This is a genomic window from Chitinophaga niabensis, assembly GCF_039545795.1.
Lineage (GTDB): Bacteria > Bacteroidota > Bacteroidia > Chitinophagales > Chitinophagaceae > Chitinophaga > Chitinophaga niabensis_B.
This window is the reverse complement of the sequence record NZ_CP154260.1, coordinates 6,806,019-6,921,361: the sequence shown is the minus strand read 5'-3', so window position 1 is coordinate 6,921,361 and position 115,343 is coordinate 6,806,019. Positions and strand designations below refer to the sequence as shown.

Genomic DNA, 115,343 nt, shown 5'->3' with positions numbered 1-115,343 from the left:
AAGAAAAGCAGCAACAGTCAGCTGACCGGAAGTTCTCCAATAAATGCCGCTAAGTACTATGAACACGCAGCCCAGGAAAAAGAAAGCCATGAACAGCCGCTGGTAGATATTCCGGGCCTGCAGCCCTTCCCGCAAAGGAAGGATCAGCTCCCGAAAGCCATACCGCGCAAATTGCGAATAACCTTTCGATTCCAGGGAACGGATCAGTTCCTCCATGGCTTACAGGGGAATTTCCACCTGGTTCTTCAGCAGGTCGTCAATAGTATCCCGCTTGCGAATCAGGTGGGCTTTGCCGTCCTTCACCAATACCTCCGCCGGTTTCAGGCGGGAGTTAAAGTTGCTGGACATTTCAAAACCATAAGCGCCGGCATTGTAGAATACCAGGTAATCTCCTTCGCGTACTTCATTGATCTTACGGTCCCAGCCGAAAGTATCTGTTTCGCAGATATTACCCACTACGGTATAGATGCGCTCTGTACCCTTATGGTTGGAGATATTTTTGATGAGGTGGAAAGAATCGTAGAACATAGGACGGATCAGGTGGTTAAAACCAGAGTTCACACCCACAAATACCGTAGCCGTTGTTTGTTTGATCACATTGGCCTTCACCACAAAGTAACCGCATTGGCTCACCAGGAACTTTCCTGGTTCAAACCACAATTGCAGCGGGCGTTTGTAGGATTTGGCGAAGTGATTGAAAGCATCGGTGAGCTTTTTGCCCAACAGATCGATATCCGTTTCAGGATCGCCCTGCTGATAAGCCACTTTGAATCCGCTGCCCAGGTCAATGAATTCCAGGTCAGGGAAATGCTCCGTCATTTCGAACATGATCTCCACCCCGCGGAGGAATACATCCACGTCCTTGATCTCAGAGCCGGTGTGCATGTGCAGCCCGGTCACTTTCAGTTTGGTGGATTTAACGATCCGCTCAATGTGGCGCAGCTGGTGGATGGAAATACCAAACTTACTGTCCACATGGCCCGTAGAGATCTTAAAGTTCCCTCCTGCCATGATGTGCGGGTTCAGGCGGATGCAGATAGGATAGCTGCCGCCGAACTGGTTGCCGAACTGCTCCAGGATGGAAATATTGTCGATATTGATGTTTACACCCAGGTCTTTCGCTGCAATAATCTCCTGCAGGTCCACACAATTGGGGGTAAAAATGATGTTTTTAGGATCGAACCCAGCCTTAAGGCCCAGTTGCACTTCCTGAATGGATACGGTATCAAGCCCGCAGCCAATAGAATTGATATAGCGTAATACGTTGATATTCGTCAACGCCTTACAAGCATAAAAAAAGCGGGCATCGGCCTTCACAAAGGCTTTCTGAAGCTTCTCGTATTGTGTTTTGATCTTTTCGGCATGATACACATAAACTGGTGTACCAAACTCTTCCGCCACTTTCACCAGGAAATCGGCGCTGAGAACATCGCTTTGCTTAGCCATCGTATCTATTAAATTGAATGTGCGAAAATAGTAAGAATATTAATCTTCCCGCATAAAATCGTCCAGATCCCTGCGTTCCCGCTTTGTGGGACGCCCGATTTTGCTCTGGCGCTTGCCGGTATCGAAGCTGGCAGCGATCCTTTGGTTGAATTGCTTATCCTCTTCGGGGGTTATATCTACGTAATATTTAATGGCTTCACTGTACTGCACCCGGTTATGCAGCAGGCCCACTACCTCTATTTTCCAGCGTTTGGCCTCTGTTTTAATATCATACTGGTCACCAATGGTCACGCCTTTGGCTGCTTTTACAGCCATTCCTTTGAGCTTCACCTTGCTGGCATCGCAAGCTGCAGCAGCCTGGGTACGGGTTTTAAAGATGCGTATGGCCCAGAGATATTTGTCCAAACGGAGTTTTTCTTCACTCATGGTTGCAAAATTACGAATCGCCGGCATGCAGAACAAAACAGGATGATATACACGGTTCATCATTTCTTATTATATTTCAGCCATTATCCTGTTGCACATGAAGAAGAGCCACCTGCTTTATCCTTTGATCATCGGTATTTTTGCCGCACTTATCTGGTTCATTATTGCCCAGGGTGAGCGTTTGCCTGAAAAACAACAAACTCCCCTCACCACCACTCTAACACCCGCAGCCGCAACACCAGCCGGCACAGGCGTATTGAACGAACTCATACATCATGCCCGGAATCCCCTGAGCATGCTGCTTTTCCAGATCATTATCATTCTCTGTGTGGCCCGCTTGTTCGGCTACCTGGCACAAAAAATAAAACAACCTGCTGTAGTAGGTGAGATCGTTGCCGGTATTGTACTCGGCCCTTCCCTGCTGGGATTGTTATGGCCCGATGCCATGAAAACTATTTTCCCTGCCGGTTCTTTAAGCAACCTGCAGTTCCTGAGCCAGATAGGCCTCGCCTTTTTCATGTTCATTGTGGGCATGGAACTGGATATCAGTAAGGTCAGACAAAAGGCACACGATGCCGTGATGATCAGCCACGCCAGTATTATTATCCCTTTTTTCCTGGGTGTTTGCCTGGCTTATTTTACTTTCCAGGAGTTTGCACCGGCTAATGTGAGCTTTGTGTCCTTTGCCCTGTTTATGGGAATTGCCATGAGCATCACCGCATTTCCGGTACTGGCACGCATTGTACAGGAAAGAGGATTAACAGGTACTCCCCTGGGTTCCATGGCCATTACCTGTGCCGCTGCGGATGATATCACCGCATGGGGTATACTGGCCGTAGTGATCGCTATCGTAAAGTCCACCGGTATCTTAAGTGCCGTTGTCACTATTCTGCTGGCCCTGGCATTTGTAGCTGCCATGTTCTTCCTGGTACGCCCCTGGCTGCAAAAACGCATGACTGCCGTTCAGGGCACCAAAACCAAAGTAGCCCTCGCCTTCTTTGTACTGCTGATCTCCGGCTACCTGGCAGAAGTGATCGGCGTGCATTTGCTCTTCGGCGCTTTTATTGCCGGTGTGATCATGCCGCAGGAAATGAATATCAAATCCTTACTCACAGATAAACTGGAAGATGTAAGTGTACTCATACTGCTGCCTATCTTTTTTGTACTAACCGGTTTACGCACGCAGATCGGATTACTAAACGAAGGACACCTCTGGGCTGTATTTGGTGTGATCATGCTCGTGGCCGTTTCCGGTAAATTTGCCGGGTCTGCGCTCACAGCAAGGATTGTAGGCCAGCCCTGGCAGGAAGCGCTTTCCATCGGTGCATTGATGAATACACGGGGATTAATGGAACTGGTAGTATTGAATATCGGTTATGAACTGGGTATTTTAACGCCGCAGGTATTTGCCATGCTGGTATTGATGGCGCTGGCCACTACTTTTATGACGGGCCCTGCACTGGATATCATTAATCATTATTACGCACGCCGGCGGCATGTTGTTTCGCCGCATTCATCGGCACAGCATTAGATATTTTCTAACTTCATCCTGATAGAATCAAGGGGGCTATTTACATTCCTGATAATACCCCCCTGATCTACCAGGAAAGAATAAGGCAAAGCGAAGATCTTGTACTCCTTTATATTCAACTCGCCGCCCTTTTCAAGTAAATGCAACCCTTTATAGTTGTTTTCTTCAACAGCGTCTAACCATTTCTGCCTGTCCTTATCAATAGAAACCGCAACAAGGGAAAATCCCTTTTCCTTATACTTTGCATACAGTTCATTCAGTTCGGGTACCTCTTTTACGCAGGAACCACACCACGAAGCCCAGAAAACAACCAATGTATATTTTGATCCCTTAAAAATATCCGGCGGTGCCATTTTCTGGCCCTTTTCCGTTTCGCCATATAGCACACGAAGGGTATCGCCAATTGCTTCGTTCACTGTCCTGTATTTTATTAGTTCTTCATTTAACATCTGTCCATATAAACCGTTGCGGACATCTTCCGGCAGGTTTTTATAGAACTCAAAACCATACCCCGGTTCCCATCTTGCAATTTTTGTATCCAGTGCTGCATAGACCGATATAACCGAAGGACTGCTCCTTTTCTGAAAGTTTTTTGCTGCGGCAACCTGAAAGAATTTGAAGTGTTTATCAAAATCATTCACCACTGCAGACAGCGTATCAATCTGATCTCCTTTTTCAATAGCCGCTATAAGCAAATTCTTCACACTGTCTTTTTGCCTGAAATACTCGCCCTGCATGCTATCCAGCAGGTTCATATAAAACGTCAGTTCATTCTGCAAAGGAGAAGCAGTTGTTACTTTGGGATATGGCAGCAATCCTTTCTGCGCATAATTTTTCATATCTGCTTCTATATAAATGGTATCCTTACTGCCATCAGCATATAACGTTATAGACCAATTTGACTTATATGCCGGATTAACAATACCCATATCGAGAAAGCCCGGCTGCTCTATTTTTCTTTCCAGTATCAGGGTTGCTGAATCCGGCTCAATCCGGATCTTTGACTGCAGCACTTTAATATCAGGATATCTGTCACCCAGATCTACTGACACCTTTTCAAAATTCTTTATTGAAAGCTTAATGATTACTGTCAGATCCTGTTTCTGGCCCTTATTCCCGCAGGAAATAAGAAAGGCTGTGAGTAAGAGAAAAACAATTCGCATAGTATACAATATAATAAAAAAAGGCTGTCTCAAAGAATGAGACAGCCTCTATATAGTATATTATCCGTTTAGTAAAGATTATTCTGTTCCAATGCAGGATTCAGGTCTCTCTCCCCAAGCGGGATAGGCCACCAGTAGTCTCTGTCTTTATTGAATTTCCTTGTTTCCAAACGGTCTCCTTTGTAGTTATAGATATCCGTATTCAGTTCCACCTCTGCTGTTTTCCAACGGCGGATATCATTGTAATACATACCCTCGCCGGCCAGTTCAATCCTTCTTTCATGACGGATCACTTTCCGCAGATCGTCTTTGGATAAACCACGTGTGATCTTTGGCATGGCCACACGGCCACGGATAGTATCCAGCGCATCGTAGATAGTGGCATCAGGACCAGCATACTCATTCTGTGCTTCAGCATACATCAGTAAGATATCTGCATACCGCAGTACAATGAAATTGGTTTCTGACTGACGATCTACCAATGATGCTTTATCTGCAGGTGGCGCTTCCCGGTCATAGATGCTGAACTTTTTCATTCCAAAACCTGTGATCGCAAAACGGGTAGCGTTAATGGTAGCCCCCATGTAGCGGTCGCCGGGGAAAGTGAAGGTGCCGTACAAACGTGCATCCCTGTTCAGGAAAGGTGTTGCTGCATTATACAATGGAGACTGTGATTGCGGAAGGCCATCCTTCATCAGGTAAGCTTGTGCAAGGTTCAGCAGTGGAGCGTTTGTATTGTACTGACGGCAGATCAGGTCGAAGGAATTTCCCTGGTTCGGGAATACATACTGCACATCAAAGATCACTTCTTTGTTATTCTCATTCGCCGGCAGGAACAACGCACGGTAATCTGCAAACAAACCATAACCCGTACTTGCAGCTGCATCGATCACTGCTTTCGCAGCGTCGGCAGCAGCTTTCCACTTGGTGTTATCGTTTGCCGGGTTCAGCAAGGGGCTTGCTTCGTACAACAATACACGTGCTTTCAATCCCATGGCAGCACCTTTCGTAGCGCGGCCTTTATCTGTGGCAGCAGTGTATTTGAAAGGAAGTTTCAGTGCTGCACTGTCCAGGTCTTTCAGGATCTGCTCTACCACTTTCACACGTTCTGTTCTCGGCAGATCGCCCTGTGTTTCTTTATTTGGCGGCTCAGTGATCAGTGGCACTGCACCATAATAATTCTGTAACAGGAAATAATACAAAGCTCTCAGGTAATACGCTTCTCCTTTCATGCGGGTTACAACAGCAGGGTCCATACCTGCCACTTCATCCACTTTCACCAGGAAAGTATTGCAGCGGCCAATACCTCCGTAACAATCAGACCAGCGGCCGGTAATAACACCACCGGTGTTGGATGCCTGCAGACCTGCAGCGATGGAATTATAACTCATGCTGTTGCCATAATTGTAGGCATTGGGAGAGGCTGTTTCTTCCCACAGTGCAGTTGTATTGTTGGAACCTTTACCACCATATACACCATCATTGCGCAGAATGGAATAACAGCTGGTTAAACCTGCGGCGGCGGCTTCCGGTGTTACCCAGAAAGTTGATTCCGTATAGCGGTCGTTAGGTTTAACATTCAGCAGGCTGGTGTTACAACCTGCTGTCATCAGCAACAGGGCGCTTCCGGCTAAGAATAATATCTTTTGCATACACATTTTTTTAAATCGTTAAAAAGTCACATTAAGACCGGCGCTGAATGTTTTCATCATCGGGTATGTGTACAGGTCTGTTCTGTTCAATAAAGATTCAGGATCCATGTCCTTATACTTTGAGAACGTCACAAGGTTCTCAGCATTGGCATATACGGTCAGCCTGTTGATCTTTACCTTATCCAGCAATGATTGCGGGAATGCATAAGACAATTGAAGGTTCTTTAACCGCACATAGTCACCACTCCTTAACCAGAAGTCAGAACGTTGTGTAAAGTTGGAAGTTGCTGCAGTGGTAAGGATCGGTAAACGTGCGTTGGGCTTCTCAGGCGTCCAGCTATCCGTAGCCCATTCCCAGGTTGCGTTTGCACCATTGTTGAAAGGGAACGCGAGATTCGCCACAGGATATACTTTCACACCGGCCACACCCTGGAATGCAGAGGTCAGCGAAATACCTTTGTACTCCACGTTGAAACCAAAACTGAATGTATACTTCGGCATAATGGAAGATGCATTGATGATCACACGGTCGTCACCATTAATGATGTTATCCTTCTTTACATCCACATATTTAATATAACCCGGCCTTGTATCATTACCCTGGTTAGGTCCTTTGCTTACTTCATCCGCATTCTGGTAAAAACCGTTGGATTGCAGGAGGAAGTAGGAGTTCATCGGATAACCTTCTTTGGTGATGGTGCTGCCGGGGCCATAAATGATCTCGCCGTTGAGGTCTACCACTTTGTTTTTATTATAAGCCACGTTTCCAAATACACCATAGTTCACATTACGTACATTATTCTTGTATTGCAGTGTGATCTCATAACCACTATTATCTACTTTACCCACGTTCTGCGTAGGGCCGGTAAGGTTACCCACCTGGCTTGGAATATTCACAGGGCGCAGGATACCATCCGTTAGCTTTTTATAAACATCCGCTGTAAGGGAGATGCGGTTCTTCCAGAGATTAACGTCCACACCACCATTATAAGCAGTAGTAGTTTCCCAGTGAATGGTAGGATCTGCATAGGCAGTAGAAGCAGCGCCGGAATTAAGTGTTCCGCCAAAGCTGTAATCTTCTCCAAGGTTCACCAGTTGTTCATAGCTGTAAAGCGCTACTGCCTGGTTACCCAGTTGGCCTGCAGAAACACGCAGTTTCAACTGGTCAATGAATTTGGATTTGAAGAAAGATTCTTTATCAATACGCCAGCCGGCAGACACGGCAGGGAAATAACCCCAGCGGTTATCTTTCGCAAAACGACTGGATCCATCTGCACGGAAAGTGGCTTCCAGCAGATACTTGCCGTCAAAGTCGTAATTCACACGGCCGAAGTAAGACATGATCACATCCCTTGTGCTGTTACCACCGGTGGCATTCCACACCGTACCTGCACCCAGCGCACTTAAAGAAGCATCCAGGTAACCCGTCATACTGGCGTTGAAATTATCCGTATCAAAGTTATCATAGCTGGAACCGATCATGGCGGAGAGGTTATGTTTGCCATTGAAAGTTTTTGCCCAGTCCAGTGTGTTATAGAAGTGCATGGCCATGTTGTTCTCATCCGTTTTCGCAAAACGGGGAGCCGTGGCAGGACTGTTCCAGTTGATAGCAGCGCCTGTTTTAGGATTGAATGTTTGCAGCCTTGGATAGGCTTCACTCAACAGACCATCATATTTATCTACACCAAATTTGATGTTGTAGGTAATGTCGAAAGGCAGTTTGTATTCCGTAAAGATGGTGGCCAGGAAACGTTGTACCACTTTAGTGCTCAGTGCACCAAAAGCAATCAGCCTTGGATGCTCCCAGTTATTACGGCCGGGTGTTCTGAGCCAGGAGTTACCATAGCGGCCATCTGCCAGTGTATCAGTAAGGATAGGCAGTGTACGGGAAAGGTAATTCCAGAAGGAGTTGTAAGAAGGTTGTGTGTAGTTACGATAGTAACCATCCAGTGTAATACCTGCTTTCAAACGTTTGGTCACATTCATGGAAGCATTGAGGCCCAGTGAATAGTTTTTGGCGTGGTTGGTAGGGCCGAACATGATCCCATCTCTATCCAGGTAACCAATAGACAAACGGTATTGGTATTGTTCCGTGCTGGCAGCAATGCTCAGGTCATGTTTCTGGATCATACCATTATCCAAGGCTATTTTATACCAGTCGTTGGCGGGGTAAGTGATATTATCCGTTTTAACACCCTGTTCATATTCTGCGATCTCAGCCTGTGTATAATCGGGTGCTTTATTCTCGTTAGCCAGCGCCTGGTTCTTCAGTTTCATATACGCAATGGGATCATTGATGGCATCCGGCAGATAAGTAGCTTTATGGAAGCCGCGATAATAGCTATAGTTCACACGCGGCGTGCCTTTCCCTTTTTTGGTTGTAACCAGGATAACACCATTCGCTCCACGGGAACCATAGATGGCAGCAGCAGCATCTTTCAGTACAGAAATAGACTCGATGTCGTTTGGATTCAATTCATCCATGGAATACTCGATCCCGTCTACCAATACCAGCGGGTTGTTATTATTGAAGGTACCTACTCCCCTGATGCGGATTGTAGAACGGTCTACCCCTGGCTGGCTGTTACTGAGGTTCACAAAGAGACCGGGTTGGCCATGCAGTGCATTACTCACATTGGTGATAGGCACCCCTTCTTTCTCTACCATGTCCAGCATGGTCACAGCTCCTACGAGGGTAGCCTTTTTGCGGGTACCATACCCCACAACCACCGTTTCATTCAGTTTTTGCACGTCTTCCTGGAATTTAATGTCCAGGTTGGCCGCCCTTGTTACTTTAATCTCCTGGGAAAGGAAACCGATAAAAGAAAATTTCAGCACAGCGCCTGCGGGAGCATTGATCTTAAAAAGCCCGTTGGCATCTGTGGCAGTACCTGTAGAAGTACCCACGATCTGAACGCTTACGCCCATAAGCGGAGTACCCTCAGTGGCAGATGTTACTTTTCCCGTAATAGGCAGGTCCTGTGCTCTGAGCGATAACGTAGAAAAGAAAATGATTCCGATGCAAACCGATAAAAACCGGTAAATGTGGAATCGTTTGGAAAGTTCCATAATCTAAGATTTAAGGAATATGAATTGGTTATTGTGTTACGTGGTTGACTGGTTGATGATGCCTCGTATCAGTATATGACGATTTCTTTTATGTGATTACGTTTTGGCTTAATCACTATGAATTTAAAAGAATAAATAATAATTCGAAACCAAAATAGGCAATAAATTGTAATCGCAAAAGGCTTTTGTATACGAACGGGAGGAAATATTCAATAGAAGCCGCAGGGGGTTGAAAGTGACGGGATTACTAATATGAACTAATTATTAACTCAGGGTATCTTCCCCAACATTTTCATCGCTTTTCTAAAAATCCGCTGTAAATTAGAGTGAAAACCATTGCTTTAAAATAGTAATCCGATGGTTTTCAATCTGATTTCCACCTAACCTTGAAAATGAACCCAATTATATTCCGATGATCAATATCGCTGAGCGGCATAAGTATATACTGAGCAAGTTGCACGAGAAAGGCTACATTAATGTACTGGAGCTTTGCAAAGAACTGGATGTTTCGGGAGTAACTATTCGAAAGGATTTGAAACTACTGGAAGATAAAGCCCTGCTGTACCGCTCCCATGGAGGGGCTACTGCACAAAACCCTTATACGAACGATAAGCCGGTAAATGAAAAAGAGAAGATCAGGCGGGAAGAGAAGAACAACATCGGTAAGGCAGCGGCCTCCCTTATTGTACCGGGTGATGCTATCATCATTGGTTCTGGGACTACTGTACTTGCCCTCGCACAACATATTCAGCCCCGCGGGCCGTTGATGATCATTACTTCGGCCCTGCATGTTGCCCTGGAACTGAACCGCTTTCATGATATTGAAGTGTTGCAGCTGGGTGGTGTGTTACGGAATAATTCCTCTTCGGTTACGGGTACTTATGCAGAGAAGATCCTGGCTGATTTTTCCTGCAGTAAATTGTTCCTGGGGGTAGATGGGATTGATGTGGAATTTGGACTGACCACTTCCAATATAAACGAAGCCCATCTTAACCAGCAGATGATGGCAGCGGCACAAAAAACGATTGTGGTGGCAGACTCTTCCAAGTTCGGCAAGAGAGGTTTTGGCCGGATCTGCCGGCTTGAAGATGTAGATCAGGTGATCACGGATAAAGGTATCTCAGATCATATGAAGAAGTTACTGGAAGATGTGGGGATTGAGGTGACGATAGTGTAGGCTGTAAAGATATTCAAATAAAAAAAGCCCCCGATCCTCACCGGGGGCTTTTACCTTTCAATCAGTAAATTATCTTCTTCTTGTAGTTGTTTTCTTTTTCTTGGTCGCGGTTTTCTTTGCAACTACCTTTTTCTTGGTAGGGTTTGCATTCACTTCCGGTCTTTTAACCGGAGCGGGGAAACGCGATTTGTCTACTGTGGCAGCTTTATCATCCAGTGTAAGCTGAAGGGATTCTTTCAGGATCTCTTCTTTCTCTGCCTGGAATGTTTTCATTTTATCTTTCGGGATCCTCAGATCGTAGCTATTGGTTTCACCTGCCAGCGTTTGTGCAAAGTTTGGATTTAATCTATCCAGCTCTGCTGCATCAACAGACAGTTTTTTCGCAATCGCTTCCAGTTTGTATTTACCGGTGATATTGAAAACTACGGTGTTGTAGAGATCTTCGTCAGACAGTGGCGCTGCTTTTTTGTATTCGCCAGGCATGGTCATTCTTGCTGCGGGAGCTACATAATTATCGCTCACACCAAAGAAGGTATTGAAACGATCGAGGATGTAACCGGTGGCAATGAATTTGTATACATGGTTGCGGGACTCTGCAGGAAGGAAATACTGGATGCCCCAGAAATCACTTCTTCCGCTGATCTTTTGCGCTCTTTGTACACCACCTGCGCCACAATTGTATGCAGCTACTACCAGTAACCAGTCATCGAATTGCTCATACAGTTCATTGAGGAATTTAGCGGCGGCCACGGTGGATTTGTAGAAATCCTTGCGTTCGTCCACTTTCTTTCCTACGCTAAGGCCAAAGATCCTGGCCGTACCGCTCATAAACTGCCACATTCCTACGGCGCCAACCCTTGAGCGGGCATTGTAGGACATACCTGATTCAATCACTGCCAGGTATTTCATTTCCTCGGGAATACCGTGGTCAGTGAAAACCTTTTCGATCATGGTAAAATAAGGAGCCGCCCTGTCTACCATCACCGCGAGGTGCTGGCTGTAACGGGTAGCGTAATCATTTACATATCCGGTAATGTAGTGATTATTCATTTGCTCGTACACCTTGGGATTGCGAACGACCACGGGCATAGCCTGTGCGGCCTGTTTCACTGCTAAGCTGGCAGGAGAAGCGGGCAGCACTGTGTCTTTAGGCAGGTGTGCGGATTTTTTAAGGGTGACTGAGGTATCAGCGGACAATTCAATTCCCGGGATAACCATCTCCTTAGGGCTCATATTGCTGGCGGCGTCTGCACTGGTGATAATCCCCAAAGCCGGCAATAGGAGTGATAAAAAGACTTTCGTCATACGCGTTGTTGTTTTATTCTATGTTTACTTGCTGCTCATGCAACATGCTATGTGCTATTTGTAACAAGTTCTCTTCGTCAAACTCCTTCGTGATGATCTGTATACCATATGGCATCCCGTTTGAATGCCTGTGCAAAGGTACGGAAATTGCCGGAACCCCGGTCAGATTGGCTAAAACTGTGTAGATGTCCGCCAGGTACATAGCTATGGGATCATCCATTTTTTCCCCAATCTTAAAAGCCGTTGTAGGGACGGTTGGGAGCAGAATGGCATCATATTCAGCCAGGATCTTTTGCATCCTTTCTACTACCAGCCTCCTAACCTGCTGAGCCTTAGTGAAATAAGCATCGTAGTAACCGGCGCTCAACACAAAGGTACCCAGGAGGATACGGCGTTTTACCTCTTTTCCAAAACCCTCAGACCTGCTTTTCTTGTAGAAATCTGTCAGGTCCAGATCCTTTTCAGGGGTACGGTAACCGTACTTGACCCCGTCAAATCTGCTAAGGTTGCTGGAGGCTTCTGCGGTGGTGAGCACATAATAGGCTGCCACTACATAATCCAGGTAATCGAAGTTCACCCCTTCTACGGTGTGTCCTTCTGCTTTCAAATCTTCAAAGAAACTTTCATATCCCCCACGCATCTCAGGATCAAGGCCTTCATGATGCAGTGCATCCTTTAAATACGCAAATCTCCGGTTTTTATTGTGTTGGAGACTAGCTTGATAATCAGGCACTTTACTTTGAGAGGCCGTACTATCATAAGTATCAGGTCCGGCGATGACTTGTAGAACCAGTGCCACATCTGCAATATTCGAGCCAAAAATGCCTATCTGGTCGAATGAGGAAGCATAGGCGATCAGCCCATGCCGCGAGATCCTTCCATAAGTAGGTTTGAGGCCTACAATACCACAAAAATCAGCAGGCTGGCGTACGGAACCGCCGGTATCGCTACCCAGGCTTACCTGGCATAAACCGGCCTGGACCGCAACAGCAGAACCTCCGGAACTGCCGCCGGGAACACGTGTATTATCCAGGGCGTTGAGCACATTGCCATAAGCTGAGTTCTCATTGGTGGAACCCATGGCAAACTCATCACAATTAAGGCGCCCTATGATAATGGCGCCTTCAGCGATCAGCCGCTCAACGGCTGTTGCAGAATATAGAGAAGTAAACCCTTCCAGGATCTTTGATGCGGCGGTCACCTCGTGACCTTTATAGCAGATCACATCTTTGATGCCGATCACTACACCTGCCAGGCTGCCGGGGCGTTCTCCTTTCCGGATACGCGCATCCAATGCCGCTGCCTGCGTCAAAGCATCCTGGGCGAATACTTCCAGGTATGCGTTCAAATGCCGGGCCTGCTCAATCCGGCTCAGGTACAAACGTACCATGGCCTCGCAGGTCGTTTTTCCGGCATACAACGCCTCTTGAAAAGACGATATACTGCTGAATTCAGTCAAACCCAAACCAGTTTAAATCTTACAATGGGAGATCTCTAATAAAACGGAAATCCTCTACTCTTTCTATGGGAGGGAGAGACGCGACTAGTTCTTCTTAACTTCGCCTTCTTTCATGCCTTCTTCCATCTCACGGCGCACGTTGTCTTTGGCATCTTTGAACTCACGGATACCTTTACCCAGGCCACGCATCAGTTCTGGAATTTTCTTACCTCCGAACAGGAGCAATACAACCAATGCGATAAGGATAAGTTCAGTCATGCCCAGTTCTTGAAAAAGTAAAAGCGGTGATTTAACGAAAATTGCGGTCATTTCTCAGTTTTTATAATGTTCAGCTAACAAAGATAGGTTTTAATTTGGGGTTTTTCAATGCAATCGCAGGACTTTAATTAAGTTTTAAGGATACGCGCGAAGGCAGGATGGATGCGGATTAGACAGGATTTTTGCCCTGTAATTGTTGTTTCGGTGATAATCCGTTAAAATATACGCAGAAGCCGGGGGAAACAGATGTTCCGGAGGCCGGACCGTATAAACTATCCTGCCGTTTTTGAAGGCCTTTTCCCGTTTCTGAAAACCCTTTTCTACCAGGCATAAAAAAAACGGAAGCCCATCGGACTCCCGTCAAGAATTAATTTCCTGTATTAGTACTAAACCCTTTTTTCCTTAATACGTGCTGCTTTACCCTGACGCTCACGCAGGTAGTACAGTTTAGCCCTTCTCACTTTACCAACTTTGTTCAGTACAACTGAATCAATGTTTGGAGAATGGATAGGGAACAACCTTTCAACACCAACCCCATCAGAGATCTTACGCACGGTGAAAGAAGCTGTAAACCCAGTACCCTGAACCTTTACAACATCACCTTTGAAGGACTGGATACGCTCCTTGTTACCTTCTTGAATCTTATAGTTAACGGTAACATTGTCACCGGCTTTGAATTTCGGAAATTGTTTGGCAGCAGTCAACTGCTCGTGAACAAAAGAAATCGCGTTCATCTTTCAATAATTTATAGGACGGCAAAGGTAAGGAACTATATCCAAATACCAAGACCTTTTCCTGCTTTTTAAAAAAATTAGTTGCTAATCATGGCTTAAGATGTCCGGCCGGCGCTCTTTTGTTCTCCTGAGGGCTTCCTCATGGCGCCATTCATCCACTTTACGGTGATCCCCGCTTAACAGGATGGCAGGCACTTTCCAGCCCCTGAACTCCTCCGGCCTGGTATAAACAGGGGGTGCCAGCAGGTTATCCTGGAAAGAATCGAACAAAGCGGAGGTTTCGTCATTCAGCACACCCGGCAGCAAACGCCCTATGGCATCTACCATTACAGCGGCGGCCAGTTCTCCCCCGGAGAGTACAAAATCCCCGATGGATACCTCCAGTGTCACAAAATGCTCCCGTACCCTTTCATCTATGCCTTTATAATGTCCGCAGATGAGCAGCAGGTTCCCTTTCAGGGAAAGCCCGTTGGCCATGCGCTGGTTGAATGGTTTGCCATCCGGCGTCAGGTAGATCACTTCATCATACGTTACCTCCTTCTGCAGGCTCTCAATGGCATTTACCAGCGGCTCTATCATCATCACCATGCCGGCGCCGCCGCCAAACTGGTAATCATCCACCTGGTTCTGGCGAAGGGTGGAATACTGGCGTAAATGATGTACGTTCACTTCCAGCAAACCCTTGTTGCGTGCACGTTTCATGATAGAATGTGCAAAAGGGCTTTCCAGCAGTTCCGGTAATACGGTAATGATGTCTATCCGCATGATCAATTATTTATTTCCCCAAATAGATGTCCAGCAGGCCATCCGGCAATTCCAGGTAAACGATCTGTAGTTTCTTGTCTATCTTCAGCAGGGTCTGCTCATTCAGCGGAAGCAACATCTCCTGCTCCTGGAACATCACCTTGGCCAGCACCTGTTGCGGCATTTCAATGATCTCTTCTATTTCACCCAGTACACCGGCCGCTTTGTCTTCTACCTTAAAACCTAAGAGGGATAAAGGGGCAGCGGATGAAGCCAGGCCTTTGAAGTCTGCTTCTTCCAGGTAAACCCCTTTCTGCATCAATATCCGCGTAGCTTCCCGGGTATCTATGCCTTCCAGTTTGAGATAGGTGTTCTCTGTGTCTTTGGCTTTGGCTTTCTGAATGAAGTAGGGCATGAAACTGTCCTTCCGTTCTTCAATGAACACCGCCGTGATATCTTTCAGGGCTGTTTTCTTTCCCAGGCTGTGCCGGAGAATGAACTCCCCGTCTGTACCATAAGCGGCAGCGAGTTTCCCGATATTGAAATAATTAGCCATTCAAGGATGCCTTTTTGCAATATGGTATTTGATGAATTACGCTTCAGCAGGGCCATCGCCTTCAGCTTCGGCAGCAGGAGCATCTTCAACTTTCCTTACAATCGGAGTAACCGCGCGGGCAGCTCTCTTTTGGCTTTCGCGACGAGCAGATACTTTTTCTTCGTGATCTGCCTGCCATTGCTCAAACTTAGTGTAAGCAGTTGGTTCATCGAACAATCCGAGTTTAACGCCTCTCAGGAGGTGTTTCAGGTAAAGTACGCCTTTGAAGGACAGGATGCGTCTAACAGTATCGGTAGGTTGTGCACCTTTCTGCAACCAGCGTAATGCTTTTTGCGTGTCGATGTTGATAGAAGCTGGTACAGTCAAAGGATTGTATGTACCTATCTTTTGGATGAATTTACCATCCCTTGGCGCGCGGGCATCAGCCACTACTATAAAGTAAAAAGGTCTCTTTTTAGCGCCGTGTCTCTGTAATCTGATCTTTACTGGCATAAATAAGTCGAATTATTTGGTGCGAGTTGTTAGTGAATAAAATTGTTTCAATCGGGCAGCAAATGTAGCCCTAAAATTCAAATTCTCAAAATGTTTTCATTTGCTGAATATCTCTAAAGGGTTATGGATAATAAACTAATCCCTTACAGATCAATCTGTTTTATTATCCGTTCGCCCTCCTATCCTCTCATTTTGAGGCCTTTAGCCCCACCGGGAATTTTGTTCATCATCTTCATCATCTGCCGCATCTGCTCAAATTGCTTCATGAACTGGTTCACATCGGTGATCTCTTTACCGGCTCCCTTGGCAATCCGTTTCCTGCGGCTGCCATCGATAAGGTCCGGATTAGCTCTTTCTGCAGGGGTCATGGAATTGATCATGGCCTCTATGCCTTTGAAGGAATCATCGCTGATATCGAGGTCTTTCACCGCTTTACCTACCCCCGGGATCATTCCCAGCAGGTCCTTGATGCTACCCATTTTCTTGATCTGCTGCAATTGCTCCTTGAAGTCGTCAAAATCAAACTGGTTCTGGCGGATCTTCTTTTCGAGCTTTTTGGCCTGCTCCTCGTTGAACTGCGCCTGTGCTCTTTCCACGAGGGTGGTGATATCTCCCATCCCCAGGATCCGCTGTGCCATCCTTTCAGGATAGAACACATCCAGCGTATCCAGCTTTTCACCCATGCTCACAAACTTGATGGGTTTGTTCACGGTGTATTTGATGGTCAATGCAGCACCACCGCGGGTATCACCATCTAATTTGGTGAGTACCACACCGGTAAAGTCCAGCCTTTCGTTGAAGGCTTTGGCAGTATTCACGGCATCCTGACCAGTCATGGAATCCACCACAAAGAGGATCTCCTGTGGCTGCACGGCAGCTTTCACATTGGCCACCTCGGTCATCATCACTTCATCCACCGCCAAACGGCCCGCGGTATCTATGATCACGATGTTGTTGCCCTGTGCTTTAGCATGTTTGATAGCGTTTTCGGCTATCTGTACCGCATTCTTGTTCTCAGGTTCGCTATATACTTCCACCCCGATCTGGCCGCCCAGTACTTTCAACTGATCGATCGCCGCGGGACGGTAAATGTCCGCCGCTACCAGTAAGGGTTTCTTGTTCTTTTGTGTTTTGAGGAAATTGGCCAGTTTGCCGGAGAAAGTGGTTTTACCGGAACCTTGCAGACCAGCTATCAGGATCACGGTAGGGTTGGCTTTGATATCCAGCTCTACTTCCGTGTTACCCATCAGTTCAGCCAGTTCGTCCTTCACGATCTTCACCATCAGCTGGCTGGGGGAAATAGCCGTGATCACTTTCTCTCCGAGGGCTTTATCCTTTACCTTATCGGTGAATTCCTTCGCGATCTTATAGTTCACATCTGCATCCACCAGGGCCCTGCGAATTTCCTTCACAGTAGTGGCCACATTGATCTCAGAAATGCGTCCTTCTCCCTTAAGCTGCTTGAAGGCTGACTCTAACCGCTCCGATAATGATTCAAACATATACTTGATGCCGGCATTTTGACCGGAGTGCAAAAATAAGCATTCTAAAAAGTAAAAAATTAAAAAAACCAAGAAAGATAGCCGATCGGGCCTAAAAAACGTGATTCTTCCTTATAACTCATCCTTTTGAAACAAGTCTGATCCCGGCTCTCTCCTATATCGCTCCTATAGCATTCCTATAGCATTGCAGGCACATAGGTATATCCAAACGATATAGGAATGCTATAAGAGTGCTATAGGAATGCGCCTTCAGCGATATAGGGATATACAACTATAGAGCCGCTGTAAACGAAAAAAGGGACCAGGTTTGCACCTGATCCCTTCATTTACAGTATGTTATGGCTACTTTATCAACCTCCCAGGTAGTTGCGGAGCAATTTGCTGCGGGAAGTGGTACGGAGCTTTGTGATGGCTTTGTCCTTGATCTGACGAACACGCTCGCGTGTCAGGCCAAATTTCTCACCGATATCTTCCAGGGACATGGGATGTTCCACACCAATACCGAAGTACAGCATGATCACATCTTTCTGACGGTCTGTAAGGGTAGAAAGGGAACGCTCGATCTCGCGGCGGAGGGAATCATGATGATCCAGTTCCTCATCTGCGCTAACGGCATTCGGATTTTCCAGTACATCAAGCAGGGAATTATCTTCTCCGTCAATGAAAGGTGCATCCATGGATACGTGACGGGCAGCTACACCTAAAGTAGCTTCCACTTCTTCCGTATTTATTTCGAGGATAGTAGCCAGCTCATCCGGAGAAGGCTCTCTCTCAAATTCCTGTTCTAACTGAGAATATGCTTTGCTTATTTTGTTGGACAATCCCACTTTATTCAACGGTAAACGTACGATACGGGATTGTTCTGCCAATGCCTGGAGGATCGACTGACGGATCCACCAAACGGCGTAGGAGATGAATTTAAAACCACGGGTTTCATCGAAACGCTGTGCTGCCTTTATCAGCCCCAGGTTTCCTTCATTGATCAGATCACTTAAGGATAAGCCCTGGTTCTGGTATTGTTTTGCAACAGACACTACGAAACGCAGGTTTGCTTTTGTTAGCTTCTCTAAAGCGCGCTGGTCGCCCTGTTTGATCCGGATGGCCAGGTTCACTTCTTCTTCCGGCGTAATGAGATCCACTTTGCCGATCTCCTGCAGGTACTTTTCTAACGACTGAGACTCACGATTGGTGATCGACTTCGTGATTTTAAGTTGGCGCATTGACATAGCACGGGAACAGTTACAGGTTAAAAAAAAGTTAATTTAGAAGAATGCTAGACAAAAATAACTTTTTTTAGATGCTGGCCAAAAAAAATATAGTCCTGTTAAATCCTTTTTAAGCTAAATCGATTGTGGACAAGAATATTCAAGATGTAATACTATTTTGCCCTAAATCGCCACTGTTTTACCTTGAATTTTGAAGATTGGGGAAATAACCAAATAAAGAAGTGGTATATACATAATCCAGAAAGATCATATTTCAAAATAAAACCACGTTTGATAATGAATTAGTTAATATATCAAAAAAAAGTCAAAATTTCCTTTGTTAGACTAAATTATTTTCTATAATTGCATGCAGATGATTTAGTTTTTATAATAATACTGTGCGATGTCAAAGAAAGTGCAATATGAGTTAGAATATCCGGTTAGATGCTCCCCAGGTATCCTGTTTGAATTTCTATCAACCCCGGCCGGCCTTCAGGAATGGTTTGCGGACAAAGTGGATTTCAGGGATAATGTTTTTTCTTTCTCCTGGAACGGATCCACAGAAGAGGAAGCAGAGGTATTGGAACAGTTGCAAGATGAACGGATACGTTTACGCTGGCTACACGCCCCCAAAGGAGAATACTTTGAATTTAGTATTCAGATATCAGAAGTAACGAACATGACTATACTTACCGTTAAAGATTTTGCTGAGAAGAAAGAAGTGGCAGATCAAAGTCAGTTATGGAATTACCAGATAAAAGACCTATTTCACCGTATCGGCAATTAAACCGGCCCCCTGTTCAGCAATTCAAGCAGTGGCGCGTAAGCAGCCACGGCCTTATCAATTATTGATTCCCAATCCTGCAACTCGTACCTTTTAGCAAGTTTTACAAAAGACTTTTGCACTGTGCTTTCCCATTGCTCCGGCGACAGGGAAGTTACAGGCAGGAAGTTGTTTGCCTCAAAGTGATGCTGCCAGGGATCATCCTGTATACAAACAGACCAATGTTCCGCTGCCAGTATCGCTTGCGAAGCCAGCAATGTAGCCCTGTGCGGTACTAAGTATTCTCCGCCGAGATGTACGGTGGTACTGAAAAAACGGCCCCACCAGAAAAAAGTGCGGCAGGCGAATATGTTATCACGACTAAAAAGACGGGGATAATCCAGGATCACATAAGGCAGGCCCTGGTAATTTTCTCCCTTAGAGATCTTCGGGGAAAATGCGCCTTCCACCGGAAAGGCTGATATTACCCGGTCAGCTGCCATGGCCAGTTGCAGCGCTCCGAAAAGCTGAAACACCTTTTCAATGATCCGGTTCTTGTGCAAGATCCATGCTGCATCCGTTACTATACTCAGTTCTTTGCTATCCAGCTGATATTGGTTCATATGAATAATTTAACGCTTTTTTGATTAGCCCATACTGTGGAGCTTAGCGGAATCGTGTTAACTTTGTGCATCAGCATACAAAAGTATACTGAATATCAGGCAGTTTTACATTTTTCATTTTTATTTTTCATTCACCAACTGTGAAGAAACTCGATAAACTCATCATTAAAACCTTCATAGGGCCATTTATCGCCACATTTTTTGTGACGCTTTTTGTTCTCATCATGCAATTTGTATGGAAGTACATTGATGACCTGGTAGGTAAAGGACTGGATACACCGGTGATCGTAGAACTGCTGGCTTATACCAGCGCAGGGCTGGTTCCGCTGGCAATGCCGCTGGCTGTGTTACTGTCTTCCATCATGACCTTCGGAAACCTGGGGGAGAGTTTTGAACTGGTAGCCATCAAGTCCTCCGGCATTTCCCTGCTGCGTTTCATCAGGCCTTTGTTTATCCTTTCCTGTATCATCGCACTCGGTGCCTTCCTTTTTTCCAACTACATTATTCCTATTGCCAACCTTCGCGCAAAATCTCTTTTATACGATATCACACAATCCAAACCGGCCTTCAATATCAAACAGGGGGTGTTCTACACGGATATTCCCGGTTATGTGATCAAGGTAGCGCGTAAGGAGCCAGACAATAAAACCATTCACCAGGTAATGATCTATGACCGCACAGCCGGTACCAGGAATGAAAGACTGATCCTGGCGGAAAAAGGGCTCATGGAATTGTCGCAGGACAAACGTTACCTGAACTTTACACTGGAGAACGGCTGGCGCTTTGAGGACAAAAGTGATCCCCGCGGTACTGGCAACAATGAACTGGTGCGCGTAGGCTTCAAGAAATACAAAATGCCTTTCGACCTTGCTTCTTTTGCGTTCGACCGCTTACCGATGGACCTCTTTGCTTCCAACCAGCAAATGCTGAATATCCGCCAGCTGGATGAAGGGATCGATTCCTTATACCGCGTGGATTCAACATTCGGGCGTACTACAAGCGCCTATATTTCAACCCGTTACCCTTTCTACAAATGGAAAGACACGGGCTGGATGGCCCTGGCGCCTCCTTTAAAAGCAGCTGCTTTCTATGATATCATCCCTGCAAAATCCAGGCGTTATGTGCTGGACAGGGTGGAATCCAACATCCGTGATGCAGAAAGCAGCCTTACTACCACCGCAAAAGATTTCTCCGATAACTTCAAAAGAATACTTCTTTTTAAAGTGGAATGGCAGCGGAAATTCTCGCTGGCACTGGCTTGCGTGGTTTTATTCCTCATCGGGGCACCACTTGGTTCAATAATTCGTAAGGGTGGCTTAGGTACTCCGCTCGTTTTTGCCGTTATATTCTTTGTGATCTTCAATATATTCTTTATGTTGGGGGAGAAAATGGCCAGGAATGATGTGATGGCCACCTGGAGTGGGATGTGGCTGGCCAATATAGTGCTGCTGCCTATTGCTATTTTCCTTGTGGTAAAAGCCATGAACGATTCCAACCTGTTCAACCAGGAGTTTTATTACAGATCATACAAACGTTTTAAACAATATATCCAGAGAAAACGAAATAAACACGAAATAAGCGCATAGTTAACACACACATTACGGACCTACAACTTACAACGCATGCTGAAAACACTGGCAACACTGGTGGCTAAGAACCGTTATTTTTTTATCCCATTCCTCCTATGGCTGATCATTGGCGGAGCCCTATTGACGATATTTACAAAGGACCAGCTGTTCCTTGCAGTGAATGGTACACATAATCCTGTTGCGGATATCCTGGTCACCATCAGTACTTATGTGGGTAATGGCCTGCTCTTCGGGCTGATCCTTGCTTTCTTCCTTTTTAAGCGCCAGTGGCGGAATTTCTTTATGGGTGCTGCTGCTTTTCTGCTGGTAACACTCATCGTGCAGTTCCTCAAACGCGCATTCAGTGAACCCAGGCCTATCTCCTATTTCCCGGATCCCTCCATTCTTCATATCCTGCCCTGGATCAGTGTGCATAGCGGACTGAGCTTTCCTTCGGGCCATACCTCTACGGCATTTGCCATGTACTGTTTCATTACATTGATGTGGAGCAATAAGAAAATGGGCTGGGCGTTGTTCCTGCTTGCACTGAGCACGGCACACTCCCGTTTGTATCTTAGCCAGCACTTCTTCGCAGATGTATATTGGGGCAGCATTATCGGCACTTTATGCTGTACGCTTGTTTACTGGTTGTTTGAATACAGAAAGAGTCAGACACCGGGAACTACGTGTATCCACAACACGGTAATCACACCTTCTGCGTGAAATATATAAATAACAGAATAATTAAGGTTTCTTTGCGAACTTAGCATCTCAACAATAGAGAAGCATAAATCGTACATCCTGATGAAGTATCTTTTGATCGCAATCGTTGCGGCCCTGTTATTCATTCCCTTCCTGGGTGCTGTGCATCTGTTCGACTGGGACGAGATCAATTTTGCAGAAGCTGCGAGAGAAATGATCGTTACCGGCAATTACTCCCAGGTGCAGATAGACTTTCAGCCATTCTGGGAAAAGCCTCCTTTATTTATCTGGATGCAGGCCATCAGCATGAACATCTTTGGCATCAATGATTTTGCAGCGCGCCTGCCCAATGCTATTGTTGGGATTGCCACGTTACTTACTTTCTTTCATATCGGTAAAAAACAGGTAGATGAAAAGTTCGGCATCTGGTGGGCAATCGTGTATGCCGGTTCCTGGTTACCGCATTTCTATTTTAAATCCGGGATCATAGATCCTACTTTCAACTACTTCATTTTCGTTGCATTATACTTTGCTTCCAGGATATCATGGTCTGCGAAACCTACGCGCATGGCTATTTTCAGTGGTATCTTCTTAGGGCTGGCAGTGCTCACCAAAGGGCCTGCTGCTTTCCTTATTGCTGTGCTGGCCTTGCTGGTTTACTGGATCGTGAACAAATTCCGCATCCAGATAAAGATCGTACACCTGTTGCTGATCATGGTGTTCTCTTTACTGACCACCGCTTTGTGGTTTGGTTATGAAATAGCCGCACACGGATGGTGGTTTGTGAATGAATTTGTTGTTTACCAGTGGCGGCTTTTCAGCACACCGGATGCAGGGCATGGCGGGCCATTCTTTTATCACTGGATCGTATTGCTGATAGGTTGTTTCCCGGCCAGCATCTTCCTGCTCAGTTATTTTCAAACCAGCCGTACAAAATCCATTTACCTGCAGCAATCAGGTGAATCCAAAGATTTCAGGATATGGATGTGGGTGTTATTCTGGGTAGTGTTATTGCTGTTCTCCATCGTTAAAACAAAGATCGTTCACTATTCTTCCCTCTGTTATTTCCCGCTGAGTTACCTCGCGGCTTTACAGATCTACCGGTTACTGGAAGGAAGGTTCAGCCTTAAAGGCTGGAATATCAGCATCATCATGGTGATAGGGATCATCCTGGGCCTGGCCATTGGCTTACTGCCACTGGTGGGTATTTACAAACATGAACTCATTCCTCATATCGGCGATCCTTTTGCGCGGGCCAACCTGGAAGCAGATGTGCATTTCAGCTTCGGGGAAATGGGTTACGGGATTGGCTATATGATACTGGTGATTGTGAGCTGCGTATTACTGTTTAACAAAAAAGTAAAACAGGGCCTGCTCTGCCTTTTCATCAGTACCATCTTTATACTGGAAGCAACAGTGTTGAACTTTGTACCCAAAGTGGAGAAATTCTCACAGGGTGCAGCCATTGAATATTTTGAATCGTTTATCGGGAAAGACGTGTATGTGCATCCTTTGAGCTATCACAGCTATGCGCATCTTTATTATACCAGGAAGCAGCCCGGCGGGGATACTGCATACTATAAGGATAATCAGAAAGACAATAAATGGTTGCTGGAAGGCCCCATTGATAAACCGGCTTACTTTATCTGCCGGATCCAGGATTCAGCTCCCTGGCGGGCACATCCCAACCTGGAGGTGACGGGTGAAAAGAATGGATTTGTATTCTTCAAAAGGAAATAACAAAAAAGCCCCGGTACATTGGGGCTTTTTTTATTTTTTGGCGGCATCGTACCGCTTTTCTACTTCGTTCCAGTTGATCACATTCCAGAAGGCGGCCACATAATCAGGGCGTTTGTTCTGGTATTTCAGGTAATAAGCATGTTCCCAAACATCCAGTGCCAGGATGGGTTTGCCGGTTTCTTTCACCAGTTGCGTCATCAGGGGATTATCCTGGTTAGGGGTGTTGATCACGGCCAGCTTACCATCTTTCTTCACGATCAGCCATGCCCAGCCTGAACCGAATTGGGTTTTAGCCGCATCGTTGAACTTTGTCTGGAATGCTTCAAATGAGCCGAAGCTGGCATTGATAGCAGCCGAGAGCTTTGCAGAAGGAGTGGTTTTCTGTGCACCCAGCAGGGTCCAGAAAAGGCTGTGATTGAAGTGCCCTCCTCCGTTGTTGCGGATAGCGGCTTCCTTAGCGGTCACTTTTGCGAGGATCTGCTCCAGTTCCAAACCTTCCAGCGGGGAACCTTTAAGCGCATCGTTCAGGTTCTTCACATAGGCGGCATGATGCTTATCGTGGTGGATCTCCATCGTCATTTTGTCGATATATGGTTCCAGCGCATCAGTTGCATAGGAAAGTGCAGGCAGCGTAAAGGGTGCTTTTTCCGTTAACAGGGCTTTCTTATTCTCCGCGGCAAACAATCCTTTTGGATCAGCCATTGCGGCTAAACCGGCCAGACTGGCCACTTTGAGGAATTCTCTTTTATGCATATGTTTATTATTGATCTTACAAATCTAAAAGATAGCAGGTAATTCAGCGCAAATTTTACACCAAGTTTAAAGCATGTGTTACAACATACATTTTATTCATAATATCATATTATCCTTACTTTTGCGATATGATTAAAATAAAGAAGAAGATTATAGTTTAATTTGAAATTAATTGCTATTTTACTTTTATATTCATGTGTTGTTGTTGTAGTATTTAATCATTATCGAAAAGATGAAGTCAAATATCCCTGGCAGATGGCCCGGCCCTGCTGCCCCGGTAAGCAAGGCTCCGGATGCCGCCCTGTACTATCCTAACCGGCAGACGCCGGTTCTCGTCCATCCCCATCAGAATTTGAATGTTGGAATAATCTTACCGGCAAACGACTGTTTTGCTTACTTCGCCTGAAGAGGAGAAGGAAAATTTGATTTTAGCACAACTTGAAAAAACAATCCGTCAACTGATCTAACCACTTTTCCCGATAACAGGGTTAAGCGGTCTTTTGGCATTTTGGCAACTGGTATTTTCGTTATTACTTTAAATATTGAAAGGATAAAGGAGGAGCGCATCTTCCTTTTGTGGACATGGTTTTGGTGAAGTCCTTATACTTTGGCCCGTAAAAAATTAACCTGACAAGAAGAAAAGAGAACCGAGACAGGCAAAATTATTCACCTAGTAAATCAAGTCCAGAAGCAGCATGATTCAGGATCGCGTACAGAAGACAAGGCATGAGCCGTTGACCTATTTGCCATTTTTTTACCGGCCCACCATTGGGAAGGAGAAGGAGGCCCTGCTGAAATTGTTGCAGGATAACCCGCAGATAAGCGTCTATGATGAGTTAGAAGGTCAGTTAAAGGAATTGATCAAGAGTAAACATCCATCACGGCCATTAACGGCAGAAGAGTCAGCCGCCGCCATTAAAACACACCTGGGAGGTATTGCCCCGGAAGATTACGGTGTATGGGTATATTATCCATGGGCAGGAAAAGTTGTACACCTGCTGGACGAACAAGAGTTTATTACCATGCGCACCTCGCGCAACCTGCATAAAATAACTATTGAGGAGCGAGACATTCTGGGAAGCAAACGAATTGGGGTGATCGGTTTGTCTGTGGGGCAGACGATTGCCTTAACTTTGACGATGGAACGGATCTGCGGAGAGCTCAGGCTGGCAGATTTCGATACTGTTGAGCTTTCCAATCTGAACCGGCTCCGTACCGGAGTTTTTAACCTTGGCCTTCCCAAAGTGATCATAGCTGCCCGGGAAATCCTGGAGCTGGATCCTTTCATGAAAGTGAAGTGCTATACGGATGGTGCCACAGAAGAAAACCTGCATGGTTTCTTCACAGAAGGGGGCAAACTGGATGTATTGGTAGAAGAATGTGATGGCGTGGATGTGAAGATCCTCAGCAGGATCAGGGCCAAAGCACTGAAAGTTCCCGTAGTGATGGACACTAACGACAGGGGCATGCTGGATATTGAACGTTATGACCTGGAAGAGGATTACCCTCTCTTACATGGCCTGATACCAGACATCGCAGACCTGAGCGTATTACGCAACCTTACCAATGAAGAAAAGATACCCATTCTGGGGCCTATGGCTGGTATGAAAGATATGAGCCCCCGGATGAAACAATCGCTTGGAGAGATCGGTAAAACGATCACAACCTGGCCGCAACTGGCTTCCTCCGTGATGCTCGGCGGGGCACTTGTGGCAGATACCTGCAGAAGGATCCTGTTGGGTGAGCTGCAGTCATCAGGCAGGTATTATGTAGACTTTGATCAACTCATTCAATAATGCCCACAGTAAACAAAAAGAGCAATCAATGAGTGCATCGATAAATGTAAGGGCTTTTATGGCGCCGGATGATCCGGAAGCGTGCATGCGGTTCTATGAGGGCCACAGCAAGCTATTACAGATCTACTTCGGGATCAATAAGATCACTTCCGGAAATGTAGACTGGATCTCTCATAAGAACACCGTTGTGGTGATCGTGGAAGATGATACCGGTACAAAAACCTATGGTGGTGCAAGGGTACAGATGGCAGATGGGGTATTACCCTTGCCTATTGAACTGGCTATCGGTAAATACGATCCAAAGATCTATTCGGATGTAAAGATCGGCAGCGCAGAGATCTGCGGCCTGTGGAATTCAAAGGAAGTAGCAGGCATGGGTATTGGAAGTCTCATCCTGAGCAGGGTATGCGTGGCACTCATGACCCAGCTACCCGTAGATAATGTACACGTACTCTGTGCCCCCATTACAACCCGGGGGGCCAAACGAGTTGGTGCCGTGATCGATACCTCCCTGGGAAATGAAGGTGTGTTCTATTACCCTAAAGACGACCTGGTAGCTACTGCCATGATTATCAGAGATGTGCATGAAGTGTCCAGCGCGGACCAGAGCGAAAGAGACCTTATTTTTAACCTGAGAAAAAACCCTAACCAGATACGGGTAGAAACCGGCCCCAAAGGATCGTTTGAAGTAAATTATCAGCTAGGGCTCCCGCAATGGGTATAAACTATTATGTTTGCTGCGCAAAGCGCAGTAACTTAATGTTCAATTTCGTATTCCAATGCCTATACGCTTTTTCGTTTTAGTATTCCTTGGCCTGCTCTGGAGCCAATATTCCAAAGCAGGTGAACCCGTCGTATTCAGAGATAGCTCCAAACTCATGCAAATAGGAGCATCATTGGAACTCTATAGTGACAGTAGCAACAAGCTTACCATCAACGATATCATTAAACAGCGCTTCCTGCCATCCGGCCAGGAAGTTCCCAACCTCCAGATCTCCGCTTTCACCAACTGGGCAAAGTTTTCCATCAAAAACGAAACGGATGTGAACCGGCTTTTGCTGGAAGTGGAATACCCTACCATTGACGAGATCACTTTATACGAAGCGCTGCCGGGCGGCGGATATAAAACAGTAGCGCTGGGGCAGCTCAAACCATTTAAAGAACGGCCTTACAATCATCAGAACTACATATTCCCGCTGGAGATCCCAAAGGGTGAAACCCGCGAATTCTATTTTGAAGTGAGGGCCGGCGAACAGGCACAGCTGCCGGTTTACCTGGGTGTGGAAACCACCATGAACTTCAAGAACACGGAACGAAACTTCATATTCGGCCTTTACATCGGCATCATTCTCGTAATGGCGCTGTACAACCTTTTTATCTATATCTCCATCAGGGACACCAGTTACCTGTATTACGTGGGTTACATCATCTGCGTAGGACTAACACAGGCATCGCAGCAGGGCTATACTTTCCGTTTCCTCTGGCCCAACAACACCTGGTTTGCCACACACGATACCTTGCTGATACCCATTTTCAATGGTATCACGGCCGCCATATTCATTCAGTCTTTCTTACATACACGCGAGAAATACAAAGTAGGGCATACCATCCTTACCGCCGTGGTGGTGGCTTACCTGCTTTGCCTGATCCCCACTTTCCTGGATCAACATCTGATTGCCAACATGATGACCCAGATGACGGCCATGTCCGCTTCCTTGCTGGCCATTTTTGTAGGCATCAAAGTAAGCCTGAAAGGATTTATCCCTGCCCGTTACTTCCTGGTGGCATGGGGCATTTTCCTCACCAGTGTGGTAGTGTTTGTAATGCGGAACTTTAATGTGCTGCCTTATAACGACTTTACTTACTATGCCCTGCAGGTAGGTTCTGCAGCAGAAGTAACCCTGCTGTCTTTCGCACTGGCCAATAAGATCAATATCTACCGGAAAGAGAAAGAAGAATCGCAGGCCATGGCCCTGCTGGTATCCCAGGAAAATGAGCAACTCGTGCGCGAGCAGAACATTATACTGGAAGCCAAAGTGCAGGAAAGAACAGAAGAGCTGCAAACCAGTAATAAAGAGCTGAACAAAGTGCTTACCAACCTCAAAGAAGCGCAAACGCAACTGGTGGAATCTGAGAAAATGGCTTCGCTCGGTCAGCTTACCGCCGGTATTGCGCATGAGATCAATAACCCTATTAACTTCGTTACCTCCAATATCAAACCCCTGAAACTGGACTTCGAAGACCTCAAAGGCCTGCTGAAAAAGTACGAAGAGCTGGGGCCCAATGGGAATATAGAAGAGCAGTTAAAGGAAATAGACCGCTATAAACAGCAGATAGATATCGAATACGTACACACGGAGATAGATTCCCTGATCAAAGGAATTGAAGATGGTGCCAACCGTACGGCAGAGATCGTAAAAGGCCTCAGAACATTCAGCCGCCTGGATGAAAGCGATCTTAAATCCGTTGATATTCATGAAGGTATTAATTCCACGCTGGTGCTGCTCCGCAATACCATGCCCAAGAATGTGACCGTCATACAGGACTTTGGGGAATTACCCAAGATTGAATGTTATGCCGGTAAACTGAACCAGGTTTTCCTCAATATCATCAACAACGCATTGAATGCCATTAAGATGAAGCCGGTTCAGGGAGATGAAAAACTGACCATTACCACCCGCCTGATGGAAAACAAACAGGTGAGCATAGGGATCAGGGATACCGGCATCGGCATGACGGACAAGGTGAAAGAGCGGATCTTTGAGCCTTTCTTTACAACGAAAGACGTAGGCGAAGGAACCGGTTTAGGCCTGTCCATCGTATTTAGCATAATCGAGAAACATCAGGGTAAGATACTGGTAGAATCCACACCGGGTATAGGAACGGAATTTATTATATATTTACCTCAGAATGTGCCAAGTACTCAGAGTTATATGTCCTAACTAATAAACCCTCAATGAAAAATAACCGAATCAGGATACTGTACATCGATGATGAGGTACACAACTTAAATGCCTTCCGCGCCAACTTCCGGAGGAGTTATGAGATCTATACTGCCAACTCTGCTGCAGAAGGTATGCAGGTACTGAAAGGCATAGAAGTACACATCATCATAGCGGACCAGAAGATGCCTACCACTACGGGAGTAGAATTCTTCAACGAGATCAAAGACATCTTACCAGACCCCATCCGCATTCTGCTCACCGGTTACACCGATGTGGAAGACATTATTGATGCCATTAACAAAGGGCATATCTTCTCCTACATCAAGAAACCCTGGGATGAACATGAACTGTTCAAAACCATTAATAACGCTTACGAGATATACTCCGCCAGGAAACAGCTCAAGGAAAAAGTGGCAGAGCTGGAGAAAACAAATGATGAACTGAACCGTTTCATTTACTCCACCTCACATGATCTCAGGGCACCACTGATGAGTGTTCAGGGTATCATTAACCTCAGCCGGCTGGACCAAAGCCTTACAGATCCGCAGGGCTATATGAACATGATAGAGGTCTGCATTACCCGGCTGGACAGTTTCATACAAAAGATCATTGAATACTACCGTAATTCCCGGCTGGACCTGGAATACGAGAAAATAGATTTTGAAGCCCTCATTAACGACTGTATAGATACTTTCAAACACCAGAACACTACCATCAGTTTCAAGGTAAAGATCGATCAGCATGTGCCGTTCAAGGGGGATTTCTTCAGAATAAGTGTCATACTGAACAATCTTATCTCAAATGCCGTTAAATATCAGAAACCGGAAGAAGCATATCCTCAGGTGAACCTGAATGTAGTAGTAGAACCCCATAAGGCTACCATCCGGATAGAAGATAACGGGATAGGCATCCTGAGTGAGCATCTGAGCAATATCTTTAAAATGTTCTTCCGTTCAAAGAATAACAATAAACCCGGAAGTGGCATTGGTTTATACATTGTAAAGGAAGCTTTAAGCAAGATCGGTGGAACTATCAGTGTAGATTCCCGTTACGGAGAAGGCACACAATTTGAAATTTCTATTCCAAACAGAAATGAATTCGATTCCTGATCTTCGCGTCATACTGATAGATGATAACGACATCGATCTGCTACTGCATGAACGGCTGATATCCATACAGCAGATCAGCAGAACAATCCTCGCATTCAGTAATGCCAATAAAGCACTGGAGTTCCTTTCCAGCAATATCACTTTACCGCACATCCCCCCTACTGTTATTCTGCTGGATATTCAGATGCCGGAAATGGACGGGTTTGAATTCCTGCGGTCTTTTGACTCCTATCCTCAGAAGATCAAGAACCAGGTGTACATCATCATGGTTTCCTCTTCACTTGATTTTGGCGACATTTCCCGTACCAATGCCAATCCGCTGGTGGTAAGATTATTAAAGAAACCCCTGCAGCCAAAGGAATTGAAAGAAGTGATAGAGAACATCTTTAAAGAACAATAAAAAAAGGCCTCCTCATAAAAATGAAGAAGCCTTTTCAGTTTTAATCCTTAAACCCTTATCTGTTAAAATCGTTGATCCCGTAGTAATAAACATTTCCACTGCCGGGGTAAGTACCTTCGATCTGAAAATTTCCATTTTGTTTTGCGAGCGCTGCTTTCAGCTCATCCAGGTTCTTTACCGGAATTCCACCCACTTTGGTGATCACAAATCCTTCCTTCATATTCGTTTGGGCATCTAATACGCCATCGCTGATATCCGTTACCTGTAATCCGCCGGCGATACCCAGTTTCCTGGCCTGTTCCGGGGAAAGGGGTTTAAGTTCAGCACCAAGGGATTCAACCGCAGCAGCCATCTGACTGGCCATAGCGCCCATTTTTCCTTTCAGTGTAACATTCACCACATTTTCCTTTCCAGCTCTTAACAAGGTAAGACTCACTTTATCTCCCGGTTTCTGACGGGCGATCTGTTCAGACAGTTGTGCGCCTGAAGTAACTGCCACATCATTCACTTTCGTGATCGCATCTCCTTTTTTCACACCGGCAGCTGCTGCTGCACCACTCGGATCTGTATCCACTACAAACACCCCATTCAGGTTATCTGGGATACCTAATTCTTTCTTCTGTGCATTTTCCAGGTTCTCAGGCGCCATGCTGATGCCAAGGTATCCGCGTTGTACGGAGCCATACTTCATAATATCCCCTATCACCTTTTTCATGAGGTTAGAAGGAATGGAGTAAGCATACCCTGCATAGGAACCTGTAGGAGAAGCAATCGCTGCGTTAATACCTACCAGTTCACCATTTGTGTTCACCAATGCGCCACCACTGCTACCAGGGTTCACTGCAGCATCTGTTTGCAGGAAAGCTTCTACCGGGGCAGAGCCTTGCCTGTTAATACCAATGTTGCGGGATTTGGCACTGATAATACCTTGTGTAACGGTTACATCCAGGTTCAGCGGATAACCAATGGCCAGTACCCATTGCCCTAATTTAGTTTCGTCTGAATTACCCAAAGGCATTACAGGCAAACCTTTTGCATCGATCTTCACCAATGCCAGGTCTGTATTAGGGTCTGTACCTATTACTTTTGCGGAGTAGTTCTTACGGTCATTCAGTGTTACGGTCACTTCTGTTGCACCATCCACCACGTGGTTATTGGTAACAATGTATCCATCTTCACTAATGATCACACCTGAACCGGAAGCTTTCTGGTCCGGACGGCGGAATTGGCGGGAACCGCCTTCATCGCCAAAGAACCGTTGAAAAATATCATCATCCATACCAAAGGGATTATCTCCCCGCTGGCCACGTTGTTGTATGCTGGCCTGTTTGAACTTAACAACGGTTCTGATATGTACCACAGAAGGAACCGCCGTACCTGCTGCTCTTTCAAAATCTACCGGTTGTGCTGCATTTGCGGAAGAACCGGTATAAGAAGTTTGAACAAGGGGCTTGGGATCATCCTGTAAGATACTGTTGTAGGGCTTGTTGGTGGTAGCGCTGATAGCGTACCCTCCTGCAACCCCTGCCGCAACTAATGCTATGGCGGCAAATGTGAATTTCTTATTCATAGTATCCAGTTTTTTAATTGATACCGTAAAATTCACGGGGCATTCTGAATACATTCTGAATAAAAGGGAAGACCGGGCGGGTTTTAACGTTTCATTATAACATGGAAAGTATGAAGGGGATGTTCGTAGGCATAACTGATCTCAAATTGGTACAGGTCGCAGATCTTTTTCACGATCTCCAGCCCCAGGCCCATACTCTCCGTATCCGCACTGTTTTTGGAGAAGCGCTGGAAAAGCCGGTTGGCATTAAGGGCATATAACTGGCCGGTATTCTGAACGGTCAATACACCGGCGGAGAGTTTCACAATGATCTGCCCCCCCTTCAGGTTATGCCGGATGGCATTCACCAGCAGGTTGCTGAGCAACACTTCTATCAATGTGGGATTAGCGGAAATATGCAGATCCTCTTCCCAATGCTGCTCCAATATTAATTCCTTTTGCTGCATCTGCTGCTGGTATTGCTCCAGCAGGTGAAGCGTCATTTTTTTGATGGACACTTCTTCTGTTTCGGGGAACTGCCCGTTCTGAATACGGGTGAGCAGAATAAGGCCTTTGTTCAGCCTGGCCATCCGCTGGCTCGCTGAAGCCATATCCGTTATGAGGGTAGCCTGCTCTTCTGTGAGCGGCGTTGTTTGCATGAGCAGTTCCAGTTTTCCCTGGAAGATAGCCAGCGGTGTACGCATTTCATGAGAAGCATTCTCCGCGAATTCTTTCTGCGCCACATAGGATTTTCTGCTGCGTTCCGCGAGTTGTTCCACTGCCGTATTCAGTTCTTCAAATTCATTCACTTTGGAATGCGGCAATTGCAAAGGCTCCACCTGGTCTACTTTATACGCACGCAGTTTGCGGAGGGTATTATAGAATGGTTTCCATACCTGCCTGGCCAGGCTTCTGTTGATCAGCAGCAAACCTGCCAACAGCAGGGAAAGCAGCAGTACCTGCAGGATAATGATGCTGGTGATCAGCGCCTGGTGATTAGCCAGGGAAGATTTGATCTGCAGCCGATAGGTTTCCTGGTTGATCACCAGGTAAGAAGTAAGCAGGCGGTAAGTGCCCTTATCTGATGTATAGAGGGAATCTTTTGCACCGGGCCTGCCGGATTTTTCTAATGTAATATCATTATCCAGTAAAGGCTGTTTATTTTCCATTACCTGCAAACGTGGGATCAGCTGGGTTTTGGTGGCTATCAACCTCGCATCCACATTAGCGATCACTATACGCTGCAGTACAAAATAAAAAACAGGCACCGCTACCAGCAGCAGTACTACGGAAAGCAGGAAATAATATTGCACGGTTTTATTCAGCAGTTTCATGGCACATCCATTTTATAACCCATACCATATACTGCTTTGATCTGATCCTGCCAGCCGGCCTGTAATAGTTTCTTCTTCAGGTTCTTCATGTGGGCGTAGATGAAATCGTAATTATCAAAAAGCCCTTCTCCGTCTCCTGATAAATGTTCTGCAATGGCGTGTTTGGAAATAACGCGGTTGCGATTGGTAACAAGATATAAAAGGAGATCGTATTCCTTGCGGGTAAGGTCAACTGTTTGATCGTTCACCTTTACGGTTCGTGCCTGTGTATCCAGCACAAGCCCTCCCACTTCCAGGGTATTGCTTCCGGAAAAACGGCGGCGGCGGATCACTGCGGCGATCCTTGCACTGAGTTCAGATAAATGAAATGGTTTGGTAAGGTAATCGTCTGCCCCCAGCTGAAGACCTTTGATCCGGTCGTCAATGGAATCCCGGGCGGAAATAATGATCACCCCTTCTGTTTTGTGGTCCCGTTTCAGGGCCTGCAATACCTGCAACCCGTTGCCGTCCGGCAGGGAGATATCCAGCAGGATGCAGTCATATTCAAATGTCTCTATCCTGTCCAGCGCCGTTTTACAATCTGCCGCTACCTCGCAGGTATAATTTTCCGCTGCGAGGTAGGTAGCAATGCTTTTACTCAGTGCCTGTTCGTCTTCAATGATTAGAATCTTCATACTTTCTGCACATTAATTTACAGAAATTTAGGGGAAGATCAGGCGGTCGATAGAAAAACGGCCACTGCCGGTGAAGACTAAAGCAATGGCGAGGCCGATAATTAAGAGATGATACTCATAACCTTCGTGCCCTGCCGGCATGGTGCCAAACCAGTTCATGAAGAATCCCATAGAGGCATGCACGTACCAGATGATGCCAATGAACAGACCTATTACGGCTACTGCGGCAATACGGCTACCGGCTCCTGTTATCAGCATTAAGGCAGCAAAGAATTCTATGAGAATTACCAGCACCGCCACAAAAGCAGGCAGGCCTGCCTGCTGGGTAAGATGATGCATTTCTCCTGAGAAACCCGGCCCGCCGAACCAGCCGAACATTTTCTGTGCACCATGGGGGAAAAGAACAATCCCTAATGTAAGCCGGAGGATGAGGCCCGTCCAGCCATTGTCTGTAGAAAAACAAGTTTGTAACATGTGTACCCTGAATTAGGCTACAAAATTGCTGCAGCGGCTGCTGCTAATCTGTGATATATATCACTGTTTATTTTTCACCCGGTTCAGTGTTTCGCGGGTAATGCCCAGGTAGGAAGCGATCTGCTGCTGTGGCACCCTTTGTTCAAAATGGCCGTAGCGGCTGTAAAAATCTGCGTACCGTTCTTCTGCCGGTTTCTGGAGAAAGAGGATCCTCCTTTGCTGCGCTACAAACGCATGCTGCATGATGATCCTGAAGTATCTTTCCAGTTTGGGTATTTCGAGGAACAGTTCATCCAAACGGTTTTTATCTATCAGCAATACTTCTGAATCCTCTAATGCATCAATATTATAAACAGAAGCTGTGCCGGTTAACATACTGTACCAGTCTCCTATCCACCAGTCTTCAAAAGCAAACTGCATGATGTGTTCCCTTCCTTCTTCATCAATTTCATACTGCCGCAAACTGCCTTTGATCACAAAATGATCATAACGGCAAAGTTCTCCTTCCTGCAGGATGAATTCTTTTTTGCGTAGTGTTCTGTGTTGTAATGCTGCAGTAAAGTGTGCCTGCTCCTGCAGATCGAGGGCCACATAACGGGATATGTTTTCAAGGATAAGCGCGTACATACGGCAAATATAAGCAAATAGCCCATGGAAGCGAATTCCACGGGCATTTCACAGATCAATCATATAGACTAATTATCCGAATTCAGGTCTGATGTTATCAAACCTCTTTTTTCATGCAATCGTTTAAAGGATTTAAAAAGATATATGATCAATGCAGCGAGCAGCATGGGGAAAAGCAGGTTCAGACTTCATTCTGAGCCGGCACCACGTTGCGTGGCGCCGGGAACGAATGAATGGTTGGGTGATTGATAATGGTTGGTGATGTGCAAATTTGGTGTCAGGCAAAAGCGGGTTCTGCGGCGCCAGATAATTTACCACCAAGTAATAGGTGACGCACACTTCTCCCGCTGCCCGACAAAAGCTTATATAGTTGGTTCCATATTTTTAAAACGGAAGATTACATTCGATGGCAACACATGGTACCACCATCAGCTAAAAGTAAATTTGTGGGAGATGTTACCACAAAACGCATGAGTTTGAGATTTTTCATTTCAAATGCATTTAATTCAATAAGATACAGGAAGCGTTGTAAGCAACCTGGTTGTTTTGTGGTGGTAAATTATGTATCCTATTAGTCTACTAATTCTGTAGACAAATATACAGCATGTAATCAAATAACCAAATTAATCCTGTAAATTTTTTTGTCTGCACAAATAACCCACTGGAAGGCAGACCCGGTCTATTCGTCTCCGGGCGCAATAAATGGAGAAGAATTAAGTAGTTTTATTGTGATGTTGTCAACTAAACGGGTCAACCTGATCCTGCATTTCTTTCTATGGGTACCCAGTATAGGGGTACCGCTTTTCCTGTTACCGCTTAAAGATGGAACGGGTAAGCCCGAATTCTTTTCCATCAGCAAGATGGTATTTACAATGGCACAGGTGGTAGTATTCTATATCATGGTGTATTACCTGTACCCCCGGTATTTTCTGAAGAAAAGGATCAAAGAGTATCTCATCATCCTCACCAGCCTCTGTATTTTTATAGCTGTACTGAGCGCGGTGGCCGTAGCACAGTTTGACGCGCATTACAATTCTATCCTCTGGGTAGGTATTATTATCAAGTTCCTGATCAGTATGGCTGTAATGGCCACGGGTACCTCCTATATGCTGATCATTCATTTTATCCAGGATCAGCGGCTGCAGCAGGAGAACCTGAAAACAGAACTGGTATTCCTGCGTTCACAGGTAAGCCCGCATTTTATGTTCAATACCCTGAACAGTATTGTATCGCTGGCCCGCAAAAAATCAGATAAGCTGGAACCGGCCTTGCTGGAACTCTCCAACCTCATGCATTACATGCTGTATGAATCGGATGAAGAGAAAGTATGCCTGCGGAAAGAGATCGATTATATCCAGAGCTATATAGACCTGCAGACCTTACGTTTCGGGCACCAGGTGCGCATCACTTTCCGGAACAATCATCCCCCGGAAGAACTCTCTATTGAACCCATGTTATTAATACCTTTGATAGAGAATGCTTTCAAACATGGTATTGGCCTGATAGAAGATCCGGAGATCACCATAGACCTGGAAGTGCACCAGGGAGAACTTTCGCTTACAGTGTTGAACAAGTTCAATCCCGGAAGCCTTGAAACAAAAGATAAAACTTCGGGCATAGGGCTTACCAACCTGGAGAGGCGGTTAAAATTGCTCTATCCCAATAAACATACGCTCAGTGCCGTTAAGAACGATAATTACTTTAATGCATCTCTTAAAATCTATTTAAATGATCAGATGCCTGGCAGTTGATGATGAGCTGTTATCGCTGGACCTGCTGGAGGATAACATCCGGCGAATCCCCTTCCTGCAACTGGTAGCGCGGTGCAATAATGCCTATGAGGCAATGGAAGTGATGCAGCGTGAACCCATTGACCTGATCTTCCTGGACATCCAGATGGCAGGGCTTACAGGCACGCAATTCCTGCAGGGCATGACCAACCGGCCCATGGTGATCTTTATTACGGCCTATAAGAAATATGCGCTGGATGGTTTTGAACTGGATGTATTGGATTACCTCGTAAAACCCGTACCCTTTGAACGTTTCCTCAAGGCAGTGAACAAAGCGGCAGAATATCATTCCCTCAAAAAGGCACCGGTTGTAAATCCTGCCGCCGATTACTTCTTTGTGAATGTGGAATACAACCTGGTGAAGATCGCCATTAACGACATCAGTTATATTGAAGGGCTAAAAGACTATATCAAGATCTATTTACACCATACCACCAAACCCATCGTTACGCGGCTGATGATGAAAGCCATCTCCGAAAAACTGCCACCGTCCAGGTTTATACGGGTACATAAATCCTATATCATAGCACTGGACAAAATAACGGCTATCCGCAAGAACCGTATTTACATCAATGAACACATCATACCTATCAGCGATTCTCATCGTGAAAATCTCTTTTCCATTATAGATCCCAGGAACCTGAAAGATTAAGTCGTCTGCACATACCGTGTGGATGTCGCATTGTTGCCAGAGATGGCATACTTTGTTTTTACGGACAGGGAGGAGTGTGCAATTTAGCTGCTTAACGCACACAATTATTCGCTATGAAACACTTTCTCCTATCACTATTGATCTTTGGTTCCCTCCCTACCCTGGCACAGAACAACACCCAAACGATCAGCGGTATTGTAACAGACAAAGCATCTGAAAGGCCGCTTGCACATGTAGCGGTACAACTAACGGGTACCGGCATGGGTGCCATAACAGATTCAACAGGCCGTTATGTAATAAGAGGTGTACCGCCCGGCCGTCACCGGATCTCCTTTACTTTCCTGGGTTATAAAACAGTGGCTATCCCGGAAGTGCTGGTCACCTCCGGAAAACAGGTGGCGCTGGACATTCCGATGGATCAAAACATCAGTTCTTTAAGCGGGGTTACCATCTCTTCCGGCAGAGCGCGTAAAGGAAATGCAGCCAATGAATTTGCCGGCAGCAGTGCACGCTCTTTTAATATGGACGATGTAACCCGTTATGCCGGAGGCCGCAATGACCCATCCCGGCTGGCCAGCAACTTTGCGGGTGTAGCCACTACCAATGATTCCCGTAACGACATTGTGGTGCGCGGTAATGCGCCTACAGCAGTATTATGGAGAATGGAAGGGATCCCCATCCCTAATCCCAATCACTTCTCCACACTGGGTACAACAGGCGGCCCGGTAAGTGCATTAAACACCAATGCATTGAAGAACTCTGATTTCTATACCGGCGCTTTCTCTGCTGAATATGGAAATGCTACCGGTGCTGTATTCGATATTGCTTTGCGCACAGGTAATAAAGAGAAAGTGGAAAAGACCCTGCAACTGAATATGTTCAGCGGACTGGAAGCGATGATAGAAGGGCCCATTGGTAAAAAAGGCGCCTCCTTCCTGGTAGGCTACCGTTACTCTTTTGCACAACTCGCACAATCGCTTGGTTTGAATGTAGGCACGCAGGCCACACCACAGTACCAGGACCTGATCTTCAACCTCAGCTTCGCAGATTCCAAACTCGGTAAGTTCAGTTTATTTGGCATGGGCGGTACCAGCCAGATAGATTTTATCGGGAAAGACCTTGATTCAACAGACCTCTTTGCCAATAAGGATGAAGATGTTTATTTCCGCTCAAGAATGGGTGTGGTAGGGCTCAAACACACAATTGATGTAGGCCGCAATTCCTTCATCCGTTCTATCCTATCTTATTCTTATTCCGGCAACGAAGGAGATACCTACAAATACAACGAAACCGAAACAGAACGTAAACATGTTGTTTACGGAACAACCACCAATACCGGCCTTCGCCTTTCTACCTATATCAATTCAAAGATCAATACAAGGTTCACGGCAAGAGGTGGTGTACTGGCTGAGATCCAGGGGCTGGACACTTACGTTCAAACCCGGATTGAGCAGGCGGACTGGACAACCACCAGGGCTTATGACGGAAGTTCTTTATTACTGCAACCTTACCTTCAGGGCAAATACCGCTTCTCCGATAAACTTTCTCTTAATGCGGGTGTACATGGTATCTATTATGGCTTCAATGAAACATCCAATATAGAACCAAGGACTTCCCTCAGTTACGCGATCGACAATACGAAAACACTCACCTTCAGCTATGGCCTGCACAGCCAGCAACAGCCCTTACCTGTCTATCTCTATCAGTCACAGAAACCAGATGGCACTTATGATCAATCCAACCGTGACCTGGGACTTACTAAAGCACATCATTATGTATTGGGGTACGACTGGTCTTTTGCCCGCGACTGGCGCCTGAAAGCAGAGTTGTACCATCAATCCATCTACAATGCGCCGGTGGAACAACAACCCAGTGGTTTTTCTGTACTCAATGCAGGTGCAGATTTCACCTTTCCTGAAAAGGCGGGTTTAGTGAACAACGGCACAGGAACCAATACGGGTGTGGAACTAACAGTAGAAAAGTTTTTCAGCAGTGGATTCTATCTCCTCACCACCGCCTCCGTTTTTGATGCGAAGTATAAAGGCAGCGATGGTGTGGAAAGAGCTTCCACTTTTAATAACAGGGTAGTGCTCAATATACTGGCAGGCCGCGAATGGAAGATGGGCAAAGATGGTAAAAACGCTTTTACGGTAGATCTTAAAGTAGCCAATGCAGGCGGCAGATATTATACACCTGTGGATATTCCTGCCTCTGTTGCCGCCGGCGTAGAAAAACTGGATGAATCGAAATATAATGCGGAACGCCTCCCTTCTTATTTCAGGGCAGACCTGCGTTTTGGCTTCCGGCTGAATAATGCGAAACGAAAGATCTCCCACACCATCTTCTTAGATCTGCAAAATGTAAGTAACCGGGAGAACGTATTCACGCAACGTTACAACCAGGTATTGAAACAGGTGGGCACCCTCAACCAGATAGGCTTTTTCCCGGACCTCATGTACCGGCTCCAATTCTAGCCGATAGGATGGCGGATAACTGATCCAAACACAAGGCCCTGTTCCCGGGTAGGGGAACAGGGCCGGATCAGTGTTCTGCAGCACATATAAAGCATAAAAATATACTTCTCCCGGTTTGCCCTGCCGGGAGAATATTTTTTGTTTTATCAAAAAAGCGGCTAAATTTGCACTCCATTCAAGCCTTCGGGGGATTAGCTCATCTGGTAGAGCGCAAGCATGGCATGTTTGAGGTGATCGGTTCGAGTCCGATATCCTCCACGAAAGAAAAGGCCTTAAGTTTCATAACTTAAGGCCTTTCAGTTTTAACGCCAATCCTCACCCTATGAAACTTAAACAACGATTCTGGAAGATCGCCAGATGGTTCATCGCTCTCTTCTTTTTCATGCTCATTTGCAGATTGATCTATGGTTATGTAGCCACGGACATCATTGCCAGTTCCGATAATGCGGGAGACTTCTTTAGCAGTGTAGCGAACATAAGGAAGAACTATGCTTCAGAAAAAGGTTATTCAAAACCCGATGTGGACGGGCAGGCAAGTTTTGCTGCTTCTCAGAAATATGAGAAAACAGCTACTGTAAGAACTAAAAGCACAGCATTCGATAAAGATGCCTCGGCCATCAAAAACACTACAAAAGATTTTGAAGGTGTTATTCAATATGAACAAAATACGGGTAACAAGGGCTACAGGGAAATCCATTTACTGATAGGCGTGAGCCCGGAAAAATTCGACAGCTTCTATACTGCGGTTCAGGACATTGGTAAGATCAATTCCACTGAGATCACCAAGATCGATAAAACCAATGAATACAGGGAATTGAATGCTAAAAAAGCATCGCTTGAAAAAACATTATTATCGCTGAACGAGTTAAGATCAAGGAGTGGTGTGATCAGTGATTATGTTTCCCTGCACGATAAGATCCTGGAAATAGAAACAAAGTTGCAGGAGCTGGGCGTTGAGTTGGGCAACTTTGATGCAGAGAATGAATTCTGCAGCATCCGCTTCTCTCTTTTTGAAGGCGCACCCAAAAAAGGGATCAGTTTTCTCAGCCGTTTAAAAACGGCTACGGAATGGACGATACAGTACTATGCCATACTTGCTGTATCACTCGTATGCATATCCTTATCCGTGTTCATTATCTTACTGATCATTGATAAACTGAAAATACTAAGTACGCTTACAAAGACTTCTTAAAAACCAGCTGGTTAAAGAACATCATATTGCAGAACAGGAACAGATCGTATATGATAAAAGAAAGTAAGCTGAACTCCGTAAAGAACATCCTGATGGTAAAGAAACCATAAAGGCCTGCTGCAAGCAATTGGGACAGGATAAATGCTACTTTGATCCAGGTGTTTTCGTACAGGGCATACAATAAAAGAAAAACCAGATTAATCACCAGTACGATAGTTTCAACAATTAGTTTTTGAGTATAAATATTTTCTAAGCGAACGCCGGTGTGAGAGGCAAACTGAATCAACCAATTGAATAACAGGTAGCCCAATGCAAGTCCGAAATAGTACTTCCTAAATTCCGTCATAGGTACAGGTATAAGAAAAGGTCTTAAGCTCCACAACTTAAGACCTTTTTTTAATTCTTAGGAAACCCGTCAGGTTAAATTTTATACACATGTCCATATCATCCGCAGTGGGATGATCTTCAAAATGGAGATGCGGGCAGGTTCATTCCGGTAGCCTTACTTGCAAACAATACATGTAATCAGGGCCAATGTTTGCCCGCAGCCAGATCCATGTATCGTAAGTGCCACCGGTCATAACATGTTTCTTCGGATTAAGATTTTCATGGTTTAAAGGTTAATGTGCATAAGTAATCCGTTCTCCCGTTGATCGCTCAACGGCAGTCAGATGCGTGTAGAAAAATTCGTTAAATAGGTTGTGTTATGAGGGCTTCTCCTCAGGGCTTTTTATCAGGTTAAATTATTTGCTCCCCTGCATTGCTTTAATACCTAATAAATGTACGGATAATTCCAATTATTCGAAACTTTTTATGAATAATGAAAATCAACTAGTTATGAGAAATAACAATAAATTGAAAGTATATCGAAACATTTTAAAGGCGTATTTTCCGTTTATTTGAAACAAAATGAATAAAAAAAGACCCTGAATATGAAACCCAGGGCCCTTCTTTATCTATCCTATATTTACATCATGCAGGCACCTTTTCTCTTGTCCAGAAACGGTGCTGCGCGATGGCTTTAATAAATGCTTTCTCCAATGCCTTTTCTCCGGTGATCACACCATCACTTTTAAGATTTACAAAGCTTGCTTTCAAAACATCCAATCCCTGCCCGTCCGCAGCAATTGCTTTACAATGTTTATACCCTTCATTGATGAAATGAATGGCATCCGGCTCATTGATCAAAGCAGCTGCACTTCTTTCTCCTCCGGGTATAAAAACAGCATCAAACAAAACAGATGCAGCTGTGAGGAAAGTCATATCCACTTTAATGTCTGCACCTTTCGCATTTTTGATCATGCCTCCATGTGGTGCAATCACTTTCGCCTGAGCGCCTTCTGCCTCCAGCGCAGCTTTCATCTTACTTAAAGAAACTCCATCCACACCATCTGCTGCAAGTATTGCGATCTGCCTTGTGCTGATCGTATCCTTTCTTGTGTTGGCCATACTTAACGCAGGAGATTTTTCTATGCCCTGAGGAACAGGGTTATTCTGAAAGTCTCTCGGATTTGCATCCGCACCAAAATTATGATTGAGCGGCTCCTGTGGTTTCACTACCTTTATTCCCAATCCATCTGCCACGCGCTGCGCCAGCTGTGTACTTACTTTCGCCAGCAAACCTACCATACGTTCACGGATAGCAGGTGTTTCCAACTTACCTAATTCAAACCTTAATGCATCCACGATATGATTTTGCTCTGGTTCAGACTGGCTGTTGAAGAACAAAGTAGCCTGGCTGAAAAAATCCATAAAACTCCTGCTGCGCCCACGTACCTTTTTTGCATCTATCCTTTCTTCATGAGACGTAAAACCACCTTCTGCCATCTTTGCCTGGAAAGGGCATCCGCCACCCGTAGTATTAGGATGATAACTGGCTTTACCTACATTGATCTGCTGACGCATGTGACCATCCCGTTGATTATTATGCACCGTATTCACAGACCGGTTGATGGGTATCTCATGAAAATTAGGACTGCCCAGGCGGGATAACTGCGTATCTGTATAAGAGAATAAACGTCCCTGTAAAAGCGGGTCATTGGTAAAATCGATTCCGGGTACAAGATGCCCCGGATGAAAAGCTACCTGCTCTGTTTCAGCAAAGAAATTATCCGGATTACGGTTCAGTGTCATTTTGCCGATCCGCATAACGGGCACAATTTCCTCCGGAATTATTTTAGTAGGGTCTAATAAGTCGAATGGAAATTTATGCTCATCTTCTTCTGCCACTATCTGCACACCAAACTCCCACTCAGGGAAAGCCCCATTTGCGATAGCTTCATACAGGTCCCTGCGATGAAAATCCGGGTCTTTACCGGAGATCTTCTGCGCTTCGTCCCATACCACAGAATGTATTCCCAGTAAAGGTTTCCAATGGAACTTCACAAAGTGCGACTTTCCTTTTGCATTGATAAAACGGAATGTGTGCACGCCAAACCCCTCCATCATTCTATAACTGCGGGGAATGGCCCTGTCTGACATTGCCCACATGATCATATGCATAGACTCCGGTGTTAAAGAAATAAAATCCCAGAAAGTATCATGTGCGGAAGCGGCCTGTGGCATTTCATGATCCGGTTCCGGTTTTACGGCATGGATCAGGTCGGGAAATTTAATCGCATCCTGGATGAAGAACACGGGCATGTTATTACCTACCAGGTCATAGTTCCCTTCTTCTGTATAGAACTTCACGGAAAAACCTCTTACATCCCGCGCCAGGTCTGTTGAACCACGGGAGCCGGCAACAGTAGAAAACCTTACGAATACAGGGGTTTTAACGGAAGGGTCCTGCAGAAAACCCGCCTTGGTGTATTTCTCCATCGATTTATATACCTGGAAAAATCCATGGGCCGCAGATCCGCGCGCATGTACGATCCGCTCAGGGATGCGCTCATGGTCAAAGTGTGTGATCTTTTCACGGAGGATAAAATCCTCCAGCAATGTAGCACCGCGTTCGCCAGCCTTTAAAGAATTATTATCATCGTTAATTCTCAGACCCTGGTCTGTGGTCATAAATTCACCGGTACTATCTACACGGTCTGGATTGAGGTCTGCTAATTTCTTGTCCGGAATGGTATTCTTTGGGTTAGCTTTCTTCTTTGCCATAAGATAAGGTTTACTATTCCCTCATCAAATTCATGCCATGATGCTTACAGGCGCTAACAAACAAACTACTAACCGGTAACAGTCAATTCAAAAACAATATATATGCCATGGTGGGGACATTCAACCCCAACCTGCCCATTTAAGCCCTGTTAAACAACAACTTAACATAGAAAGAAGGCTTCGCTAATTTCTTCCGCAGGTCCAGTTCATAGAACATGCAGGACATCAGTTCCCGTAATTGTTTATTCCCCATGCCGAGTTTCATCAGGTAATTAAACAACCATGGGCGATGCACCAGTTTTTGCAAACGCGCACTGAGTTTTAATTCAGTGCCCAGTTTACGATGGACCGTTTCATCATATGCTTTCAGCTGTGTGGCAGAAAAATCATTGGCAGCAATGGCCCGTTTTACCTGCTCTGCTGCAAACCTTCCGGAATACAGTGCATTACCAATACCTTCTCCGGTGAAAGGGTCTATCAGGTGACCGGCATCCCCGATCAGCATAAACCGTTCGCCGCTCAGCGTTCTTTTCTTACTACCTAAAGGCAATCCATATCCATCTATTTTATCTATCAGCACGGCATCTTTAAAACGTTCTTTCAGCACCGGATCATTCTCCAATGTATCCTGCAGCATTTTCCGCAGGTTCAGTTTCTTCTTTCTTACCACTTCACTCAAAATTCCTACTCCTACATTTGCCTCTCCATTAGGTAAGGGGAAGATCCAGAAATAACCCGGCAGCAGAGATTTTAGAAAATGCAATTCGATATACCCTTTGGGATGCAGCCCTTTAATATTCTTATAATAAGCGCGGAGACCTGCGCAATAATGTTTTGGCTCCAGCTGTATACCTGCCACATCTTTTGTAAAAGAAGAATGAGCCCCATTAGCCACGATGATCAGTTTCGCTTTGATCTGTAAGGAACCGGAAGCATTACTGAGCAGATATCCATCCTGCTGCAAAGTATATTTATCAATGCCTGTACCTTCTATCAATTCAATATTTCCGCAACGCTTCATTTCATCTACCAGGAAATTATCAAACACCATCCGTTTGCAAACGAAACCTGCCGCCCCATCATTCACCGGTTTATATGAAATATCCAGCGATGCCCTGTTGGAAGCAATGAAAGTAACACCCCAGCTATCCTCCTTATCCTGCAGGGCCACCAGCCTTTCGCCGATAGCGGGATCGATACTGTTCAGAATGGCGAGTACTTTTCCACTCAATCCGTCTCCACATACCTTATCTCTCGGAAATACCGCCTTATCTACTACTATACAGGGAATATTATACTGATGTAATTGCAAAGCTGCCGTTGCGCCGGCCGGGCCAGCCCCGATGATACAAACATCGGTTTCCTTTATCGTGTTCATGGCCAGAAAGATACTCCTTAAAAAGTAACTGAAAAAGATTAAATTTACTATATCCACGCCGGTCAGGCATGATAAGCAACCCGAACCAAAACTGTACTTTCATCCCACCACCCATTTATTATTTGTGCTTAAGGCGCATGGATCAAACAAGCAGGTATACCATGTTATTCGCATTTCAGCTACAACCTTTAAGATCATGCTTCCTTTTGCTGGGATGTTTATTGTATTTGCTCCCTGCCCATGCACAGCCTGCCGATAAATATTTCCTCCAGAACCTGGATAACCGTAACGGCCTTTCCAACAGTGCCATCAATTATATTTATAAAGATGCGGACGACATCATCTGGGTAGCCACCTGGGATGGACTCAACAGGTATGATGGCTCTTCTTTCCACGTTTTCAATTACAGCAAAGAAAACGACCTGAAAAGTATAGGCAATAACGTGATACAATATATCACGGAGGACAAAAAAGGGAATATCTGGATCAGCACCATCGAAGGCATCTCCCGCTATGAAAAACACAGCGGCAGGATCTATAATTATTTCTACCAGCAGCACCAGCGCAGCAAAATCAGTGAACAGGAATTCCAACTGGCCGTAGATACTGCCGGCACGGTTTTCTGCCTCACACAAAAATATGGGCTCACCCGCTATGATGCCACAGCAGATTCTTTCCGTGTTTTTAAATTCCCGGGGGCAGGGATCAGCAAATTCGCTTTTGATGATAGCAATACCTTATGGCTGATCAATCAGGCAGGCGGGCTGGAAAAATATACCTGGAACGGGCAGCAGTTCAAAAGATCACAAAGCATCCAGCAAAAGGTCACTAATTTTTTTGTGGTTAAAACACAGCTGTTCTTCACTACGGCAGACAATCAATTATACCAGTTCGCCGGCAACACAGCAAAGCCCATTCTGCAATTGAAAAATGGCCTGACGGCGATGGTCCGCTATAATGATCATTACCTGCTTGCCTGGTCCGGCAAAGGGTTTGGTGTGTTTGACAACCAGTTCCGCCCTGCTGACTTCCTGGAACAGGAAGCCCGGCAAATGCAGAACATCCGTATCACCGCATGGGCTTTAGGCAGTGAACAGATCTTATGGTACGGTACTGATGGAAATGGTATGATCAAAATATTCCCAAAAACAAAACCCTTCGGCTCCATTGCCACGGCGGATGCAGACATGCCATACAGCAAACCCGTCCGCGCATTCTGTGAATATAACGGTAACCTTTGGGTAGGCACAAAAGGCAGTGGTATTATTGAACTGCCCAATTTCTGGCAGCCGGGATCAGACCTTACAAAACGGAACTATTTTTTATCTCCCGGCGAGTTGGATAACAATGCCGTTTACGCCCTGAAAAAAGGCAGGGATCAGTTGATCTATATTGGTACGGATGGAAAAGGCATCGGTGTATACGATACCCGCAACCGGAAGTTCCACAAATGGGCCGGTATAGAGGGATACGACAAACATCCGGAATTCGGTTCCGTTTATGCCATCCTGCAGGATGAAGACAATTCCGTATGGCTGGGTACCAGCAGTTATGGACTCATTCACCTGAAACTGCGTTTGAATAATAACGGAAGTATCAGTCTTGTTTTCCTGGAGCAATACACTTTCAACGGCAGCAACACCGGCCCTGCCAATGATATCATTTATGCCCTTGCATCCGGAGACCCTGATCATATCTGGATAGCCTGCCGGTATGGAGGATTGAGCCTGCTGGATAAAAGGACCCGGCGCTTCAAAACCTTCAAAGCCTTCACCTACGAAGGCAGCCTTTCCAATAATGATGTACTCTCTCTTTATAGTGACAGCCACAACAGGATATGGGTGGGCACCAGTTACGGCCTCAACTGGATCAACCAGGCAGACGCGGCAAAAGAGGAACCTGCATTCCGGAAACTCACCACGGAAAATGGTTTACCTAATAATACTATTCATGCTATTGAGGAAGACAATGCCGGCAACATCTGGGTAACTACCAATAAAGGACTGGCCAAAGTGCAGCCGGATAAAGCAACCGTTTCCTATTACCAGCAGGCAGATGGATTGCAGAGTAATGAATTCTGCGATGGGGCTGTATGGAAAGATTCCTCCGATCATCTTTTTATAGGCGGCACTTCAGGCTTCAATTATTTTCTGCCGCAAAGGATCAGGAATACCAGCTGGTGCCCCAACCTGCTTATCTCCAATATTGTCATGGGTGGTGTAAGTACACATGGTACAGTACTCCGGCCAGCCGCCAACAAAACCCTTGATTATACCATTCACCGCAAAGACGGTTATTTTGACCTGGATGCAAAAGCTATCAGCTTCCTCAATGCGGATAAATGTGAATATGCGTATTACCTGGAAGGCTATGATAAAGTATGGCATTACCCCGGCACCAATGGAAAGATTGCTTACAGCAATATTTTACCCGGCCATTATACTTTCAGGATAAAATGGTCTAACGGAGAAGGGGTATGGACAAATGAGACCGTATTGCTGAATATTGAGGTACAACAGTATTTCTGGCTTACCTTTCCTGCCTTCCTTGTATATATCATTATATTATCCTTCCTCGGTTACCTTTTCTATCAATACCGCATAGAACATCTCATGCGGGTAAAGGAAGAAGAGATCCACCAGGGGCAGTTGGGCTTTTTCACCAATATCGCGCACGAACTGCAAACGCCCCTCACGCTGATCATGGGTTCCGCGGAACGGTTCATGGATAAAAAGGAGAAACCTTATTTCCTCAACCTTATTCACCAGCAGGCCTCCCGCCTTACTTATCTTGTACAGCAATTACTGGAATTCCGGAAAGCAGAGGCCGGCTTCCACAATAATCAATACAGCTACCTGCATGTATCAGACCTGCTGAATAACCTCACCGATCCTTTTGTAACACTCAGTGAACAGAACGGTATAGATTACCAACGGAACATCCCACCGGATATCAAAGCCTGGGTGGATAAAGACAAACTGGAAAAGATCCTTTTCAATCTTTTATCCAATGCCTTTAAACATGGCGGTAAAAAGATAGAACTCAGCGCCGCAGAAAGTAACGGGCAACTGGAAATAGCGGTCAGCAATTCCGGCAGCCATATTCCTCCGGATCAACTGGATAAGTTGTTTGACAAATTCTACGTGGCCAAACCCGGCAATGAAAAATTTGGTACAGGGATAGGGCTTGCCTTCACCAAACAGCTGGTGGCCATGCTGCAGGGGAAAATAACCGCCAGCTGCGTGGAAGACTGGATCACCTTTAAAGTAAGCATCCCTTTAACCACTGCCGGCGAAAATGCCCAACTCATTTCAGACAAACCCTCCTATTTATATGAGTCCCTCACTTCCTACAGGGAATCGGTCATTTCCCCGGAAGAAAATAACAAGCGGGCCATTATTGAACAACTCTCGCCGGACAACAACCGTAAGAACATCCTGGTAGTGGAAGACGAACCGGGTATCCGCTACCTGCTGAAGGATATCTTAAAAGACCATTATACCATTTATGAGGCTGAAAATGGAAAAGAGGCACTGGACCTGATGGCGAAAGTGATCCCTGACCTCATTATCAGTGACATTATGATGCCGGATATGGATGGCCTTACCCTTTGCAATAAAGTAAAGAACGCTCCCGCCACCTGCCAGGTACCTTTTATTATATTATCTGCCAAAGGAAGTGTGGAACATAAAACGGAAGGGTATGAAGTAGGAGCGGATGCCTATATCGCCAAACCCTTTCATATTGCCCATTTAATGGTGCGGGTACGGAAATTGCTGGAATACCGCCAACGGATGCATGATCTTTTCAGGAACAATGAGAACATTACCACAGCAGACATGCCGGATACAGATAAAGAATTTATCCAGCACCTGGTGCGCATCATTGAAGAAAAACTGGACGAGCCGGAACTAAATGCCGCCGTTCTGGAAAAAGAACTGGCCATGAGCAAAATGCAGCTCTATCGTAAATTAAAAACGATGACCAATATGACACCCGGAGAGTTCATTAAACACATCCGCCTGAAACATGCGGCCCATTTACTCACTTCCACCCAGTTCACCGTTTCCGAAATTTTCTATCGTACCGGTTTCAATAACCAGTCCTACTTCTTCCGGGAGTTCAAAAAACGTTACCTCTGTGCACCCAACGAATACCGGGGGCAACAATCTGCGCAAAGCTAAATCACTGTATTTCAGCAAAATAACTGCCCATTGTAACTATAGTACAGTAAAATGTGACTATAGTGCATAAGCCCGGTATGCAATAAACCTACTTTGTAATAGCATTCCACAATACTTAAATCGCCGTTATGAAAAAAATACTTACACTATTATTAGTGTGTTTCCAGATGACTGCTTTCTCACAATCAACTGAGATCAAAGTCACCGGAAAGATCACTTCCGTTTTCGGGCAACCTTTAGGAGGTGCCTCCATCCAGGTTAAAAATGCAGCAAAAACAACTTCTACAGACGCTGCCGGCTCTTTCTCCATTACCGTACCCCAGGATGCCATATTGGTGGTAAGCTTTGTAGGTTACCAGAAACAGGAAGTACCTGTTGCCGGTAAAACAGCTATCATGATAGCACTCGAACCTGCAGAAACCGGTTTGGGCGAAGTAGTGGTTTTAGGATATAACAGTCAGAAAAAAGCTAACCTCACCGGTGCTATTTCCACCGTGAACATGGCAGACCTTGATCAGCGAAAGGTGCCGGATGTGGCACAAGCTCTGCAAGGCCAGGTTGCCGGTGTGCAGATCACACAAAGCACGGGTGCACCGGGTGAAGATATCAGTATCCGTATCCGGGGAGAAGGAACGATCGGGAACAACAGTCCATTATTTATTATAGACGGAATCCCCTCCCGCGATATCTCCTTCCTCAGCCCTTCAGATATTCAATCCATCACAGTGTTGAAAGATGCCTCTGCCGCAGCCATTTATGGTTCAAGGGCTTCCGCAGGTGTAATTGTGGTGGTCACCAAAACAGGTAAAAAAGGTGCTACCAATATAGATATCAACTATTTCAACGGGATCCAAAAAGTAGCCAACCTGCCCAAAATGCTCAACAGGGAACAGTATATGAATAAGATGGAAGAAAGCTGGAACAATTCCGGTTTTACAGGTACCAATCCCTATACAGCAGATAAAAGCAGAACGGACCTTGCTAATACAGACTGGCAAAAAGAATTGTTTGAAACAGGGCGTTCCCAGAACCTGCAGGTATCTGCCAGCGGCGGCAGCGACAAAATACAGTTCCTGGTATCCGGTAGTTATTACAGCCAGGATGGGATTGTGGTCTATGATAATGACCAGTACAAACGTTACAACTTCAGGACCAATATCAGGGCCAACCTCACCAACAGGTTATCCATCGGAACCAATCTCCAGTTCTCTTATGAACTGCAGGATAAATTATCTTCCAAAGGAGATGCACCCGGCATTATCCGTCATGCATTGATCCGCCCGCCGGTGATCCCTGTATATAAAGATCCCGGCGATCCTACTTACAAACCTGGTGATCCCTTCACCGATCTGCCTTTCTATAAACACAGCGATCAGGCCAATGGCGGATGGGAAAGCAATAAATATGAATACAGCAGCAATCCCGTTGCCCTCGCCTATTTCACGAATGATAAAAGGAATAGCCTGAAAACTTTCGGCAATGTATATGCAGAGTACGGTTTCCTGAAAGACAATGCTTTGAAATTCCGTACCAACCTGGGTATTGATCTGAATATGACCCATAACAAAACATTCAATCAGAACTTTGGTGATGACGATGGTGGCGGCAATGCCACAGATAAAGGACAGGGACGCAAGAACCGCCCCAATGGCCTGAATGAGGACAGGGGCGAAGAATACACCATCACCTGGAACAATACACTGAACTATACAAAGGCCTTCGGCAAACATAACATCAGCGCACTGGCAGGTACTGAATACATCACTAATTATGCTTCTTCCATTGGTGCTTCCAGGAGCCGGTTTGAATATGTGAACACCACCTTCCAGTACATTGATTATGGTGGATCACAAACAGATGTATGGAATGGCGGTAATGGTTCAGAATGGGGACTGTTCTCTCTCTTCGGTTCTGCTACTTATTCCTACGATGCACGTTATATGGCCACTGTAAATTTAAGAGCAGATGCCTCCTCCCGTTTTGCCGAAAACAACCAGTGGGGTTATTTCCCTTCTGTTTCCTTAGGCTGGCGGATCTCTGAAGAAAAATTCATGCAGGATGTTAACTGGATCTCAGATCTGAAACTGCGTGCCAGTGCCGGTACATTGGGGAACCAGGAGATCGGCAATTATGCTTACCTCACTTTACTGCGTAAAACCGGTGATCAATATGTGATCTCCCGTTATGGCAATCCTGATCTGAAATGGGAAACCACCCGCCAGCAAAATATAGGGGTAGACATCGGTATCCTGCGTAACAAAGTATATCTCTCCGTAGATTACTTCTCTAAGAAAACATCAGACATCCTGCTGCCTATTTCCCTCCCGGCTTTAGTGGGAAGCGTTTCTCCCACTATTGTAAATGCAGGTGAAGTATCCAACAAGGGTATAGAAATTGCACTGAACCTGCGGAACAATGATCATGCATTTAAGTATGATATCAATGCGAACGTAGCCACAGTTACCAATAACGTGGAAAAACTGCACCCCAATTTACCCAACATCACCGGCAATGTTTCCAGAACACAGGTAGGGCATCCACTGAGTTCTTTCTATGGTTATGTAATGAATGGTATCTACCAGAACCAGGCAGAGATCACCAGTTATTTACATGGCACACCTACTCCTTCCGAAAAGCCCGGCGATATCAAATTCAAAGACCTGAACAACGATGGTATCATCAATGATAACGACCGTACCTTCATTGGTAATCCAAATCCCAAATTCTCTTATGGCTTAAACCTCTCCGGCAGCTATAAAGGTTTTGATATCGGTATCCTCTTCCAGGGCGTACAGGGTGTTGACAAATACAACGATCTGAAAAAGATCACGGATTATGATACCCGTCCTTTTAACCACAGCATCCGCACATTGGAAGCATGGCATGGTGAAGGAACCAGTAATACCGTTCCCCGCTCTACTTTCAACGATAACGGCAGCAGCAGGGTATCAGATATTTTCGTGGAAGACGCTTCCTACCTGCGCCTGAAGAACCTTGAAATAGGATACTCCTTCGGCGCTATGCTGAAGAGAACAAATACCGGCATAAAAAATGTGCGGTTATATGTATCAGCGCAAAACATTTTCACCATAACCGACTACACAGGCCTGGATCCTGAATCCACTGATTTCTTCGACCAGGGTACTTATCCGCAGTCACGCGCACTGTTGTTTGGTGTAAACGTTCAGTTCTAATTACCGCTTAAAAGTAAAGCCATGAAATCAATCTATCATATACTCGCCATCACAGCCATCTTAAGTAGCTGTACCAAGCAATTACATAAAGATCCGATAGGCCTGTTAACACCTGATCAGATCAACACAGATCCCAAACTGGGAACCGTTACTTCTTCCGTCACCTCTTCCTACCAGATGCTTTCCAGTACACTCAACCTGTTGGGAGAATGGCAGTGGGATGGCGGTACCGTTACCCGCAATGATTTTGTTCTGCAGGACATTGCCTCCGGAGATATGCAAAAGAAATGGAACCCGGATGGGGATCAGGCCTGGATGGACCAATATTCCAACTATAGCTTTACTGCAGCGAATGGTGGGTTTAATGGCCAGTGGAGCTATGATTATGAAGGCATCTCCCGCGCCAATCTTGCTATCAGTTATTTAACGGACCCTGCTGTTACTACCAAGATCGGAATTGATGAAACACTGCGTAAAAGGTTGTTGGGAGAAGTATACTTCCTGCGTGCTTTTTACTATTTCGAACTCGTGAATAACTTCGGCGATGTTCCCTTACTGCTGAAACCACTGAAGAATTTCTCAGAAGCCTATAGCGTAGCAAAAAGAGAAAAGAAAGCTGTTGTGCTGGAGCAGATCAGTAAAGACCTTGCTGAAGCCAAACCATTATTACCCGGTACCAAATTTGCTGACAATACAGAAAAATGGAGAGCCTCCAAAGGTGCTGTGATGGCTATGCAAGCCAAGGTAGCACTGTACGGTAAAAAATGGGCAGATGTGATTGCCATCATCACAGAACTGGAAGGCCTGGGTTTCTATAGTCTCAATACCAATTACTTTGATGCTTTCAGTGTAGCAAAAGAATTCACTGACAATGAAGTGATCTTTGCTTATGATCACCAGCAGGGAAAGAATCCCCGTAACGGGAATGGGTTATGTGCTTTGCAGGGATGGGGTTTTATAGCACCTACTGCTAATTTCGTCAGTGCATTTGAAGCCAACGATCCACGGTTGTTGTACACGGCAGATGTAGCCAACCAGGCATGTTACAAATTACTGGGCACTACAGATAACAGCAATAAAGGGAACGATGATGCTCCCAACAATAAGATCTTCATCCGTTGGGCAGATGTGCTTTTATGGAAAGCAGAAGCTTATAATGAAAGTGCAAATTACCCTGCTGCCATTGGCATTATCAATTCCATCCGTGCACGTGCAAGAACAAGCCCTTCCGTAACAGGTGCTTTACCACCTGCCGGTACATTGCCCAACAGGAATATTGCCACTACAGATAAAGCCCTGGTTACCTCCTGGCTGGTGAGTGAACGCAGGGTAGAATTAGGTTTTGAATCACACCGTTTCTATGATCTGAAAAGATGGGAAACAGCCAAAGCAGTACTCACCGCTATGGGCAAAAACTTCCAGGATAAAAATTACCTCTACCCTATTCCGCAGGGTGAAATAGATAAATCAGGCGGTAGCATTACACAGAATACAGGATTTTAAAAGCAGCAGATATGAGTGATATAGCAAAGCGATTTGAAGCGAACCCATTGTTGTCCCCCGGGGACTTAAAAGCCAGTAGTGAAGGATTACTGATCGCCTGTCTTTTAAACCCCGGTGTTTTTCAGTATGAAAATAAAACATGGCTGATCGTAAGGGTAGCAGAAAGGCCGGAACAGCAGGTGGATGTGATCTCCTTCCCCATCCTCACACCTACGGGTACAAAGATCATGGAGATACCCAAAGACGATCCTGCGTTGATAGCCACAGATGCCCGGGTGATCAGATATCACGGTGTAGATTACCTCACCACCCTCTCCCATCTGCGATTGCTTTGCAGTGATGATGGTATCCATTTCTATGAACCGGAAGGATATACTTCGCTATATGGAGAAGGGAAGTTAGAATCCTTTGGTATAGAAGACTGCCGGGTAACGCAGATAGATAACAAATATTACCTCACCTTCACTGCTGTATCTGACAGTGGCGTGGGAGTTGGTATGCGTACTACCACCAACTGGAAGGAATTTGAGTCCCACGGCATGATCATTCCCCCGCATAATAAAGACTGTGCCATCTTCGAAGAAAAGATCAATGGAAAATATTATGCCCTGCATCGCCCCAGCAGTGTAGACATTGGTGGAAACTATATCTGGATCGCAGAGTCCCCGGATGCTATCCACTGGGGGAATCATAAATGCATTGTTAAAACCCGGGAAGAAAGCTGGGATAATGCCCGCGTAGGTGCAGGATGTGCGCCTATTAAAACAGACAAAGGCTGGCTGGAAATATACCATGGTGCCAACAAGCTCCATCAATATTGCCTCGGGGCTTTTCTGCTGGACCTGAATGATCCTTCCAAAGTACTGGCCCGTACAGAAGAACCCATTATGATACCTACTGCACCTTACGAACTTACCGGTTTCTTTGGTAACGTAGTATTCACCAACGGGCATACCGTGAATGACGACACCATTACTATGTATTATGGTGCTTCGGATGAATTTGTTTGCGGTGCAACGCTTTCCATCAAAGAAATATTCTCATTACTAAAATACGATCATGCTTAAGAAATTAAGGTCTGAAGTAGCCCACTTCAATAGTCAGCCGCATAACTTTCGCATCCTCGTTATGACGAATATTGTGTACGCATTTGTGCTGCCGGTGATAGATATTTTTGTTGCGGCTTACGTGATGCGTAGCTCTAACGACCCTGCCAAAGTAGTGATCTACCAGTTAACCATCTACACCGGCATACCATTGACATTTCTGTTAAACGGATTCCTGCTGAAACATTTTAATATCAGAAAACTTTACTCCGCCGGCATGTTGCTCAGCGGTGTATCCATGATGATCATGATGTCCCTCAAAACCCTCAGCCTTACAGGTATTGGTATTGCGGGGATCACCATGGGCATGTCCTTTGGTTTCTACTGGGCCAACCGTGATTACCTCGCATTGGCCATCACGCACGATGGTAACAGGAATTACTATTATGGATTAGAAACTTTCTTCTACACCATCATCGCTGTGGTGATCCCTGTAGGTATTGGCTGGTTCATTGAAACATGGGGAGGCAAAGGAGGAGCGCACAGTGCGTACCTGATCATTACCGGGCTGGTGTTTGTAATTACGATACTGGCATCCATTGTTTGTTTCCGTGGCACTTTCAGTAATCCCATGCAAAAGAAATATATTTTCCTGAAGTTCCACCCCTTATGGTATAAACTATTGTTCCTCGCCTTACTCAAAGGCCTTGCACAGGGATTCCTGGTAACGGCACCTGCCATGCTGATCATGTTGTTATTGGGGAAAGAAGGTGCATTAGGTACAGCCCAATCTATCGGCGCCATCATTGCGGCGGTACTGATGTATATCATTGGCAGGGTATCCGGCCCCGCCCATCGTTTGAGAATATTTGCAGGCGGGCTTATATTATTTACCATCGCCGCACTTTTTAACGGTATTTTGTATAACGAAATAGGGGTGGTACTCTTCATGCTCTTTCTGTTACTCGCCAAACCATTAATGGACCTGGCTTATTTTCCGATACAGTTCAGCGTGATAGACATCCTTGCAAAGAAAGAGAACAGGGGTGAATTCGCTTACATCCTTAACCATGAAGCCGGTTTATATGTAGGCCGCTTCCTGGGTGCAGCTACCTTTCTTTTACTGGCATACTTTTTCTCCATGGAGGTTGCACTCCGGTATGCCATCATCATCATTGCCGTTATGCAACTTGGTTCTATCTGGGTAGCAAAAGTGATCATGCGGGAAAGAGTGGAACTGATGCTGGAAGAAGAAAAAGACTTACACAAAATTCAACAGGCTATATGAAGCAACTGATCTTATGTTCCCTTTCCCTGCTACTGCTGGTAGCCTGCAAAGAGTCACCTAAAAAGGCTATGCCGCAGCAAAACCTTGCCAGAGTGGATTCTATGCCCAACCTGCCACAGCCGCTGGAAATAATAGATTATCATCAACTGGCCCTGCAGTTCGACAGTACGGTATATGATCCAAACGCCACAGGCGAATACTGGCCACTAGTTTGGCTGGACAGCAGCCATAAAAACTATCCGCAGACCGTAGTGGGTTTATACACTGCCATCGGAGATGTACGCCAGGGTCCTGCACATAACAAAGGCATGTTCCATGAAGCCCTGGCCAGCATGGGCGCCATATTGGGAGCATCGCTGGTAGGCATCGATAAATCACAGCAGCGGGGCCTCAACTATGTAGGCATGCTGAAAAACTATTTCAATAAAGACATTGGCTGGAACATTATGATGAACAATACCTGTCCGGAAGTAGCCTTGCTGGGTGGTGGCTATGGCAGAGACTGGTGGTACGATGTATTCCCTAATGTATTGTTCTACGCCATCTATGATAAATATCCCAATGAACCCGGCTTTGATAGTATTGCCCGGAGCATTGCAGATAAATTCTATCTCGCAGATTCTCTCCTGCATGGTGACTACAATTATTCTTATTTCGATTATGGTAAAATGCGCCCCATGAAAACACAGATCTGCGCACAGCCGGATGCTGCTGCGGGTCATGCATGGGTTTTATACTCCGCTTACAAAAAATTCGGTGATCAGAAATACCTTACCGGTGCTATCAGTGCTTTGAACGCATTGCAATCACAACCGCTGAATCCCACTTACGAACTCCTGATGCCCTTTGGCGCTTACCTCGCCGCAAGGATCAATGCGGAGCAGGGGAAGGATTTTTCCGTGAATAAAATGCTGGGATGGAGTTTTGACGGCACACCGCTTTGCAGGGAAGGATGGGGCGTACTCGTAGGCAACTGGAATGGCATGGATATTTCAGGTGTAGTGGGCAGCACTGTTGATCATGGCGGATATGGTTTTCTCATGAATACCTACGACTTCGCATGGCCGCTTGTTCCTATGGTGCGGTACAATCAATCCTATGCCACAGCAGTTGGTAAATGGATGTTGAATGCCGCCAATGCAGCACGTTTCTTTTACCCTGCACATATGCCGGATGAACATGAAGCCATTCCGCAAATGGCAGCTGCTACCAAAGGGGTAATAGGATATGAAGGCTTGATACGCACATCCGGTTTTGAAAAATATGCACATATCAAAGGACCTGTAGCACAGGGAGACGGACCAAACTGGGTACCGGGTAAAAACCCTGAAGTATCCCAGTTCAGTGTATATGGCAGTGCACACGTTGGTATCTTTGGCAGTATTATCCGCCCAACGGAAATACCGGGCATCCTGCAATTGAACCTGCTGGCAACAGATTTCTACCGCGATAAAGCATATCCCACCTTCCTCTATTACAATCCCTATCCGGAAAGTAGAGAGATCACACTGCCATTAGATAAACGCTCCGACCTTTACAATACCACCACCGGAAGTTTTATAGCCCGTAAGGTCTCTGATTCCTTTAATATCATTCTGCCTCCGCAACAAGCTACTGTTATAGTGATTGTGCCCGCTGGTAAAAAAGTAGTGTATGAAGGAAATAAAATGCTGGTGGAAAATGTGGTAGTGGACTACAACGTACAATAATATCAACGGACAATTACTCATAATTACGTACTTCTACGTAACGCCCAAGACAACTTGGGCGTTTTTTTCTGTTTAAATACATACTTATGTGATACCCCCGTCCAAAATCTGCACTTAACTTGTGCCCCAATAGCCCCAAAGAATTGTTAGCGGACATGCGCAACTAAATCTATTTACAATGACGACAAAAAAAATAAGGTGCTATGCGCCTGTTTTTCTTTTCATCTTCCTACTCCTCCTGTTCCACGTTGCAACGATCAGTTACCTGACCATTGCCGTTTCTGCATTTTATGCCATCATGGCCAGTGAAAGCGCACTCTGGATCATTTTGCTCACCCGGAGAAAAGCACGCGGCATCATCCATCTTAAAAAGAAATTACGCCTCATTGTTTTATATGGATTGCCTATTTCACTACTGGTTTCTGTTGCCGGGTTTCTCTTTTCCAGGTGGATAGGGCTGCATCATGAATTTGCTTATATCGCCGGTCTGAATATGTTATGTTGTTCGCTGGTGATCGGCGCATATGAATGTGTATATTATGTACGCCAATGGAAAAGGCTTTTCATTGAATCAGAGAACATCCGGAAGAGCACCCTTCATATTCAGTACAAATTCCTCAGAGACCAGATAAAGCCACATTTCCTCTTTAACAGCCTGAACAGCCTTACCTCACTGATCTCCCAGGACCCGGAAAAAGCAGAACGGTATGTGGAAGAAATGGCCATGGTATACCGCTACCTGCTGAAAAATAATGGTAAGGCGCTCACTACTTTTAAAGCGGAAAGGGAATTCCTTTCTTCTTATCTGCTCATGCTGCACACGCGTTTTAACGATGCACTGGTCATAGATATGCAGGTGGATGCCTGTTACGATGATTTTCTTATACCTCCGTTTGTATTACAGCTCCTGGTAGAAAACGCCGTAAAACATAATATCGTTTCCCAGAGCCAGCCGCTCACTATCCGCTTTTATACAGATGACGAAGATCAGCTGTACATCTGCAATAACCTGCAGAAGAAAAGGAATCCTCCGCCATCAGAAAAAACAGGTTTACGCAATATCAGTTCCCGGTATGAATTACTACCGGTGAAAAGAACACCCAGGATAACAGAACAGGACGAGCTATTTAAAGTAATGATCCCGCTCATTCCCCACCATACATATGAAACCGTTGAAGAATGACAGCACTTGTAATTGAAGACGAAACCTTAGCCGCTGAAAAATTAATAAAGATGCTGGCCGCCGAAGATGAAAGCATCCAGGTATTGGGTGTTTTAGATACGGTAGAAAAGGCGGTAGGTTATCTGAAAGACAATCCGGCACCGGATATCATTTTCCTGGACATCGAACTGGGAGATGGAAAGAGCTTTGATATTTTCCAGGAAGTAGAAGTGAACAGTCATATTATTTTCGTGAGTGCTTTTGATGAATATGCCCTGCGGGCATTTAAATACAACAGCATCGATTATTTACTCAAACCCCTTAAAAGAAAAGACCTTGCTTTTGCCCTGGAAAAGTTCCGGCAGCATTTTACTTTAACACAATCCAAATCTGAGATAGCCGGTATTATCCGGCAGCTGCAACAAAAGGAATACCGCAGCCGTTTCCTCCTGCGCCAGGGAACCCGCCTTTTTTCTCTCCATATTAATGAGGTAGCGATTGCCTATACGCGGGAGCGTTTACATTACATCCGCACTTTTTCAGATACCCATCACCTTATAGATAATAACCTGGATGAACTGGAGAGCCAGCTGGACCCGGAGAAGTTCTTCCGGGTGAACCGCCAGTTCATTGTGAGCTTTAATGCCATTGATCAGGCCTATGCCTGGTTTGATGGGAAGATCAAACTTATGGTAAAACCACCCGCCTATGAGGATATTATCATCAGCCGGTTACGGGCGAATGATTTTAAGAAGTGGTTGGGTAAGTAAGTGCTAAAAACACAAGGGGAACAACGCCTATCACCGCGCTGTTCCCCCTTTTCTCTAATCCCTGTCTCTGATTCGTCAACCTTTCTTTTTACCAAATTCATCATCTGGCCTTTAACATAAGCATAATCCCTGTTTACTTTTTAGAAGTTAAAGCTGAGCCATTCCTGATCTCGTCATTTGCCTTTTCTACTAATATGTCCCCGCTGTTGAGTGCTCCGAATATCTCCACTTTTCCTTCTGCATCTCTGCCTTTCCTTACTTCTACCCATTCCGCCTTTTGATCCTTCAGCCGTACCACGAAAATTTTCTCAGTAGAACTTACTACTGCTGTAACCGGTACAACAAATACACTGTCTGTTGTATTCAAGGGAATGCTCACTTCCGCTACCATACCCGGTAATAATTTCTTATCGTTATTCAACACGTCCATTTCCACACGCTGAGAGCGCAAACGGCTATCCAGCGCGCCGGAAAGACGGTTTACATTTGCTTTGAATGGTTGACCCGGCAAAGATTTCACAGTAAAACCTACTTCACTTTTATCTTTGAGGTAACTGGAATAAGCTTCCGGAATAGCCACCACCAAACGTAATTTCTTCTGTTCCTGCAAAGTGAACATCGGCATTTCGGAGCCTTTCCCGGAAGGGCCAACATAAGCACCAGCACTCACATTCCTGGCACTGATCACACCAGCAAAAGGAGCGCGGATCTCTAAGTAATTGCGGTTATCAGAGATTTCCCGGTAAGCAGCCTTTGCAGATTCCTGCTGTGCAAAATCAGATTTCTGTTTGGCAAATGCCAGGTCCAGATCATTCTGTGAAACGGTACCCGGTGTTTGGCTGGTAGTATATAAACGATCGTAATTAGCTTTGCTTGCAAGGTATATTGCCTCCTGGGAACGCAGTCTTGATTCAGCGCCTGCCAGTTGGGAACTTAATTCCGGTGCTTCCAGCGTTGCCAATACCTGCCCTGCAGATACAACAGACCCTACATCCACATTTAACTTCTTCACAAAACTGTTCACCTTGGCATATAGATCCACCTGTTGAAAAGGCACCAGTTCTCCCGGCATTCTGAGGGATGCTGAAAAGATATTTTTCTCCAATGCAAAGGTGGCAACCGCGGGAACTGAAGCAGCTTCGTCCTTGCGGGTGTCTGTTTTACTTTGCGAAACACCGCAGCCAGCCAACGCTACGGCTGCTATCAGTATTCTATTTGTTATTGTGATCATACAACGAAGGTATATAGTGTTTACTTTCTTTATTTTCAGGATCAAGGGAAACGGATGCAATGGATGCCTTTTTCTGTACCCAGGCAAATACCAGGGGCAGAATGATCAGTACGGCAAATGTAGAAGCTACCAACCCTCCTATCACCGCACGGCCCAATGGCGACACCTGGTCTCCTCCTTCTCCATGGCCAATCGCCATAGGTATCATACCTGCTACCATCGCGAGGCTCGTCATCAGGATGGGACGTAAGCGAAGTGCTGCCGCTTCTTTTGCAGAGGCCAGCGAATCACCGTTATGTTTCCTCAGGTGTTCCGCATTGGTGATCAGCAATACCGCATTGGAAATAGACACCCCTACGGACATAATGATACCCATGTAAGACTGAAGGTTCAGGGTAGAACCCGTGAGCATCAGTAATGCAAGAGAACCTAATATTACAGCCGGTACGGTTGTTAAAACCACAAAGGAAACGCTGAAGGACTGGAAGTTCGCAGCCAGCATCAGGAAGATCACCACAATGGCTACCAGCAATCCTGATTCCAGGCTATCCAATGTTTCCGTTAAGGTATTGGAAAGCCCGATCGGTTCCATTGCTAATCCACGGGGCAGTTCTCCCAGAGAAGCTATTGCAGCCTGTACATCTTTTGTAGCAGTACCTAAGTCTTTATTATTCAGGTTCGCTGTTACCGAAAGCATGGGCATGGCACCAAGGTTATCGTTCTCTCCGTATGTAGTGGTTTGCGTAAGTGTGGCGATATCTCCCAACACAGGACGGGCTGAATTTTTCAGGATCGGTATTTCACTGATATCATCTATGCTCGTCATCTTGTTCTCCGGGATCTGCACCTGCACACTGTACATCAAACCAGCCTTTTCATCCACCCAAACATTTTTCTCTGTTAAACGGGAAGAAGAAGTGGAAGCGATCAATGAACGGGTAACATCTGTCATATCCACGCCCAGCTGTGCTGCGCGGGTACGGTCAATGTCGATATTGATAGCAGGATATTTAGTGGATTGCGTTAATTGAACATCCCGTAGATAAGAAACCCCTCTCAGTTTCGCCATCAGTTTCTCTGCATATTCTTCATTCAGTTTTTTATTCCTGCCGGAGATCCGCACCTCTACAGGTGTGGGAGAACCCTGGCTAAGGATCTTATCTGTCAGCTCAATAGGTTCAAAGGACAGAGAAAGTTCAGGCGCTCTTTCTTTTATTTTTGCACGCAACTTTTCTTTTAATTCATCCAGATCTGCATGATACTCTTTACTCAGGCTCACCTGTATCACTGCTTCCTGCGGCCCGGGCATGAACAGATAAATAGGGCTTACAGAAAACAGGGAAGGGTGTTGCCCTACATAAGCTGAGGTGATGGAAATATTCTCTTTCCCGATCACTTCTTCTATAGCTTTCAGGGCTGCTAATGTTCGCTGTTCCGTACGTTCCATCCTTGTACCCTGTTCAGAACGGATCCTCACCTGGAACTGGCCACCATTTGTTTTCGGTAACACATCCCGCCCGATATTCGTCAGCAGTAAAAAGGCAATTGCGCTGATCACTATCAGGTAACCTATCACAATAGGTTTGCGGTAAGGTATCATGCGATTGATGAAGCGCATAAAACGTGCCCTGAATTTTTCAAACCGGCTGATCTTTCCATCTCTGTTGCTATCTGCACGTTCCACCAGTTCTTTCTTCTGTTCCCAGGTATCGCCTTCGCTGGCAGCACTGGGGACATGTGCATGTTTTTTATGGCCTTTCATGATCCAGTTGGCCATTACCGGCACAAAGGTTTGTGAAAGGAAATAAGAAGTGATCATGGAGAAACCGATCGCCAATGCCAGCGGCAGGAACAAGGATCCGGGGATACCTGTCATTGTAAATGCCGGCGCAAACACGGCGAGGATACAGAAAAGGATCAGCAGTTTCGGGAACGCGATCTCCTTACAGGCATCCCAGATAGCCAGCGCCTTGGGTTTCCCCATATCAAGGTGCTGGTGTATATTCTCAATCGTTACTGTGCTTTCATCCACCAGGATACCAATGGCCAAAGCGAGACCACTCAGCGTCATGATATTGATCGTTTGCCCGAAGAGGCTTAAGAACAATACCCCGGAAATAATAGATACCGGAATGGTAAGGATCACGATCAATGCCCCTCTCAGGTCTCCCAGGAACAATACTACCATTAAACCCGTTAATACTGCTCCAATGATACCTTCACTGATCAGGCTCTTCACAGCATTCATCACATAAGTGGACTGATCAAATTCATAGGTGAGCGTTACATCTTCCGGCAAAGAAGACTGTAAACGCGGAATAGATTTCTTCAGGTTCTGCACTACTTCCCAGGTAGAAGCATCTGCGGATTTAGCCACGTTGATGTATACAGAACGTTTACCATTCACCAAGGCATAACCGGCTGCAATATCTGCGCCATCCTCTACTGTAGCAACATCACGGAGGTAAAGATTCTGCACGCCACCTTTGAAAAGCGGGATGTTCTCAAAATCTTTGATATTGGTGATATTGGTATTAGTAGGGGTGAGATAATTCTTATCGCCGATACGCACGTTACCGGAAGGAGCTGTTTGGTTGTTTAAACGAAGTGCCTCCACCAATTGGTCCGGCGTAAGATTGTGGGAACGCAGCATTTCAGGATCTGCTTTGATCACCACGGTACGGATATTACCACCAAAAGGTGGTGGCGCTACCAGACCGGGAATAGAAGTAAAGGATGCCCTTACATACACATTCGCCATGTCCATCAGTTCATTGTTCGTTCTTTTATCACTACTCAATACCAACTCTCCCACCGGCAAAGTGGATGCATCGAAACGAACAATGAACGGCGGCTGCGATCCCGGGGGGAAAATAGCCTGTGCCCTGTTACTAAAAGCAGATACCTCTGCTGCGGCCTGCGCCATATCAGTTCCCTCATAAAAGCTCAGTTTCATCAGGGTAAGGCCTTGAATGTTCTTTGTTTCAATGGATTTCAAACCATTCACAAAGAGCAGGATGTTCACATAGTTCTTGGCAAAGAAAGCTTCCATCTGGTTAGGTGTGTACCCACCAAACGGATGCGCAATATATAATACCGGTAATTCCAGTTTCGGAAAGATATCTACCTTAATCTGCCGCACCGCTTTGATACCGAAGAAAAATAACCCTGCTACTAATACCAGGATCGTTATCGGTTTGTTCAGTGCGCTTTTAATCAGTCCCATTATCTAGCTATTAGAATTCATTGATAAATAACCCGAAGTTGCCTACTGCCGCAGATTTCAGCAACAAGGCCTGCCACACATTGCTATAAGCAATATCCCGGTCTGTTTCCGCGCGGTTCAATGCATACAATGCCTGCGTTACATCTACCAGTGTGCTCAGTCCGTTACGGTACATCACTGTTTTCTGTAAATAAGCATCTGCTGCGGATTTGATCTGTACAGCGGCTTCCCTGTAATTGTCCAGCGCGTTCTTCATTTTAGTATCTGCCAGTACCACCTGCGCCTTCAATTGCTGGTCCACTACTTCCATTTCATTCTGTAATGCTTTGGAAGTAAAATCCTGTGCCGCAGATTGATGACGTACCCTTAAAGGACTCGTCAGGTTCCAGGTAACACCTATGCCCAGCAGGTAATTGCTCCTGGTAGGTTTGATGCCTTCCCAATAATTATGTGTGTAAGAAGTCTGGTCCTGCGCATAATCATTATGGAAACCGGAAGCCCGCGTTTGTAATACACTGAAAACACTGAAGGCGGGGTAGTTGAAGGTTTTGATATATTTCTCCTGTTCCTCACTCAGCAGGATCCTGCTTTTGTAATATTGTAAAAGAGGATGCGTATCCGGGTTTAATGCAGCAGTATCTGTGATGGCAGCAGGCAAACGTGTAATGAACAGACTGTCCAGCACAAACTCCGCGGGTGCCACACCCAGTAATTGCGCCAGTACATTTCCCTGCTCCTGCTCCAGATCTTTGGCTTTTGTAAGGGCTATCCTGGCATTGGAAACTTCTGCATTAGCGAGGGAGGAATCCACCCCGGCAATCAATCCATTCTGCACACGGCGTGTTACCACAGCACGGAAAGTATCCGCTCTTTCGAGGTTGCGCTCCCAGGAATTTGTTAAGCGCTGTGCCGCCAGTAAATTCAGGTAGGCACCTGCCACTCTCACTTCATGCCGGAACTGTTCCTGCTGCCAGTCGCGCTCATCACGTGCGGCCACAGATGCTGCAGTTTTGATCTTTTCCTTTGCCCTGCCGAATGCAAAAAATTCCCAGTTAATATTGGCCAGGTACAAAGCGCCAAAAGCGGCATTCCAGTTCTGAGAAGGTAAAGGCAAACCGGAGGAAGCCACACCAAGACCGCCAAAACCATACAGCGGGCCATTCTGCCCATTGACGGTTCCGTAATCCTGTTGGGCCGAAATATTAAGATTGGGGAGGTAATCCCTCCTGGATTGTTGAACGGTAGCCTTGGAAGCGTTTAAGTAATTGGCCTTGGCTTTAATGGTCCCGTAATTGTTCAAAGCCGTTTGTACAGCATCTTTCATTGTTAGTACCTGGGCTTGCGCATTCCAGGTAGCGCAACAAAATATGGCTGAGATCAGCAGATGAACCTTGTAGCGTATAGTCATCTCTAATGAATGTGCGATTATGCATGGCAGCTTTAAAGCTGAATTCTCTCATGCAAATAGCGCTCATCATTTTGAAGCAATTTTGAAGAATGGGATTCCGGGGGGAAGTTCACGATAAGGATATGCAGTCCGGATGTATAGTGGTACTGGATTTCAAAGGAATTCATATCACATATCTGTTTTACAATTGACAGACCAATTCCGATAGAGTTATTACACTGGCTTCCTTTCTTAAATCGCTGGAACATTTCCGAGGTAGGATTTTCCGGCGCTTTTCCGGTATTTTTTACCATCAGGAATTCCCGGTTCAGGATCACTTCTATGGTACCACCAGGCATATTGTGGCGGATGGCATTGCTGAGCAGGTTATTGAGCAGAATGTCTGCCAGTGAGGCATGCAGCTTCAGGCAAACGGGCTCTTCGATGCTGGACTTTACGGTCAGTTCTTTCAGGGCTATCAGGTCGCAGAAAGCGCCCAGGGCCTCTTTGGTATATTGATCAAATGGCACCTCTTCCGTAGCTTCATATTCATTGTTCTCCAGGCGGGATAACAATACCAGTGAGCGGTTAATACGCGTCAGCTTCTCTACTGCGTTATTCATATCCGCGATAAGTACAGCCTGGTCTCCCTGGATATCAGATTCTGATAACAGTTCCAGTTTACTGCGGATAATGGCCAGTGGCGTTTGCAGTTCGTGTGACGCGTTTTCGGAAAATTCTTTGAGGGAGCTATAATCATCCACTGCCTTATCCGTCATCTTCTTCACAAAAAGGTTCAGTTCCTTGAATTCTTTTGTACGCGTTTCCGGTAACACCAGCCGCTTCTTGGATTTCAGGTTGAATAACTGCAATTTTTTAATGGTGCCGTTAAAAGGGGCCAGCACCACACGGGAAGCTACCCTGGCCGTTAATACCACCATGGCCACTAAGATGATCAGCTTCCACATGATGGAGATCCTCAACCCCGCCAGGATCTGTTCCGAGCGCGATACATAATCGCCGGAAGTGATCCTGTAATATTGATTATGGATATTATGATAAGAAGTAACAATGATCTTGCGGTCATTATCATTCAGCAGGGGATCCTGGGTTACATCTCTTTCTGTAATAACATAGTGATCGGCAGCAAAAGCCGTATCAGTTTTGGCATAGAGCACCCTGCAGCCTGCAGTATATTCTGCCGGCGGCTGCCCTTTCCCGATCTGTTCAGCCACCCGCACATTCACATGTTTCAGGCGTTCAATAGCTGATTTATCGATCTCCCGTTTGATACTATAATAAGTGATCACACTATTGATAGGTATGATCACCATTGTAATACCCAGGAACCATAAGGTGAATTTATCAACGAGCTTCATTGCTTTGATGTATTAAACTTGTATCCCAGCCCGTACACTGTTCCAATATAATCCGTACCGTTTGCTGCACTGATCTTTTTCCTGATATTTTTTACGTGCTGGTATACAAAATCAAAGTTCGCGAAATTGTCTGTATAATCGCCCCACAGATGTGCTGCAATGGATTGGCGGGAAAGTACCCTGTTCTTGTTCACTACAAAATAAAGGAGCAGGTCAAACTCCTTACGTGTCATATCCAGTAATTGCCCGTTCACAGTAGCTTCCAGCGTATCTATATTCAAACTTATTTCATTAAAGGCAATGACATTGCTTCCGTTCAGCTTTTTGCGCCGGTAAATGGCACGCAGGCGGGCATGTAGTTCCGGCAGGTGGAAAGGTTTGGTGAGATAATCATCTGCACCCTCTTCCAGCCCGGCAATCTTATCGTCCAGCGAATTTTTGGCAGACAGTATCAGGATGCTGCTTTGTATGCGCTCCGTTCTTATAAAAGACAGGAGCTGCAATCCATTCCCATCCGGCAACATGATATCCAGCAGCACACAATCATACTGAAATGAAATCAGCTTATCCTGGGCATCCGTGATATTATAGCTCACTTCGCAGATATACCCCTCTCTTCCCAGAAATTCAGAAATACTGCTGGCCAGTTCTTCGTTATCCTCTATCAGCAAGACTTTCATATCTTCTGCAAATTACACACAAATTTGAAGCAATCTTGAAGTGAAAGGGGTTATAAATATATATGTCATTGAAAAACAATAACTTGATCTGGTTCAAATTATTCTGGCAGAGGATTTGCTTATACCTCCCCCGTAAACCTATAAATATGAAACCATATTCTTTATTCTTTCTTTTAACAATGATGTTGGCTGCATGTGCCGGTCCCTCCTCAGAAAAAAAGGCGGAGACAGACAGTGTGCAGACGAATGCTACAGCCGTAAGCAGTACGCCTACCGAAATCAGTACTTATGTGGGAGACATTGATGAAAAATCCGGTTCCGATTATTACCTGCTGGCGCTTCACGATTTTTTGAACGGAGAGAACTCAAATGGCATAGTGGCTACCTTCAATAACAGCGGACAGCCATTACGTGTACTTCTTTATCCGGAAGGAGATCAGCGGATCAAAGCTCCGCAGACCTGGATCTACCTGGACTCCCTGTCCGGCAAACCTGTATTGCTCCGGGAGATTGTGGAAAGTGAGAAGAATGTAACAGAGAACAGTTTTTATTATGGTAATGATTCCGTACTGCAATCAGAAACACGGGCTGCAGCAGATCTGCCCAGCCTTGAAAAAGCGGCATTCACTGCTTATCAGTCTCCTGCTGCGCCAAGCGATTACCGTTTGCAACCGGCTGAAGTAAGCAAACTGGTGGCAAAAGTATTGACGGCAGTAAAAGCAGATAGAAAAGACCTGAGCAAAGGAGCAAATATTGTACGTAAAGATGGGGCCTCGCACTGGGGTACCGGTAATGAACCCGGATGGAGCATTGCAGTGATCCCGAATAAAAAGATCATCCTGCATATGAACTACAACCAGGATAAATATGAATTCCCTTATAGTGATGCGCAGAAAGGAGATAATGAAGCAACAGAATTCATCACCACTATTAAAGATCACACCCTCACCGCAAAATTTGAGAACAAGCGGTGCACGGATGATGCAGATATAAAACACCCCATGACCGTCACCATCAGGTTCGATGGCAAAACTTACCAGGGCTGCGGCCAATCCTTATTTTAGTTAAACGGATGCACCGAAAAAAAAGCCGTCCCACATTCCGGGACGGCTTTCCTTTTTTATTTCTTTACCTTCTTAAATGCATCCAGGCCAGATCTGAGCCAGTTTGCGTACTCCTGGATATTTGGCGTGTAGGCCACAGGATAGGTCAGCAACTTTTCTTCAGGACTGATCAATACATACAAAGGTTGTGAGTTGTTGTTGAAGTTCAGGGTCTGCATGGTAGCATACTTATTCCCGATAGTTTTGATCGGTTTCTTGCGGCCATCAGGGAAAGTGTGCATGAACTGCTCATCTTCCGGCAACCTCTTTTTATCATCCACATACAATGAAACGAGGATGTAGTTATCCCTGATCAGTGCATGCACTTCAGGATCTGTCCATACATTCTCTTCCATGTTCCGGCAATTCACACAAGCCCATCCGGTAAAGTCTATGAGGATAGGTTTGTTCTGTGCTTTGGCCAGCTCGAGCGCTTTATCGTAATCATTGATCACGTTGGGCTCTACCGCACCTTTTTCATGCGCACTGTTACCATACCAGCTATAAGACATCGGTGGCGCGAATCCGCTCATCAGTCTTACGTTGGCATATTTGGTATTGGTAACGCCCGGAAGCAGGTAGATCGTAAAGGCGCCAAAGATAACCGCAAAGAAGATCCTGATGCCACCCAGCTTCTTCACAGGACTATCATGCGGGAAACGGATCAACCCTAACAGGTAGAGCGTGGTCAGCAATCCGATAATGATCCAGATGAGGAAGAAGGTTTCACGATGCAGGATACCCCAGTGCATTACGAGGTCCGCATTGGAGAGGAATTTAATCGCCAGTGCTACTTCAATAAAACCTAATACCACTTTTACGGAAGTAAGCCATCCACCTGATTTTGGCAGGGAGCTTAACCAGTTCGGGAACATGGCAAACAATGCAAACGGTAATGCCAGGGATACGCCAAAACCGGCCATACCGGCAGTCAGCAACCATGCACCGCCATCAGAACCCAAAGAGCCTGCCAGCAGAGAACCAAGGATAGGGCCTGTACAGGAGAAGGATACTACTACCAGCGTTAATGCCATGAAGAAGATACCTACCAGTGTTCCTTTATTTGCTTTGGAATCTGCCTTGCTGGCTAATCCGCTGGGCAATGTGATCTCAAAATATCCGAAGAAAGATATGGCAAACACCACAAACACCACAAAGAAGAATACATTCAGCCAAACGTTGGTAGAAATGTTATTGAAGATCTCAGGCTCTGCCAATCCTGCTACATGGAAAGGCACGCTGAATAAGATGTAGATCAGGAAGATAAAAAAGCCATACATGGTGGCATTGAAAATGCCTTTCTTTTTATCCTGCGCGCTCTTTGTAAAGAACGATACGGTGAGCGGGATCATGGGGAACACGCAAGGTGTTACCAGTGCCAGCAACCCTCCCAGGAATCCAAGCAGGAAGATGAACCAGGGGTTTGTTTCCCCTTCGTTACCGATACCGCCTACTTTGTTCACAGGGTTCTGGAGATCAATATTATCCCGTTTCAGTTTATTGGCCTGATCAGCTGAAGCCTGCAAGCCACCTTCTCCGCCGGAAAGATTACCAGCTGCATCCGCTTTAAAACGGAATTCTGCTTCTTCCGGAATGATCTCTTCTCCCTTCAGGATAAAATAATTCAGTGTTCCTTTCAGATTATTAACAGCGCCTTTGTATTTAACAAGCAGCTTAATTGTTACCTCTTTTTCAAAGAAAGTGATCTCCTTGTTATCCATTAAAGGTTCCGGAGCTTTCTTTTCCTGACCTTCAAACCCCAGGCTCACAATAGTAGCCCTTACATCACTGATGGTATCCAGGATAACGCGGGTATTGGGATCATCATCACTCATAGTGGTAGAAAATAACTTCCAGCCTTCGGATATATTGGCTTTAAATTTTAAGGTGTATTCTCCTTCTCCGGTCTTTTCTGCTGCAAACGTCCACTTCACCTGCTTTGCTGTGGCCTCTGCATCCTGCGCATACAGGTCAGGCCAGAGTATTAGCTGGAAGCTGGTAAGGAATAATAAAAAGTACTTCATATATATGATAGACTTAACAGATTGTAAAGAATGTAAATGCAAAAACGAGTTCCTGTAAAGAACTCGTTCCTGCTATACCTGAATATAATGATGTATTGGAGTGGTCAACTTACTTTCCTCCTACATTAAAAGCGAATTCTACTTCTGTAGGTGGCAGGCATTGGTGATCATCGCAGACCATAAACTCTACAGAGCCTTTCAGCTTTGTAGCCGCTTTCCCTTTTACCGTAACTGTTTGTACAAAGGAAACGGTGTTTTCATAATACTTCAGTTCTGAATCAAAGTTCTTGTCGAATGCTTTATGCATTTTACCCACTTCTTTTACTTTACCGGTTGTTGCAACCAGTGGGTTTTTAGCGAATTTAAAAGTGGTAGGGATCGGGCCTTCGCCAGCTTCCTGTGCATATACGTGCCAGCCTTTTTCAATAGTAGCTTTGGCAATCACTTCATATGTAGTGGCATTGACCTTCTTAGAGGTGAATTCCCATTTAACCGGGTTTTCTTCCTGTGCTAAAGCCAGCATGGGCAGTGCAAACATGCACAATGCAACGAGTAATTTCTTCATAGTTCTTTTTTTTCTGGTTGGTGGTTGATCTAATTGTTATTGATAAGGCTCTGGAAGATCAGCTGCCCATCGCGGTTACCCAGTACTTCGCTGGAAGCCCTTTCAGGGTGCGGCATCATTCCAAAAACATTTCTCTCCTTATTACAGATCCCTGCAATGTTGCGGATAGCACCATTCGGGTTAGCATGTTCAATAATATTGCCAAACTCATCGCAATAGCGGAAAAGCACCTGGTTATGTTTAAACAGCTCGTCCAGTGTGGCATCATCAGCATAATATCTGCCTTCGCCATGTGCGATAGGGATCATCAGCGGCCTGCCCGTTACATCTTTGGTGATAGATGCCTGGGTGTTCTCGCTTTTCATGAACACATTTTTGCAAATGAACTGTTGATTCTGGTTCTTCAGCAGGGCACCTGGTAACAGACCAGCTTCGCAAAGGATCTGGAATCCGTTACAAACACCTATTACACGGCCGCCTTTTTTGGCAAACTCAATTACGCTCTGCATCATAGGGCTGAATTTGGCAATAGCCCCGCAACGCAGGTAATCGCCATAAGAAAAGCCACCTGGCAGCAGCACGCAATCTTCCGTACTAAACATGCTAAGATCCTTGTCTTTATGCCAAAGCGCAATAACATCCTGGTTAAGGTCGTAACGCAATGCATCAATCATGTCCTGATCGCAGTTTGAGCCTGGAAATGTAACAACACCAAATTTCATCTGTAATTATTTGTTTTTTATCGATCAGATGGAACTTCGCTTTCGCTCCGTTTCATCAGTTAATATTTGTTTTTTATAGGTCAGATGGAACTTCGCCTTCGCTCGTTCCGGAAAAAGCAAAATTACTTAGCCTTGAGGAATTTACCATAACCGCTCATAGAATTTATGATTCCACTAACACCAGGCTTAATGCGAAAAGTATTGCATTACAATAACATATGCTAAAACGAGTATGTGTATAGCGCTTGCAATACCGTTATTAGTAATGGACCAGAAAACATTCCCTACGAACATGGAGATCGGCAGTACCACCAATACCCAGTAATTAGGGGAAAAATGCTCGCTGAAAAAGGGCACGAACATGGCCACCAATACATAAACAACCACCGTTGCCCAGATCTTACGCCCCTGGATCAGCATTTTCTTGAAAGTCCGCTGCAAAAGCAGCCAGCCCACTGCAAAGAACAACACATTTGCAATCAGCGCGCCCCAAACCTTGTAATCTGTGATCATCGGTAAATGGAACCCTATCCGGGGCATTTCGTAGATCAGGTCCCACTTGTCCGTCAGGAACAGGTAAGTACCCAGCAGGTAGAAAGGGCAGAACAGCCCCAATAACCCTATTATCCATTCTGCCAGCCGGAAAGACCGCATAATGAGCAGGCTCAGGAACAACAACAGCACAAAAAGGATGGCCGGGAAATAGAATAACCCGCAGATTCCCAGGGCAAAACCAATATTAAAAGCTACATCCCTTGCGGAAGAGCGCATGTAAAGATCAGAAATGCTGGCAAAGATCCACAGCATGATGGTATTTACGATCAGCGCAGGAGAAAACACATTCCAGCCCTCCAGTAAAGAAGTGAAGAGCAAAAAGCTCATGGCAGGCAGGTAAGTATCTTTGGCAAAAAGGCGGTGATTATTAATGGTACGGGTCAGCAACAAGGCCTGCAGGAACTGCAGGAGCAGCACCAGGGAGGTGAAAAAGAACGGGCTCTTGCCCACTATCCCTTCCAGCCAGCCGGTTAAAGCGTTATACAGCAAACCTTCGGAACCATCTGCCTGATAGAGAGACGGGTGTAAAAGATAGTAGAATTTAACGAGCAACGTGTAGATGAACAGCAGCAAAACCGTCAGCGGATTGCCTGATCTAAAAAAACGTATCACGGTGCAAAGGTGTAATTAAAAGTCAATTTTAGCAAAGCAAATATAATTCCTGTAAATGCAGGGGATCAGTACGGTACGGCTGCTGATCTGTTTGCCATAACGGGGCATCCAGGTGAAACCCTTATCCAGGTTGCGCAGTGTAGGCATGCGGTTCACTTTGCCATCAGGCCCAATGGTGTTTTCAGACAGTACATACTGCCGGCGGTCCAGTTCATTGAACAGGAAATGCAGTTCACTGCCCACATTTACCAGCATATAGCTCAGGTAAAGATCAGCACCATCGTCAAACTGACTTTTATGCACAAAATTGCTGTAGGTCAGCTCCCCTTTGTCGTCAAATGAAAGGATGGCCACGTTATCATAGTGGTAACGGGTTCCCTGGGCATCATTCCAACCATAGGGGTTATAATAATAAGGGGAATAAGGTGAATAATAATAGGGGCTGTATCCGCCATAACCGCCATACATATAGTTCCAGCGGTTCCAGGGCTGGGTACGGGAAGTAGTATAATAAGCTTCTGCCGTCAGCAAAAAGCCCCCGTTTTTGGTATTGATCACCTTGCGGATAAAATAATCGTTGAAGGCCGCAGAAGTGGAAGATTCCCCGCGGGCGCTTTGTTTCAGCTCAGGGCTGAATGCCACCAGCTTTTCGAATAACCGTTGCCGTTGGCCATAGTCCAGGCGGAAAAGGTACAAACCTTCCACATTCCCTCTCTTCTGTTTATAGTAGAATGCAGTAACAAGGGCCTGTTTATCCTGGTTATCCAGTTTCACCTTCACTTCATCCAGCAATAACCCTTTCGATTCAAAGTCCTGGTACTCAAAATCATCCACCACCGCTCTTTTGATCACAATCTTTCCATTGGTGATATAATCCCGGTTAGTGGTCCTTTCCAGTTTGGTGAAAATAAGGTCCCCATCGTTATTAAGATTGAAATTGCTCAGGAAGTGGCGCTTGGTTTCCATGGGCAGGGAAACGCGGCTGTTATTGACCAGGTTAAATGCGCTGTCGTAGAGAAAGGTGTAGAAAACATGGTTATCTTCCTTATCCTGGTTGATCTTGTACACCAGGATGCGGCTTTTATCTTCCGATACTTCTACTGAATATACTTTATTGTCTTTGGAGAAATTGCCGATACGGGTGGAATCCACCATCACAGGCGCAGATTCAAATACCCCCATGCTGTTCACGATGCCGCAGAAGCTGTATACTGCATCCTTGCGCTGGAATTGGTAGAGCATATATGCTTTATCGCCATAATTCACAAAATCCACACTGATCAGCTTCTTCGGCAAAAAGTCCAGCTTCACTCTATCCTTCAGCTGCATGCCATTATCATACACAGAAATGTGATAATCACCGCGATCGGCCTTATATACAAGGATATTACCCGAAATCTTACCTATTATTTCAAACTCCGTGGATTTATAATCATCCCGTTCCGGCTCTGAATAAGTGACCTTTTGGGCGGTTGCGACTGTTCCGCACAGCAGGAGGGCAAAAATTTGTACGATGGATCGAATGCGCATGGATAACTATTTATGGTTTGATACAGGATAAACGTAACACTTGGCTATTTTATGCATGCTTCTGTTTTCAAACCTACACGAAAATTATCTTATTGCAAAGGGGGGAAAGGGTGTAAGGTGTATATTTCCCATGAGCGCGATTTATTGCTTAAATTTAGGGCGTATATTATCAAAAAGCTGGCAAACCATGATGGATACGGTTTTAATTACCGGCGGTACCGGGCTTATTGGCCGGGCCCTTACCTCCCTGTTATTGGAGAAAGGATACAAAGTGATCGTCCTTTCCCGCAAAAAGATGTCCTCAGACCATCCTCAGCTAAGGTACGCCTCATGGGACCTGGAACGCAAAACACTGGATACCACTGCCTTACAGGAAGCCGATCATATCATTCATCTTGCAGGAGCCGGCGTAGCAGATGCCCGCTGGACAAAAGCACGTAAACAGGAAATAATAGACAGCCGTGTACAAAGCAGCCAGCTATTATTTGAGCAGCTCCGCCAGCATCCCAATAAAGTAAGAAAAGTGATCAGCGCCTCGGCCACAGGGTATTACGGGGCTTATACAGACCATGCTTTTACAGAGAACGATCCTCCGGCAACTGACTTCCTCGGCACTACCTGCAAGGCCTGGGAGGATAGTGTGCGGCAAATAGAAACCCTGGGCAAAAAAGTGATCATTTTCAGAACAGGTATTGTGCTAAGCCTCAAAGGCGGTGCACTCAAAGAATTCCACAAACCACTGAAACTGGGTTTTGCGACTGTGATGGGGAGTGGAGACCAGTTTGTATCCTGGATCCACCTGCAGGACCTGGTAAGATTGTATTTCAATGCCATTGTGAACGACAGGCTGAATGGTGTTTATAATGCAGTAGCACCGCATCCTGTAACCAACCAGGAACTGGTTACTTCTTTGGCCCATGCCGCAAAAGGAAATAGCTTCATAACAGTTCATGCGCCTGCCTTTGCATTGAAGCTGGCCCTGGGGGAAATGAGTATTGAGGTATTGAAAAGTGTAAAGGTTTCTTCTGCCAAGATCCAGCAGACGGGGTTTCAATTCTCCTATCCCGTAGTAAAAGAAGCAGTGAAACAATTGATCGGGGCCTTAAAGACCTAGTGCTGTTTTCAGGGCCTTTGCTTTTAAAAGACATTCCTCCCATTCTTTTTCCGGTGTGCTGTTAAAGGTAATAGCAGAGCCTGTCTGGAAAGACAGGTAATGGTGTTCTGCATTGTACAGCACACTCCTGATGACTACATTGAGATCAAAATCCCCTTCCGGAGTGATATAACCAACAGCGCCTGAAAACAGGCCACGTTTTGTTTGTTCATATTGTTCTATGAGTTCCATCACCCTTACTTTAGGCGCACCCGTCATGGAGCCCATGGGAAAAGCTTCGCGGATGGCATCTGTAAAATGGAAGCGTTCATCGAGTGTAGCCATCACCGTTGAGATCATATGATGCACCTGCGGAAAGGCATAGATCCCGAAAAGTTCATCCACATGCACTGTTCCCTGCACCGCAGTTTTGGAGAGATCATTACGCACAAGGTCTACGATCATCACGTTCTCCGCCCTTTCTTTTGGATTATGCAGTAATTCCTTGCGCAGCAGATCATCCGCAGCAGGGTCCGTGGCGCGGGTAATGGTTCCTTTGATGGGCTGGGAAATGAGTGTATTGCCTTCTTTCCGCAGGAACCTTTCAGGGCTGGAGCAAACCAGGTATTTATCTCCCGTACGATAGTAAGCAGCAAAGGGCGATGGCGATAAAACATTGAGCCGGCGGAATAATACCAATGGGTCTATAGTAGTATATGCATACTGCTCTCTGCAAAAGTTCACTTCATAACAATCTCCTTTGCGGATGTGCTCCTGCAGGGAACGCACGGCTGCCAGGTAATAGGCTTCATCCATCCTGGCTTCCAGGTTAAAAGATGCCCAGGTAACTTCTGCGGGAGGGTTTTCCGGTTCAGCCAGGCAGGCCTCATAGATCTTACGCGCAGCTGTTTCCGTGAGGTCTTCCCCGCTAATCAATACCTGTTGCTGTTCTAAAAGCAGCAGATAACGGGGTCTGAAAAAGAAGAGATCAGGAAATTGGATACCGTCCGGATGAACGGAAGAGAGTTTTTCGGTTTCGTTTTTGAGATCATACCCCAGGTGGCCGAATAACCAACCGGGGCGGGCAGTATGAAACGCGCGTAACTGTTCAAATGCAGTGCCGGCGTTACATTGCAGCTGCTCTACAGCATCTGCTGCCAGCAGTGCTTCCGCGCGTTGACCCCTTAAGCGGTAATCATTATTGTCTAAAAAACAACAAATGTTGAACCGGTTGCCCCAGCTCAACATTTGCTGTTTAAATGCGCTTATATTTTTAACAGGAAAACTGTATGATAGCACTTTTACGAATTAGTAATCATCATCGTCATCATCATCGAACCGGTCGTTGAACATATCCATGTCCTTGAACTCATCGTCTATATCCAGATCATCGTCATCTCCTTTCTTGGTACTTGGACGGCCACGTTTGCTCTTAGCTTTAGGCATATCAAATTCTTCGAAGTCAGGATCATAGTCCTCATCTTCGCCTTTTTCCCACGCATCATCATCGTCTCCTTCATCATCGCTATCATCGTCATCATCTTCATCGTCATCATCCTTCTTCTTTTTGGCGCCTGCCTTAGCCGTTTTTTTAGCTCCGGATTTCTTTGGCGCATCATCGTCATCATCTTCCTCATCGTCATCATCCTCTTCGTCTTTCTTCTTGGATTTTGCCGCAAGCTTATCTGATTTTTGAGAAGCAGCAGACTTACGGGGAGTTTCCTCCTCGTCCTCATCATCTTCGTCTACTTCTTTCTTAGGCTTAGCACTGGCCTTTTTTTCAGAGGCTTTACCAGTCTGTGAAGAAGCAGTCTTTTTAGTCTCTTTTTCTTTATCAGAATTTGATTTCATAATGGTACGTTGCAATTAGATTCTTGCGTAAAGTTTTAACAGTTTTTTTGATTAGCCAAATTTTTTTTTGACTCTTTTTTTTGTATTTTTTCCTCTTTACTTTTCCAGTATCTGGTCGCGTCCCGGGCCGTTTGAAACGAATTGCACAGGTACCCCCAGATAGCTTTCCACAAAAGATAAGAAATTTTTCATTTCCACAGGTAATGCATTGTATTGGCGGCTATCTGCTGTTGGTGTGGACCAACCGGCGAAATGTTCCAATACTGGTTTGATACTCAGGCCATTGAGCTGAAACGGCATTTCTTTCGTCTGCTTACCATTTATTTCATATGCGGTACAAGCGTATACATCTTTAAAAGCATCCAGCACATCACTTTTGGTCATCACCAATTGGGTAACACCACTTAAAATGCAGGTATAATCCAATGCTACGAGGTCAATCCAGCCGCAGCGGCGGGGACGCCCTGTTGTTGCACCAAATTCATGACCAGCCTGGCGGAGTGTTTCTCCTGTTTCATCTTCCAGCTCCGTTGGGAACGGACCACTACCTACGCGTGTGCAGTATGCTTTGGTTACACCAATCACTTCCCTGATCCATTTTGGTGCAATACCCAAACCTGTGCAAACGCCCGCGGAAATGGTGTTTGAGGATGTAACAAAAGGATAAGTACCGAAGTCAACATCCAGCATACTTCCTTGCGCACCTTCTGCCAGCACTTTCTTTCCTGCTTTCAGATGGGCATTTAGCCAATATTCACCGCTTACGATATTCATTTCCTTCAGGAAGGCCACTGCTTCAAAGAATTCTTTTTCCCACTCGGAAATGTCTTCACTGAAGTCGTAATTAGCCAGTAACTGAAGGTGTTTGTTCTTTAATTTGGTATAAGATGCCTCAAAGTCTGCATGTAGTACATCCCCTACACGTAATCCGTTGCGGCCTGTTTTGTCCATATAAGCCGGCCCGATGCCTTTCAGCGTGGATCCGATCTTTTCCAGTCCTTTGGACAGTTCAGAAGCTTTATCCAGTGCACGGTGAGTAGGTACAATGATATGTGTCTTCTCGGCGATGTAAAGGTTCTTTTTCAGATCAATACCCAGCGCGGATACTTTCTCACATTCCTTTTTAAAGGTTACAGGATCCAGTACCACACCGTTTCCGATGAGGTTAAGGGTATTATTGTGGAACACTCCGGAAGGAATGGTGTGCAGCACAACCTTCTGATTATTGACATACAGCGTATGACCCGCATTGGGTCCACCCTGAAAACGGGCTATCACATCATATTTGCCCGCAAAGTAATCTACGATCTTACCTTTGCCTTCATCGCCCCATTGCAGCCCCAGCAGTACATCTACCATTGTTGAATTGTAATTTATGGTTTAAAAGAGTCGCAAAAATAAGGCGATTGAATGAATAGTTCTAGAAATAATCCTTAATCTTCCAACCGGTTGATGCTCTGGATGCCATCAAGGCCCTTTAAGCGGGTTACTAATTCTTCCAGTTCATCCTTATCGTGCACGAAAACTTTGATCAAACCTTCAAATAATCCTTCCTTGGATTCAATGGTAAGCCCCGCAATGTTGATCTTGAGCTCTCCGGAAATGATATTGGTGATCTTGTGGATCACCCCCACATCGTCCATCCCCACAATGCGTAAGCCTGTAAGGAAAGATATTTCCCGGTTCTTCACCCATTTCGTTTTCACTACCCGGTGACCATAATGGGCCAGCAACTGCGCAGCATTGGGGCAATTGGTACGATGGATCTTCAATCCTTCGCTGGCAGTGATAAAGCCAAATACATCATCCCCGGGAATGGGCCTGCAGCAGTTTGCCAGCTTATAGGCAATTTTATCAGAGCTTTCCCCGAATATGATAAGTTCCGCATCTTTCTTGGATGGCTGCTTCTGGTGAGGTTCTTCTATCACCACCTCCGGCAGTTTCACCGGTTTGGGCGGTTCCAGCTTATCTCCCAGCACATTGAACTGCTTGAGTTCTTTCAGATCGATATTACGTACCGCTATCTGGTAGTAGAGGTCCAGCGGTGAGGGTTGTTTATAGAATTGAACCAGCTCATTGATGTTGTACTGGCTGGCAGAAACCTTCATATGGTCCAGCTTGCGCTCCAGCAACTCTTTCCCATCCATGGCCACTTTACGCTTCTCTTCCTTCAATGCGTCCTTGATCTTGCTCTTGGCTTTGGCCGTGAGAACAAAGTTGAGCCAGTCATCTGAGGGCTTCTGTTTATTGGAAGTGATGATCTCCACCTGGTCCCCGCTGCGCAGCTTGTGGCTTAAAGGTACCAGCTTGTAGTTCACTTTGGCCCCGATACACTTGTTCCCCACCGCACTATGGATAGAATAAGCAAAATCCAGTGCAGTAGAGCCTACCGGCAGTATTTTAAGGTCTCCCTTGGGCGTATAAACGTAGATCTCTTCTGTGAACAGGTTACTCTTGAAGTCTGCCAGAAAGTCCAGTGTATTGGAATCCGGGCTGTTCAGGATCTCCCTGATCTGGGTGAACCACTGCTCAAATTTGGATTCCTGCACAGTTTGGTTACCTTCCTTATAACGCCAGTGAGCAGCTACCCCTTTTTCTGCATAGTCGTTCATCCGCTTGCTCCTGATCTGCACTTCCACCCATTTACCATTGGGTCCCATCACGGTTACGTGCAGTGCCTCATACCCATTGCTTTTGGGGTTGCTGAGCCAGTCCCTGGTACGTTCAGGGCTGGGGTGGTAGAAGTCCGTAATGATGGAGTACACTTTCCAGCAATCGGCCTTTTCCTTTTCCACGGCGGAATCCAGGATAATACGAATGGCAAAGAGGTCGTACACCTCTTCAAACTGAACGCCCTTGGTTTTGATCTTATTCCAGATGGAATGGATGCTTTTAGGGCGTCCGTATATTTCGAAATCGAAACCTTCTTCCTGTAATACCTCTTTAATTGGTTTGATGAACTCGTTAATATAACGAGTCCTCTCCCGCTTGGTTTCCTTGAGGCGGCGGGCAATTTCCCGGTATTTATCCTGCTCTGTATACTTCATGGCCAGGTCTTCCAGCTCACTCTTAATAATATACAGGCCCAGGCGATGTGCCAGGGGAGCATATACGAATACAGTTTCGGAGGCTATCTTCAGTTGTTTTTCCCGGCTCATGCTATCCAGCGTGCGCATGTTATGCAGCCGGTCTGCCAGTTTAATGAGGATCACCCTGGGGTCGTCTGCCAGGGTCAGTAATATCTTTTTGAAGTTCTCAGCCTGTGTGGTACTGGTATTGGAATCAATAACAGTAGATATTTTGGTGAGGCCGTTAACGATATGGGCTATTTCGGTTCCAAACTCCCTTTCCACGTCTTCCAGCGTCACTTCTGTATCTTCTACCGTATCGTGCAATAAGGCGCAGATGGCAGAACGTACTCCCAGGCCTATTTCTTCCACAGTGATCTGTGCAACAGCCAGGGGATGCAGAATGTAGGGTTCGCCTGATTTACGGCGCATATCTTTATGGGCATCCGCCGCCATTTCAAAAGCGGTACGTACAAGTTCACGGTCCCCTTTCTTCAAACGGGGTTTGAGGGCTCGTAACAGGGCCCGGTAATGCCGGACGATCTCTTTTTTTTCCTGCTCTTCGTTGAGATCATATTTTTGAACGGTCACAGTTTCCATGCTAAGATCAAAATTACGAAATCAGCAGCAGTATTGGAACAGGGGACAACTACTGACATTCTGCTGCCAATCCTTGCTTCATCCTTGCTTCAAAGTAGCTTAAACCCGCTCTGGAAAGCAAGATGAAGCAAGGATGAAGCAAGGATTAAGCTAGGGTAGGAGGTTTAAGGCCATCTTAGGTCCAAATATTTTTATAATTCCCAAAAAACGATACCTTTGCAGTCCTTTAAAATAAAGGCTTTTTGAATTTGCGGGTGTGGTGAAATTGGTAGACACGCCAGACTTAGGATCTGGTGCCTCACGGTATGTAGGTTCGAGTCCTATCACCCGCACTGAAATTACCCGGAGCGTTGACAGCTCAAAGTGAAGATTGACTGCCAACGCTTCATCCTAACTGCTAAAAAGGCAGGGACTCCCTCTCTACAGGCGCATGGCACAATCTTCGTTAGACATGCTGCTATGCCCTGAAATAGCTTTTATATTCTGTGTTTTAATATATTAACAAAAAACAAATGGCAACCGTAACCAGAGAGAACATTGGTTTATTAAATGATAAGATCACTGTGAAAGTGAGCCAGGAAGACTACCTTCCCAATTTCGAGAAAGCCGTAAAGCACTTTTCTAAAACAGCTAATATTCCGGGTTTCCGTAAAGGTCAGGTTCCTGCGGGCATGATCAAAAAAATGAGCGGTCAGGCCCTGTTCCAGGACGAAGTACTGAAAACCGTTGAAAAGGAACTGATGGGTTACCTCCAAACAGAGAAACTGGAGATCTTTGCTCAGCCTTTGTCTTTGGATGAAGAAGCCAAAAACTTCAACTACGCTCAACCTGAGGCATACGACTTCAACTTCGAAATTGGTCTGAAACCTTCTTTCGATGCTACCCCCCTTCTTGATAAAACCACTCTCACCCGTTATAATGTAAAGGTTACGGATGAAATAGTAGCACAGGAACTGGAACGCCTTCAGCTGAAAGGTGGCAAAATGTCTGAACCTGAAACCATCACTTCTGAAGATAACGTGCTCACCCTGGAATTCCTGGAAAGCGATGCCAAAGGCAATGTAGCTGAAGGTGCTGAAAAGAAAGAGAACTCCCTGCTGGTGAAATACTTCTCCAAAGATGTACAGGATAAACTCCAGGGCAAAAAAGCTGGCGATACCCTCAATATCCAGCTGGGTAAAGCTTTCGATAAAGAACGCATAGAGTTTATTCAAAAAGACCTTGGACTGGCAAATGAAAAAGATGCCGCTAAGAAATACTTCCAGTTAACCATTACCAAAGTAGGACTGATCGAAAAAAGAGAACTGAATGAAGAATTCTTCAAGGAAGTTTATCCCGGCCAGGACATTACAACAGTAGAAGCATTCAAAGACAAACTGAAGGAAGAGATCGGTAAATACTGGAAACAGGAAGCTACCAATCACCTCCACAACGAACTGTTTGAAACTTTGGTGCACGAAACTCCCATCGAGCTTCCTAAAGAATTCCTCAAACGCTGGCTGCAAAAAGGTGGTGAAAAGCCTAAAACAGCAGAGGAAGCCGAGCACGAATACCCTAATTTCGACCATCAGCTCCGCTGGACACTGATCAGCGATAAACTGATCCGTGATAATTCCCTGGAAGTTTCTTTCGAAGAACTGAAAGAAAATGCACGTACCAAGATCATGGGTTACTATGGTATTGGCGGCGAACAGGCAGAATGGCTGGATAGCTACCTGGACCGCCTGCTGCAGGACGAAAAATATGTTGATCAAACATACCGCGAAATGATCACTCAAAAGCTGTTTGATTGGGCAGAAACAAAGGTGAACGTGAAAGAAGAGGAAATAACCGCTGACGAATTTGTAAAATTACCTCATAAACATCACCATCATGAACATTAACAACGAATTCAGGAAATATGCCATCCAGCACCGCGGTATCAGTAGCCTGGTGGTAGATAGTTACGCTAAAAGTCACCAGATCAACTCTCTGACCCCTTATATCATTGAGGAGCGTCAGCTGAATGTTACGCAGATGGACGTATTTTCCCGTCTCATGGCTGACCGGATCATCTTTTTAGGCGATCCCGTAAATGATTATGTGGCGAATGTTATCACTGCCCAGTTATTATTCCTGGAATCAGCTGATCGCAACCGCGACATTCAAATGTACATTAACAGCCCCGGTGGTAGCGTATACGCTGGCCTCGGTATCTACGATACAATGCAGATCATCTCTCCGGATATCGCTACTATCTGTACAGGTATGGCGGCTTCTTTCGGTGCAGTATTGCTCGTAGCCGGTTCTAAAGGAAAACGTACCGCGCTGAAACATGCACGCGTAATGATCCACCAGCCACATGGCGGTGCAGAAGGTCAAACTTCTGATATCGAGATCACAGCCCGCGAATTCGTAAAGCTGAAGAAAGAGCTGAACGAAATCATTGCCGGTCACTGCGGTCAACCCATCAAAAAAGTGGAAAAAGACTCCGATCGTGACTATTGGATGACAGCTGATGAAGCTAAAGAATACGGCATTATTGATGACGTACTCGAAAAGAATCCAAGGAAAAAAGCAGCGGAAAATAATCCTCAATAATCCTGAAACGTCCCGCCCCGGCGGGACGTTTTCATTTTAGCCCTGCCCTGCGGCTTCCAAAAGGTATGTTAATTTCAACCCGTCCGGCAGCCTGTTAACCGCGAAAAAGTGTAATTTTGTATCCCCCTTGGTGGGAAGCTGAATGTTATATTAAAAAATATTAAATGAAAGAATCCAAAATACGCTGTTCGTTCTGCAATCGTAATAAAGACGAAGTAAGGATACTGATAGCTGGTGCTGAGGGACACATTTGTGAAAATTGTGTGGCCAATGCGCAGGAGATCATTGAGCAGGAATTTGCGCCTTCCGGCGACACCAAAAAATCCAGCTCCTCCCTGTTTGTTCCAAAAGTGTCCAAACCGGTAGAGATCAAGAAGTTCCTGGATGAATATGTGATCGGGCAGGACGATGCCAAAAGGATACTCGCAGTGGCCGTTTATAACCACTACAAAAGACTGAATCAACAGGTACTGGAAGATGATGTGGAAATTGAAAAGAGCAACCTGATCATGGTGGGAGAAACCGGTACCGGTAAAACCCTCCTGGCAAAATCCATCGCTAAACTGCTGAACGTTCCTTTCACCATTGTAGACGCCACCGTTTTCACGGAAGCTGGTTATGTGGGAGAAGACGTGGAAAGCATCCTTACCCGCCTCCTGCAGGTTTGTAACTATGATGTGGAAGCAGCTGAAAGAGGAATCGTTTATATCGATGAAATAGACAAGATCGCCCGTAAAAGTGATAACCCTTCCATCACCCGTGATGTAAGCGGCGAAGGTGTACAGCAAGGTTTGCTGAAACTGCTGGAAGGTACAGAAGTACTGGTTCCACCACAGGGCGGCCGTAAACACCCGGAACAAAAGCTCATCAAGGTTAACACACAAAATATCCTCTTCATATGCGGAGGTGCATTTGATGGTGTAGACCGTATTATCAGCCGCAGGATCCAGACACACTCCATCGGTTTCACTGTGAATAAAGACAAGGAAGAAGATGCACGCAAACACATCCTCCGCTACGTAAACTCACAGGACCTGAAGCAATTTGGATTGATCCCTGAACTGTTGGGCCGTTTACCGGTTGTTACTTATCTGAATACACTGGATAAAGACGCGCTGAAAGATATCCTCACCAAACCGCGTAATGCCCTGGTGAAGCAATACAAGAAACTCTTCCAGGTAGAAGGAATAGATCTGACAATTGCAGATGATGCTGTTGAATATATTGTAGACAAAGCCCTGGAATATAAGCTGGGAGCCCGCGGACTTCGCTCAATCTGTGAAGTGTTGCTGGCAGATGCCATGTTCCACCTGCCATCTACAGATGAAAAATCTTTTGAACTCACACGTGCCTACGCCGAAGAAAAACTGGAGAAGAGCACACTGGTGACACTGAAAGTAGCGTAAACTTATTATAATCTTTGATGGTTGTTGGAGAAGAGATACATTGTTTTTCGTACCTTGTTACGGCAGTATCTTTTCTTTAACAACCATCATTTTTTACCCATGCAAGAGCTTATACAGAACCTCAAAGACAGAGCAGGCCTTACTGAAGAACAAGCCATTCAAGCCATTGATACCGTTAAAGATTTCGTGAAAAGTAAGTTACCTGCAGCTATTGCCGGTAATGTGGATGTTTGGTTTGCAGGCTTTGGAGCCTCCGCACCTAAACCCAAAGCTGACGAAGACTTCCTGGATTGAGAAAGCGGATGATATCGTGAAAAAAGCAAAAAATAAAATTTGCGGCATTTCTGATAAAGGCAACGAAAAGAAATAACATTGTAAGATCACATTTAAATAGCGGCGCATCCATTTGCGTCTCTACGATTTATAATACGGTTCCAGCTCTTTTAAAACACCTCTTCTTCTTGCAATCCTCCCAAGGTAACGAAACAATCTGACCTGCAACCAATAAGGCAGAAAAGTCAGATAGGTTTCTCCCATTTCCATCAGTATGGCCAGATGAGTTAGCTTAAGCGGAATACCGCCCTTGCGTACTTTCCCATCTGTTGCCAGTCCATAAGCAACGCGCAGGCAGGCTTCAAATTGCCTGGCTGGCGTAATCGTTACTTTGAAAGTAACAGGGCGCTTGCCGCTTGGATTGAAGAACAGGTGACGTTCATATAACGGCACTTCTGCTATGCCACCCCTAGAAAGGAAAAGAAATCCTTTTCCGATCCGCAACCCCAGCTCACCTTCCATCACTTCAAACTTCTCCTTATAAGTAGTATGAAAATGCAGACCATTCTTTCCACCCGGCGCAAGTTCCACCATCACAGTAACATGAGATCCACCCGTTTCTTCCGTGGTTTCCAGGAAAGTGACCTTGTCGCCAATGATCGGGTTGCTGATCGTACGGGGCAGAGACATCTTACAGTGTTTTGAGATATAGGTAAAGGGCCTGTAATTCGTCGTCCGTATAGTTCTTCGTCATTTGCCAGGGCATATCTGCATTATTCAGCTTGCGGCCATCCGGCGTATCGCCTGTGCGCAATACCTTGATAAACTGATCAAGCGTCCATTTACCAATATTGCCACTCGCCGTGATATCGCGCACTGGCGTACCGCCGGGAATAACGTTATCTCCTCCTTTCAGGTTGGGTTTATGACAACCGACGCAGGACAGGGTAAGATATTTTCCATATTCAACAGATACAGATTTTTCTATCTTTTGAGGATACTGCGCTTTATGGTCTATCTGTTCCGCTGGTATCAGCGGAAGTTTATCCAAACCCGATAATACAGTGCCCAACGGGCCAAGCTTAACGAGCGCCGGTTCAGCATCCACTGCAGGCACAGATTTGCAATAAGCAATAAGGCGCGCCAGATCATGGTCCGCCAGTTTACAATAATCATATGAAGGCATTATTATAAGGGGTTTACCGTTTGTTTTTAATCCATGGCGCAGTGCCAGGATCCAGTCACGGTCAGTATAATTTGCTGGTCTGCCTCCTTTTCCGGAGGTAAGGTTTGCCGCTCTGATGGTACCAACCATCCCGTCTTCGAGGAAAGTTTTTCCGGAGAGATCCTCTCCATGGCAGTCTGCACAACCTTTTGTAGCGTATATATGCGCTCCTTCCGCTATGGCGGCTGAATCCGAAGGAATATCAAACATCCGTACTTCTACGTTGTATGTTTTGTCCCTCTTGTTACTTACCACCATATACATTAAGAAATAAAATATAAGGATCAACGCCACCAATACACCAATCCCGCCAGTTATCCATTTCAGTATTTTCCGCAACATGTTTATGATTATTTTTGTTGCATCAAAGTTATTCCACTCAACCCCGGTGGATAGTACGATAAACGGATAAACATATACGTAAAACGGATTTAGAGTTATGACCCCAAAAATGCAAGCCGATGCGCACCAGGCCATCGCAAACCATGCGTTCTTTTCAGACCACGTTTCATTCCTGGTAAAAGAACAAACCACTTTAACTGATGTAATAGACGATCAGTATGCAGACCTGTGGGATCCACTTCAGGCATTACTGCACTTTCATGTGAAGACCATTCCGGCCACGAGAAGTATTTCCGCAACAGACGTTAAGCGTTTACAGCAGGTCAAATCTTTCCTGCGGGAACATTATCTTGAACCATCGCTAAGCCTGGGCCTGCTTTGCAGAAGGTTTGGATTGAATGAGTTTAAATTGAAAAAAGGGTTCAAACAATTGTTTGGACACACTGTTTTTGGTTATGTGCAGGAAATGAGGATGAAAACAGCCCGCCAGATACTGGCAGAAGGAAAGATGAATGTGAATGAGGTAGCAGATCACTTAGGCTATAGTTCGCCGAATCATTTTTCAACGGCATTTAAGAAGATGTACGGTATCCCACCGGCAAAACTGAAGTCGTTCTCCTTTAATTTCTTTGCAACTCCAAAAGAAAACCGCCCCGAATGAGGCGGCTTTACATGGAGTAGAAATTTTCTCGATCTTACTGTTTGTTTTAGGTTGATAAATTGGTAAGGAAAGTAATTAACCCAAATTTAACTTTCTGTTTGCAATTTTCCATCACACTAATGTGTAAAAATGAAGAATTGTATAAAAAGAGAGACGCTGTCCTGCTAAATCTTAACAGGACAGCGTCTTTACAGTTTATTAAAAAATATACTTTGTAGAAAGAAAATTTGAAGATTGCCCGCTGACGATCTCATTTATGAGTGCTTTGTTCTCTTCTGTTTGCTTTGTGGCCACCATTGAGCGAATGGAAAATGCTCTTAAAGCGTCAGAAACAGAAAGTGTGGCTTCTGCAGAATCTTTTCTTCCGGTGAAGGGGAAGATATCAGGCCCGCGCTGACACTGGCAATTGATGTTTACACGGCTCACCTGATTGATCAAAGGATCTATCAGAATAGAAAGTTCTGTAGCATCATTTGTGAAAATACTCACTTGTTGCCCGTGATCAGATTCAATTAAATAATCGATCGGCGTTTCAATATTCTCAAAGGGGATCACAGGGATCACCGGCCCGAATTGTTCCTCCCGGTATAATTTCATCTTCTCGTTCACAGGATATACTACTGCAGGATACACAAAAGAAGCATTTGCAGCCCCGCCATTAGTATTCATTACCCTGGCTCCATGTGTTACCGCATCCGCCACACAACTCTGTAAATAGCCCGGTTTATGAGGTTCTGGCAGGGGCGTCAGAAATACATCTTTCTCCCAGGGCATTCCAAATTTCAATTTTCCGATGGCCGCCGTTAGTTTTTCCAGGAAAGCATCCGCTACGTTCTTATGCACATAGATCATTTTGATAGCGGTACAGCGTTGCCCGTTAAAAGATAAAGAACCCAGCACACATTCCTTTACTGCCAGATCGATATCTGCCTTTTCCGTAATAATGGCTGCGTTCTTTGCATCCAAACCAAGGATTGCGCGGAGGCGGTTTACCTTAGGATGCATCTTTTTCAACTGGTTGGCTACTTTACTGGAACCTATCAGCGTTAATACATTGATCTTGCCGGATTCCATTAATGGCGCAATGATCACATTGCCGCGACCATAGATGGTGTTCACCACACCTTTGGGGAAACAATCCCTGAAAGCTTCCAGCAGCGGGTAATGTACTAAAGTGCCATGCTTGGGAGGTTTGAACAGTAAGGTATTTCCCATGATCAATGCAGGGATCAGGGTAGTGAAAGTTTCATTCAGCGGATAGTTGAATGGCCCCATACAGAGTACAACACCAAGAGGGGAACGACGTACCTGGCCAATGATCCCCTGTTCTATCTGGAAACGGGAAGATTTACGGTCCAGATCTTTCAATGCATCGATGGTAGCGTTAATATACTCTACCGTTCTGTCGAACTCCTTAATAGAATCCGCCAGGGATTTACCGATCTCCCACATGATCAGCTGCACTACTTCCTGCTTTTTAGCGATCATCTTTCCGGTGAATTTTTCCACGCAGGCAATCCTTTCGGATACAGACATGGTGGGCCATTCCCCACGCCCGTCCCGATAAGCGAAAATGGCTGCATCCAAAGAAGCCTTTGCTTCTTCTTCGCCGCATAATGGATAGGAACCGATCACCTTTCGTTCGAGGCCTTTTTCGGTTTTAATACAAATGGGGGATAGTACAGTGTGCACCTCGCCAGTCCATGTTTTCATAACGCCATCGGAGAGATACTCCCGTTGATGGACCTCTGCCGGCAGCCTGAATTCCTCGGGGATGGCGGAATCTGCCGGAAAAAGGTTGTTGAGTTGTTCTTCAAAAGTGGTCATATAGTTGGAGATAATATCTGCACAAGATAGAAAGTATTATAGAATAAACATATAAATATAATCGTAAGCCAAATAGAATCAATCTATTAGGAAAATGCAATCGTTTGCTTTAGATTAATGGGCTCACTAAGATCACTTTCTCTTGGCTGCTAGATAAATTTACATCGTTATAGTAAAAATAATATCGTTATGGTTTAATATTATACCATATAATGATAATTTGGTATTATATTTTTCATAACTTCCCTCCTATTTTTAAGGTCACGACACATTAGATGCAATCGTTTGCAATATTGATAGTTATTATTCAACCAAACTAACAAGAAGTATTTATCAACCGTTTTCGAAAGTCTGCCTATACCAGGAAAATCAGAACAGCAGATGAGTAATTCCACTAACCAGAATTGACATATTGACAATCCTTGTGCGAGATAACGATCTACAGTAATCATTTAAAGAGTTCTGTGCGATTTCAGAACTACATTCTGCAAACGTTTGCAGCATAGGAAAATCATCTTGTCTATTTAGTGAACCAAAAATTCCAACGTCTATGAATAGCGCTACCACAGCTATGAAAGGGAGAAAGATGATGCGGCACCCGCGCGGAAGCCCCGCTGGTATTACCTGCGGTATTTATTATCTGATCCGCTCTTTTAAGCACTGCCCCTGAAGGCTGTGCGCTTTTATCAAATCCACAAAAAATTCCAATTCCATGTTAAAAAATCTACTCCTCCTGAGTTCCCTGTTCCTCTTGCTCCTGCGGGTGCAATATGCGGCAGCGGAATCTCCCAGACCGCTTGCTGATCACGAGATCAAAGGGCTTGTAACTGACAGTAGCGGCACAGCACTCCCCGGTGTTACCCTGATGGTAAAGAACAAAACTTCTGTTGGTACCACCACAGACATTAATGGCCGGTATATCCTTGTGGTTCCGGATGATGCTGTGATCATCGTGCGTATGATAGGTTTCCAGGAACAGGAAATTCCTACCAATGGACGCAGTACGATCAACATCGTGATGCAACCATCTACTAACAACCTCAATGAAACTGTGGTAGTGGCTTACGGTACACAAAAGAAAAAAGAAGTGGTTGGTTCCGTAACCTCCATTAATGTGGAAGACCTCAAAGTTCCTTCGAGTAACCTTACCACAGCACTTGCAGGACGCGCTGCAGGTTTGATTGCATTTCAGCGAAGTGGTGAACCGGGGCAGGACAATGCGAACTTCTTTGTTCGTGGCGTTACCACTTTCGGATACAAACAGGATCCGCTGATCCTGATAGATGGGGTAGAACTCACAACAGATGACCTGGCCCGTTTGCGCCCGGATGATATTGAAAGCTTCTCTATTATGAAGGATGCTACTTCCACTGCGTTATATGGCGCAAGAGGTGCCAACGGTGTGATCCTTGTTACTACTAAAAGAGGTAAGCAGGGCCCGGCGAAAGTAACCTTAAGGGTAGAAAATTCCTTCACCGCCCCTACCAAGCGAATAGAACTTGCAGATCCTGTTACCTATATGAAGCTTGCTAATGAAGCAACGCTTACACGCAACAGGCTGGAGCCTATCCCCTACTCTGAGGATAAGATAGAAGGTACTGCCAAGGGTGGAAATCCTTATGTATATCCGGCCAATGACTGGGATGAGATGTTGTTTAAAAAGTATTCCACCAGTCAGCGTGCCAATCTGAACGTAAGCGGTGGTGGTACTGTGGCCCGCTATTTTATTTCCGGCTCGTATACACAGGATAATGGAATGCTGAAAGTAGACAAGCGGAACAACTTCAATAACAACGTTAAAATAGGCAGGTATACTTTCCGCGCCAACGTAGATGTTGATCTTACAAAAACCACTACACTAACGGTGAGGGCAGCAGGTAACTATGATGATTACAAAGGTCCTCTTGGCAGCGGCGCTACATCCGGCGGAGAATTTATGTATAACCAGGCCATGCACGCCAATCCGGTTATGTTCCCTGCTTACTTTGAAAAAGATGCAGACCATTGGTATGTGAAACATATCATGTTTGGAAACGCGGGCGCTTTAGGAAGTTACGTTAATCCATACGCCCTGATGGTAATGGGATACAAAGATGAGTCGCGCTCTTTTATGTCCGCACAAACAGAGCTCAAACAAAACTTTGATTTCCTGGTACCGGGTTTGAACTTCCGCACAATGCTGAACGTAAACCGTACTTCCAACTTTGCTGTTAGCCGCGCTTATAATCCGTTCTTTTATACTTCAACCGGTTATGATAAACAAAGCAACACGTTTACCATTGTTCCATTAAACCCTGATCAGGGAACTGAATACCTGCAGGTATATAGTGGTGGTGGCGCTGGCGGCCAGCGTTTGAATTCTGTTTTCTATTGGGAATCTGCACTGACTTATGGTAAAGCAATCGGCGACCATAGCCTCAATGCCATGCTCATTGGCATCCTGAGAAGTACAATTACTCCTCCCCCCACAATATCAAATAATGCGCTGCAATTATCTTTACCTTACCGGAACTCTGGTGTATCGGGCAGGTTAACTTATAATTATGCATCCAAGTATTTTGCAGAATTCAACTTTGGTTATAACGGCTCCGAACGTTTTTATGAAAAACAACGTTTTGGTTTCTTCCCGTCCGCAGGGGTAGCCTGGACCATTTCAAATGAAGATTTCTTCAAGCCCTTCGCCCAGTCAGTTACCAATTTAAAACTGAGAGGTACTTATGGTATGGTGGGTAATGATGCGATCGGTAATCAGGAAGACCGTTTCTTCTATTTATCCAGTACCAATCCTTCTGACCCTGCAAAAGGGGCCACCTTTGGAAGAGATAACGGATACAGCCGTCCCGGTTATTCAATCAGCCGTTATTCCAACCTGGATATTACCTGGGAAAAGTCCTACCAAAGCAATATTGCCCTGGAGCTTGGTCTTTTCAACAAGTTCACCTTTACAGGAGAGTATTATACTACACAGCGTAAGGACATCCTGATGGACCGTGCCAATAACCCTTCCACCATGGGGCTTTCAGATACCTCCAGAGCCAATGTGGGTGAAGCATACAGCCGTGGTGTGGACCTGTCTCTGAATTATTCCGCCAACTTTTCCAACGACACCTGGCTGGAAGTAATGGGTAACTTCACCTATGCTACCGGCCGCTTTAAAGTATATGAAGAGCCCAGCTATCTGGCTAATGAAAAATACCGTTCCCGTGTTGATTATCCCGTTTCCCAACAATGGGGATACATTGCTGAAAGGCTTTTTGTAGATGATGAAGAAGCAAGGAACTCACCCCGGCAAAACTTCGGCCCCTATGGTGGTGGCGATATCAAATACACAGATGTGAACAGGGATGGAGAGATCACCACGGCAGACAGGGTACCTATCGGTTATCCTACTACTCCGGAGATCACTTACGGAATAGGCTTCTCAATGGGATATAAAGCCTTCGACTTTTCTGTATTCTTCCAGGGTACTGCCCGGGAATCTTTCTGGATAGATCCGGCAGCAACTGCCCCTTTTGTGAATGAATCACAATTGCTGAAAGCTTATGCAGATGATCACTGGTCTGAAGATAACCGTAATATCTATGCGCTGTGGCCAAGGCTGAGCACCACGCAGATGGATAACAATACACAAAGAAGTACATGGTTTATGCGTGATGGTAGTTTCCTGCGGCTCAAACAAGCGGAGCTTGGATACAATGTACCTAAAAGCTTCCAGAGAAGACTGCGCACCAGTACGCTGCGCCTCTATCTCAATGCCACCAATCTGTTCGTGCTTTCCAGCTTCAAATTATGGGATGTGGAACAGGGAGGTAGAGGTCTTGGATATCCCCTGCAAAGGGTTGTTAACGTTGGTCTGAATATCACATTCAATTAAGCCATTAAAATCAGCAAGAAATGAAAATCAAATATACATGGAGGATCATAGTGGGGGCAATATTAGTATTGCCATTGCTGAACTCCTGCAAGAAATACCTGGATGTGGTGCCTGATTATGTAGCCACCATTGAGAATGCGTTCACCATGCGCAAGGAGGCAGAAAAGTATCTTTTTACCTGCTACTCCTATTTACCGGCAGACGGGAACCCTTCTGCCAATCCCGGGCTTACCAGCGGCGATGAGCTTTCTCTTATCTATCCGTTTGTGGCAAGTGCCCTGCAGCCTCCGCCTTATCATATAGCACGCGGTTTCCAGAACGTGGTAGACCCTTATGCTAATTACTGGGATGGTACACAGCAAGGCAAAAAACTTTTCATTGGCCTGAGGGACTGCAACATCTTCCTGGAAAACATCAATAAAGTACCTGACATCAATAGTGATGACAGAAGACGTTGGATAGCAGAGGTGAAATTCCTGAAAGCGTACTATCATTTTTACCTATTACGCCATTATGGCCCTATTCCTTTGATCAAGGAAAATTTGCCACTTGAAGCGAGTAATGAAGCTGTAAGGGTTTATCGTGATCCGGTGGATTCCTGCTTTGAGTATATCGTTAAACTGATGGATGAGGCAAAAGACGATCTGCCTGTAACAATCCTTAATGAAACAGACGAGTTAGGTCGTATCACAAAACCTATCTGCCTTGCCATAAAAGCAAAAATACTGGTTACAGCTGCCAGCCCATTGTTCAATGGTAACGCGGATTATTCTTCTTATGTAGATAACCGGGGCATCAGATTGTTTAACACAACGAAAGATGATACCAAATGGGTTAAAGCGGCAGAGGCTTGCAAAGAGGCTGTTGACCTTTGCAACGAAGTAGGTTTAAAACTCTACACTTTTGTACCTGGCGCTTTGCAAACACCACTCGCCCCTGAAACGATTATACAACTGAGCCTTCGCAATGCTGTAACGGAAAAATGGAATTCCGAGATCATCTGGGCCAACACAAATAGTATGAGTAACCCGCTGCAGATCCTCAATATTCCACGTGGAATTGATCCTGCACAGGCCGGCAATACTGCTCCCCGCGGGCAAATGGCACCACCACTGAAAATGGCAGAGTTGTTCTATACAAAGAACGGTGTGCCCATCAGTGAGGACAGAACATGGGATTACAGTGGCCGTTATGGATTGCGCACTGCTCTCAACGCAGAGCGGTTTAATATTGAAGAAGGTTACACTACTGCATCATTGCATTTTGACCGGGAAAACCGCTTTTATGCCAATATTGCTTTTGATGGCGGTAAATGGTATGGTTATGGCCAGACAGATGATACAAAAAGCATTACCCTCAAAGCAAAAAAAGGACAAGCCTCTTCCCAGCAGGTAAACTTTTCTTACTCTACCACCGGTTACTGGGTAAAAAAACTAGTGAACTACCAGAACATAGTGGGTGCCAACTCTACACTTACCATCAGGGATTATCCATGGCCTCAGATGAGGCTGGCAGATCTTTATCTGATGTATGCGGAGGCATTGAATGAAAAGGACGGTCCTACGCCCGAAGCACTTAGCTGGATCAATCTTGTAAGAGCGAGAGCTGCTATTCCTTCTGTAGAAACTGCATGGACCACTTATGCCAAAAACCCTGCAGCATTCCAAACCAAAGATGGCCTGCGCAAGATCATTCACCAGGAGCGCCTGATAGAACTGGCTTTTGAAGGTCATCGTTTCTATGATCTCCGCCGTTGGAAAGAAGCAATGAGTGTGCTCAATGCACCTGTTACGGGATGGGACCTGGATCAGGCAACTCCGGAAGCATACTACCGGGTACGCCCCATTTATACACAAACTTTCAGCCTGAAGGATTATTTCTGGCCGATAAGGGAAAACAATCTCACCGTGAACAGGAACCTGTTACAATCTCCGGGTTGGTAACAGCTATTTAGCAAAACACAATTGATCATTCATGCTTCACATAAAAATATTCAATATGAAAAGGCATCACATTCTTATATTACTGCTGGGGCTTTTCCTCTGGTCTTCCTGCAAGGAAAAGGGTCAGCTTATATATATGGACGACAGTGCGCCAGCTCCGGCACCGGTAACAAATATAACCGTTGTTCAAACTCCTGGTGGCGCTAAACTTCATTACAAGATCCCTTCAGACAAAAATCTGCTTTTTGTAAAGGCAGTGTATGATATACAGCCAGGCGTATTCAGGGAAAGTGAAACCTCTATTTTCAAGGATACACTGATAATAGAAGGCTTTGGCGATACGCAACCACACGAGGTGAAGATCTATTCTGTAGGCCGGAATAAAAAAGAGTCCGCTCCCGTAAGCGTTACCGTTACTCCTTTAACACCTCCTGTACACTCTGTATTTACCACTCTCACGCTGAAGGAAACATTCGGCGGCGCCTCAGTTACTTTTCAAAATCAATCAGAAGCTTCTCTTGCCATTGTATTGATGAGGGATACAACAGGTAAAGGTGATTGGACGGACGTAACTACTTATTATACGGCATCTCCCAAGGGCGCATTCTCCGCACGTGGGTTTGATACAATTCCCATTAAATTTGCCACATACGTACGGGACCGTTGGAATAATAAGTCTGATACTTTGATTCACACGCTCAAACCCATTTTTGAAACAAAACTGGACCGCCTTGGTTTTAAAGAAGTATCACTGCCTACAGACGTTAACATAGGGCACGTTTTCTCCAATCTGAGTCCGCGTAACATCAGCTTTTTGTTCAACAATGTTTGGGGTGCCGGCAATACAAACGACTGCTTCCATACAAGGCCCAATGAACCTAAAATGCCACAATGGTTCACTTTCGATATTGGTGCAGAATGTAACCTGAGCCGGTTCAAACTTTATCATCGTGGCGGTACAAGTGGTTTTTACCGCGGGGGAGATCCAAAGAAGTTTGAGATATGGGGAAGTAATAATCCGAATACAAATGGCGACTTTGATGCCAGCTGGACATTATTAGCCGCTTTCCAATCGGTTAAACCTTCCGGATCACCATTAGGTACCAATACTTCAGAAGACGAAGCTTTTGCCGTAACCAACGGGGAAGATTTTGAGTTCCCTCCTGGTACACCATCTGTAAGGTATCTCCGTTTCAAAACAACTGAAACATGGGGCCTGTTCCAATATATTTATATTTCAGAGCTGGTGTTCTGGGGTGCTAAAAAGTAAAGACATTTTTTCAACTTATTAATTCAAATCCGATGCAAAAATATTCTGTATCCAGCCTGCTACTACCTGCATTGTTGGCGGTACTGTTCATATCCTGCAGTAAAATGGATGCCTCCTTCAAGGACTATGTTGTGCCAGGTGGCATCACTTATGTGGGAAGAGCGGATTCAATAAATGTACATCCGGGCAGAGGCAGGATCAAAATAACATGGTTACGCGGCACTGATCCTAAAACCACTCAAGCGGTAGTTTACTGGAATAATAAAGCAGATTCCCTTGTTTTTCCGATCACACAAAAAAATCCAAAGGACACCGTAAGCGTGTTACTCACCAATATGCAGGAGAACACCTACACATTCAACATCTACACAATGGATGCTGATAAAAACAGGTCTATCCGGGTAGATGTGCAGGGTACTGTATACAACACCGTATACGAGTCCGTGATCCTCTCACGCCCCATTGGCACCGTTGCCATTGCAGGTGATGACGTAACATTAACCTGGCTGGCCGGCGATACCGCTTCTTTCAGTACTGAAATCAATTATGTGAACATTGCGGGCATTGAGAAGCGTACCTATATTGCCGCCAATGAAAGCTTAATATTACTTGAAGATGTGCAGGAAGGTTCTTCTGTAACTTTCCGTTCTCTTTACAAACCATCTCCCCTTAGCCTGGATACTTTCTACACCGCTTATGTATCCAGACCATTGAATATGGCACTGGCCAAACCGGTGAAACAAAGTTCATCTTCCGCTACCACATTGGTAGATGGCAGCCTGACCACTTTCTGGCAACCAGCTGCAGCGGACCGGACGGATGATAAAAAAGTATGGGTAACAGTAGACCTAAAAACGCCCAGGGCCTTTAACCAGGTGAAACATTACTGGACTGTAGGGAATGCTTTGATACAAAGCTATAAGGTACTTGCATCAAATGATGAAGCTGTCTGGGAAACATTGTATGAGAAAACATCGGCACCCGTATTAACGGAAGATGCAAATTTCAATACGGTAACCAAACGGTACGTGAGGCTTGAATTCACCATCAAAACAGATGGCAACCTTAATATAACAGAGGTTGAAGTTTACAACAAAAAATAGACAAAAAGGCCAGGTTCAAACCTGGCCTTTTTTTATTCCCTTAACGCTTCCCGCGCTATCACTATCTTCTGTATCTCCGAAGTTCCCTCTCCTATCGTACACAACTTCGCATCCCGGTAATATTTCTCTACCGGAAAATCCTTTGTATAACCATATCCCCCAAAGATCTGCACGGCATCGTTTGCTGTGCTTACCGCTACTTCGGAAGCATAATACTTTGCCATGGCTGCCTGTTTGGTCATAGGCAGATGATTGTTCTTCATATCTGCAGCCTGCAGGGTGAGCAGTTCCGCCGCTGCGATCTGGGTATGCATATCTGCTAACTTGAAGGAGATACCCTGGAAGTTGGCGATCGGCTGATCAAACTGGTAACGTTCCTGTGAATATTTTAATGCAGCATCATAAGCCCCTTTGGCAATGCCCAGGGATAATGCTGCGATAGAAATGCGCCCGCCGTCCAATACTTTCATGGATTGAATAAAACCCTCTCCCTCTTTGCCCAACAGGTTCTCTGCAGGGATACGGCAGTTGTCGAAGATCATCTCTGCGGTTTCAGAAGCCCTCATCCCTAATTTATTTTCCTTCTTGCCGCCACTAAAACCAGGTGTGCCTCTTTCTACGATAAAAGCACTCATACCGCGGCTATCTCTTACCTCTCCTGTACGGGCGATCACAACAGCCACATCCCCGCTCTTACCATGTGTGATCCAGCATTTGGTGCCATTGATCACCCATTCATTTCCTTCTTTGCGTGCCACACATTTCATGTTCATAGCATCAGAGCCGGTGTTGGGTTCTGTGAGGCCCCATGCGCCGATCCATTCTGCGGTAGCCAGCTTGGGGAGATATTTCTGTTTTTGTTCTTCGTTTGCAAATTGGAGGATATGCCCTGTGCACAATGAATTATGCGCTGCCACACTTAATCCGATAGCGCCACAGATGCGTGATATTTCACTTACTACTGTAACGTATTCAAGATACCCCAGCCCGGAGCCGCCGTATTGTTCTGGTACCATTACGCCCATCAGGCCCAGTTCACCCAGTTTTTTGAATAGTTCTACGGGAAAGAATTGTGTTTCATCCCATTCCAGGATATTATGGGCTTGCATATGTGTTTTACCGAAATCGCGGATCACTTGCGCAATCTGTTGTTGCATTTCCGTTGGCTGAAAGTTCATAACCAGAATTTTGTTTTAATTGACCACTAAGTATTTTTCAAGTTTACGATAAATAGAGTCATCCACCAAAGCGATGCCTTTAAGGCCCTCCACCTGGCTGAAAGGCCCGTGGCTATTGCGATACCTTATGATCACACGGGCCAGTTTCGTGTTGATGTATGGATGATCGGCCAAAGATTTTTCATCTGTCTCATTGAGATCGATCTTTCTTAGTGAAACATCACCCAGCCGTAACAACGGTTGAATTTTATTAAATACAGAATCGGCCAAACCATAGGTTTCCCCCACCTGGGCAATGGAATGAAAGCCTCCCAGCCGCTCCCTGAAGTATAGGATCCTCCTGGCCAGCACGGGTCCGATACCGGGTAATTGCTCCCATAGTAAGGAATCCGCCCTATTGATATCCACCACTAATACCTTCTTTTGAAACCGGGGGAAACTATCTCTTTTAAACGCCACAAACTGTTTCCTGTGCTTATACCGGCTGGTTTCAGTTGCAGTATCCTTCATCATTTCATGCAATTGCAATGCAGCAGCATGAAACCCTGTGGTATCTGTAAAAACAATATCCGAACGGAAATAAGACCAGGCAATGGGTACACACCAGAGCAATACTATCAGGCTTAACAAACAGGCAATTCCTGTACGCTCACGGCGGGAAAAAGCGAAAAATTCTTTCAACACAAACAATGGATTATTACGTAAGGGAAGGTCGCATTTTTATTCCATCCTTACAAATCCACTTCCAGCCCATCGTATGCCAGCGCCATCCCTTCCGGCAGTGTGGGATTTACTTCTGCATGCAGGCCAAGCTGGTGGCTGATATGCGTGAAGTACACCTGGGGTATCTGTAATTCTTTTCCCAGCGCAATCGCTTCATCCAGGGTAAAATGGGAGATATGCTGCTCACGGCGGAGCGCATTCAGCACTAACACCTTTGAGCCTTTGATCTTTTCTTTTTCTTCCGGTGCTATGTAGTTAGCATCCGTGATATAAGTAAAATCGCCGAAGCGGAAACCCAGCACCGGCATTTTATGGTGCATCACATTGATGGGAATGAACTGCAGGCCATTGATCACAAACGGATCGTCCATAATGGTGCGAAGGTTCATTTCCGGGATGCCGGGGTATTTAAAATCAGCGAAAGCATAAGAGAATTCACGAATGATCACATTCTGTGAAAAGTCTGATGCATAGATATCAATGGGTTGTTGCTGAAAATAATTGAATGCCCGGATGTCATCCATCCCGGCGATATGATCTTTATGAGAATGTGTGATCAATACGGCTTCCAGGTGTTTTACCTCTGCGCGTAACATCTGGTAACGGAAATCAGGTGTGGTATCTACCACAATATTCCCTGCATCTGAGGCAATCAGGATGCTGCTGCGCAACCGTTTGTCGCGCGGATCATTTGATGCACATATTTTACAGGGGCAGGCAATAACTGGTACGCCTTGTGAAGTGCCCGTTCCGAGGAATGTAACTTTCAAAACGCAGGCAATTATTCTGGTGTTTCTGTTGGATTTTCTTCTTCAGGTGCGGAGGTGGCTTCTGCTGTTCCACTGTTTTCTTCCGCATCCACTGCATCGCGGTTATCCTTGATCTGCCGGTACAGCTTTTGCGACTCCGGTGTCAGGAAACCTTCTTCCAGGGTAATAGAAGGCAGGATGTCCATCAGTGTATTGATCTTACCTTCCATGTTCAGGAATTTATTGACCACCACCACTTTCTTATGTTCCAGTATACAGTAACCGGAATTGAAGGTGCCTTTCTCGTACCGCAGTATATACTTCGCCTCTTCAAATATCTTTTCCAGCTTCGCCAGATTGTTGGGGGTACTTTTCAGGTTCATGATTTCTCCTTTTTTTATCCGCTATTTACTCACCATCCGGGCTACCGGAACGATCATTTCTTCCAGAGAAATGCCGCCGTGCTGGAATGTATTGCGGTAATAGTTCACGAAATAATTATAATTGTTGGGATAGCAAAGATACCCGTCTTCGCGCGCAAAGATATAAGAAGAATTGACATTTGGCCTCGGCAGCCCGGCTTCTTTAGGATCACGGAAGGCCAGCACCTCTTTTGGATCGTAGTTTAAGTTGCGGCCATGTTTATAACGCAGATTGGTGGTGGTCTGCTTATCCCCGATCACTTTTACGGGATTTTTCACCCTTACGCTGCCATGGTCTGTGGCAATAATAAGGTTCACTTTTTTATCCGCTATCCGCTTTAAAGCCTGGTACAGCGGGGAATGTTCAAACCAGCTGGCTGTGATGGAGCGATAGGCAATTTCATCTGCGGCCAGTTCTTTGAGCACTTCCATTTCCGTACGGGCATGGCTGAGCATGTCCACAAAATTATAAACGATCACATTCAGCGGAAAATCCAGCAGGTTATGGATATTGTTCACCATATGCTGTCCGTCCGCATGGTTGGTCACTTTGGTATAAGAGAACCGCGGGTCCATTTTCAGGCGTGCCAGCTGCTCTTTCAGGAAATACTCTTCATGCAGGTTCTTTCCTCCTTCCTCATCATCATTCCGCCATTCCTGGGGGAATCTGGCTTCGATATCAATGGGTAACATCCCGGCAAATATAGCATTGCGGCTATATTGGGTGGAAGTAGGGAGAATGCTGTAAATGGTTTCTTCCTCTACCAGGCGGAAGGATTCGGCGAAAATAGGCTGGATCACTTTCCACTGGTCATACCGCAGATTATCTATCAGAATGAAGAAGTTAGGCACATTTGGGTCCAGGTTGGGCACCACTTTCTGCGAAAACAAAGTATGGCTCATAACAGGAGCGTCCTTTGCTTTGGGTTGCATCCAGCTGCTGTAGTTGCGGGCAATGAACTTGGCAAATTCTGCGTTGGCTTCGGCTTTCTGGGAATGCAGGATCTCCATCATTTCCGGGCTGTCGCTCTTGCTCATTTCCATTTCCCAGTACACCAGCTTTTTATAGATCTCTGCCCACTCGGCATGGTCCGGGTTATCATTCAGGGCCATGAACAAGGTGCGGAACTGCTGCTGATAGGCCGTGGTGGTCTTTTCAGCCACCAGTCTTTTATTGTCTATGATCTTTTTAAGGGAAAGCAGTACCTGGTTGGGATTCACGGGTTTGATCAGGTAATCCGTGATCTGGGAGCCAATGGCATCGTCCATCACATTCTCTGCCTCGTTCTTCGTGATCATCACAATGGGGATCTGCTGGTTGATCTCCTTGATCTTGCCCAATGTTTCCAGGCCGGTGATGCCGGGCATGGATTCATCGAGCAGTACTACATCTACAATATTCTCTTTCAGGAACTCCAGGGCGTCATAGCCGTTTGTAAGGGCGGAAACTTTGTAGCCTTTGCTTTCGAGGAAAATGATCTGCGATTTCAAAGATTCTATTTCATCATCTACCCAGAGTATGTTGATTTGGTTCATGTAACTTTTTTGGTACTGCTTAAAATTACCACTATCTGTCAAAAATCATTCCTTCAAAATATAGTAATCTCCAACAATTTGTTAAAAAATAGGGAAAGGTAGCTGGTTTGATGGGGGAACAGCAAGCGAGCCGCGTCTATTTAGTAAATTACAGACTGTCACATAATACCTTTCTACCGGAAAAGTTACATCCAAATCTGTAGCTTTGCACCGATAGTTTTTAAAACATCCGAATGACTGACCGCAAACGAAAGATTGTGAACGACCCTGTCCACGGGTTCATTACCATCGATCATCCATTGATATTCAGCATTATCTCTCATCCCTGTTACCAGCGTTTACGCCGGATCCACCAGATGGCAATGGCGCACCTGGTGTACCCCGGAGCTATGCATACCCGCTTTCATCACAGTATGGGCGCTTACCATTTGATGAGCTGCGCCCTCACAGAACTTAAGGCTAAAGGGGTGGATATTACGGAAGAGGAAGAAGTTGCCGCTAAAATGGCCATATTATTGCATGATATAGGGCACGGTCCTTACTCCCATGCTTTAGAGCACACCCTCGTGGAAGGCGTATCACATGAAGAGATCTCTCAATTGTTAATGCAGCGCCTGAACCGGGAAATGAACGGAGCACTGGACCTCACAATAAAGATCTTTAACGATAACTATCCTAAAAAATTCCTGCATCAATTGGTTTCCAGCCAGTTGGATGTGGATAGGTTAGATTACCTGAGCAGAGACAGCTTTTATACGGGAGTTTCCGAAGGGGTGATCAGCTACGACAGGATCATAAAAATGCTCACCGTATATAATGGTGAGCTGATGGTAGAAGAAAAAGGCATTAATTCCATAGAAAAGTTCATCGTTGCCCGCAGGCTGATGTACTGGCAGGTATACCTTCACAAAACCGTATTAAGTGCGGAAAACATGCTGGTACAGATCCTTCACCGGGCTAAATCGCTGGCAATCAAGGGGGAAGATCTTTTTTGCTCGCCAGCCCTCCACTATTTCTTATATAATAAGATAGGAAGGGTGGAATTTGAGGGGGATGAAAATTGCCTTGCAAAATTCTGTTTATTAGATGACTATGATATTATGGGGGCCATTAAAGTTTGGTGCCAACATCCGGATAAAGTCCTGAGCCTGCTATGCCAATGGCTGGTAAACAGGGAGTTATTCAAAGTCACCCTCAGTAATGAGCCATTTGATGGCAGCCGGGTGGAAGATCTGAAAGAAAAAGTGAAGCAAAGGTGGGATCTGAACAATGAAGAGGCAGAATATCTGGTATTTACGGATACTGCCAGTCTAAAAGCCTATGACTCAATCGATGAAAAGATCAATATTCTATTTAAAGATGGCACCGTGAGAGATATTTCTTCGGTAGATAATGCCCTTGTGTCGCAAACATTGGCACGACCGATAAAAAAATTCTACATTTGTCATCCAAAATTCTAGGCTAACAACGTTTTATACGAACTTAACATGTTATTGAATCCATTCATATTAAGCGTAGGCGGCCGGAACGGTAACATTTCAATTATTAACTATGCAATTTAGCGCATTACAGCTGGCTACCATCCTGAATGGGAAGCTGGAAGGAGACCCGGAAGTGAAGGTGCACAATATCGCCAAGATCGAAGAGGCAGGGGATGGTATGTTGAGTTTTATTGCCAATCCCAAGTATGAGGAATTCCTTTACACAACCCAGGCATCCATCCTGGTGGTAAATGATTCCCTGGAGATCGAAGGCAATATTAAGCCCACACTGATCAGGGTAAAGGATGCTTACAGCTCCTTTGCGTTACTGCTGGAGAAATACCAGCAAATGGTAGGTGCTGGTGCAAAAACGGGTATTCAGCAACCTTCCCATGTGCCTGCTACCGTTAAAATGGGGCAGAACGTGTTCATTGGCGCTTTTGCTTACCTCGGCGAAAACGTTGTGCTTGGAGATAACGTGAAGATCTACCCCGGCGTATACCTTGGAGATAATGTGAAGATCAATAGTGGTTCTGTACTTTACCCTGGTGTAAAGGTTTATGATAATTGCGTACTGGGTAACCGTGTGATCCTGCATGCAGGTTGCGTAATAGGTGGTGATGGATTTGGATTTGCACCCCAGGCAGACGGTACCTATAAAAAAGTGCCCCAGGTGGGGAACGTGGTGATCCACGATGATGTGGAAATTGGCGCCAATACTACTATAGACAGGGCCACCATGGGTTCTACCATTATTCATTCAGGCGTAAAACTGGATAACCTCATCCAGATAGCCCATAACGTGGAAATAGGCAATAACACGGTGATTGCCGCACAAACAGGTGTTTCCGGAAGTACCAAGATCGGTAAGAATTGTGTGATCGGAGGGCAGGTTGGTATTGTTGGACACATCCAGATTGCAGATGGCACAAAGATCAATGCGCAAAGCGGCCTTTCTAAATCAATAACCTCTCCCAACACGTCTTTGACCGGTTCTCCGGCCTATGATTATAAAAGTTCACTGAAAAGTCAGGCAATTTTTAGAAATTTGCCCGATCTTGAAAAGCGCGTGAAGGAACTGGAGGAGATGGTGAAACAATTATTATCTGAAAGAGAAGGGGTATAACCACGTTAGTCAGAAGGGATTTTAAACGCATTGAATACGAGCTATAATGATGGAAAATCAGCAGCAAAATCAACAAACCCTTAAAGGCGCTGTAACCATTTCGGGTGTTGGTTTGCATACAGGATCGCACGTGAATATGACCCTTAAGCCGGCTATGCCCGGCTTCGGTATTAAATTCCAACGCATTGACCTTCCGGATCAACCGATCGTGAAGGCCGATGTGGATTATGTAGTAGATACCGCCCGTGGTACAACACTGGAGCATAATGGTGCCCGTGTAAGTACTGTGGAACATATCCTGGCTGCTCTCGTAGGCATGGGTGTAGATAACGTACTGATAGAACTGAACGGCCCCGAAATTCCCATCATGGATGGAAGTTCCATGCCCTTCATTGAAATAATAGAAGAAGTAGGCATCCAGGAACAGGATGCTAAAAAAGTATATTACTCCATAGACACCAACATCAACTATTATGATGATGTGAAGAAAGTGGAAATGGTGGCCCTCCCTGCTGTTGACTATCGCATCACTGCACTGATAGACTTCAACTCCCAGGTACTGGGTACCCAGCACGCCAATCTTAAAAGCCTGGCCGATTTCAAAAAGGAGATTGCGCCCTGCCGCACTTTCGTTTTCCTGCATGAACTGGAATACCTGCTCGCCAATAACCTCATCAAAGGCGGAGACATCAACAACGCCATTGTTGTGGTGGACAAGCAGATGACGGAAGCAGAACTTTCCCGCCTGGCTACTGCTTTTGGCCGTGATACCATTTCTGTACAAAGAGAAGGTATCCTCAACAATGCACAACTGCACTTCCCCAATGAACCGGCCCGCCACAAGCTGCTGGACATTGTGGGGGATCTTGCCCTGATCGGCTTCCCTATCAAGGCACATATCATTGCTAACCGTCCTGGTCACGCTTCCAATGTGGAGTTTGCCCGTAAGATCAAAGCATACATCAAAAAGAACAAGCACAATAAGGACGTTCCTATTTACGATCCTAATCAACCTGCTATCTTTGATATCCGCCGTATCGAAAAAACCTTGCCCCACCGCTACCCTATGCTGTTGGTAGACAAGATCATTGAACTGAGCGACACCCGTGTGGTAGGTATCAAAAATGTTACTTTTAACGAGCACTTCTTCCAGGGTCACTTCCCCGGAAATCCCGTAATGCCCGGTGTATTACAATGTGAGGCGCTGGCACAGGTAGGTGGTATCCTGGCGCTGAACCCGGTACCGGACCCTGAAAACTATGATACCTATTTTCTGAAGATCGATAATTGTAAATTCAAACAAAAGGTATTACCCGGTGATACCATGATCCTGAAGATGGAGCTGTTAAGCCCCATCCGCAGAGGTCTCGTTGAAATGCGCGGTACGGTATTCATTGGCAACAAAGTAGCTACGGAAGCTGACATGGTTGCCCAAATTGTTAAACGCGAAGGAAAATAACAGCATGATTCATCCGCTCACTTACATTCATCCGGACGCCAAAGTTGCGCCCAATGTAAAGATCGATCCGTTTACCGTTATTCATAAGAATGTTGAGATCGGGGAAGGCACCTGGATCGGCTCCAATGTGACCATCATGGAAGGCGCCCGTATCGGCAAAAACTGCCGCATCTTCCCCGGAGCTGTTATCTCTGCGATTCCACAGGACCTCAAATTTGAAGGCGAGGACACCAGCGTGGAAATAGGAAATAATACTACTATCCGCGAATATGTGACCATCAACCGTGGTACAAAAGATCGTTTGAAAACCATCATTGGCGACAACTGCCTGATCATGGCTTACAGCCATATTGCACACGATTGCCATGTTGGTAACAATTGCGTTTTCTCTAACAATACTACCCTCGCAGGGCATATCACCGTGGGCGACCATGTGGTGCTGGCAGGTATGGTAGCTGTTCAGCAATTCTGTAAAATAGGCAACCATGCTTTTGTGACCGGCGGTTCGCTGGTACGCAAAGATGTGCCACCCTATGTTAAAGCTGCCCGCGAACCCCTCTCCTATGTGGGTGTAAACTCCGTAGGACTGAAACGCAGAGGTTTTACCCTGGAAAAGATCAATCACATCCTGGATATCTATCGTATCCTCTTCGTTAAAGGAAACAATATTTCCAAAGCTATCCGTATCATAGAAGCCGAATTCCCGGCCACAGATGAAAGAGATGAAATACTCTCCTTCATCCGCGATTCCGGCCGCGGCATTATGAGAGGATATAGTACAAGGGCAAATGACGATCTCGCTTAACCAGGTAGGAAAGCGATATAATTACGACTGGATCTTCCGTCGTTTCTCCTTTACATTTACCGGTACTGGACATTACGCCATACTCGGGGCCAACGGTTCCGGCAAATCTACATTGCTCCAGATCATCAGCGGCCATCACCATCACAGTGAAGGCAGTATCGAATATCAATCAGCGGAAGGGAAAATCCTTCCGCAGGACCAGTTCTTCCGCCATAGCGCCATCGTAGCGCCATACCTTGAGCTGGTGGAAGAATTTACCCTGGAAGAATGTTTCGGGTTCCATCTCCATTTCAAATCTTTTCTCCCTGGCTTAACATCAAAAGAAATTGCTCAGACCGTTGGCCTGGAAAAAGCCTGGCACAAACAGGTACGCAATTTTTCCTCCGGCATGAAACAACGGGCAAGGCTGGCCCTCGCCATTTTTTCAGACGTTCCCGTACTCCTGCTGGATGAGCCATGCACCAACCTGGATGCAGACGGCGTAAGCCTTTATCAGCAACTGATCAGCAAATATTGCAGCAACCGCATGGTGATTGTGAGCTCAAACGAAGAAGCAGAATACGGTTTTTGTAAAGAAAGAATTCATATTACAGACTATAAGTAGTGCCTCGCAAATGGTATTTTGCAGGCGGATTTTTAATTCATGTAACTGCACAACCTATGAGCTTGCCGAACAAAAAAGTCATTAATGGATGGGCCATGTACGACTGGGCCAATTCCGTGTACAACCTGGTGATCACCACCACCTTCTTCCCGATATACTTTATTGGTGTAACGGAGGCAAAATTCGGTGGAGACATTGTCAGCTTCTTCGGATATTCCATCAAGAATTCCGTATTGTTCGACTATGCGCTGTCTTTTGCCTATCTCCTGATAGCCATCAGTCTTCCTATCTTATCCTCTATTGCAGATACCCGCGGTAATAAAAAGAATTTCCTTCGGTTCTTTTGTTATGTAGGCGCCATCTCCTGCGGAGCACTGTATTTCTTCACAAAAGATACCATAGAATATGGCACCATCTGTTTTATACTGGCTGCCATTGGGTATTGTGGAGGACTGGTGTTTTATAATTCCTATCTTCCTGAAATAGCACCCGTAGAATACAGGGACAGGGTGAGTGCCCGTGGTTACTCCTTTGGATATATTGGCAGTGTATTGTTACAATTGATCGGGTTTGCCATCGTATTGATCAAACCATTTGGAATAGATGATGCAATGGCCGTACGGATCACTTTTCTCCTCGTAGGTATATGGTGGCTGGGTTTCGCACAGATCTCCTTCAAAAGGCTGCCTAAATCCCTGCCTGCTGTAGACCAGCATTCCAAAAACGTATTTACGGAAGGGTTCATTGAACTGAAGAAAGTTTATGCACAGGTACGTGTAATGCCCGTACTGAAAAGATATTTGCGGGCCTTCTTCTTTTATAGCATGGGTGTACAAACCGTGATGATGGTAGCCACCATTTTTGCGAGTAAAGAACTGAAAATGGAAAGCAGTAACCTGATTGCCTGCGTGGTGCTGATCCAGCTCGTAGCAATCCTTGGCGCATGGGGCATGGCCCGGTTGTCTGAAAGATATGGTAACTTCAATATATTGATCTTAACCGTGCTGCTGTGGATAGGAGTTTGCCTATGTGCTTATTACGTTCAAACAGAAATGCAATTCTATCTCTTGGCCGTATTGGTAGGCCTGGTGATGGGTGGCATCCAATCACTGAGCCGTTCTACATATGCAAAGCTGATCCCGGAAACAAAGGATACCACCTCCTTCTTCAGTTACTACGATGTAACAGAAAAGTTCGCGATCGTGATAGGGCTGTTCAGCTTTGGCTGGATAGACCACGTCTCCGGCAGCATGCGTAATTCTGTACTGGTACTGATAGGCTTTTTCTCCATCGGGCTTATCTGGCTTTTTTCTGCTTTAGATAAACAACGTAGATTAGCAAAACATGAAGCTCTTCACAATTAATACCGGATTATTTAAACTTGACGGGGGCGCCATGTTTGGCGTAGTGCCTAAAACCATGTGGCAGAAACTGAATCCGCCGGACGAGAATAATATGTGCACCTGGGCCATGCGCTGCCTGCTGGTGGAAGATGGCAACCGCCTTATCCTGATCGATAACGGTATCGGTAATAAGCAGGACGATAAGTTCTTCAGCCACTATTATCTCCATGGGGATGATACGCTGGACAAGTCATTGGCCGCTGCAGGTTATCACCGCAACGATATCACGGATGTATTCCTTACCCATCTTCACTTCGACCATTGCGGCGGAAGTATTGAACGGGAAGGAGATCACCTGGTGCCTGCCTTCAAAAATGCACATTACTGGAGCAATGCCGCACACTGGAAATGGGCTGTAAGTCCCAACGACCGGGAGAAAGCATCTTTCCTGAAAGAAAATATCCTGCCCATTGAAAAAAGCGGACAGCTGAAATTTATAGACCAGCACGATGGCGTTTCTTTTTCAGACCACATCCGTGTACGTTTTGCCTACGGGCATACGGATGCCATGATGCTGCCGGAGATCCGCTACAATGGTCATACCATCATTTATATGGCAGACCTGCTGCCCTCTGCCGCACATATTCCATTACCCTATGTGATGGCATATGATATGTTCCCGCTGACTACGCTGGAAGAGAAAAAGCGTTTCCTTACGGAAGCGAACGAAAGGCAATACGTACTCTATTTTGAACATGATCCCGTTAACGAATGTGGTATCTTACAGTCCACCGAAAAAGGTATCCGGCTGAAAGAATCATTTCCGCTAAGTGCCCTTTAATTCTAAAAATCATACCTTATGTATAAATACATTTTACCCGTTGCCTTATTGATAAGCCTGGCTGCATGCCAGGGCAGCAACAAAGGTCCTGCCCAGGATGACACTGCTATCAAAGATTCCTTAGCAGTAGACTCTCTTTCCGGTGTGGTGATGAACATCCATGATGAAGGAATGGCTAAGATGATGGTGATCCGCCGTCTTAAAACCCGTGTAACAGAAGTAACGGACAGCCTGCAAAAGAAGAAAGCCAATGCAGATACCTATACGGCAGCCGGCGTTTTACTGGACAGTGCCAACAATGCCATGAACACCTGGATGCATGCATATGATATGCAGATGCAGGGTAAGAGCATGGCCGAGAAAAAAGCTTACCTGGAAGCAGAAGAGAAGAAGATCAGCGAAGTAAAAACACTGATGCTGAAGAGCATCCAGGATGCTAAAGGCCTCTTGAAAGAGGAATAGGTTTTTCATATCTTGGATCAGTAATAAATAACCCACCATGGCAAATCAAGAAGCATTTCTCGAATACATCCGGAACGGTTACACCTTTAAAGGAGAACATTTCAAACTGGGCTGCGCCATGCTGAATGGTGAAGTAGTGTCCGGCGCAGATGTACTGCTTCCCTTAAAAACATTAAACCGCCACGGCCTTATAGCAGGCGCCACAGGTACCGGTAAAACCAAAACCCTGCAGGTGATCGCAGAAGGTTTAAGCGATGCCAGTGTACCTGTTATGCTCATGGATATCAAAGGAGACCTCAGCGGAATTGCCGCAGCAGGCGCCTCCAATCCAAAAATAGAAGAGCGGTATGCTAAAATAGGCGGTACTTATAAACCCGCTGCCTATCCGGTAGAATTACTGACGCTCAGCAATGAGAAAGGTGCCCGCCTGCGGGCCACGGTCAGCGAATTCGGCCCCGTGTTATTATCCAAAATACTGGAACTGAACGATACGCAATCCGGATTCGTGGCCATGGTTTTCAAGTACTGCGATGATAACAAACTGCCTTTACTGGACCTGAAGGATTTCAAAAAGGTATTGCAGTATGTAAGTGATGAAGGTAAAAAGGAGCTGGAAAAAGATTACGGTAAGATCTCCACTACCTCTACCGGCACTATCCTGCGCAAGGTGATAGAGCTGGAACAACAGGGTGCAGAAATATTCTTTGGAGAGCGGTCGTTTGAAGTAGATGATCTCATGCACATCAGCGATGACGGACGTGGCAAGATCTCCATCGTACGGGTTACGGACCTGCAGGACAGGCCTAAACTCTTCTCTACTTTCATGCTCAGCCTGCTGGCGGAACTGTATGCCAGCCTCCCTGAAGAAGGTGATCTGGATAAACCGAAGCTGGTGATGTTCATAGATGAAGCGCACCTGATCTTCCAGGAAGCCAGTGATGCATTGCTGCAACAGATTGAAACCATCATCAAACTGATCCGTTCAAAAGGTGTGGGTATTTTCTTCTGTACGCAAAACCCGATGGATGTACCTCCTTCCGTATTGGGCCAGTTAGGCCTGAAAGTACAACATGCACTGCGTGCCTTTACTGCCAATGACCGTAAATCCATTAAACAAACAGCAGAGAACTATCCGTTGTCTGATTTCTATAAAACAGACGAACTCCTTACCCAGATAGGGATTGGGGAAGCATTGGTAACCTGCCTCAGTGAAAAAGGCACACCTACGCCGCTGGCTGCAACAATGCTGGTAGCGCCGCGTTCCCGTATGGATATATTGAGTGATGCGGAAATAGATACATTGGTGAATGCTTCCAAACTGGTTAAAAAATACAACCAGGAGATAGATAGTGAAAGCGCTTACGAGATCCTGAATGCCAAACTGGAAGAAGCTGCGGAAAAAAGTAAACAGGAAGAAGAAGCGGCTCCCGCCAAAAAAGGTAAAGCGAAAGAAGAGAAAGGTCTGCTGGAAACCATGATGAGCAGCTCTGCTGCACGCCAGGTAGGCCGTACCGCAGCTAACGTGATCACCCGCAGTTTACTGGGGGCATTAGGTTTAGGTGGCCGTAGTAAGAAGAAAGGAACAAGCTGGTTTTAAAACGAAATGGTAATCCGATAAAATAATTATTATGGCATCTCCGATCAAAACAGGCCTATGCTCCTATGGCCACAGCGGTTACGCTTTCCATGCACCTTTTATACATGTGCACCCGGGATTTGAACTGACTGCAGTAGTAGAACGCAGCAAACATCTCACCCAACAGCGTTATCCGTACGTAAAGATCTACGGAGCGGTAACCGATCTGTTTAAGGACGCGTCCCTGGAACTGATTGTGGTGAACACTCCCAATCATACCCATTACGAATATGCAAAAGCTGCTTTGCTGGCTGGTAAACATGTGATCGTGGAAAAGCCTTTCACCGTTACCACAGCAGAAGGTGAAGAACTGTTGCAACTCGCAGCCTCCAAGAAACTTTTGCTGAGTGTTTACCAGAACCGCCGGTATGATAGTGATTATAAGATCGTGAAGAAAGTAGTACAGGAAGGATTATTAGGCGATGTACTGGAAGTGGAATTTCACTACGACCGCTTTAAAGAAGAACTCAGTTACAAGGCACATAAAGAAGTAGCCAATAATGGTACTGGTGCTTTGTACGACCTGGGTTCCCATCTGATAGACCAGGCACTGACTATTTTCGGTATGCCGAAGTCTGTATTTGGCGATGTCCGCATCATTCGTAAAGATTCTGTAGTAGATGATTACTTTGAACTGCTGCTGTATTACGATCAGTTACGTGTACGCCTTAAATCTTCTTACCTGGTAAGGGAAGCCCTGCCGGCATATCTCCTCCACGGAAGGAAAGGCTCTTTCATTAAATCAAAATCCGATGTGCAGGAAGCACTGCTCATGAAAGGTGTGTTACCTGATACACCGGATTGGGGAGCAGAAACGCCTGCAGAATGGGGGTTACTTCATACAGAGAAAAACGGTGTTGCAGTGAAAGAATTCCTGCCTTCTGTAAACGGTAACTACCTGGATTATTATCAGGGCATTTATGCTGCTATAAGAGAAGGTAAACCAAACCCGGTAACAGGAGAGGATGGATTGAACGTAGTGAAGGTGATCGAAGCTGCATTTAAGAGCAGCAAGGAAGGAAAGGTTATTACACTTTAATATTCACAGTGAAGGTGCTTTAACTTAAGCTTTAAGCGCCTTCACTTTCTACGAGTTATAGCATACTTCTCTGCAATAGCAAGGGCTTAAGCTTTAAGCGCCTTCACTGCTACCAATACCCCGTCTTTATCACGCAGTACACATTTCTCCGCAATTAAGAACTGCAGTGTGGTAAGCACCCTGTCTTCCGGCGCATCTATATTTTGCATCAATGTCTCTATCGTAGTTTCTGTTTGCAGTGCAGCCAGGATAGCAGTAGCCAGTTCCCCGAACTCCTTAGGCCGTAATGCCCCCTTTTGTTTCTTCACACACACATCACATACACCACAGGGCAGCGCATCCTTCTCTCCGAAATAAGCCACCAGTTGTTGCGTACGGCAGGTATCCTGGTTACGCAGGTATTGTGCAACTGCTTCTATCCTTTCTTCCATGGCTTCCCTCCTGCGTTTCAGGAGAGCATGGTCAATGGTGAGATGTTGCACTGCCACACGCTCCTGCAGGAAACTCAATTGTGGTTTGTCTTTACGGGGCTGGTATTTCACAATAGCCTGCCGGTGTAACAACTGCAGGTCGTGCACTACATCCT

92 protein-coding genes and 2 tRNA genes (2 of these 94 cut by a window edge) are annotated in these 115,343 nt (G+C 45.5%); 46 read left to right on the top strand and 48 right to left on the bottom strand.

The annotated features are described in order from the left end of the window. The 3 genes in view from AAHN97_RS27950 to AAHN97_RS27940 are tightly spaced (at most 39 nt apart) and all read right to left on the bottom strand, a layout consistent with a single transcriptional unit that may run on beyond the window. Positions 1-216, bottom strand: the 5' end (the start) of a protein-coding gene (locus tag AAHN97_RS27950) for a DUF3267 domain-containing protein (protein WP_343305353.1). It extends 459 nt beyond the left edge of the window; only the first 216 of its 675 coding nucleotides appear in the window; the start codon lies at positions 214-216; its stop codon lies beyond the left edge, outside the window. A 3-nt stretch (positions 217-219) separates the two neighbouring features. Beyond that, positions 220-1,446, bottom strand: coding sequence for a diaminopimelate decarboxylase (lysA, locus tag AAHN97_RS27945; RefSeq protein WP_074240824.1), 1,227 nt, complete (start codon positions 1,444-1,446; stop codon positions 220-222). 39 nt (positions 1,447-1,485) lie between these two features. Then, positions 1,486-1,872 carry an RNA-binding S4 domain-containing protein gene (locus tag AAHN97_RS27940; RefSeq protein ID WP_343305352.1) on the bottom strand — a complete coding sequence of 129 codons (387 nt, stop codon included), beginning with the start codon at positions 1,870-1,872 and terminating at the stop codon, positions 1,486-1,488. A 97-nt stretch (positions 1,873-1,969) separates the two neighbouring features. On the opposite strand from AAHN97_RS27940, the gene AAHN97_RS27935 reads away from it, so the two are divergent. Next, positions 1,970-3,403, top strand: coding sequence for a cation:proton antiporter (locus AAHN97_RS27935; protein WP_343305351.1), 1,434 nt, complete (start codon positions 1,970-1,972; stop codon positions 3,401-3,403). Here AAHN97_RS27935 and AAHN97_RS27930 read toward each other — a convergent pair. The 3 genes from AAHN97_RS27930 to AAHN97_RS27920 all read right to left on the bottom strand — a co-directional run bounded on the left by AAHN97_RS27930 (position 3,400) and on the right by AAHN97_RS27920 (position 9,287). Then, positions 3,400-4,455, bottom strand: a complete 1,056-nt coding sequence (locus tag AAHN97_RS27930) for a TlpA family protein disulfide reductase (protein WP_343305350.1) — start codon at positions 4,453-4,455, stop codon at positions 3,400-3,402. The genes AAHN97_RS27935 and AAHN97_RS27930 overlap by 4 nt on opposite strands. Before the next feature lie 179 nt (positions 4,456-4,634). Further along, entirely contained in the window at positions 4,635-6,218 is a 1,584-nt protein-coding gene (locus tag AAHN97_RS27925) for a RagB/SusD family nutrient uptake outer membrane protein (protein WP_343305349.1), read from the bottom strand. Between the two features lie 18 nt (positions 6,219-6,236). After that, entirely contained in the window at positions 6,237-9,287 is a 3,051-nt protein-coding gene (locus AAHN97_RS27920) for a SusC/RagA family TonB-linked outer membrane protein (protein ID WP_343305348.1), read from the bottom strand. 412 nt (positions 9,288-9,699) lie between these two features. Here AAHN97_RS27920 and AAHN97_RS27915 point away from each other — a divergent pair, with 412 nt between their 5' ends. Then, entirely contained in the window at positions 9,700-10,464 is a 765-nt protein-coding gene (locus tag AAHN97_RS27915; RefSeq protein ID WP_343305347.1) for a DeoR/GlpR family DNA-binding transcription regulator, read from the top strand. Between the two features lie 69 nt (positions 10,465-10,533). Here the strand turns inward: AAHN97_RS27915 and AAHN97_RS27910 are convergent, their stop codons facing one another. The 9 genes from AAHN97_RS27910 to AAHN97_RS27870 all read right to left on the bottom strand — a co-directional run bounded on the left by AAHN97_RS27910 (position 10,534) and on the right by AAHN97_RS27870 (position 18,734). Then, the gene (locus AAHN97_RS27910; RefSeq protein WP_343305346.1) at positions 10,534-11,769 is read right to left on the bottom strand and encodes a lytic transglycosylase domain-containing protein; all 1,236 of its coding nucleotides are present in this window, start codon (positions 11,767-11,769) and stop codon (positions 10,534-10,536) included. Between the two features lie 13 nt (positions 11,770-11,782). Beyond that, positions 11,783-13,189 carry an Asp-tRNA(Asn)/Glu-tRNA(Gln) amidotransferase subunit GatA gene (gene gatA / locus AAHN97_RS27905; protein WP_343308290.1) on the bottom strand — a complete coding sequence of 469 codons (1,407 nt, stop codon included), beginning with the start codon at positions 13,187-13,189 and terminating at the stop codon, positions 11,783-11,785. A 123-nt stretch (positions 13,190-13,312) separates the two neighbouring features. Further along, on the bottom strand, positions 13,313-13,486 hold the full coding sequence (locus tag AAHN97_RS27900; protein WP_317044478.1) for a Sec-independent protein translocase subunit TatA/TatB: 174 nt from the start codon (positions 13,484-13,486) through the stop codon (positions 13,313-13,315). A 386-nt stretch (positions 13,487-13,872) separates the two neighbouring features. After that, a complete protein-coding gene (rplS, locus tag AAHN97_RS27895; RefSeq protein WP_343305345.1) occupies positions 13,873-14,220 on the bottom strand; it encodes a 50S ribosomal protein L19 in 348 nt (115 codons plus the stop codon). An 84-nt stretch (positions 14,221-14,304) separates the two neighbouring features. Then, positions 14,305-14,985 carry a tRNA (guanosine(37)-N1)-methyltransferase TrmD gene (gene trmD, locus AAHN97_RS27890; protein WP_074240837.1) on the bottom strand — a complete coding sequence of 227 codons (681 nt, stop codon included), beginning with the start codon at positions 14,983-14,985 and terminating at the stop codon, positions 14,305-14,307. A 10-nt stretch (positions 14,986-14,995) separates the two neighbouring features. Continuing rightward, a complete protein-coding gene (locus AAHN97_RS27885; RefSeq protein WP_343305344.1) occupies positions 14,996-15,520 on the bottom strand; it encodes a ribosome maturation factor RimM in 525 nt (174 codons plus the stop codon). Positions 15,521-15,556: 36 nt separating this feature from the next. Then, positions 15,557-16,012: a 30S ribosomal protein S16 gene (gene rpsP / locus AAHN97_RS27880; protein ID WP_074240839.1), complete on the bottom strand. Its 456-nt coding sequence runs from the start codon at positions 16,010-16,012 to the stop codon at positions 15,557-15,559. Between the two features lie 179 nt (positions 16,013-16,191). After that, complete coding sequence (gene ffh / locus AAHN97_RS27875) at positions 16,192-17,514, bottom strand: signal recognition particle protein (RefSeq protein ID WP_343305343.1); 1,323 nt, start codon at positions 17,512-17,514, stop codon at positions 16,192-16,194. Between the two features lie 350 nt (positions 17,515-17,864). After that, positions 17,865-18,734, bottom strand: coding sequence for a sigma-70 family RNA polymerase sigma factor (locus tag AAHN97_RS27870; protein WP_074240841.1), 870 nt, complete (start codon positions 18,732-18,734; stop codon positions 17,865-17,867). Positions 18,735-19,122: 388 nt separating this feature from the next. Here AAHN97_RS27870 and AAHN97_RS27865 point away from each other — a divergent pair, with 388 nt between their 5' ends. Further along, the gene (locus tag AAHN97_RS27865; RefSeq protein ID WP_343305342.1) at positions 19,123-19,506 is read left to right on the top strand and encodes an START-like domain-containing protein; all 384 of its coding nucleotides are present in this window, start codon (positions 19,123-19,125) and stop codon (positions 19,504-19,506) included. Here AAHN97_RS27865 and AAHN97_RS27860 read toward each other — a convergent pair. Then, on the bottom strand, positions 19,503-20,105 hold the full coding sequence (locus tag AAHN97_RS27860; RefSeq protein WP_343305341.1) for a hypothetical protein: 603 nt from the start codon (positions 20,103-20,105) through the stop codon (positions 19,503-19,505). The genes AAHN97_RS27865 and AAHN97_RS27860 overlap by 4 nt on opposite strands. A gap of 140 nt (positions 20,106-20,245) precedes the next feature. Here AAHN97_RS27860 and AAHN97_RS27855 point away from each other — a divergent pair, with 140 nt between their 5' ends. From AAHN97_RS27855 to AAHN97_RS27845, 3 genes are all read left to right on the top strand, one after another. Beyond that, positions 20,246-21,691, top strand: a complete 1,446-nt coding sequence (locus tag AAHN97_RS27855; protein WP_343305340.1) for an LptF/LptG family permease — start codon at positions 20,246-20,248, stop codon at positions 21,689-21,691. Positions 21,692-21,727: 36 nt separating this feature from the next. Further along, entirely contained in the window at positions 21,728-22,396 is a 669-nt protein-coding gene (locus AAHN97_RS27850) for a phosphatase PAP2 family protein (RefSeq protein ID WP_343305339.1), read from the top strand. A gap of 81 nt (positions 22,397-22,477) precedes the next feature. Beyond that, positions 22,478-24,115, top strand: a complete 1,638-nt coding sequence (locus AAHN97_RS27845) for an ArnT family glycosyltransferase (protein WP_343305338.1) — start codon at positions 22,478-22,480, stop codon at positions 24,113-24,115. A gap of 30 nt (positions 24,116-24,145) precedes the next feature. Here the strand turns inward: AAHN97_RS27845 and AAHN97_RS27840 are convergent, their stop codons facing one another. Next, positions 24,146-24,868 (bottom strand): superoxide dismutase, encoded by a 723-nt coding sequence (locus tag AAHN97_RS27840; RefSeq protein ID WP_343305337.1) that lies wholly within the window; start codon positions 24,866-24,868, stop codon positions 24,146-24,148. Between the two features lie 695 nt (positions 24,869-25,563). Between AAHN97_RS27840 and AAHN97_RS27835 the strand changes: the two genes are divergently transcribed. Genes AAHN97_RS27835 through AAHN97_RS27815 form a run of 5 tightly spaced genes read left to right on the top strand, consistent with a single transcriptional unit; the run spans position 25,564 to position 31,118 of the window. Then, on the top strand, positions 25,564-26,664 hold the full coding sequence (locus AAHN97_RS27835; RefSeq protein WP_343305336.1) for a ThiF family adenylyltransferase: 1,101 nt from the start codon (positions 25,564-25,566) through the stop codon (positions 26,662-26,664). Between the two features lie 28 nt (positions 26,665-26,692). Further along, positions 26,693-27,388 (top strand): hypothetical protein, encoded by a 696-nt coding sequence (locus AAHN97_RS27830; RefSeq protein ID WP_074240849.1) that lies wholly within the window; start codon positions 26,693-26,695, stop codon positions 27,386-27,388. A gap of 55 nt (positions 27,389-27,443) precedes the next feature. Beyond that, positions 27,444-29,606 carry a sensor histidine kinase gene (locus AAHN97_RS27825; RefSeq protein WP_343305335.1) on the top strand — a complete coding sequence of 721 codons (2,163 nt, stop codon included), beginning with the start codon at positions 27,444-27,446 and terminating at the stop codon, positions 29,604-29,606. A 14-nt stretch (positions 29,607-29,620) separates the two neighbouring features. Beyond that, positions 29,621-30,718, top strand: a complete 1,098-nt coding sequence (locus AAHN97_RS27820) for a sensor histidine kinase (protein WP_343305334.1) — start codon at positions 29,621-29,623, stop codon at positions 30,716-30,718. After that, on the top strand, positions 30,702-31,118 hold the full coding sequence (locus AAHN97_RS27815) for a response regulator (RefSeq protein WP_074240852.1): 417 nt from the start codon (positions 30,702-30,704) through the stop codon (positions 31,116-31,118). The genes AAHN97_RS27820 and AAHN97_RS27815 overlap by 17 nt, the downstream gene beginning before the upstream one ends. Before the next feature lie 55 nt (positions 31,119-31,173). Here AAHN97_RS27815 and AAHN97_RS27810 read toward each other — a convergent pair whose 3' ends face one another. From AAHN97_RS27810 to AAHN97_RS27790, 5 genes are all read right to left on the bottom strand, one after another. Further along, positions 31,174-32,688: a trypsin-like peptidase domain-containing protein gene (locus tag AAHN97_RS27810; protein WP_343305333.1), complete on the bottom strand. Its 1,515-nt coding sequence runs from the start codon at positions 32,686-32,688 to the stop codon at positions 31,174-31,176. An 83-nt stretch (positions 32,689-32,771) separates the two neighbouring features. Beyond that, positions 32,772-34,001, bottom strand: coding sequence for a sensor histidine kinase (locus AAHN97_RS27805; protein ID WP_343305332.1), 1,230 nt, complete (start codon positions 33,999-34,001; stop codon positions 32,772-32,774). Next, a complete protein-coding gene (locus AAHN97_RS27800; protein WP_343305331.1) occupies positions 33,998-34,675 on the bottom strand; it encodes a response regulator transcription factor in 678 nt (225 codons plus the stop codon). Before AAHN97_RS27800 ends, AAHN97_RS27805 begins: the two co-directional genes overlap by 4 nt. 27 nt (positions 34,676-34,702) lie before the next feature. Beyond that, positions 34,703-35,149, bottom strand: a complete 447-nt coding sequence (locus tag AAHN97_RS27795; RefSeq protein ID WP_343305330.1) for a DoxX family protein — start codon at positions 35,147-35,149, stop codon at positions 34,703-34,705. A gap of 60 nt (positions 35,150-35,209) precedes the next feature. Further along, positions 35,210-35,776, bottom strand: coding sequence for a Crp/Fnr family transcriptional regulator (locus AAHN97_RS27790; protein ID WP_343305329.1), 567 nt, complete (start codon positions 35,774-35,776; stop codon positions 35,210-35,212). Positions 35,777-36,417: 641 nt separating this feature from the next. Between AAHN97_RS27790 and AAHN97_RS27785 the strand changes: the two genes are divergently transcribed. The 5 genes from AAHN97_RS27785 (at position 36,418) to AAHN97_RS27765 (ending at position 41,884) form a co-directional block, all read left to right on the top strand. After that, positions 36,418-37,527 (top strand): sensor histidine kinase, encoded by a 1,110-nt coding sequence (locus AAHN97_RS27785; protein WP_343305328.1) that lies wholly within the window; start codon positions 36,418-36,420, stop codon positions 37,525-37,527. Continuing rightward, positions 37,505-38,218, top strand: coding sequence for a LytR/AlgR family response regulator transcription factor (locus tag AAHN97_RS27780; RefSeq protein ID WP_343305327.1), 714 nt, complete (start codon positions 37,505-37,507; stop codon positions 38,216-38,218). Before AAHN97_RS27785 ends, AAHN97_RS27780 begins: the two co-directional genes overlap by 23 nt. A 113-nt stretch (positions 38,219-38,331) precedes the next feature. Next, positions 38,332-40,692: a TonB-dependent receptor gene (locus AAHN97_RS27775; protein WP_343305326.1), complete on the top strand. Its 2,361-nt coding sequence runs from the start codon at positions 38,332-38,334 to the stop codon at positions 40,690-40,692. A gap of 185 nt (positions 40,693-40,877) precedes the next feature. Then, positions 40,878-40,950: transfer RNA gene (locus tag AAHN97_RS27770), tRNA-Ala, on the top strand. Positions 40,951-41,014: 64 nt separating this feature from the next. Further along, positions 41,015-41,884 carry a DUF4349 domain-containing protein gene (locus tag AAHN97_RS27765; protein WP_343305325.1) on the top strand — a complete coding sequence of 290 codons (870 nt, stop codon included), beginning with the start codon at positions 41,015-41,017 and terminating at the stop codon, positions 41,882-41,884. Here AAHN97_RS27765 and AAHN97_RS27760 read toward each other — a convergent pair. The 3 genes from AAHN97_RS27760 to AAHN97_RS27750 all read right to left on the bottom strand — a co-directional run bounded on the left by AAHN97_RS27760 (position 41,868) and on the right by AAHN97_RS27750 (position 46,367). Further along, on the bottom strand, positions 41,868-42,230 hold the full coding sequence (locus AAHN97_RS27760) for a hypothetical protein (protein ID WP_343305324.1): 363 nt from the start codon (positions 42,228-42,230) through the stop codon (positions 41,868-41,870). The two genes, AAHN97_RS27765 and AAHN97_RS27760, sit on opposite strands and share 17 nt — an antisense overlap. Positions 42,231-42,856: 626 nt before the next feature. Continuing rightward, positions 42,857-44,989, bottom strand: a complete 2,133-nt coding sequence (locus tag AAHN97_RS27755) for a catalase (RefSeq protein ID WP_343305323.1) — start codon at positions 44,987-44,989, stop codon at positions 42,857-42,859. 139 nt (positions 44,990-45,128) lie between these two features. Continuing rightward, complete coding sequence (locus AAHN97_RS27750; RefSeq protein WP_343305322.1) at positions 45,129-46,367, bottom strand: NAD(P)/FAD-dependent oxidoreductase; 1,239 nt, start codon at positions 46,365-46,367, stop codon at positions 45,129-45,131. Between the two features lie 161 nt (positions 46,368-46,528). On the opposite strand from AAHN97_RS27750, the gene AAHN97_RS27745 reads away from it, so the two are divergent. From AAHN97_RS27745 to AAHN97_RS27710, 8 genes are all read left to right on the top strand, one after another. Continuing rightward, positions 46,529-50,551, top strand: a complete 4,023-nt coding sequence (locus AAHN97_RS27745) for a hybrid sensor histidine kinase/response regulator transcription factor (RefSeq protein WP_343305321.1) — start codon at positions 46,529-46,531, stop codon at positions 50,549-50,551. 128 nt (positions 50,552-50,679) lie between these two features. Beyond that, positions 50,680-53,745, top strand: a complete 3,066-nt coding sequence (locus AAHN97_RS27740; RefSeq protein ID WP_343305320.1) for a SusC/RagA family TonB-linked outer membrane protein — start codon at positions 50,680-50,682, stop codon at positions 53,743-53,745. 21 nt (positions 53,746-53,766) lie between these two features. Further along, the gene (locus AAHN97_RS27735) at positions 53,767-55,248 is read left to right on the top strand and encodes a RagB/SusD family nutrient uptake outer membrane protein (protein WP_343305319.1); all 1,482 of its coding nucleotides are present in this window, start codon (positions 53,767-53,769) and stop codon (positions 55,246-55,248) included. Positions 55,249-55,259: 11 nt separating this feature from the next. After that, positions 55,260-56,315 carry a glycoside hydrolase family 130 protein gene (locus AAHN97_RS27730; protein WP_343305318.1) on the top strand — a complete coding sequence of 352 codons (1,056 nt, stop codon included), beginning with the start codon at positions 55,260-55,262 and terminating at the stop codon, positions 56,313-56,315. Then, complete coding sequence (locus tag AAHN97_RS27725; RefSeq protein WP_343305317.1) at positions 56,308-57,582, top strand: MFS transporter; 1,275 nt, start codon at positions 56,308-56,310, stop codon at positions 57,580-57,582. The genes AAHN97_RS27730 and AAHN97_RS27725 overlap by 8 nt, the downstream gene beginning before the upstream one ends. Further along, complete coding sequence (locus AAHN97_RS27720; protein ID WP_343305316.1) at positions 57,579-59,291, top strand: hypothetical protein; 1,713 nt, start codon at positions 57,579-57,581, stop codon at positions 59,289-59,291. The genes AAHN97_RS27725 and AAHN97_RS27720 overlap by 4 nt, the downstream gene beginning before the upstream one ends. Before the next feature lie 178 nt (positions 59,292-59,469). After that, positions 59,470-60,474 carry a sensor histidine kinase gene (locus tag AAHN97_RS27715; protein WP_343305315.1) on the top strand — a complete coding sequence of 335 codons (1,005 nt, stop codon included), beginning with the start codon at positions 59,470-59,472 and terminating at the stop codon, positions 60,472-60,474. Continuing rightward, positions 60,471-61,223, top strand: coding sequence for a LytR/AlgR family response regulator transcription factor (locus tag AAHN97_RS27710; RefSeq protein WP_343305314.1), 753 nt, complete (start codon positions 60,471-60,473; stop codon positions 61,221-61,223). Before AAHN97_RS27715 ends, AAHN97_RS27710 begins: the two co-directional genes overlap by 4 nt. A gap of 133 nt (positions 61,224-61,356) precedes the next feature. Here AAHN97_RS27710 and AAHN97_RS27705 read toward each other — a convergent pair whose 3' ends face one another. The 5 genes from AAHN97_RS27705 to AAHN97_RS27685 are packed head-to-tail and all read right to left on the bottom strand — an operon-like array spanning position 61,357 to position 69,126. Beyond that, complete coding sequence (locus AAHN97_RS27705) at positions 61,357-62,454, bottom strand: efflux RND transporter periplasmic adaptor subunit (RefSeq protein WP_343305313.1); 1,098 nt, start codon at positions 62,452-62,454, stop codon at positions 61,357-61,359. After that, complete coding sequence (locus tag AAHN97_RS27700) at positions 62,435-65,680, bottom strand: efflux RND transporter permease subunit (protein WP_343305312.1); 3,246 nt, start codon at positions 65,678-65,680, stop codon at positions 62,435-62,437. The genes AAHN97_RS27705 and AAHN97_RS27700 overlap by 20 nt, the downstream gene beginning before the upstream one ends. 10 nt (positions 65,681-65,690) lie before the next feature. Continuing rightward, positions 65,691-67,088 carry a TolC family protein gene (locus AAHN97_RS27695; RefSeq protein WP_343305311.1) on the bottom strand — a complete coding sequence of 466 codons (1,398 nt, stop codon included), beginning with the start codon at positions 67,086-67,088 and terminating at the stop codon, positions 65,691-65,693. A gap of 32 nt (positions 67,089-67,120) precedes the next feature. Next, on the bottom strand, positions 67,121-68,446 hold the full coding sequence (locus AAHN97_RS27690; RefSeq protein WP_343305310.1) for a sensor histidine kinase: 1,326 nt from the start codon (positions 68,444-68,446) through the stop codon (positions 67,121-67,123). Continuing rightward, positions 68,443-69,126 (bottom strand): response regulator transcription factor, encoded by a 684-nt coding sequence (locus AAHN97_RS27685; RefSeq protein ID WP_343305309.1) that lies wholly within the window; start codon positions 69,124-69,126, stop codon positions 68,443-68,445. Before AAHN97_RS27685 ends, AAHN97_RS27690 begins: the two co-directional genes overlap by 4 nt. Before the next feature lie 146 nt (positions 69,127-69,272). On the opposite strand from AAHN97_RS27685, the gene AAHN97_RS27680 reads away from it, so the two are divergent. Then, positions 69,273-70,190: a hypothetical protein gene (locus AAHN97_RS27680; protein WP_343305308.1), complete on the top strand. Its 918-nt coding sequence runs from the start codon at positions 69,273-69,275 to the stop codon at positions 70,188-70,190. Positions 70,191-70,246: 56 nt separating this feature from the next. Here AAHN97_RS27680 and AAHN97_RS27675 read toward each other — a convergent pair whose 3' ends face one another. The 5 genes from AAHN97_RS27675 to AAHN97_RS27655 all read right to left on the bottom strand — a co-directional run bounded on the left by AAHN97_RS27675 (position 70,247) and on the right by AAHN97_RS27655 (position 76,237). Then, on the bottom strand, positions 70,247-72,253 hold the full coding sequence (locus AAHN97_RS27675) for a protein-disulfide reductase DsbD family protein (RefSeq protein WP_343305307.1): 2,007 nt from the start codon (positions 72,251-72,253) through the stop codon (positions 70,247-70,249). A gap of 109 nt (positions 72,254-72,362) precedes the next feature. Beyond that, positions 72,363-72,818, bottom strand: coding sequence for a protein-disulfide reductase DsbD domain-containing protein (locus AAHN97_RS27670; protein ID WP_343305306.1), 456 nt, complete (start codon positions 72,816-72,818; stop codon positions 72,363-72,365). A gap of 29 nt (positions 72,819-72,847) precedes the next feature. After that, positions 72,848-73,492, bottom strand: coding sequence for a phosphoribosylformylglycinamidine synthase I (gene purQ / locus AAHN97_RS27665; RefSeq protein ID WP_430516960.1), 645 nt, complete (start codon positions 73,490-73,492; stop codon positions 72,848-72,850). A 234-nt stretch (positions 73,493-73,726) separates the two neighbouring features. Further along, positions 73,727-74,707, bottom strand: coding sequence for a hypothetical protein (locus AAHN97_RS27660; RefSeq protein WP_143197511.1), 981 nt, complete (start codon positions 74,705-74,707; stop codon positions 73,727-73,729). A gap of 15 nt (positions 74,708-74,722) precedes the next feature. Beyond that, entirely contained in the window at positions 74,723-76,237 is a 1,515-nt protein-coding gene (locus AAHN97_RS27655) for a hypothetical protein (protein WP_343305304.1), read from the bottom strand. A 187-nt stretch (positions 76,238-76,424) separates the two neighbouring features. Here AAHN97_RS27655 and AAHN97_RS27650 point away from each other — a divergent pair, with 187 nt between their 5' ends. Further along, positions 76,425-77,351: a TIGR01777 family oxidoreductase gene (locus AAHN97_RS27650; RefSeq protein ID WP_343305303.1), complete on the top strand. Its 927-nt coding sequence runs from the start codon at positions 76,425-76,427 to the stop codon at positions 77,349-77,351. Here AAHN97_RS27650 and AAHN97_RS27645 read toward each other — a convergent pair. The 4 genes from AAHN97_RS27645 to AAHN97_RS27630 form a co-directional block, all read right to left on the bottom strand. Continuing rightward, on the bottom strand, positions 77,340-78,578 hold the full coding sequence (locus AAHN97_RS27645; RefSeq protein WP_343305302.1) for an anthranilate synthase component I family protein: 1,239 nt from the start codon (positions 78,576-78,578) through the stop codon (positions 77,340-77,342). The genes AAHN97_RS27650 and AAHN97_RS27645 overlap by 12 nt on opposite strands. Positions 78,579-78,638: 60 nt before the next feature. Further along, on the bottom strand, positions 78,639-79,181 hold the full coding sequence (locus AAHN97_RS27640) for a hypothetical protein (RefSeq protein WP_343305301.1): 543 nt from the start codon (positions 79,179-79,181) through the stop codon (positions 78,639-78,641). Between the two features lie 96 nt (positions 79,182-79,277). Then, positions 79,278-80,540, bottom strand: a complete 1,263-nt coding sequence (locus tag AAHN97_RS27635; RefSeq protein ID WP_343305300.1) for an adenylosuccinate synthase — start codon at positions 80,538-80,540, stop codon at positions 79,278-79,280. Positions 80,541-80,614: 74 nt separating this feature from the next. Beyond that, complete coding sequence (locus AAHN97_RS27630) at positions 80,615-82,849, bottom strand: RelA/SpoT family protein (protein ID WP_343305298.1); 2,235 nt, start codon at positions 82,847-82,849, stop codon at positions 80,615-80,617. Positions 82,850-83,099: 250 nt separating this feature from the next. On the opposite strand from AAHN97_RS27630, the gene AAHN97_RS27625 reads away from it, so the two are divergent. The 5 genes from AAHN97_RS27625 to AAHN97_RS27605 all read left to right on the top strand — a co-directional run bounded on the left by AAHN97_RS27625 (position 83,100) and on the right by AAHN97_RS27605 (position 87,129). Then, positions 83,100-83,181 (top strand) — tRNA-Leu (locus AAHN97_RS27625). Positions 83,182-83,361: 180 nt separating this feature from the next. Beyond that, positions 83,362-84,732, top strand: a complete 1,371-nt coding sequence (locus AAHN97_RS27620; RefSeq protein ID WP_343305297.1) for a trigger factor — start codon at positions 83,362-83,364, stop codon at positions 84,730-84,732. Next, positions 84,722-85,429: an ATP-dependent Clp endopeptidase proteolytic subunit ClpP gene (clpP, locus tag AAHN97_RS27615; RefSeq protein WP_074240888.1), complete on the top strand. Its 708-nt coding sequence runs from the start codon at positions 84,722-84,724 to the stop codon at positions 85,427-85,429. The genes AAHN97_RS27620 and clpP overlap by 11 nt, the downstream gene beginning before the upstream one ends. Before the next feature lie 164 nt (positions 85,430-85,593). Beyond that, the gene (gene clpX, locus AAHN97_RS27610; protein WP_343305296.1) at positions 85,594-86,835 is read left to right on the top strand and encodes an ATP-dependent Clp protease ATP-binding subunit ClpX; all 1,242 of its coding nucleotides are present in this window, start codon (positions 85,594-85,596) and stop codon (positions 86,833-86,835) included. 99 nt (positions 86,836-86,934) lie between these two features. Beyond that, positions 86,935-87,129, top strand: a complete 195-nt coding sequence (locus tag AAHN97_RS27605) for a hypothetical protein (RefSeq protein ID WP_343305295.1) — start codon at positions 86,935-86,937, stop codon at positions 87,127-87,129. Between the two features lie 120 nt (positions 87,130-87,249). Here AAHN97_RS27605 and AAHN97_RS27600 read toward each other — a convergent pair whose 3' ends face one another. Further along, positions 87,250-87,798: a cupin domain-containing protein gene (locus AAHN97_RS27600; protein ID WP_343305294.1), complete on the bottom strand. Its 549-nt coding sequence runs from the start codon at positions 87,796-87,798 to the stop codon at positions 87,250-87,252. Between the two features lies 1 nt (position 87,799). Further along, positions 87,800-88,675: a c-type cytochrome gene (locus AAHN97_RS27595; protein WP_343305293.1), complete on the bottom strand. Its 876-nt coding sequence runs from the start codon at positions 88,673-88,675 to the stop codon at positions 87,800-87,802. 97 nt (positions 88,676-88,772) lie between these two features. On the opposite strand from AAHN97_RS27595, the gene AAHN97_RS27590 reads away from it, so the two are divergent. After that, on the top strand, positions 88,773-89,336 hold the full coding sequence (locus AAHN97_RS27590) for a helix-turn-helix transcriptional regulator (RefSeq protein ID WP_343305292.1): 564 nt from the start codon (positions 88,773-88,775) through the stop codon (positions 89,334-89,336). Between the two features lie 198 nt (positions 89,337-89,534). On the opposite strand, the gene AAHN97_RS27585 is transcribed toward AAHN97_RS27590, so the two are convergent. Beyond that, positions 89,535-91,163 (bottom strand): NADP-dependent glyceraldehyde-3-phosphate dehydrogenase, encoded by a 1,629-nt coding sequence (locus tag AAHN97_RS27585; protein ID WP_343305291.1) that lies wholly within the window; start codon positions 91,161-91,163, stop codon positions 89,535-89,537. A 712-nt stretch (positions 91,164-91,875) separates the two neighbouring features. On the opposite strand from AAHN97_RS27585, the gene AAHN97_RS27580 reads away from it, so the two are divergent. The 4 genes from AAHN97_RS27580 to AAHN97_RS27565 are packed head-to-tail and all read left to right on the top strand — an operon-like array spanning position 91,876 to position 99,353. Next, positions 91,876-95,037, top strand: a complete 3,162-nt coding sequence (locus tag AAHN97_RS27580; protein WP_343305290.1) for a SusC/RagA family TonB-linked outer membrane protein — start codon at positions 91,876-91,878, stop codon at positions 95,035-95,037. 20 nt (positions 95,038-95,057) lie between these two features. Continuing rightward, positions 95,058-96,980 carry a RagB/SusD family nutrient uptake outer membrane protein gene (locus AAHN97_RS27575; protein ID WP_343305289.1) on the top strand — a complete coding sequence of 641 codons (1,923 nt, stop codon included), beginning with the start codon at positions 95,058-95,060 and terminating at the stop codon, positions 96,978-96,980. A gap of 55 nt (positions 96,981-97,035) precedes the next feature. Next, complete coding sequence (locus AAHN97_RS27570) at positions 97,036-98,250, top strand: DUF5000 domain-containing lipoprotein (RefSeq protein ID WP_343305288.1); 1,215 nt, start codon at positions 97,036-97,038, stop codon at positions 98,248-98,250. Between the two features lie 32 nt (positions 98,251-98,282). Continuing rightward, positions 98,283-99,353, top strand: coding sequence for a DUF4998 domain-containing protein (locus tag AAHN97_RS27565; RefSeq protein ID WP_343305287.1), 1,071 nt, complete (start codon positions 98,283-98,285; stop codon positions 99,351-99,353). Between the two features lie 32 nt (positions 99,354-99,385). Here the strand turns inward: AAHN97_RS27565 and AAHN97_RS27560 are convergent, their stop codons facing one another. The 5 genes from AAHN97_RS27560 to AAHN97_RS27540 are packed head-to-tail and all read right to left on the bottom strand — an operon-like array spanning position 99,386 to position 103,961. Then, complete coding sequence (locus AAHN97_RS27560) at positions 99,386-100,531, bottom strand: acyl-CoA dehydrogenase family protein (protein WP_343305286.1); 1,146 nt, start codon at positions 100,529-100,531, stop codon at positions 99,386-99,388. A 15-nt stretch (positions 100,532-100,546) separates the two neighbouring features. Beyond that, positions 100,547-101,215, bottom strand: coding sequence for a ComEA family DNA-binding protein (locus AAHN97_RS27555; RefSeq protein WP_343305285.1), 669 nt, complete (start codon positions 101,213-101,215; stop codon positions 100,547-100,549). Positions 101,216-101,262: 47 nt separating this feature from the next. Then, entirely contained in the window at positions 101,263-102,024 is a 762-nt protein-coding gene (locus tag AAHN97_RS27550) for an MBL fold metallo-hydrolase (RefSeq protein ID WP_343305284.1), read from the bottom strand. An 11-nt stretch (positions 102,025-102,035) separates the two neighbouring features. Continuing rightward, positions 102,036-102,386 carry a hypothetical protein gene (locus AAHN97_RS27545; protein ID WP_343305283.1) on the bottom strand — a complete coding sequence of 117 codons (351 nt, stop codon included), beginning with the start codon at positions 102,384-102,386 and terminating at the stop codon, positions 102,036-102,038. Positions 102,387-102,407: 21 nt separating this feature from the next. Continuing rightward, positions 102,408-103,961, bottom strand: coding sequence for a response regulator (locus AAHN97_RS27540; RefSeq protein ID WP_343305282.1), 1,554 nt, complete (start codon positions 103,959-103,961; stop codon positions 102,408-102,410). Positions 103,962-104,194: 233 nt separating this feature from the next. Between AAHN97_RS27540 and AAHN97_RS27535 the strand changes: the two genes are divergently transcribed. The 10 genes from AAHN97_RS27535 to AAHN97_RS27490 all read left to right on the top strand — a co-directional run bounded on the left by AAHN97_RS27535 (position 104,195) and on the right by AAHN97_RS27490 (position 114,757). Beyond that, positions 104,195-105,421 carry an HD domain-containing protein gene (locus tag AAHN97_RS27535; RefSeq protein WP_343305281.1) on the top strand — a complete coding sequence of 409 codons (1,227 nt, stop codon included), beginning with the start codon at positions 104,195-104,197 and terminating at the stop codon, positions 105,419-105,421. A gap of 91 nt (positions 105,422-105,512) precedes the next feature. Then, positions 105,513-106,568: a UDP-3-O-(3-hydroxymyristoyl)glucosamine N-acyltransferase gene (lpxD, locus tag AAHN97_RS27530; RefSeq protein ID WP_343305279.1), complete on the top strand. Its 1,056-nt coding sequence runs from the start codon at positions 105,513-105,515 to the stop codon at positions 106,566-106,568. 46 nt (positions 106,569-106,614) lie between these two features. Next, positions 106,615-108,027, top strand: coding sequence for a bifunctional UDP-3-O-[3-hydroxymyristoyl] N-acetylglucosamine deacetylase/3-hydroxyacyl-ACP dehydratase (locus tag AAHN97_RS27525; RefSeq protein ID WP_343305278.1), 1,413 nt, complete (start codon positions 106,615-106,617; stop codon positions 108,025-108,027). Between the two features lie 4 nt (positions 108,028-108,031). Beyond that, entirely contained in the window at positions 108,032-108,832 is an 801-nt protein-coding gene (gene lpxA / locus AAHN97_RS27520) for an acyl-ACP--UDP-N-acetylglucosamine O-acyltransferase (RefSeq protein ID WP_343305277.1), read from the top strand. Then, positions 108,816-109,436 (top strand): ABC transporter ATP-binding protein, encoded by a 621-nt coding sequence (locus AAHN97_RS27515; protein WP_343305276.1) that lies wholly within the window; start codon positions 108,816-108,818, stop codon positions 109,434-109,436. The genes lpxA and AAHN97_RS27515 overlap by 17 nt, the downstream gene beginning before the upstream one ends. 56 nt (positions 109,437-109,492) lie before the next feature. After that, a complete protein-coding gene (locus AAHN97_RS27510) occupies positions 109,493-110,800 on the top strand; it encodes an MFS transporter (protein ID WP_343305275.1) in 1,308 nt (435 codons plus the stop codon). Further along, complete coding sequence (locus tag AAHN97_RS27505) at positions 110,781-111,620, top strand: MBL fold metallo-hydrolase (protein ID WP_343305274.1); 840 nt, start codon at positions 110,781-110,783, stop codon at positions 111,618-111,620. The genes AAHN97_RS27510 and AAHN97_RS27505 overlap by 20 nt, the downstream gene beginning before the upstream one ends. Positions 111,621-111,638: 18 nt before the next feature. Further along, entirely contained in the window at positions 111,639-112,082 is a 444-nt protein-coding gene (locus AAHN97_RS27500) for a hypothetical protein (protein ID WP_343305273.1), read from the top strand. A 37-nt stretch (positions 112,083-112,119) separates the two neighbouring features. Continuing rightward, the gene (locus AAHN97_RS27495) at positions 112,120-113,679 is read left to right on the top strand and encodes a helicase HerA-like domain-containing protein (protein ID WP_343305272.1); all 1,560 of its coding nucleotides are present in this window, start codon (positions 112,120-112,122) and stop codon (positions 113,677-113,679) included. Positions 113,680-113,710: 31 nt separating this feature from the next. After that, positions 113,711-114,757 (top strand): Gfo/Idh/MocA family oxidoreductase, encoded by a 1,047-nt coding sequence (locus AAHN97_RS27490; RefSeq protein ID WP_343305271.1) that lies wholly within the window; start codon positions 113,711-113,713, stop codon positions 114,755-114,757. An 86-nt stretch (positions 114,758-114,843) separates the two neighbouring features. Here AAHN97_RS27490 and AAHN97_RS27485 read toward each other — a convergent pair whose 3' ends face one another. Then, a protein-coding gene (locus tag AAHN97_RS27485) for a RecQ family ATP-dependent DNA helicase (RefSeq protein WP_343305270.1) crosses the window boundary here: on the bottom strand, positions 114,844-115,343 show its 3' portion. 1,414 nt of this gene lie beyond the right edge of the window; the window shows 500 of its 1,914 coding nt (coding positions 1,415-1,914); the start codon falls outside the window, past its right edge; its stop codon occupies positions 114,844-114,846.

Excerpts from the sequence above, each read along its gene's own strand:
- AAHN97_RS27570 (WP_343305288.1), top strand. The coding sequence starts at position 97,036 with ATGAAAAGGCATCACATTCTTATATTACTGCTGGGGCTTTTCCTCTGG.
- AAHN97_RS27775 (WP_343305326.1), top strand. The coding sequence starts at position 38,332 with ATGAAACACTTTCTCCTATCACTATTGATCTTTGGTTCCCTCCCTACC.
- AAHN97_RS27865 (WP_343305342.1), top strand. The coding sequence starts at position 19,123 with ATGTCAAAGAAAGTGCAATATGAGTTAGAATATCCGGTTAGATGCTCC.
- AAHN97_RS27605 (WP_343305295.1), top strand. The coding sequence starts at position 86,935 with ATGCAAGAGCTTATACAGAACCTCAAAGACAGAGCAGGCCTTACTGAA.
- AAHN97_RS27740 (WP_343305320.1), top strand. The coding sequence starts at position 50,680 with ATGAAAAAAATACTTACACTATTATTAGTGTGTTTCCAGATGACTGCT.
- AAHN97_RS27725 (WP_343305317.1), top strand. The coding sequence starts at position 56,308 with ATGCTTAAGAAATTAAGGTCTGAAGTAGCCCACTTCAATAGTCAGCCG.
- AAHN97_RS27815 (WP_074240852.1), top strand. The coding sequence starts at position 30,702 with ATGAATTCGATTCCTGATCTTCGCGTCATACTGATAGATGATAACGAC.
- AAHN97_RS27915 (WP_343305347.1), top strand. The coding sequence starts at position 9,700 with ATGATCAATATCGCTGAGCGGCATAAGTATATACTGAGCAAGTTGCAC.
- AAHN97_RS27745 (WP_343305321.1), top strand. The coding sequence starts at position 46,529 with ATGTTATTCGCATTTCAGCTACAACCTTTAAGATCATGCTTCCTTTTG.
- AAHN97_RS27640 (WP_343305301.1), bottom strand. The coding sequence starts at position 79,181 with ATGAAATCAAATTCTGATAAAGAAAAAGAGACTAAAAAGACTGCTTCT.
- AAHN97_RS27535 (WP_343305281.1), top strand. The coding sequence starts at position 104,195 with ATGACTGACCGCAAACGAAAGATTGTGAACGACCCTGTCCACGGGTTC.
- AAHN97_RS27835 (WP_343305336.1), top strand. The coding sequence starts at position 25,564 with ATGATTCAGGATCGCGTACAGAAGACAAGGCATGAGCCGTTGACCTAT.
- lpxD (WP_343305279.1), top strand. The coding sequence starts at position 105,513 with ATGCAATTTAGCGCATTACAGCTGGCTACCATCCTGAATGGGAAGCTG.
- AAHN97_RS27695 (WP_343305311.1), bottom strand. The coding sequence starts at position 67,088 with ATGACTATACGCTACAAGGTTCATCTGCTGATCTCAGCCATATTTTGT.
- AAHN97_RS27805 (WP_343305332.1), bottom strand. The coding sequence starts at position 34,001 with ATGAAACTGCTGAATAAAACCGTGCAATATTATTTCCTGCTTTCCGTA.
- AAHN97_RS27620 (WP_343305297.1), top strand. The coding sequence starts at position 83,362 with ATGGCAACCGTAACCAGAGAGAACATTGGTTTATTAAATGATAAGATC.
- AAHN97_RS27595 (WP_343305293.1), bottom strand. The coding sequence starts at position 88,675 with ATGTTGCGGAAAATACTGAAATGGATAACTGGCGGGATTGGTGTATTG.
- purQ (WP_430516960.1), bottom strand. The coding sequence starts at position 73,492 with ATGATTGATGCATTGCGTTACGACCTTAACCAGGATGTTATTGCGCTT.
- AAHN97_RS27795 (WP_343305330.1), bottom strand. The coding sequence starts at position 35,149 with ATGTTACAAACTTGTTTTTCTACAGACAATGGCTGGACGGGCCTCATC.
- AAHN97_RS27575 (WP_343305289.1), top strand. The coding sequence starts at position 95,058 with ATGAAAATCAAATATACATGGAGGATCATAGTGGGGGCAATATTAGTA.
- AAHN97_RS27585 (WP_343305291.1), bottom strand. The coding sequence starts at position 91,163 with ATGACCACTTTTGAAGAACAACTCAACAACCTTTTTCCGGCAGATTCC.
- ffh (WP_343305343.1), bottom strand. The coding sequence starts at position 17,514 with ATGTTTGAATCATTATCGGAGCGGTTAGAGTCAGCCTTCAAGCAGCTT.
- AAHN97_RS27650 (WP_343305303.1), top strand. The coding sequence starts at position 76,425 with ATGATGGATACGGTTTTAATTACCGGCGGTACCGGGCTTATTGGCCGG.
- AAHN97_RS27935 (WP_343305351.1), top strand. The coding sequence starts at position 1,970 with ATGAAGAAGAGCCACCTGCTTTATCCTTTGATCATCGGTATTTTTGCC.
- AAHN97_RS27845 (WP_343305338.1), top strand. The coding sequence starts at position 22,478 with ATGAAGTATCTTTTGATCGCAATCGTTGCGGCCCTGTTATTCATTCCC.
- AAHN97_RS27925 (WP_343305349.1), bottom strand. The coding sequence starts at position 6,218 with ATGCAAAAGATATTATTCTTAGCCGGAAGCGCCCTGTTGCTGATGACA.
- AAHN97_RS27630 (WP_343305298.1), bottom strand. The coding sequence starts at position 82,849 with ATGGAAACTGTGACCGTTCAAAAATATGATCTCAACGAAGAGCAGGAA.
- AAHN97_RS27710 (WP_343305314.1), top strand. The coding sequence starts at position 60,471 with ATGACAGCACTTGTAATTGAAGACGAAACCTTAGCCGCTGAAAAATTA.
- AAHN97_RS27820 (WP_343305334.1), top strand. The coding sequence starts at position 29,621 with ATGAAAAATAACCGAATCAGGATACTGTACATCGATGATGAGGTACAC.
- rpsP (WP_074240839.1), bottom strand. The coding sequence starts at position 16,012 with ATGCCAGTAAAGATCAGATTACAGAGACACGGCGCTAAAAAGAGACCT.
- AAHN97_RS27505 (WP_343305274.1), top strand. The coding sequence starts at position 110,781 with ATGAAGCTCTTCACAATTAATACCGGATTATTTAAACTTGACGGGGGC.
- AAHN97_RS27800 (WP_343305331.1), bottom strand. The coding sequence starts at position 34,675 with ATGAAGATTCTAATCATTGAAGACGAACAGGCACTGAGTAAAAGCATT.
- AAHN97_RS27700 (WP_343305312.1), bottom strand. The coding sequence starts at position 65,680 with ATGGGACTGATTAAAAGCGCACTGAACAAACCGATAACGATCCTGGTA.
- AAHN97_RS27840 (WP_343305337.1), bottom strand. The coding sequence starts at position 24,868 with ATGCATAAAAGAGAATTCCTCAAAGTGGCCAGTCTGGCCGGTTTAGCC.
- AAHN97_RS27545 (WP_343305283.1), bottom strand. The coding sequence starts at position 102,386 with ATGAACCTGAAAAGTACCCCCAACAATCTGGCGAAGCTGGAAAAGATA.
- AAHN97_RS27920 (WP_343305348.1), bottom strand. The coding sequence starts at position 9,287 with ATGGAACTTTCCAAACGATTCCACATTTACCGGTTTTTATCGGTTTGC.
- AAHN97_RS27885 (WP_343305344.1), bottom strand. The coding sequence starts at position 15,520 with ATGGCTAATTATTTCAATATCGGGAAACTCGCTGCCGCTTATGGTACA.
- AAHN97_RS27755 (WP_343305323.1), bottom strand. The coding sequence starts at position 44,989 with ATGGCAAAGAAGAAAGCTAACCCAAAGAATACCATTCCGGACAAGAAA.
- AAHN97_RS27655 (WP_343305304.1), bottom strand. The coding sequence starts at position 76,237 with ATGCGCATTCGATCCATCGTACAAATTTTTGCCCTCCTGCTGTGCGGA.
- AAHN97_RS27870 (WP_074240841.1), bottom strand. The coding sequence starts at position 18,734 with ATGCGCCAACTTAAAATCACGAAGTCGATCACCAATCGTGAGTCTCAG.
- AAHN97_RS27525 (WP_343305278.1), top strand. The coding sequence starts at position 106,615 with ATGATGGAAAATCAGCAGCAAAATCAACAAACCCTTAAAGGCGCTGTA.
- AAHN97_RS27705 (WP_343305313.1), bottom strand. The coding sequence starts at position 62,454 with ATGATCACAATAACAAATAGAATACTGATAGCAGCCGTAGCGTTGGCT.
- AAHN97_RS27750 (WP_343305322.1), bottom strand. The coding sequence starts at position 46,367 with ATGAACACGATAAAGGAAACCGATGTTTGTATCATCGGGGCTGGCCCG.
- AAHN97_RS27515 (WP_343305276.1), top strand. The coding sequence starts at position 108,816 with ATGACGATCTCGCTTAACCAGGTAGGAAAGCGATATAATTACGACTGG.
- trmD (WP_074240837.1), bottom strand. The coding sequence starts at position 14,985 with ATGCGGATAGACATCATTACCGTATTACCGGAACTGCTGGAAAGCCCT.
- AAHN97_RS27685 (WP_343305309.1), bottom strand. The coding sequence starts at position 69,126 with ATGAAAGTCTTGCTGATAGAGGATAACGAAGAACTGGCCAGCAGTATT.
- AAHN97_RS27715 (WP_343305315.1), top strand. The coding sequence starts at position 59,470 with ATGACGACAAAAAAAATAAGGTGCTATGCGCCTGTTTTTCTTTTCATC.
- AAHN97_RS27590 (WP_343305292.1), top strand. The coding sequence starts at position 88,773 with ATGACCCCAAAAATGCAAGCCGATGCGCACCAGGCCATCGCAAACCAT.
- AAHN97_RS27670 (WP_343305306.1), bottom strand. The coding sequence starts at position 72,818 with ATGAAGAAATTACTCGTTGCATTGTGCATGTTTGCACTGCCCATGCTG.
- AAHN97_RS27735 (WP_343305319.1), top strand. The coding sequence starts at position 53,767 with ATGAAATCAATCTATCATATACTCGCCATCACAGCCATCTTAAGTAGC.
- AAHN97_RS27510 (WP_343305275.1), top strand. The coding sequence starts at position 109,493 with ATGAGCTTGCCGAACAAAAAAGTCATTAATGGATGGGCCATGTACGAC.
- AAHN97_RS27780 (WP_343305327.1), top strand. The coding sequence starts at position 37,505 with ATGATCAGATGCCTGGCAGTTGATGATGAGCTGTTATCGCTGGACCTG.
- AAHN97_RS27600 (WP_343305294.1), bottom strand. The coding sequence starts at position 87,798 with ATGTCTCTGCCCCGTACGATCAGCAACCCGATCATTGGCGACAAGGTC.
- AAHN97_RS27825 (WP_343305335.1), top strand. The coding sequence starts at position 27,444 with ATGCCTATACGCTTTTTCGTTTTAGTATTCCTTGGCCTGCTCTGGAGC.
- AAHN97_RS27560 (WP_343305286.1), bottom strand. The coding sequence starts at position 100,531 with ATGAACTTTCAGCCAACGGAAATGCAACAACAGATTGCGCAAGTGATC.
- rplS (WP_343305345.1), bottom strand. The coding sequence starts at position 14,220 with ATGAACGCGATTTCTTTTGTTCACGAGCAGTTGACTGCTGCCAAACAA.
- AAHN97_RS27810 (WP_343305333.1), bottom strand. The coding sequence starts at position 32,688 with ATGAATAAGAAATTCACATTTGCCGCCATAGCATTAGTTGCGGCAGGG.
- AAHN97_RS27645 (WP_343305302.1), bottom strand. The coding sequence starts at position 78,578 with ATGTTGAGCTGGGGCAACCGGTTCAACATTTGTTGTTTTTTAGACAAT.
- AAHN97_RS27900 (WP_317044478.1), bottom strand. The coding sequence starts at position 13,486 with ATGACTGAACTTATCCTTATCGCATTGGTTGTATTGCTCCTGTTCGGA.
- AAHN97_RS27830 (WP_074240849.1), top strand. The coding sequence starts at position 26,693 with ATGAGTGCATCGATAAATGTAAGGGCTTTTATGGCGCCGGATGATCCG.
- AAHN97_RS27680 (WP_343305308.1), top strand. The coding sequence starts at position 69,273 with ATGAAACCATATTCTTTATTCTTTCTTTTAACAATGATGTTGGCTGCA.
- AAHN97_RS27940 (WP_343305352.1), bottom strand. The coding sequence starts at position 1,872 with ATGAGTGAAGAAAAACTCCGTTTGGACAAATATCTCTGGGCCATACGC.
- AAHN97_RS27540 (WP_343305282.1), bottom strand. The coding sequence starts at position 103,961 with ATGAACCAAATCAACATACTCTGGGTAGATGATGAAATAGAATCTTTG.
- AAHN97_RS27910 (WP_343305346.1), bottom strand. The coding sequence starts at position 11,769 with ATGACGAAAGTCTTTTTATCACTCCTATTGCCGGCTTTGGGGATTATC.
- AAHN97_RS27675 (WP_343305307.1), bottom strand. The coding sequence starts at position 72,253 with ATGAAGTACTTTTTATTATTCCTTACCAGCTTCCAGCTAATACTCTGG.
- AAHN97_RS27760 (WP_343305324.1), bottom strand. The coding sequence starts at position 42,230 with ATGACGGAATTTAGGAAGTACTATTTCGGACTTGCATTGGGCTACCTG.
- AAHN97_RS27860 (WP_343305341.1), bottom strand. The coding sequence starts at position 20,105 with ATGAACCAATATCAGCTGGATAGCAAAGAACTGAGTATAGTAACGGAT.
- AAHN97_RS27580 (WP_343305290.1), top strand. The coding sequence starts at position 91,876 with ATGTTAAAAAATCTACTCCTCCTGAGTTCCCTGTTCCTCTTGCTCCTG.
- AAHN97_RS27690 (WP_343305310.1), bottom strand. The coding sequence starts at position 68,446 with ATGAAGCTCGTTGATAAATTCACCTTATGGTTCCTGGGTATTACAATG.
- AAHN97_RS27790 (WP_343305329.1), bottom strand. The coding sequence starts at position 35,776 with ATGTACGCGCTTATCCTTGAAAACATATCCCGTTATGTGGCCCTCGAT.
- AAHN97_RS27635 (WP_343305300.1), bottom strand. The coding sequence starts at position 80,540 with ATGGTAGATGTACTGCTGGGGCTGCAATGGGGCGATGAAGGCAAAGGT.
- AAHN97_RS27720 (WP_343305316.1), top strand. The coding sequence starts at position 57,579 with ATGAAGCAACTGATCTTATGTTCCCTTTCCCTGCTACTGCTGGTAGCC.
- AAHN97_RS27490 (WP_343305271.1), top strand. The coding sequence starts at position 113,711 with ATGGCATCTCCGATCAAAACAGGCCTATGCTCCTATGGCCACAGCGGT.
- clpX (WP_343305296.1), top strand. The coding sequence starts at position 85,594 with ATGAAAGAATCCAAAATACGCTGTTCGTTCTGCAATCGTAATAAAGAC.
- AAHN97_RS27495 (WP_343305272.1), top strand. The coding sequence starts at position 112,120 with ATGGCAAATCAAGAAGCATTTCTCGAATACATCCGGAACGGTTACACC.
- AAHN97_RS27565 (WP_343305287.1), top strand. The coding sequence starts at position 98,283 with ATGCAAAAATATTCTGTATCCAGCCTGCTACTACCTGCATTGTTGGCG.
- AAHN97_RS27850 (WP_343305339.1), top strand. The coding sequence starts at position 21,728 with ATGCTGAAAACACTGGCAACACTGGTGGCTAAGAACCGTTATTTTTTT.
- AAHN97_RS27730 (WP_343305318.1), top strand. The coding sequence starts at position 55,260 with ATGAGTGATATAGCAAAGCGATTTGAAGCGAACCCATTGTTGTCCCCC.
- clpP (WP_074240888.1), top strand. The coding sequence starts at position 84,722 with ATGAACATTAACAACGAATTCAGGAAATATGCCATCCAGCACCGCGGT.
- AAHN97_RS27765 (WP_343305325.1), top strand. The coding sequence starts at position 41,015 with ATGAAACTTAAACAACGATTCTGGAAGATCGCCAGATGGTTCATCGCT.
- AAHN97_RS27500 (WP_343305273.1), top strand. The coding sequence starts at position 111,639 with ATGTATAAATACATTTTACCCGTTGCCTTATTGATAAGCCTGGCTGCA.
- lpxA (WP_343305277.1), top strand. The coding sequence starts at position 108,032 with ATGATTCATCCGCTCACTTACATTCATCCGGACGCCAAAGTTGCGCCC.
- lysA (WP_074240824.1), bottom strand. The coding sequence starts at position 1,446 with ATGGCTAAGCAAAGCGATGTTCTCAGCGCCGATTTCCTGGTGAAAGTG.